The organism is Streptomyces iakyrus (assembly GCF_000717055.1).
Lineage (GTDB): Bacteria > Actinomycetota > Actinomycetes > Streptomycetales > Streptomycetaceae > Streptomyces > Streptomyces iakyrus.
This window is the reverse complement of the sequence record NZ_JNXI01000012.1, coordinates 1-112,445: the sequence shown is the minus strand read 5'-3', so window position 1 is coordinate 112,445 and position 112,445 is coordinate 1. Positions and strand designations below refer to the sequence as shown.

Sequence of the window (112,445 nt, the reverse complement as noted above, 5' to 3'; positions counted from 1 at the left end):
CACACCGGTGTTGCCGACGTGCGGCGCGGTCATCACCACGACCTGGCGGTGGTAGGAGGGGTCGGTGAGGGTCTCCTGGTAGCCGGTCATGCCGGTGGAGAACACCGCTTCGCCGAAGGTCTCCCCCACGGCCCCGTAGGCGCGGCCCCGGAAGATCCGGCCGTCCTCCAGGACGAGTACGGCGGGAGTTTTGGCGGCTCCCCTGGTGGAGGTGGTCATCGTTCGGCGCCTTCCCTGGTGTTCGTTTCGATCATGGAGTTGATGGCTTCGACCCACTCGTTGTGCTCGGCCGCGTGGTCGGAGCGGAAGCCGGAGTCGATCAGCCGGTCGCCGTGCTCCCAGGTGACGATCAGCAGACCGCCCTCGGTGAGGACCTTCCCGGCGATGCCCTTGTCGAGCCGGGCCTCACGCAGCTGTGCGACCGGGACGAAGAAGTCGCTCGCCCCGGGGCGTACGACGTCGAGGCCGGCGTCCGTGAGGGTGAGCGCGGCCCGGCTGCGGGTGCCCAGGCCCTGGGCGACGATGCGGTCGAGCCACTGCCCTGCGGTGGTGGAGCCGTGGTAGCGGCCGCTCAGGCTCAGCTTTGCGGGGCCCGGATCGTCCGGGGCGGCGGGCAGCTCGGGCAGGTCGCCCTGGAGGGTGCCGCGCCACTTCCAGCCCTCGCGCATCAGCCAGTAGACGAGCGCGACGAACAGGGCGAGGCCGACGACCCAGCCGATGCGGGCGGCCCAGTCGGTCACTTGCGCCGATTCCTTCTCGGCGGCCAGCAGGAGTACAGGTGTCACGTGAGCTTCCCGTCGACGAGCGTGGCCTTGCCCCGCAGCCACGTGTGCGTCACACGGCCCGGCAGCTCACGCCCCTCGTAGGGGGTGTTGCGGCTGCGCGAGGCGAAGCCCGCGGGTTCCACCAGCCCACGGTATGCCGTGTCGACCAGGGTGAGGTTGGCGGGCTCACCTGCCGAGACGGGACGGCCGTGGCCCGTGGCCTGTCCGATCTGCGCGGGCTTGACGGACATCCGGTCGGCGACGCCGGCCCAGTCCAGCAGGCCCGTTGCGACCATGGTCTCCTGCACCACTGACAGCGCGGTCTCCAGGCCGACCATGCCCATGGCCGCCGCGGCCCACTCGCAGTCCTTGTCCTCGTGCGGGTGCGGGGCGTGGTCGGTGGCGACGATGTCGATCGTGCCGTCGGCGAGCGCCTCGCGCAGGGCCATGACGTCGCGCTCGGTGCGCAGCGGCGGGTTGACCTTGTAGACGGGGTTGTAGGTGCGCACCAGCTCGTCCGTGAGGAGGAGGTGGTGCGGGGTGACCTCGGCGGTGACGGCGATGCCGCGGGACTTGGCCCAGCGGACGATCTCGACGGACCCGGCGGTCGACAGGTGGCAGATGTGGACGCGGGAGCCGACGTGGTCGGCGAGCAGGACATCCCGGGCGATGATCGATTCTTCGGCCACCGCGGGCCAGCCTCCGAGACCCAGCTCGGCGGAGACGATGCCCTCGTTCATCTCGGCGCCCTCGGTCAGCCGCGGCTCCTGCGCGTGCTGTGCGACGACACCGCCGAAGGCCTTCACGTACTCCAGGGCCCGGCGCATGATCACGGCGTCGTGGACGCACTTGCCGTCGTCGGAGAAGACGGTGACGCCGGCGGCGGACTCGTGCATGGCACCCAGCTCGGCGAGCTTCTTGCCCTCCAGGCCGACGGTGACGGCGCCGATGGGCTGGACATCGCAGTAGCCGTGCTCCTTGCCGAGCCGCCAGACCTGCTCGACGACACCGGCGGTGTCGGCGACCGGGAAGGTGTTGGCCATGGCGAAGACGGTGGTGTAGCCGCCGGAGGCGGCGGCGCGCGTGCCGGTGAGGACGGTCTCGGAGTCCTCGCGGCCGGGCTCGCGCAGATGGGTGTGCAGGTCGACCAGGCCCGGCAGCAGCACCTTGCCCTCGGCCTCGACGACCTCCGCGCCTTCGGCCGACAGCCCGCTGCCCACCTGGGCGATGGTCCCGCCGTCGATCAGCACGTCCTGCGGCTCGCCGCCGAGCACCTTGGCACCACGGATCAGGATCTTGCTCATCTGTCTTACTTCTCCTCGGTGCGGGGGTGGGTGACGGCGGGTTCGTTCCCACCGAGCAGCAGGTACAGGACGGCCATTCGGATGGACACTCCGTTTGCGACCTGCTCGACGACGGTGCAGCGGTCGGAGTCGGCGACCTCGGCGGTGATCTCCATGCCGCGGACCATCGGGCCGGGGTGCATCACGATGGCGTGCTCGGGCATCCGCGCCATGCGGTCGCCGTCGAGCCCGTAGCGCCGGGAGTACTCGCGCTCGGTCGGGAAGAACGCGGCGTTCATGCGCTCGCGCTGGACGCGCAGCATCATCACCGCGTCGGACTTGGTCAGCGTGCTGTCGAGGTCGTAGGAGACCTCGCAGGGCCAGGTCTCGATGCCGACCGGCAGCAGGGTCGGCGGGGCGACGAGGGTGACCTCAGCGCCGAGGGTGTGCAGCAGGTCGACGTTGGAGCGGGCGACCCGGCTGTGCAGGACGTCGCCGACGAGCGTGATGCGCTTGCCCTCGAGGTCCTGGCCGAGTCCGGCGTCCGGGCCGATCAGACGGCGGCGCATGGTGAAGGCGTCGAGCAGCGCCTGCGTGGGGTGCTGGTGGGTGCCGTCGCCGGCGTTGACGACGGCGGCGTCGATCCAGCCGGAGTTGGCGAGGCGGTACGGGGCTCCGGAGGCGCCGTGCCGGATGACGACGGCGTCGACGCCCATGGCCTCCAGGGTCTGGGCGGTGTCCTTCAGGGACTCGCCCTTGGAGACGCTGGAGCCCTTGGCGGAGAAGTTGATGACGTCCGCGGACAGCCGCTTCTCGGCGGCCTCGAAGGAGATCCGGGTCCGGGTGGAGTCCTCGAAGAAGAGGTTGACGATCGTGCGGCCGCGCAGGGTCGGCAGCTTCTTGATCGGCCGGTCGGCGACCCGGGCCATCTCCTCGGCGGTGTCGAGGATCAGGACGGCGTCGTCGCGGGTGAGGTCGGCGGCCGAGATGAGATGACGCTGCATCTGTCAGGCTCCGTAGGGCAGTTCATTCGGGAGGTTCGGGGCAGACGGGCGCGCGCAGGCGCGCACTGAGCCGGCGTACGACAGCGGCGTACGCCTGGAGCGCTACCGGGAGGTCGGCTTGGCACCGAGCAGCACGGTGTCGCGACCGTCCTCCTCGGCGAGCTGGACCTTGACCGTCTCCCGCAACGACGTGGGGAGGTTCTTGCCGACGTAGTCGGCGCGGATGGGCAGTTCGCGGTGTCCGCGGTCGACGAGGACGGCGAGCTGCACCGCGCGCGGGCGCCCGAGGTCGTTCAGCGCGTCGAGGGCGGCGCGGATGGTGCGGCCGGAGAAGAGCACGTCGTCGACGAGGACGACGAGCTTGCCGTCGAGGCCGTCACCGGGGATCTCGGTGCGGGCGAGCGCGCGCGGCGGATGCATGCGCAGGTCGTCGCGGTACATGGTGATGTCGAGCGAGCCGCAGGGAACCTTGCGCTCGGTGATCTGCTCCAGCTTGTCCGCGATCCGCCGGGCGAGGAAGACGCCCCGGGTCGGAATGCCGAGGAGCACCACGTCGTCGGCGCCCTTGGCGCGTTCGACGATCTCGTGGGCGATGCGGGTCAGCACCCGCGCGATGTCGGGCCCTTCGAGCACGGGCCGGGCATCGGACTGCGTGTCGTGCGTGTCCATACGAAACGGACCTCCTTCTCCGCCTCACGGGACGGACCTTAAAGGACGTCGGGATTGCGCCATACACGGTAGCAGGTCACCGTTGTCGCTCCGATGGCCCCCTCGGATCACCCACTCGGCCCAGCGGAACGCCGATACCACGGAAGAGTCGGTGCGGACCATCCGGCTTGACGCGGCAGAGTAACGCTGCGTAACCTCACAGTGAGTTACCAGCCGCGCGGCCTGGCACCCACGCCAGACGCGTCGACACAGTGCCGGGGAGCTATATGTCCAGCGAATACGCCAAACAGCTCGGGGCCAAGCTCCGGGCGATCCGCACCCAGCAGGGCCTTTCCCTCCACGGTGTCGAGGAGAAGTCCCAGGGACGCTGGAAGGCGGTCGTGGTCGGTTCGTACGAGCGCGGCGACCGTGCCGTGACCGTACAGCGCCTTGCCGAGCTGGCGGATTTCTACGGCGTTCCGGTGCAGGAGCTGCTTCCGGGCACGACCCCGGGCGGGGCCGCCGAGCCGCCGCCGAAGCTGGTCCTGGACCTGGAGCGGCTGGCCACGGTGCCGGCCGAGAAGGCGGGCCCCCTTCAGCGCTACGCGGCCACGATCCAGTCGCAGCGCGGTGACTACAACGGCAAGGTGCTGTCGATCCGCCAGGACGACCTGCGCACACTCGCCGTCATCTACGACCAGTCGCCGTCCGTCCTCACGGAACAGCTGATCAGCTGGGGTGTCCTGGACGCGGACGCGCGCCGCGCGGTGGCGTCCCACGAGGAGGCCTGACCCGCTCCGCGGGCCCAGCAGAAACGTGCCGCCGGGGTGGCCGGGAACCGTATGGTTCCCGGCCACCCCGGCGGCGTTGTGCGGCTCTGACATCCCCGCGCCGCACCGAGGCGTACGGGAACGCCGGAGGGCCCGCAGCCGTCGCGCTGCGGGCCCTCCGGCATGTGGTCCGTCTCAGACCTCGTCGCGGCGGAGCGAGGGCTTGAGTTCCTTCAGCCGGCCGAGCAGGCCGTTCACGAACGAGGGCGACTCGTCCGTGGAGAACTCCTTCGCCAGCTGCACCATCTCGTCGAGGACGACGGCGTCGGGCGTCGCATCGACCCAGATCAGCTCGTAGGCGCCGAGCCGCAGGATGTTGCGGTCGACGACGGGCATGCGGTCCAGCGTCCAGCCGACGGAGTACTGCGCGATCAGCTCGTCGATGCGCTTCGCGTGCTCCGCGTAGCCCTCGACCAGCTCCATCGTGTACTCGCTGACCGGCGGCTGCCGGGTGTCCGCCCGGGAGAGCCGGACCCAGTCCGCGAGGACGGTCAGCACCTCGGCGCCGCGCTGGTCCCCCTCGAAGAGGATCTGGAAGGCGCGCTTACGGGCCGTGTTGCGGGCAGCCACGGTTAGCTGTTCACCCGGCCGAGGTAGTCGCTGGTGCGGGTGTCGACCTTGATCTTCTCACCGGTGGTGATGAAGAGCGGCACGTTGATCTGGTGGCCGGTCTCCAGGATGGCGGGCTTGGTGCCGCCCGTGGAGCGGTCGCCCTGGACGCCCGGCTCGGTCTCCTGGATGACGAGCTCGACGGCGGCCGGCAGCTCGACGAAGAGCACCTCGCCCTCGTGCTGCGCGACGGTGGCGGTGAAGCCCTCGATCAGGAAGTTGGCGGCGTCGCCGACGGCCTTCTTGTCGACGTGGAGCTGGTCGTAGGTCTCCATGTCCATGAAGACGAAGTACTCGCCGTCCATGTAGGAGAACTGCATGTCGCGCTTGTCGACGGTGGCCGTTTCGACCTTGACGCCGGCGTTGAAGGTCTTGTCGACGACCTTGCCGGAGAGCACGTTCTTGAGCTTGGTGCGCACGAAGGCCGGGCCCTTGCCGGGCTTGACGTGCTGGAACTCGACGACGGACCAGAGCTGGCCGCCTTCGAGCTTGAGCACCATGCCGTTCTTGAGGTCGTTCGTGGAAGCCACGGTTGCGGAATCTCCTGGACTGACGTACGACGCCGGGGCACGCGCCTGCCTGGCTACAGGGCGAGCAGCTCCTTGGTCGTGATGGTGAGTAGCTCGGGTCCGCCGTCCGCCTCGGGGCGGACGACGAGCGTGTCATCGATCCGGACGCCGCCCCGGCCCGGGAGGTGGACCCCCGGTTCGACGGTGACCGGCACGCAAGCGTCCAGTTTACCCATGGCCGCGGGGCTCAATTGAGGGTCCTCGTCGATTTCGAGCCCCACGCCGTGTCCGGTCAGGACCGTGAGGCCCTCCGTGTACCCCGCGGAGTCCAGGACCTGGCGTGCGGCGCGGTCGACGTCCCGGCAGGCGGCGCCGGGTACCAGGCTCTCACGACCGGCCCGCTGGGCTGCGAAGACCAGGTCGTACAGCTCGATCTGCCAGTCCGCGGGAGCGGTGCCGATGACGAAGGTGCGGCCGATCTCGCAGCGGTAGCCGCGGTACGTGGCACCGAGGCACACGGAGAGGAAATCGCCCTCCTCGACCCGGCGGTCGGTGGGCCGGTGGCCGGGGCGTCCGGCGTTCGGCCCGGTGGCCACCGATGTCGGGAAGGCCGGCCCGTCGGCCCCGTGATCCACGAGCCGCCGCTCCAGCTCCAGAGCGAGGTGGCGCTCGGTGCGGCCCACGAGGATCGACTCCAGGAGCTCGCCGAGGGCCTGGTCGGCGATCTCGGCGCCGATGCGCAGACAGGAGATCTCCTCCTCGTCCTTGACGACCCTGAGCTGCTCGACGGCGTTGCCGAGGCCGGTGAGACGCAGCCCGGGGGCGACCGAGCCGAGGGCCCGGTGCCGGGACACGGTGAGGTGGTGCTCCTCCACCGCGAGGGAGTCGGCGCCCTGGCCCGCGGCGAGACGCGCGGCCGCGACGGCCGGGTCACCGCCACCGGCTCCGGGCAGGATCTGGACGCGCAGGGCCTCGTCGGGGCGCTCCTGCGCGGGGCGGTCGGCCGTGGCTCCGGCACGGACCAGGAGGTCCTGCTCCTCGGTCCTGCCCAGGAGCAGAACGGCGCCGTGCGGGGCGGCGCCCGCGAGATAGCGCACGTTGGCGGGGCGGGAGACCAGCGCCGCCGCGCTGCCGCCCGCGTTGCAGTAGTCCCTCAGACGCGTCCGGCGGGCCGCGTACACCTCTGACATGACCCGAGCGTATGAGCTCCGCCGGTTTGGCGCCGGTTGAGGGGGTCTGAGTGGGCGGTGCCTGGTTTGTCCGGGCGGGTTGGGGGGCTGTTTCGGGAGGGGTCGTGCCGCGCGGGGTCGCGTGCCGTCCGCGCCTGCGTGGGGGCTTGTCGCGCAGTTCCCCGCGCCCCTACGGGGCGCTCACCACTGGGGTGGGCTGGCGATCGACCTGGCCAGGACGTCGTCCAGGATTCTCGCCGTCTCCGGTACGTCCAGCTGGGAGTTGTCGATGATCGGCAGGCCGGAGCCGTACCAGCCGGCCATGCGGCCGTGGATGCGGGCGACCTCCTCGTCCGAGAGCCGTCGGTTGCCCGAGCGCTCCGCGTTGCGTTCCAGGACGATGTCCAGTCCGGGCAGGAGGACGACCGGCAGCAGGCCCGGCCCGACGTGGCGTTTCCAGCCGCCGAGGCCGACGACCGGGCGGTCGGGGAAGACCGCGTCGTCGAGGATGCACGAGATGCCGTTGGCCAGGAAGTTCCGTGCGGCGAAACCACACGTGCGGCGGGCCAGGCGGTACTGGGCCTCGGAGTTGTCGTTCCACCCGGACTGGGGGTCGGCGAAGCCGGAGCGGACCCACTCGCGCACGTCGTCGAGGCTGATGTGGGCCGTGGGGACCCGGCGGTGGTCCGCCCAGTACTTGGCGACGCTGGTCTTGCCCGCGCCCGCGGGGCCGATGAGCAGCACCGCGAGGGTCGTGCCGGCGGGGTCGGGAACGGTCGCGGCGGGCGGGGCCATCGGCATGGCGACCGGGCCGCCGGGCGGCAGCGGCACGTGCCCGGTGGTCTCCGGCGCCGGCGGGGCGGACGTCGCGGCCGGTCCCGGTGCGGGCGGGGGCGCCGGGTATCCCGGTGCCGGGGGCGGCGGGGGCACGGGCACGGGGCCCTGGTGCGCGCCCGCGTTCGGCGGGACCGGGTGTTGTGCGGCCGGCGACCAGCCGGTGGCCGGTCCGTGCCCCGGCTGATGGGGCGGCGGCAGCGGAGAACCCACTGCGTGCTGCATCCGGTGCCACTCCGTCTCGTACAGGCGATGGGCGCTGACAGCGGGGCGGAACCCGCTTGCTACCGAACGGTACCGCCCCCGGTCGTCGATGTGTGAACGGCCGGGGGCGGCCCGAAGTGCCCGGCTCCGTCAGGTGATTTCGGGCAGAAGGAGCGACGGGGGACTTACTGCCCCACTTCGCCGTACGCGGCGAGCAGCACGGCCGGGTCGGGTCCCTCCAGGACGGTGGGCTTGGCCAGGCCGTCGAGGACGATGAAGCGCAGCAGGTTGCCGCGGGACTTCTTGTCGACCTTCATGGTCTCCAGCAGCTTGGGCCACTGGTCGTACCGGTAGTGCAGGGGCAGTCCGACCGCTTCGAGGATCGTGCGGTGGCGGTCGGCCGTCGCGTCGTCCAGCCGGCCCGCCAGGCGCCCCAGTTCGGCGGCGAAGTGCATGCCGACCGAGACCGCCGCACCGTGGCGCCACTTGTAGCGCTCGTTCTTCTCGATGGCGTGGCCGAGCGTGTGACCGTAGTTGAGGATCTCGCGCAGGCCCGACTCCTTCAGGTCCGACGACACGACGTCGGCCTTGACCCGGATGGAGCGCTCGATGAGCTCGGCGGTGTGCGGACCGGCCGGGGTGCGGGCGGCCTCGGGGTCGGACTCGATGAGGTCCAGGATGACCGGGTCGGCGATGAAGCCGGCCTTGATGACCTCGGCGAGCCCGGAGACGTAGTCGTTGACCGGCAGGGAGTCCAGCGCGGCCAGGTCGCACAGGACACCGGCGGGCGGGTGGAAGGCACCGACCAGGTTCTTGCCCTCGGCGGTGTTGATGCCGGTCTTGCCGCCGACGGCCGCGTCCACCATGGCGAGCACGGTGGTCGGGATGGCGATCCAGCGCACCCCGCGCAGCCAGGTGGCGGCGCCGAACCCGGCGAGGTCCGTGGTCGCGCCGCCGCCGACGCCGACGATGACGTCCGTGCGCGTGAAGCCGGACTGGCCGAGCGCCTTCCAGCAGTACGCGGCGACCTCGGCGGTCTTGGCCTCCTCCGCGTTGGGCACCTGGACGGCGACCACGTCGTAGCCCTGCTCGGCCAGGTCGGCGCGCAGCGCGTCGCCGGTCTCCGCCAGCGCCTCGGGGTGGATGATCGCGACCCGCTGGGCCTTCTCGCCGATCAGCCCGCCGAGTTCACCCAGAAGTTGCCGGCCCACGAGGACCTCGTACGGGTCGGTCCCCGCGGTGCCGCCGACCTGGATCCGCGTGACTGCCTCGTTCATGCTTCCTTCAACTCCAGTGCGTCCAGGGCGGCTTCGGTGACCTCTTCGGGCGTACGGCCATCGGTGGCGACGACGGCCGTGGCGACCTCTTCGTACAGGTGGCGGCGGGCCTCCATCAGCTCGCGCCACTGCTTGCGCGGGTTGACCGCGAGCAGGGGCCGGGCCGCGTTGAGGCCGGTGCGCTTGACCGCCTCCTCGACGTCCATCGACAGGTACGCCACCCGCTGCCCGGCGAGCAGCGCGCGCGTGCCGGAGTCGAGGATCGCGCCGCCGCCCAGGGCCAGGATGCCGTCATGCTCGGCGAGCGCCCGGTGCACGGCCGTCTTCTCGATCACCCGGAAGGCGGACTCACCCTCGTCGACGAAGATCTCGGCGATGGTCCTGCCCTGCTCGGCGACGATGTCGTCGTCGGTGTCCCGGTAGGAGACCCCGAGCCGCTCGGCCAGCAGCTGCCCGACGGTGGACTTGCCGACACCCATCGGGCCGACCAGGACGACCAGCGGACCGCTCATCGGATGGCGAGGTTGTCGAGGTACGACGTCACGTTGCGGCGGGTCTCGGCCACCGAGTCACCGCCGAACTTCTCCGCCACCGCGTCCGCGAGCACCAGGGCCACCATGGCCTCGGCGACGATACCGGCGGCCGGGACCGCGGAGACGTCCGAGCGCTGGTGGTGGGCCTGCGCGGCCTCGCCGGTGGTGACGTCCACGGTCTGCAGAGCGCGCGGCACGGTGGCGATCGGCTTCATCGCCGCGCGCACGCGCAGCAGCTCACCGGTGGTCAGACCGCCCTCGGTGCCGCCGGAACGGCCGGTGGTGCGCCGGATGCCGTCGTCGGTCTTCACGATCTCGTCGTGGGCCTTGGAGCCGGGCACCCGGGCGAGCTCGAAGCCGTCGCCGATCTCGACGCCCTTGATCGCCTGGATGCCCATGAGCGCACCGGCGAGCCGGGCGTCCAGCTTGCGGTCCCAGTGCACGTGCGAACCCAGGCCGACGGGCACGCCGTAGGCCAGGATCTCGACCACGCCGCCGAGGGTGTCGCCGTCCTTGTGGGCCTGGTCGATCTCGGCGACCATCGCCTTCGACGCGTCGGCGTCCAGGCAGCGCACCGGGTCCGCGTCCAGCTTCTCGACGTCGCCTGGGGTCGGGTATACGCCCTTCGGCGCCTTCGCCGCCGCCAGCTCCACCACATGGCTGACGATCTCGACGCCAGTCGTCTCCTTCAGGTACGAGCGAGCCACCGCGCCCAGTGCCACACGTGCGGCCGTCTCCCGCGCGGAGGCGCGCTCCAGGATCGGCCGGGCCTCGTCGAAGCCGTACTTCTGCATGCCCGCCAGGTCGGCGTGGCCGGGGCGCGGCCGGGTCAGCGGAGCGTTGCGGGCGAGCCCGTCGAGGATCTCCGGGTCGACCGGGTCGGCGGCCATGACCTGTTCCCACTTGGGCCACTCGGTGTTGCCGACCATGATCGCGACCGGGGAGCCGAGGGTGAGGCCGTGCCGGACGCCGCCGAGGAAGGTGACCTCGTCGCGCTCGAACTTCATCCGGGCACCGCGTCCATAGCCCAGGCGCCGCCTCGCGAGATGGTCCGCCACCATGTCCGTGGTGATCGGCACGCCGGCGGGAAGGCCCTCCAGCGTCGCGACGAGTGCGGGACCGTGGGACTCCCCCGCGGTCAGCCAGCGCAACCTGCTCAACGGTGCTCCTCAGTGCTCGCGCCCTGGTACTGCCCTGCGTACGCGCCTCGTCGCGTACGGCGACGGCGTACCGGGTGCGCGGCCCGGTCCGCCATCTCCGATCCTCCCACGCCCGGGCCGTTCGCCCGGCGGCCGGTCCATCAAGCGGACGCGTTCGCGGACGGGCCGTCGGCCTGCCGCTGCTGCGGCGCGTACGCCCCGAGGAAGTCGGCACCGCTCGGCTGCTGCGCGGGCTGGGCCTGCGGGGCGTACGCCCCCAGATGGTCGGCCCCGCTGCCCTGCTGCTGCTCCTGCCGGGGTGCGTACTCCCCCAGGTAGTCCGCTCCGCGCCCTTGCCCGTACTGGGCCGCCGCGTGGACCGGCTGCCCGGTGCGGACGGCGCGCCGGTGGGCGATCTTACGCTTGATCTTGACGACCCAGGACGCCACGACGGCGAGCACGATCAGGGCGAGCACCGTGATCTGCACCCAGTCGGGCAGGAATCCGAGCAGGGACTCGAATATCTGGGACTTGACGGACGCCTGAGGCAGGCCTGCGGACATGACGGACGTTCCCCTCCCCTGTTCCGCCCCCTGCGGAACCGAGAGCGGATCTTATCGGTCGGCCAGCGCCCGCTCGCCCGCTTTTCGCATGGCGTCCAGGGGCGCCGGGGCCAGCCCCGTCATCTGCTCGACCTGGAGCACGGCCTGGTGCACCAGCAGGTCGAGACCGCTGACGACGGCACCGCCGTAGGCCGACCAGCGGGCGGCGAGGTCGGTCGGCCAGGGGTCGTACAGGACGTCGAAGAGGGCCGCCGGGCGCTCCGGCACGGACCGGGCGAGGGCGTCGGTGACACCGGCCGGCGTGGTGCTGATCACCAGCGGGGCACGCAGGGCCCGCTCGGCGTCCGCCCAGTCGGCGATGCGGACGGAGACGTCGAGCCGCTCCGCCCACTGCCGCATCTCGACCGCCCGCGCCTCGCTGCGCACGTACACGGCGATCTCACCCGGGCAGATGCGGGACAGCGCGGCCAGCGCGGAGGAGGCGGTGGCGCCGGCGCCGAGGACGGCGGCGGAGTCGACCTGCTCGATGCCGTGTTCGCGCAGGGCGGCGACCATGCCGGGGATGTCGGTGTTGTCCCCGACCCTGCGCCCGTCCTCCCTGCAGACGACGGTGTTGACGGCCTCGACCGAGGCGGCGGTCTCACTGATCCCGTCGAGCAGCGGGATCACGGCCCGCTTCAGCGGCATGGTCAGCGAGAGCCCGGCCCAGTCCGCGTCGAGCGTCTCGAAGAACGCGGGCAGCCCGGCCTCGTCGACCTCGAACCTGTCGTACGTCCAGCCGGCCAGGCCCAACTCCCGGTAGGCGGTGCGGTGCAGGACCGGGGAGAGGGAGTGGGCGATGGGGCTGCCGAGCACTGCGGCGCGGCGGGCGTCAGTTGCCCGAGCTGGCATCGAACTTGTCCTTCAGCTTCAGGAACTGCGCGTGGGTCTTGGCGAACTCGGTCTTGCTCACGCCGTCGGTCGCCACGAAGTAGATCCAGCCGTCCTTCGTGGGGTTCAGGGCCGCCTGCAACGCGACGTCCCCGGGGTTGTCGATCGGACCGGGCGGCAGGCCCTTGTTGGTGTACGTGTTGTACGGGTCCTTGTTGCTGTTGATCTCGGACTCGCTGATGTGAATGTTGCTCTCGTTCTTCAGGTAGTTGAAGGACGAGTCGAACTGGAGGAGCTGGTTGGTCTCCGTGTTGGTGGGCTTGAGGCGGTTGTAGACCACCTCGGCCATCTTCCGGAAGTCGTCGTGCGTCTTGCCTTCGGCCTGGACGAGGCTCGCCACGGTGATCAGCTGCCACGGGTTCTCGAGTCCGAGGCTCTCGGCCTTCTTCTCGACGCCGGCCTTCTTGTACGTCGCGGCAGCCCGGCCCACCATCTGCTTGAGCACGGCCTCGGGCTTCTGACCCTTGCTGACGCCATAGCTGGACGGGTAGAGGAATCCTTCGAGCGGGTCCTTGACATCCGGATGGTTCAGCGCCCAGGCGGGCAGGCCCAGCTTCTTGTAATCCTTCTCGGCGACCGCGGCGGTCGTGCCCGCCTTGACGCCCAGCCGCTTGTCGATGAGCCGGTAGACGTCGGCGTTGCGCTTGCCTTCCGCGATGATCAGGTTGTCGCGGCTCTTCGGACTGAGCATCAGTTCGACCGCACTCTCGGCCGACATTTGCTTCTGCAGCGTGTACACGCCGTCCTGGATGCTCTTGCCTTCGGGGTTGCTCTGCTGGGCCGCGACGAAGGCGTCGACGCTCTTGACGACCCCCGCGCTCTTCAGCACCTGACCGATCTTGTACCCGAGTGCTCCCTCGGGGATCTCGACCGTCACCTGCTGGCCGTTGCCCCCGCCCGCGAAGTCCGGGGCATCGCCGAAACGATCCTGGTAGAACTGGTAGCCGAAGTAGCTGACGCCGGCGAGGCCGCCGCCGAGGATCACGACGACCAGCAGGCAGGCCATGCCGTTGCGGCGCTTCTTCGGTTTGCCGCCGCCGCGCCCGCGCTTGTCCTCGCGCCCGCGGCGCTCCCCCGGCTCGTCGCCGTCGTCATCGTCGTCGCCGCCCGCGAAGAAGGCGTGTTCGCCCTGGTCGGGACCGGGGTCCCAGTCGGTCGCCGGTTCCTGGGCGGGCTCCTGAGCGGGCTCGACCCCGCGCCGGCCGGGCGGCTCCGGGGGTGGGTAGGCGTCAGGCGTGCCGTAGTAGTCCTGCTCGCCCCCGCCGTACGAACCGGCCTGCTGCCCGTACGGATCCCCCGGGTCGCCGGGGTACGAGACCTGCTGGTGGGGGTCGTTGGCCCAGCCGCCGGTGTCGTACTGCTGCTGGTGGTAGCCCTGGGCCTGCTGGTGCCCGTGGTCCTGTCCGGGGTACTGCTGATGCCCGTGGGCCTGTGCCGCGTACTGCTGGTCGTACTGGTACTGCTGCTGCGCCTGGCCGTATGCGGCCTGGTCGCCGGTGCCCCAGTCGCCGTACTGCGGCTGCTGCGGCTGCTCTGGATAGTGCTGCGGCTGGCCGCCGTAGGGGGACTGCTGACCCTGATGGGCCTGCTGTCCGCCCCATCCGCCGTCCCCGTACAACGGGTCCTCCGGATGCCACGGTTCGGAGCCTTGGCCCCGGCCATACTCAGTCATCGATCCCCTAGAGCCGCGAGGCGGCGGTCGCGCGGCTTCCGGCCCGGCTCCCGTCCCGCCTCTTGCTGTGCGGCGGCTGTTCGAATGCCGTCGCATCGCGCGGAACGTTACCGTATCGCGATCAGATGACCACTTCGACGCCTTCGCCGGGTGCTTTACCTGACACCCGTTCGGATTCGAGGGCCTGTTGCAGGATGACGACTGCCGCTGCCTGGTCGATGACGGACCGGCCCTTCTTGGATTTTACGCCTGAGGCGCGCAGTCCCTGACTGGCCGTCACCGTCGTCATGCGTTCGTCGACGAGTCTCACCGGAATCGGGGAGATCATGCGGGCCAGTTCCTGGGTGAAGCCCCGGACCTTGACCGCGGCCGGGCCCTCGCCCCCCTTGAGAGAGCGCGGGAGACCAACCACGACCTCCAGGGGCTCGTACTCCTCGACGAGTTGCTTCAACCGTCGCTGAGCTGCCGGGATGTCACGCCCCGGGACCGTCTCCACCGGGGTGGCGAGGATCCCGTCGGGGTCGCACGAGGCGACCCCGATGCGGGCGTCCCCGACGTCGATCGCGAGTCGACGTCCTCTGCGCATGCTGTCCGACCCGTCTCTTACTTGGCGGTCTCGGTGACCAGGCGCTCGACGGCGTCCACGGCATCGCCGATGGCGGCCGGGTTCTGGCCGCCGCCCTGGGCGACGTCCGGCTTGCCGCCACCGCCGCCGCCGAGGGTCTTGGCGGCCGTGCGGACCAGGTCGCCGGCCTTCAGGCCACGCTCGCGGGCGGCCTCGTTGGTGGCGATGACCGTCAGCGGCTTTCCGTTCGCCACCGTGAACAGGGCGACGACGGCGGCCCGTCCGCCCTGGATGCGTCCGCGCACGTCAAGGACGAGCTTGCGCAGGTCGTCGGCGCTCGTGCCGTCCGGGACCTGACCGGTCACGACGGCAACGCCACGGATGTCCTTGGCAGACTCGGCGAGACCGGCGGCGGCCTGGAGGACCTTCTCGGCGCGGAACTTCTCGATCTCCTTCTCGGCGTCCTTCAGCTTGCCGAGCATGGCAGAGACCTTCTCCGGGAGCTCCTCCGGGCGGCCCTTGATCAGCTCCTGGAGCTGGGCGACGACCGTGTGCTCCCGGGCGAGGAAGTTGTAGGCGTCCACGCCGACCAGGGCCTCGATCCGGCGCACACCCGAGCCGATGGAGGACTCGCCGAGCAGCTTCACCAGGCCCAGCTGGGCGGTGTTGTGCACGTGGGTGCCGCCGCACAGCTCCTTGGAAAAGTCGCCGATGGTCACCACACGGACGCGCTCGCCGTACTTTTCACCGAATTCGGCGATGGCGCCCTGCTTCTTGGCCTCGTCGATGCCCATGACGTCGGCACGGACGTCCAGGTCGCGGGCGAGCACCTCGTTGATCTTCTGCTCGACGTCGGTCATCACGGCCGTCGGGACGGCGGACGGGGAGCCGAAGTCGAACCGGAAGCGGCCGGGCTGGTTCTCGGAACCGGCCTGGGCGGCCGTCGGGCCGAGGGCGTCGCGCAGGGCCTGGTGGGTCAGGTGGGTGGCCGAGTGGGCACGGGCGATGGCCTTGCGGCGGCGGTCGTCGATCGAGGCGTGGGCCTTGGCCCCGACGGTGACCTCGCCGACCTGGACGACGCCCTTGTGGACGTAGACCCCCGGCACCGGCTTCTGGCAGTCGCGGATCTCGATGACGGCACCGGTGTCGACCTTGATCCTGCCGGTGTCACCGATCTGGCCACCGCCCTCGGCGTAGAACGGGGTGCGGTCGAGGACGATCTCGACCTCGTCGCCCTCGGTGGCGGCCGGGGAGGAGGCACCGTCGACGAGGATGCCGACGATCGTGGACTCGCTCTCGGTGTCGGTGTAGCCGATGAAGTCGGTGGCGCCGGCCTGGTCGGCGATCTCACGGTAGGCACCGGCACCGGCGTGCCCGGTCTTCTTGGCCTGGGCGTCGGCCTTGGCGCGCTCCCGCTGCTCCTTCATCAGGCGCCGGAAGCCGTCCTCGTCCACGGAGAGGCCCTGCTCGGCGGCCATCTCCAGGGTGAGGTCGATCGGGAAGCCCCAGGTGTCGTGGAGCAGGAAGGCCTTGTCGCCGGGCAGGACGGTGCCGCCGGCGGCCTTGGTGTCGGTGACGGCCGTGTCGAGGATGTTGGTGCCGGCCTTCAGCGTCTTGAGGAAGGCGTTCTCCTCGGCGAGGGCGACCTTCTCGATGCGCTCGCGGTCGGTGATGAGCTCGGGGTACTGCTGGCCCATCATCGCGATCACGGTGTCGATCAGGTCCTTCACGACCGGACCGGTGGCGCCGAGCAGGCGCATGTTGCGGATGGCGCGGCGCATGATGCGGCGCAGCACGTAACCGCGGCCCTCGTTGCCGGGGGTGACGCCGTCGCCGATGAGCATCACGGAGGTGCGCATGTGGTCGGTGACCACGCGCAGGGAGACGTCCGAGTCGTGGGCGTCGCCGTAGCGGACGCCGGTGAGCTCGGTGGCCTTGTTGATGACGGCCATCGAGGTGTCGATCTCGTACATGTTCTGCACGCCCTGCAGAATCATGGCGAGGCGCTCGAGGCCGAGGCCGGTGTCGATGTTCTTGCTGGGCAGCTCACCGAGGATCTCGAAGTTGTCCTTGCCGATGCCCTCGCCCCGCTCGTACTGCATGAAGACGAGGTTCCAGATCTCCACGTACCGCTCGTCGTTGACGGCAGGGCCGCCCTCGGCGCCGAACTCGGGGCCGCGGTCGTAGTTGATCTCGGAACACGGGCCGCAGGGGCCGGGGACGCCCATGGACCAGTAGTTGTCCTTCATGCCGAGGCGCTGGATGCGCTCCTTCGGCACGCCGACGACGTCGTGCCAGATGCGCTCGGCCTCGTCGTCGTCCTTGTAGACCGTGATCCACAGGCGCTCGGGGTCGAGGCCGTAGCCGCCCTTGTCCTGGGCGCTGGTGAGCAGCTCCCAGGCGAGCTTGATGGCGCCTTCCTTGAAGTAGTCGCCGAAGGAGAAGTTGCCGCACATCTGGAAGAACGTGCCGTGCCGGGTGGTCTTGCCGACCTCTTCGATGTCCGGCGTGCGCACGCACTTCTGCACGCTGGTGGCGCGGTCGAAGGGCGGCTTGACCTCACCCAGGAAGTAGGGCTTGAAGGGCACCATGCCGGCCGGGACGAGGAGCAGAGTCGGGTCGTCCGCGATGAGCGACGCCGAAGGGACGACGGTGTGACCGCGCTCCTCGAAGAAGCTCAACCAGCGGCGGCGAATCTCAGCCGACTCCATCAGTGGTCCTCATTCCGGTTGTACGGGTACGTCTGGTACGCCGAACCCTCGACGTACTTCGGGTTGTTGCGGTTCTCGATGGCGGCGAACCGCCGGGGGCCGGGGAGTTCGGGGTTCTCGTTGATCCCGAGGGCGTCGCCCAGTTCGGCCTCCCGCACGGCCATGTTGTCCCGGACGTCGAGCGCGAAGCCGACCGCGCGGTCCTTGATGCGGTGACCGGCCTCGATCGCCTTGTTGCCGGCGGTTCTGGCGAGGCTCTCGGGGGTCAGCTGCTTCAGCTTGCGATTGACCTTTGTGGTGGCCCACACACCGGCGGCGACGCCCGTGGTGAACCAGAAGGTGCGGCGGAACATCGCTGGTTCTCAGTCCCTCTTGTCTCGGGCGCTGCGCCGGGTGACCGTGCGGCCCACGATCACGGTACGCCTGGGCGCCTTGGCGGGCACGTCCTCCTTGCGTCCGCCCAGTGCCCGGCGCACGCCGTAGCCGAAGGCCGCGACCTTGACCAGGGGGCCGCCGAAGGTGGAGGCCACCGTCGTCGACAGCGCCGAGGCGTTCGACGTGACCTCCTGGACGTCGGAGGCGATCGAGTCGACCCGGTCGATCTGCGTCTGCGCGGAGCGCACCGCCGCCGAGGCGTCGGCCAGCAGCGGGACGGCCTGGTCGGTCACGTCCGCCACAAGCTTGGTGGTCGCCTTGAGCGTCTGGGCCACCCTCGCCAGCGCGACGGCGAGGAAGGAGACCAGGATCGCCCAGAACACGGCCACCAGGATCCCGGCAACCTCTCCACCGGACACTGTGTGCACCCGCTCCCTGAAACGTGCCTGAACATCAAAAAGTCGTGCGACGAGCCTATCGCGCCGGAGGTTGCGCTCCGTACCGGTTTCCCGCGCGGGAGCAGGGGAATCGCGAAAGCCCGCCGCCTCGCCCACCCGGACAGGTGGGGAGACGGCGGGCTGAGGTACCGCGTGCCTGCCGAGGATCAGCGGGCGTAGTACTCGACGACGAGCTGCTCGTCGCAGATCACCGGGATCTCCTTGCGGTTCGGCTCGCGGTCCAGGCGGAACGCCAGGGCCTTGAGGTTCACCTGGAGGTAGCGCGGGGTCTCACCGTCGGGGGCGAAGCCACCCTCACGGGCGATCGTGAAGAGGGTCTTCTCCTTGGAACGCTCGCGAACCTGCACGACGTCGTCCGGACGGACACGGAAGGAGGGCTTGTCGACCTTCTTGCCGTTGACCGCGATGTGGCCGTGGACGACCATCTGGCGGGCCTGGTAGATCGTGCGGGCGATGCCCGAACGCAGAACCAGGGCGTCGAGACGGCGCTCCAGCTCGATGATCAGGGCCTCACCGGTCTTGCCCTGGACCTTGGAGGCACGCTCGTAGGCGCGGACGAGCTGGCGCTCGGACACGTCGTACTGCGCGCGCAGACGCTGCTTCTCGAGCAGACGGACCTTGTAGTCCGAGTTCTGCTTGCGGCCACGGCCGTGCTCACCCGGCGGGTAGGGGCGGGCCTCGAAGTACTTGACGGCCTTCGGGGTCAGCGCGATGCCGAGGGCACGCGACTTCTTGACCTTGGGGCGGGACTGGTTCGCCACTGTCTTTTCTCTTTCCTGGTTTCCGGCTTGTCAGGGTTGAGGGAGGTCGCATCCGCAGCCGGGGAAACCCGCCTCGGTCCTGGTGGACCGCGGTGGGCAGCCGCTCCCCTGGTCTGGGCACATACGTGCAGCACGCGAGTGGCCCACCGACCGGTTCCGTCGTGCGACGGTGGTGGTGGGCTGCCCGCGACACCGTTCGACGGTGCGCGACGCTCCTGGAGCCCTTCCCGGAGGACTGTGCCCCCGGACTGGCTCCGGCCGACTGTCCCGTTCTGACTGCACGGGACGCGGCACTCCGGACGAGTTTACAGGGTGCTCAGGACCGCTTTCGACCGAGGTTCTTCCGGGTCCACTCCACCGCGTCCGCGTAGCGGGCCTCCGCCCCGTGCCGGGTCGGCTCGTAGTACTCGCGGTCCTTCAGTTCGTCGGGGGCGTACTGCTGGGCCGCGATGCCCTCGGGCAGGTCGTGCGGGTAGACGTAGCCCTGGCCGTGGCCGAGCTTGGTCGCACCCTTGTAGTGGCTGTCGCGCAGGTGGGCGGGCACGGGTCCGGCGTGGCCCTTGCGTACATCCTCCAGGGCTGCGCCGATCGCCGTGGTCGCGGCGTTGGACTTGGGGGCCAGGGCGAGGGCGATCGTGGCGTGGCTGAGGGTGAGGGCGGCCTCGGGGAAGCCGATCATGGCGACGGCCTGGGCGGCGGCGACGGCCGTCTGCAAGGCGGTCGGGTCGGCCAGGCCGATGTCCTCGCTGGCGGAGATCATCAGGCGGCGGGCGATGAAGCGGGGGTCCTCGCCGGCTTCGATCATCCGGGCCAGGTAGTGCAGGGCCGCGTCGACGTCGGAGCCGCGGATGGACTTGATCAGGGCGCTGGCCACGTCGTAGTGCTGGTCGCCGTCCCGGTCGTACTTCACGGCGGCCCGGTCGACCGTCTCCTCCAGGGTGGTCAGGCCGATCTCCGCCTCGCCCTTGTCGAGGGCGGCTCCGGCGGCCGCCTCCAGGGCGGTCAGGGCACGGCGGGCGTCGCCGCCGGCGATGCGCAGGAGGTGGCTCTCGGTCTCCTCGGGGAGGGTGACGGCCTCCTTGAGGCCGCGCTCGTCGGTGAGGGCGCGGCGGATGAGGCTCCTGATGTCGTCGTCCGTGAGCGGTTCGAGGGTGAGCAGCAGGGAGCGGGACAGCAGGGGGGAGATGACCGAGAAGTACGGGTTCTCCGTCGTCGCCGCGATGAGCGTCACCCAGCGGTTCTCGACGGCCGGGAGCAGGGAGTCCTGCTGGGCCTTGCTGAAGCGGTGGATCTCGTCGAGGAAGAGGACGGTCTCCTTGCCGTAGCCGCCGGATGCGCGGCGGGCGCCGTCGATGACCGCGCGGACCTCCTTGACGCCGGCGGTGATCGCGGACAGCTCCACGAAGCGGGCGTCGGTGGCCTTGGAGACGACGTAGGCCAGGGTGGTCTTGCCGGTGCCCGGCGGGCCCCACAGGAGCACCGAGGAGGGACCGGCCGGGCCGGAGGCCTCCCCGACCAGTCTGCGCAGGGGTGAGCCCGGCTTCAGCAGGTGCTGCTGGCCCACGACCTCGTCGAGGGTGCGCGGGCGCATCCGCACCGCCAGGGGGCTGCTGGACGGCTCCTTCTCCTGGCGTTCTTCGGCTGCGGCGGTGAACAGGTCGGGCTCCACGTCAGAAACCCTAATTCACGGCACTGACAATCCGGCCGGGCCCCGGAACCGGGGGCTCAGCTGAGCCAGAAGTCCCACCAGCGGGTCAGGATCAGCATGCCGATGATGCCGATGTGCAGCACGGGCATGACCCACGTGAACTCGCCGAAGAAGCTCTTGAGCCAACTCGGGGCGGGCAGGAAGCCCTTGCGGATGTTGAACGACGTCACGTACCAGAACATCAGGATCGTGGCGACCCAGGCCAGGCTGCACCACAGGCACAGCGCGTTGATCCGGTACAGGGACTGGAACGTCAGCCAGGCGCAGAAGCCCACGCCGAAGAGGCAGCCGGCGTTGAAGGTGAGCCAGTACCAGCGCGGGAAGCGGGCGCCGGCGAGCAGGCTCATGCCGACACCGATGACGATCGCGTAGGTGACGAGGCCGAGCATCGGGTTCGGGAAGCCGAAGACCTCGGCCTGCTTGCTCTCCATGACGCTGCCGCAGGAGACCACGGGGTTGAGGCTGCACCCGGGCGTGAACGTCGTGCCCGCGACCTTGGCCTCGAGGATCTTGAACTTGTCGATCGTGATGACCCACGCGGCGAGCAGTCCGGCCGCGCCGGTGATCACCAGCAGCAGGGCCAGGGCCCGGCTGCCGCCCTCCGTGCGGGACGCGGGCTCGGCGCACTCCGGCTCGGACTCCGTGGAGACGTCCCTGACTGTCGTCTTGCTCATCACGCCGATTCCGTCACTAGAGACCTGACCATCTTCGGGCAGGACCATTGTGCCGCACAGGGGCCGTGTCCACCGTTCAGTGGACATAAGGTCGGCCGCCCGGTCGTCCCTGAGGGTTGCGTTCCGGCCGACGCTCGTCGCATGACAGCACAGGGGTACGAACTCGCCGTGCACGTACGGGGACTGCGCAAGCGCTACGGGGGCGTGGCCGCCGTGGACGGTATCGATCTCGGCATCCGGCGTGGCGAGGTGTTCGGCCTGCTCGCACCCAACGGCGCGGGCAAGAGCACCACGGTGGAGATCCTCCAGGGCAACCGGGACGCGGGCGAGGTGTACGTCCTCGGGTCGGACCCGGCGACCGGCACGCGCGCGTGGCGGTCGCGCGTCGGGATCGTCTGGCAGGACGAATCGGCGCCCGCCGAGTTGACGGTCCGGGAGACCGTGCGGCACTTCGCCCGCTACTACCCCCGGCCGCGGGACCCGGAGGAGGTCATCGCCTGACCGGTCTGGAGGCCAAGGCGGACAGCCGGATCAAGGCGCTGTCGGGTGGCCAGCGCAGGCGTCTGGACGTGGCGCTCGGCGTCATCGGAGGCCCTGACCTGCTGCTTCTGGACGAACCGACGACCGGGTTCGACCCGGCGGCCCGGCGCCGCTTCTGGTCGCTGATCCGCGCCCTGGCCGACGACGGTGGATCTGCGGATGCCGGGCGGCGGGGGTGTGGACGCCATCGAGCGGATGGCGCGGGCGGGGTTGGCGTGCCGGGTGGTCGTGCTGACGACCTACGAGACGGACCGGGACATCCTGCGGGCCGTGGAGGCCGGGGCCGCGGGCTACCACCTGAAGGACCTGCCGCGGGCGGAGCTGGCGGAGGCCGTGCGGGCCGCCGCACGCGGCGAGATGGTGCCGGCCCCGTCCGTGGCGGCCCGGCTGGTCGACCGGCTGAGGACGAAGCCGGAGCGGCCACGCCTGTCGGAACGCGAGACGGCCGTGCTGCGGCTGGTCGTCGAGCGGTGCACGAACGCGGACATCGGGCGGCGGCTGTTCATCGGGGAGTCGACCGCGAAGACGTATCTGCTGCGCGTCTTCGGCAAGTCGGGGGTGGACGACCGGACGGCGGCCGTGACTTACGCGATGCGGTTCGGGCTCCTGGAGGAGTGAGGAGTGGGGAAGGCGCCGTGCCCCGGCGCCTTCCAACCGGCTGCCTCAGCCGAGCCGTGCCTCCAGCTCCGCCACGATCTCGTTCACGCCGACCGCCGTCTGCTCGCCCGACTCCATGTCCTTGAGCTGGACGACGCCCTCGGCGAGGTCGCGTTCGCCGGCGACGACCGTGTAGCGGGCGCCGCTGCGGTTGGCGTTCTTCATCGCGCCCTTGAGGCCCTTGCCGCCGTAGGAGAAGTCGGCCGCGATGCCGTTCTTGCGCAGTTCCGTGACCTTGGCGAACAGGACCCGGCGGGCCTCCTCGCCGAGCGGGACGGCGAACACGCTGGTGGTGGCGGGCAGTTCGAGCTCGACGCCCTCCGCCTCCAGGGCGAGGACCGTGCGGTCGACGCCGAGGGCCCAGCCGACGGACGGCAGCGCGGGGCCGCCGATCATCTCGGAGAGGCCGTCGTAGCGGCCGCCGCCGCCCACCGCGGACTGCGAGCCGAGGCCGTCGTGGACGAACTCGAAGGTGGTGCGGGTGTAGTAGTCCAGGCCGCGGACCAGCTTCGGGTCGTCCTCGAAGGTGACGCCCGCCGCCGTGATCAGCTCGCGGACCTCCTCGTGGTACGCCTTGCAGGCGTCGCACAGGTAGTCGCGCAGCAGCGGTGCGTCCCCGAGCTGTTTCTGGACCGACTCGCGCTTGTCGTCCAGGACGCGCAGCGGGTTGATCTCGGCGCGGCGCAGGGTGTCCTCGTCCAGGTCGAGGCCGCGCAGGAACTCCTGCAGCGCCGACCGGTAGACGGGGCGGCACTCCTGGTCGCCGAGGCTGTTGAGCAGGATCCGGAAGTTGCTCAGGCCCAGCGAGCGGTACGCCTGGTCGGCCAGGATGAGCAGCTCGGCGTCGAGCGCCGGGTCCTCCGCGCCGATCGCCTCGGCACCGACCTGGGAGAAGTGCCGGTAGCGGCCCTTCTGAGGGCGCTCGTAGCGGTAGTACGAGCCGGAGTACCAGAGCTTGACCGGGAGGTTGCCGGCCTTGTGCAGGTTGGCCTCCAGCGCGGCGCGCAGGACGGAGGCCGTGCCCTCGGGACGCAGGGCGAGCTTGTCGCCGCCCTTGGTCTCGAAGGCGTACATCTCCTTGGTCACGATGTCGGTGGACTCACCGACCCCGCGCGCGAAGAGTTCGACGTTCTCGAAGCCGGGCGTCTCGATGTAGCCGTAGCCGGAGTTGCGCAGCGGAGCGGCGATCGCCTCACGGACGGCGAGGTACTTGGCGCTGTCCGGCGGGATGAGGTCGTACGTGCCCTTGGGGGCCTTGAAGGTGCTCACGGAAGGTCTCGTCACATTCCTCGTCGGGGAGCCTGAGGTGCTCCCTGGCCGGTCGCCACCTGCCGCAGGTACGGGTTGGTGGAGCGCTCCTGGCCGATGGTCGTCTGGGGGCCGTGGCCGGACAGCACCACGGTCGAGTCGTCGAGCGGCAGGCACACGCGGGCCAGCGAGTCGAGCATCTCGGCCATGTCACCGCCGGGCAGGTCGGTGCGTCCGATGGAGCCGGCGAACAGCAGGTCGCCCGAGAAGAGGATCGGCGGGATGTCCGCCGCCTCGGGCATGCCGAAGGTCACCGACCCCTTGGTATGGCCGGGTGCGTGCGCGACGGACAGCTCCAGGCCCGCCAGCTCCAGCTTCGCCCCGTCGGCCAGCTCCTTGACGTCATCGGGCTCCCCCACGGTCAGCTCGCCGAGCAGCGGCATGCCGATGGAACGGCCGATCCCCTTCTCGGGGTCGTTCATCATGTACCGGTCGTCGGGGTGGATCCAGGCCGGCACGTCGTGTGCGCCGCACACCGGGACGACGGAGGCCACGTGGTCGATGTGGCCGTGGGTGAGGACGACGGCGACGGGCTTGAGCCGATGCTTCCTGACCGCTTCCGCGACGCCGTCGGCGGCCTGATGGCCGGGGTCGATGATCACGCACTCCTCACCGGCGGCGGGGGCGACGAGGTAGCAGTTCGTCCCCCAGGCCCCGGCGGGGAACCCGGCAATGAGCACGATCGTCCTTCGTTGTGTCGATACGGGCGGCTACGGCTGCTCACAGAGCCTACCGGCGCTGCCGATTCCTCAGCGAACCCATATACGGTACGGGGCACACGCAGGCGGTCGGCACACAGGACGCAGGCGTACCGGTCGACGTTCGAGACCCATGAGGAGAGAACCCGGTGGTCAGCCAGGAACAGCGGCGGCGTCAGCTCGCCCGGGAGAAGTTCTTGCGGCAGCAGCAGCGACGCACTGACGCGCGGCGCAAGGCCCGTATCCGCAACTCCGTGATCGCCTCCGCTCTCGGCGTGATCGTGGTGCTCTCGGTGACGGTCTTCCTGACCAAGCCGTTCGAGGACGACGGCAAGACGGAGAACGCGAACGCGGACGTCACCCCGAGTGCCACACCGAGCAAGGCCCCGGATCCGTGCGAGAAGCCGGCTCCGGGCAAGGTCAAGTCGGAGACCTGGAAGAAGGAACCGGCGATGACCATCGACGAGTCGGCGAAGTACACGATGAAGCTGGACACGACCTGCGGCGAGATAGACGTCGCGCTGAAGGCGTCGGCGGCGCCGCACACGGTGAACTCGTTCAACTTCCTGCTCGGCAAGGGCTACCTGGACCACAGCAAGTGCCACCGGCTCACCGACCAGGGCATCTACGTCCTGCAGTGCGGCGACCCGAAGGGCACCGGCATGGGCGGACCGGGCTACACGATCCCGGACGAGAACCTCAAGGACAAGAGCCTCAAGGGCGGGGTGTACCCGGCGGGCACGGTCGCGATGGCGAACCAGTACAACGCGCAGACGAAGCAGGGCCGCAACAGCGGCGGAAGCCAGTTCTTCCTCGTCTACCAGGACAGTCAGCTGCCGCCCGACTACACACCGTTCGGTACGGTGTCCGAGGCGGGCATGAAGGTCCTGAAGAAGATCGCCGCCGCCGGAGCGCAGGCCCCCGACCCGCAGACGGGTAACACGGCGCCCAACGCGACGGTCGTGATCAACAAGGCCACGATCACGAAATCCTGACCCCTCAACTGCGAAATTTCGGTCGCGCGGGATGCGGACAGGCCCCCCGCCGGTCGCCTATGTTGGCCGTGACGAAACTGTGGACGATGCCCGGGGGAGCTTCAGGCCCCTCGCAGGCATCATGTGGAGGAGGCGCTGTGAGCAGCGACCCGTGGGGCCGCGTCGACGAGACGGGGACCGTGTACGTGCGTACGGCCGACGGCGAGCAGGTCGTCGGTTCCTGGCAGGCGGGCTCCCCCGAGGAGGCGCTGGCCTATTTCGAGCGCAAGTACGAGGGCCTGGTTGTCGAGATCGGCCTCCTCGAGAAGCGAGTGAAGACCACCGACCTGTCGGCGAAGGACGCCCAGGCCGCCATCGACCACATCCGGGAGCAGGTCGACGCGCACCACGTGGTGGGCGACCTGGACGCCCTGCGGGTCCGGCTGGACAAGCTCGTGGAGCTGGTGGAGGCGCGCCGCGAGGAGCGCAAGGCGCAGCGGGCGAAGCAGTCCGACGAGGCGCGCAGGTCGAAGGAGGCTCTGGTCGCCGAGGCGGAGGAGCTGTCGCAGTCCGACCAGTGGCGGGCGGCCGGTGAGCGGTTGCGGGCGCTGGTGGACACCTGGAAGGGTCTGCCGCGCCTGGACCGCAAGTCCGACGACGAGCTGTGGCACCGGTTCTCGCACGCGCGGTCGGCGTTCTCCAAGCGGCGCAAGCAGCACTTCGCGCAGCTGGACGCGCAGCGCGAGGAGGCCCGCAAGACCAAGGAGCGGCTGGTCTCCGAGGCCGAGGCCCTGTCGAACTCGACGGACTGGGGCGTGACGGCGGCGCGCTACCGCGAGCTGATGTCCGAGTGGAAGGCCGCGGGCCGAGCGCAGCGCGAGCACGAGGACGACCTGTGGAACCGCTTCCGCGGCGCCCAGGACGTGTTCTTCGCGGCCCGCAGCTCGGTCTTCGCCGAGCGGGACGCCGAGCAGTCGGAGAACCTCAAGCTCAAGGAGGAGCTGGCCGAGGAGGCCGAGAAGCTCCTGCCGATCACGGACCTCAAGGCGGCCCGGGCCGCGTTCCGGAACGTGAACGAGCGCTGGGAGGCCATCGGCCACGTACCGCGCGACGCCCGGCCGAAGGTCGAGGGCCGGATGCACGCGGTCGAGCGGGCCATCCAGGAGGCCGAGGAGGCCGAGTGGCGCCGGACGAACCCGGAGGCACGCGCGCGTGCCGAGGGTCTCACCGGCCAGCTCCAGGCCGCCGTGGACAAACTGCGGGGCCAGATCGAGCAGGCCCGCGCGCAGGGCAACAACGCCAAGGCCGACAAGCTCCAGCGTGAGCTCGACGGCCGGCAGGCGCTGCTGGAACAGGCTCTGAAGGGCCTGCAGGAGTTCGGCGGCTGATCGGCCGACGCGAAGGGGGGCTCCCGTACACCTGGTACGGAGCCCCCCTTTCGTGTGGCCGCTAGGACCTGCTGCGCGCCGACGTCACCCGGTACACGTCGTAGACGCCCTCCACGCCCCGGACCGCCTTGAGCACGTGCCCGAGGTGCTTCGGGTCGCCCATCTCGAAGGTGAAGCGGGAGGTGGCGACCCGGTCGCGGGAGGTCTGGACGGCCGCGGAGAGGATGTTGACGTGCTGGTCGGACAGCACGCGGGTGACGTCCGAGAGGAGCCGGGAGCGGTCCAGGGCCTCGACCTGGATGGCGACGAGGAAGACCGAGGACTGGGTGGGCGCCCACTCGACGTCGAGGATGCGCTCCGGCTCACGGGACAGCGAGTCCACGTTCACGCAGTCGCTGCGGTGAACCGATACGCCGCTGCCGCGGGTGACGAAGCCGATGATGGGGTCGCCCGGGACGGGCGTGCAGCAGCGGGCCAGCTTGACCCACACGTCGTCGACGCCCTTGACGACAACACCCGGGTCCGCGCTGGTGCGGCGCTTGCGGCTGCGGCCGCGGGCCGGCGGGACCGACTCGTCGATCTCCTCGGTGGCGGCCTCCTCGCCGCCGAGGGCCTGGACCAGCTTCTGCACGATGTTCTGTGCGGAGACATGGCCCTCGCCGATCGCCGCGTACAGCGCGGAGATGTCGGCGTAGCGCATCTCGTGGGCGAGGGTCACCAGGGAGTCGCCGGTCAGGATGCGCTGGATCGGCAGGTTCTGCTTGCGCATCGCGCGGACGATGGCGTCCTTGCCCTGCTCGATCGCCTCGTCGCGGCGTTCCTTGGAGAACCAGGCCCGGATCTTGTTGCGGGCCCGCGGTGACTTGACGAAGCCGAGCCAGTCGCGGGAGGGGCCCGCGCCGGGTGCCTTGGAGGTGAAGACCTCGACCAGGTCGCCGTTGTCGAGGGTGGACTCCAGCGGGACCAGCCGGCCGTTGACGCGGGCGCCTATGGTGCGGTGCCCGACCTCGGTGTGCACGGCGTAGGCGAAGTCCACCGGCGTGGCACCGGCGGGGAGCGCTATGACGTCGCCCTTGGGGGTGAAGACGAAGACCTCGTTGCGGGACAGGTCGAAGCGCAGGGACTCCAGGAACTCGCCCGGGTCCTCCGTCTCCTTCTGCCAGTCGAGCAGCTGACGCAGCCAGGCCATGTCGTTGAGGTGGTCGTCCTTGCCCTTGCCGGACGACTTGGGGGCGTCGCTGCGCACCTTGGAGGCGCCCGCGACGGCCTCCTGCTTGTACTTCCAGTGCGCGGCGATGCCGTATTCGGCGCGACGGTGCATGTCGAAGGTGCGGATCTGCAGCTCGACCGGCTTGCCGCCGGGGCCGATGACCGTCGTGTGCAATGACTGGTACATGTTGAACTTGGGCATCGCGATGTAGTCCTTGAACCGGCCGGGTACCGGATTCCATCGCGCGTGCACCGTGCCGAGGGCCGCGTAGCAGTCGCGGACGGTGTCCACGAGGACGCGGATGCCCACCAGGTCGTAGATCTCCGCGAAGTCCCGGCCGCGGACGATCATCTTCTGATAGACGCTGTAGTAGTGCTTCGGGCGACCGGTGACGGTCGCCTTGATGCGGGCCGCGCGCAGGTCCTGCTGGACCTCGTCGGTGACGATGGCCAGGTACTCGTCGCGCTTCGGTGCCCGCTCGGCCACCAGCCGGACGATCTCGTCGTACATCTTGGGGTAGAGGATCGCGAAGGCGAGGTCCTCCAGCTCCCACTTGATGGTGTTCATGCCCAGGCGGTGGGCGAGCGGCGCGTAGATCTCCAGGGTCTCGCGGGCCTTCTTCTCCTGCTTCTCGCGCTTGAGGTAGCGCATGGTGCGCATGTTGTGCAGGCGGTCGGCGAGCTTGATGACCAGGACGCGCGGGTCCTTGGCCATGGCGACGACCATCTTGCGCACCGTCTCGGCCTGTGCGGCCTCGCCGAACTTGACCTTGTCCAGCTTGGTGACGCCATCGACGAGCAGGGTGACGACGTCGCCGAAGTCGCGGCGCAGGTCGTCCAGACCGTACTCGGTGTCCTCGACCGTGTCGTGCAGCAGCCCGGCCATCAGCGTGGCCGGATCCATGCCCAGCTCGGCGAGGATGGTGGTGACGGCGAGGGGGTGCGTGATGTACGGGTCGCCGCTCTTGCGCTTCTGTCCGCGGTGCCAGCGCTCGGCGACCTGGTAGGCGCGCTCGATCTGGCGGAGCGTGGCCGTCTCGATCTTCGGGTCGTTGCTGCGCACTATCCGCAGCAGCGGCTCCAGCACCGGGTTGTACGGGTTCGCGCGCTGCACCCCGAGCCGGGCCAGACGGGCGCGGACGCGGTTGGAGGAGCCGCTGCGGGCCGGCTGACCGGAGGCCTGCCGCACGGGCGGGGCGGGCTTGGGCCGGGCCTGCTCGGCGGGCTTGTCGACCGGCGTCGACTGGGCGTGCTCGACCGGCCCGCGGGTGTCGTTCTTCGCGTGGGGCGCGTTCGGCGCGGGCTTGGCCGCGGCTGCCGAGGCGGACTCGGGCTTGGCGGCGGTCAGGTGCTGGGCCTCGTCTGGCAAGAGGGCTCCTCGTGCGCGATCCGGTTCCCCCGGTCAGGCTCCGGACCCCCATGGTAGCGATCCCGGGCCCCGGGATCGCCTTCAGGCCAATGTGAGGACCGTCTACCCGGGAAACGCACCAGGCGGGCACCGGATGTCCGGTGCCCGCCTGCGCGGTGTCGTGCCGGTGTCCACCGGCCCGCTGCGCGGTTGCTAGACCGTGAGCAGGGCCTCCAGCAGAGCGCCGTTCAGGGCCGGCTCCAGGCGGGCGCGGCCGCTCAGGAAGCCGAGCTCCATGAGGACGGCGAGGCCGGCGACCTCGGCGCCGGCCCGGCGGATGAGCTGGACCGAGGCCTCGGCGGTGCCGCCGGTGGCGAGGACGTCGTCGACGACGAGCACCCGGTCCTCGGCGGTGAGGTCCTCGGCGTGCACCTCGATCTCCGCCGAGCCATACTCCAGGTCGTAGGCCTGGGCGAGGGTGGCTCCGGGGAGCTTGCCCGCCTTGCGTACGGGGATGAAGCCGAGCCCCGCGCGGACCGCGACCGGGGCGCCGAGGATGAAGCCGCGGGCCTCCAGGCCGACGACCTTCGTGGCGCCGGTGCGCTGGGCAATCTCGGCGAGGGCGTCGGTCAGGGCGGTGAACGCCGCCGGGTCCGCCAGGAGCGGGGTGATGTCCTTGAACATCACGCCCGGTTCCGGGTAGTCGGCCACGTCGCGGATGCGGCTGAGCAGCAGCTCCCTGATGTCGGTCATCGGCGCTTCCCCGAGGGACGGCCGCGGCCACGTGTGCGCGAGGCGGGCTGGTTGCGCGGCCCGACCACCGCGGGTGCGGCGTCCTCGGGCTCGTCCGCGTACGCCTCCTCGTCGTGGGCCTCGGTCCCTCCCTGGGCGGCGGACTGGGCCCGCTTGGCCATGACGCGCTTCTTCAGGGCCTTCATCGCCGGCTCGCGCTCCTTGAGGTCGGCGACGAGCGGCGTGGCGATGAAGATCGAGGAGTACGCACCGGCGGCGAGACCGACGAACAGCGACAGCGAGATGTCGTTCAGCATGCCGGCGCCGAGGACGCCGCCACCGATGAACAGCAGCCCGGCGACCGGCAGCAGCGCGACGACCGTGGTGTTGATGGAGCGGACCAGGGTGCTGTTGATCGAGCGGTTGGCGACGTCGCTGTAGGTCCAGCGGGTCTGTTTGGTGAGGTCCTTCGTCTGTTCCTTGAGGCTGTCGAACACCACGACCGTGTCGTAGAGCGAGTAGCCGAGGATGGTCAGCAGACCGATGACCGTGCCCGGTGTGACCTCGAAGCCGACGAGGGCGTAGATGCCGACCGTGATGGTGATGTCGTGGATCAGCGCGACGAACGCGGCCACCGCCATGCGCCATTCGAAGGCGATCGCCAGGTAGATCACGACGAGCACCAGGAAGATGCCGAGGCCCTGCCACGCCTTGTTGGCGATCTGCTCACCCCAGCTGGGGCCGACCAGCTCGGCGTTGATCTGCTCCGAGTCGATCTTGAGGTCGTCGGCGAGCGTGCTCTTGATCTCGTTGGCCGCGCCGGTGTCGATGCCGGCGACCTGGATGCGCAGGCTGCCGTCGCCGAGCTTCTGGACGATCGCGTCGTGGCCGGAGGCCGCTTCCGCGTACTCCTCCGCCTGGGACACCGAGGCGGAGGTGTTCTTCGGGGTGTTGAAGACGGCGCCGCCCTGGAACTCGATGCCCATGTTCAGGCCTCGGACCGTCAGGCCGACGATGGCCGTGATGGTGATCAGGATGGACAGGCCGTACCAGATCTTGCGGTTCTTGACGAAGTCGTAGCCGATTTCGCCACGGTGCAGCCGGGCGCCGAGGTTGCCGAGCTTCGACATCTCACGCCTCCTTCGTCTCGACGGGGGCGGAGGGACGGCGGGTGCGGCGCAGCGGCGGCTGGGCACCCAGGCTCTTCGGGTCGAGGCCGGACCACTTGTGGCCGTTCGCGAAGAACGGGCGGCGGGCCATGAGCGTCAGCAGCGGCTTGGTGAAGAGGAACACGACGACCACGTCGAGCAGGGTGGTCAGGCCGAGCGTGAACGCGAAGCCCTGGACCTTGCCGACGGTGACGATGAAGAGCACCGCGGCGGCGAGGAAGGACACGAAGTCGGAGACCAGGATGGTGCGCCGGGCACGCGGCCAGGCCCGCTCGACGGCGGGGCGCAGAGAGCGGCCCTCGCGGATCTCGTCACGGACGCGTTCGAAGTACACGATGAACGAGTCCGCCGTGATGCCGATGGCGACGATGGCGCCGCAGACGGCCGGCAGGTTCAGCGCGAAGCCGATGGCCGGGCCGAGCAGGGACATGAGCGTGTAGGTGAGGGCGGCGGAGACCAGCAGCGAGAGGATCGCGATGAACGACAGGCCGCGGTAGTACGCCAGCAGGTAGATGACGACCAGCGCGAGACCGATCGCGCCCGCGATCAGACCCGCCTGCAGCTGGTCACCGCCCAGCGCGGCGGTCACGGTCGTCATGCTGTCGACCTTGAAGGTCAGCGGCAGCGCACCGTAGCTCAGCATGTTGGACAGGTCCTGGGCGGACTGCTGGTTGAAGTTGCCGGAGATCTCGGCGTTGCCGCCGGTCAGGGCCTGCCGGACGTACGGGTCGGAGACGACGTCGCCGTCCAGGACGATCGCGAACTGGTTCTGCGGGGACTGGTTCTGCGCCAGCTTGCCGGTGATGTCCGCGAACTTCTTGGCTCCGGCGTCCGTGAAGTCCATCGTGACGGTCCAGCCGGCACCGGTCTGGGTGTTCAGGACGGCCTGGGCCTTGTCGACGTCCGTGCCGTCGACCTCGGCGGGGCCGAGGATGTACTTCTGCCACTGGCCCTGCGCGTTCTTGCCGCACGCCAGGGTCGGGTCGGAGGCCTTGACGCCGTCACCCACGCTGGAGCGGGTCTTCTCGTCGGTGCAGTCGAGCTTGGCGTACTTCGCCTGCAGCGCGTTCGCGTCGCCCTCGGCGGTGCCGCCGCTCCCCGACGGGGAGGGGCTGGCCTTGTCGCCCTTGTCCGAGGCGCTCGCGGAGGGCGTGGCGTCGGCCTTCAGGGCGTCCGTGACGGCACGGCCCTGGGTGGTGGGAGAGGCGGACGGGGACGCGGATCCCTTGTCGGTGGCCTCGGGCTTGTCGGTGGCCTTGCCGGACGGCTTGTCCGTGGGGCTGCCGGTGGGGCTCGGGGAGGGGCTGGCCGTGCCCTGGCCGCCGGCGATCTCGGTGGCGATGACCGGACGGAAGTAGAGCTTGGCGGTGGTGCCGACCTGCTTGCGGGCCTGCTCCGAGTTGGTGCCCTTGGGAATGTTGACGATGATGTTTTCCCGGCCCTGCGTCTGGACCTCGGACTCGGAGACGCCCAGACCATTGACACGGCGCTCCATGATGGAGACGGCGGTGTCCATGTTGGTCTTGTTGATCGCCGCCTCGTTGCCGGCCTCGGGGACCGCGCGGAGCGTGATGCTCGTACCGCCGGCAAGGTCGATGCCGAGACGGGGCTTCGTGTGCCCCGAGGCGAACATCCCACCGGTGAGCGCCGCGATGGCGATCAGGATCAGGGCCAGCGAGCGCCCCGGCTTGCTCTGGGCGCTCGCGTTCCTGCCCTTTTTAGGTGTGGCCACCTTCTCGTACTCCCTCTCGGGCCACCTCGCTCCGGATCGGCGGACGGGCGGCCATGACATGGTGTCGGCACTCCGTGCGAGCTGGGCGTGTCCCGGGGCGCGCGGGCAGGACCCGCGCACCCCGGGACACGACTACTTCGCCTCGGAGTCGCCGTCGGTCTTCTTCGGCTCTGCGTCCGGCTTGGCCTCGGCCGCCTCGCCGGCCGGCTCCTCGGCCGCGTCCTTCTTGCCGAGGTCGACGGCCTTGTCGTCAGCGGGGGTGTCGGCCGCGGAGTCGTCGGTCTCGGTGAGGGAGGAGGCGTCGTCCGGGACGATGTCGGAGTCGGACTTCAGGTCGTGCTCGATGCCGTGGACGATGCGGTTGTACTCGTCGTCGGTGAGGACGGCACCGATGGCGTTCTTGGCGAAGAGGAGATCGACGCCGGGGCCGGCGTCGACGAGGACGGTGTCCTCGTTGACCTCCTTGACCGTGGCGTACATGCCCCCGATGGTGCGGATACCGCTGCCGGGCTGCATTTGGTTCCGCATCTCCACGGCCTGCTGCTGCTTCTTCTTGGCCGACCGGGTCATCAGGAACATGGCCCCGATGAGCACGATGAACGGGAGGAGGGTCAGGAGACTCACGGGTCGGTACTTCCTTCACACGACCGCGCTGTGAGCGGCCAGATGGTTGGGGGTGTGTACGCCGCCGACAAAGGCGGCATCGGCGGAGTCTAAGCGAGTCCGCGCGCATGGAACAACGCTCAGCATGGCACCGGGGTTCCTGCTCCGGCCACTGACCTCGCCGCCCCGGAGCCGTGACGGCGCCGTCACGCCCCGAACAGGTCCTGTTGTCCGTTTCCGGCGGTCTGGGACCGTGGCGGGGTCAGGCCGAGATGTGCCCATGCGGCGGGCGTGGCGACCCGGCCGCGGGGGGTGCGGGCCAGCAGCCCCTCCCGTACGAGGAAGGGTTCGGCGACCTCCTCCACGGTCTCACGTTCCTCTCCGACCGCGACAGCGAGCGTGGAGAGGCCGACCGGGCCGCCGCCGAACAGCTTGAGCAGGGCTTCCAGCACGCCCCGGTCGAGGCGGTCGAGGCCGCGCGCGTCCACCTCGTACACGGCGAGTGCCGCTGCGGCGATGTCCCTGGTGATCAGGCCGTCGGCCTTGACCTGCGCGTAGTCGCGGACGCGGCGCAGCAGGCGGTTGGCGATGCGGGGCGTGCCGCGGGAGCGTCCGGCGATCTCGGCGGCGCCCTCCGGCTCGATCTCGACTTCGAGGAGGTTCGCCGAGCGGTGGATGACCCGCTCCAGTTCGGCCGGTTCGTAGAACTCCATGTGCGCGGTGAAGCCGAAGCGGTCGCGCAGTGGGGGCGGCAGCAGGCCTGCGCGGGTGGTGGCTCCGACCAGGGTGAAGGGGGGCAGTTCCAGGGGGATGGCCGTGGCGCCGGGGCCCTTGCCGACGATGACGTCGACGCGGAAGTCCTCCATCGCCATGTACAGCATCTCCTCGGCGGGCCGGGACATGCGGTGGATCTCGTCGAGGAAGAGGACCTCGCCCTCCTGGAGGGAGGAGAGGATCGCGGCGAGGTCGCCGGCGTGCTGGATGGCGGGGCCCGAGGTGATGCGGATGGGGGCGCCCATCTCGGCCGCGATGATCATCGACAGGGTGGTCTTGCCGAGGCCGGGGGCGCCGGAGAGCAGCACGTGGTCGGCCGTCGCGCCCCGCGCGCGTGCGGCGCGCAAGACGAGGTCGAGCTGCTCGCGGACCTTCTCCTGGCCGATGAACTCGTCCAGGTCCTTGGGGCGCAGGGCGGCCTCGACGGCCTGGTCCTCACGGTCGGCGACGGAGTCCACCAGCCGCTCTGCGGCGTCGGCGTCGGTCGTGTCGTCCCAGTTCATGTGATGTGCCTCAGGGTGGGGGTCAGCGGGCGCGGTTCAAGGTCTGGAGGGCCGCCTTCAGCAGTTGGCCGACCTGGGGCGTGCCCCCGGCGGCCTCGGCCTGGGGGGCCACGGCCGTCACGGCCTCATCGGCCTCGCGGGTCGCGTACCCGAGGCCGATCAGGGCCGCGTGCAGCTGGTCACGCCAGCCGCTGCTGACCGGTGCGCCGACGGCGGGAGCGCCGACCGGCGCGCCGAGCCGGTCCTTCAGCTCCAGGAGCAGTTTCTGCGCGCCCTTCTTGCCGATGCCGGGGACGGCGGTGAGGGCCTTCTCGTCGGCTGTGGACACCGCCCGGCGCAGCGCGTCGGGGCTGTGCACGGCGAGCATGGCCTGGGCGAGTCTCGGCCCGACGCCGCTCGCGGTCTGGAGCAGCTCGAAGACCTGCCGCTCGTCGTCGTCCGCGAAGCCGTAGAGGGTGAGGGAGTCCTCGCGGACGACCAGGGAGGTGTGCAGCTTGGCCGGCTGCCCCATGCGGAGCGTGGACAGCGTGTTCGGCGTGCACTGGACGGCCATGCCGACGCCGCCGACCTCGACGACCGCGGCGTCCGGAGCGAGTGCGGCCACTGTGCCGCTGACGAAGGCGATCATGCCGTCCGGCCTTTCGGTGCTTTGGCGGTGTGCAGGGCGACGGCCTGCTGGAGTCGGTTCTGCGCGGGGGCGCGCCAGATGTGGCAGATGGCGAGGGCGAGGGCGTCGGCCGCGTCGGCGGGCTTGGGCGGGGCGCTGAGCCGGAGCAGGCGGGTGACCATGGCGCCCACCTGTGCCTTGTCGGCGCGGCCGCTGCCGGTGACAGCGGCCTTGACCTCGCTCGGGGTGTGCAGGGCGACGGGGATGCCGCGGCGGGCGGCGCAGAGCATCGCGACGGCGCTGGCCTGCGCGGTGCCCATGACCGTACGGACGTTGTGCTGGCTGAAGACGCGTTCGACGGCGACGTATTCGGGCCGGTGCTCGTCGAGCCACTGCTCGATGCCCTGCTCGACGGCGACGAGGCGGTGGCCGAGGTCGGCGTCCGCCGGCGTGCGGACGACGCCGACGCCGATCATCGTGAGCGGCCTCCCGGCGACGCCCTCGACGACTCCGACACCACACCGGGTCAGTCCCGGGTCCACCCCCAGTACGCGCACGCGCCCTCCCCTTTTTGCGGCTAAACCGCCGCCGCTCTCGCGGACCTGGCTGAGCACCGTCATGGTTCCTCAATCGAGGGTCGCGGTCCGTGGACGGTGATCTTTGGCTACGCCAGGCTATCCGCTGCCACCGACAACGACAGCGGGCCGGAAGACGTGTGTCCCCCGGCCCGCCGAGATCGCGGCATTCGCGGCGCGTTACGCGTCCACCTTCTCCATGACCTCGTCGCTGACGTCGAAGTTGGCGAAGACGTTCTGGACGTCGTCGCTGTCCTCCAGCGCGTCGATCAGCTTGAAGATCTTCTTGGCGCCCTCCTCGTCCAGCTCGACCTGCATGGTCGGGACGAAGTTGGCGTCGGCGGAGTCGTAGTCGATGCCGGCGTCCTGGAGGGCGGTGCGGACCGCGACCAGGTCGGTGGCCTCGCTGAGGACCTCGAAGCTCTCGCCGAGGTCGTTGACCTCCTCGGCGCCCGCGTCGAGCACGGCGGCCAGCACGTCGTCCTCGGTCAGCTCGCCCTTGGGGACGATCACGACGCCCTTGCGGTTGAACAGGTACGACACCGAGCCCGGGTCGGCCATGGAGCCGCCGTTGCGGGTCATGGCGACGCGGACCTCGGAGGCGGCGCGGTTGCGGTTGTCGGTGAGGCACTCGATGAGCACGGCCACGCCGTTCGGGCCGTAGCCCTCGTACATGATCGTCTCGTAGTCGGCGCCGCCGGCCTCGAGACCGCCGCCGCGCTTGACCGCGGAGTCGATGTTCTTGTTCGGGACCGACTGCTTCTTGGCCTTCTGGATGGCGTCGTAGAGCGTCGGGTTGCCCTCGATGTCGACGCCGCCCATGCGGGCCGCGACCTCGATGTTCTTGATCAGCTTCGCGAAGAGCTTGCCGCGCTTGGCGTCGATCACGGCCTTCTTGTGCTTCGTCGTAGCCCATTTAGAGTGGCCGGACATCTGCCTGTCTCCTTCGCGTAACCCATCTCAGCAACGAACGCAGGAATCCTACAAGGAGTCGGCTGCCCGGTCCGCCCGCACCATGTCGACGAACAGGGCGTGGACGCGGTGGTCGCCGGTCAGTTCCGGATGGAACGACGTGGCCAGCGCGGTGCCCTGACGGACCGCGACGATGTGGCCGTCGTGCTCGGCGAGCACCTCGGCCGCGGCGCCGACGGACTCGACCCACGGGGCACGGATGAAGACGCCCTCCACCGGGTCGCCCTCGATGCCCCGGATGCCGACGGCGGCCTCGAAGGACTCGTTCTGCCGTCCGAAGGCGTTGCGGCGCACGATCATGTCGATGCCGCCGATGGTCTCCTGGCCCGAGCGCGGGTCGAGGATCTTGTCGGCGAGCATGATCATGCCGGCACAGGTGCCGTAGACGGGCATGCCGTCCCGCACACGCGCGCGGAGGGGCTCCATCAGGCCGAACAGGACGGCCAGCTTGGAGATGGTGGTGGACTCGCCGCCGGGGATGACGAGGCCGTCGACCTCGGCGAGTTCTTCGGGGCGCCGCACCGGCCTGGCCACGGCATCGGCCGCGGCCAGGGCGACGAGGTGCTCCCGTACGTCGCCCTGGAGGGCCAGGACGCCTATGACGGAGGTGTCGCTCATGGATTCCTGTGCCTTACCAGCCGCGGTTGGCGTAGCGCTCGGCCTCGGGGAGGGTGTCGCAGTTGATGCCGACCATGGCCTCGCCCAGGTTGCGGGACGCGTCCGCGATGATCTTCGGGTCGTCGTAGAAGGTGGTGGCCTTCACGATGGCGGCGGCGCGCTTGGCCGGGTCGCCGGACTTGAAGATGCCGGAGCCGACGAAGACGCCCTCGGCGCCGAGCTGGCGCATCAGGGCCGCGTCGGCCGGAGTGGCGACGCCGCCGGCGGAGAACAGCACCACGGGGAGCTTGCCGAGCTCGGAGACTTCCTTGACCAGCTCGTACGGGGCGCGCAGCTCCTTGGCGGCGGCGTACAGCTCGTTGTTGTCGTAGCCGCGCAGACGGGCGATCTCGTTCTTGATCTGGCGCAGGTGGCGGACGGCCTCGACGACGTTGCCGGTGCCGGCCTCGCCCTTGGAGCGGATCATCGCGGCGCCCTCGGCGATGCGGCGCAGGGCCTCGCCCAGGTTGGTGGCGCCGCAGACGAAGGGGGTGGTGAAGGCGAACTTGTCGCTGTGGTTGACCTCGTCGGCCGGGGTGAGGACCTCGGACTCGTCGATGTAGTCGACGCCGAGGGACTGCAGGACCTGGGCCTCGACGAAGTGGCCGATGCGGGACTTGGCCATGACCGGGATCGAGACGGCGTCGATGATGCCCTCGATCATGTCCGGGTCGGACATGCGGGCGACGCCGCCGTCCTTGCGGATGTCGGCGGGGACCCGCTCCAGGGCCATGACGGCGACGGCGCCCGCGTCCTCGGCGATCTTGGCCTGCTCCGGCGTGACGACGTCCATGATGACGCCGCCCTTGAGCTGCTCGGCCATGCCGCGCTTCACTCGGGCGGTGCCGGTCTCGGGAGCCTGGTTTTCGGAGATGGACACGGGTGACCTCACTGATGGGAAAGAGGGTTTTCTGCAGCACTGAGGAAACGTGAGAGAACCAGGCCACAGCAAGGGCCAATGGGAACGCCGTGGATCCTTTTGCGACGGACGGCCGGAAAACGACAGGTGAACCGGGTCAGGCGGCCCGGTCCACCAGGGCCGCCGGGGGCTCGTCGTCCATTTCGAAGGCCATCGGGAAGGGCGCGTGACCCGCCAGGCGGAACCAGCGCACCTTGCGGTGCCGGCGCAGGGCCCGGGCCGCCCGTACGGCGTCGTTGTGGAACCGGCGGGCCATCGGCACCCTGCGGACCGCCTCAGTGAGCTCCCGGGCCGCTTCCTCTCCCCCGGGCGCCTCGCGCACCGCTTCCACCTGCGGGGCCTCCCCGAAGACGGCCCGCAGCGCCTGGCTCAGTTCGCTCTCCGCGATCTCCCGCTGCTCCTGCTCGGCCTGCCGGGCGGCGTGCGCGGCCTCGTACAGCACGATCGAGGCGGCCGGGTCCAGGACTCCGGAGGTCGCCAGTTCCTGCGCCACCGAGGCCCGGCGCAGCAGCTGCGCGTCCAGGGCGGCCCGGGCGGCGTCGATCCGGGCGTGGAGACGGTCGAGCCGGCCGGCGGTCCAGCTCAGGTAGAGCCCGATCGCGACCAGGGCGACGGCGATCCAGATGAGAGTGGTGGTCACGGGCGGCAAGGCTAGCGGCCCGCGCGACCCGGGCGTTCACCCCGCCCTGGCTGGGGCGAGGGCAGCGACCGGGCGTCTCCGGGCCAACCGGCCGACTCGTGGCCGGCGACTGCCTCCGGACGACTCACGGCGAGCCCTCCAGCCCTGGCCGGCGACTGCCACCAGACGATTCCCCGCGAACCCTCCAGCCCTGGCCGGCGACTGCCACCAGACGATTCCCGGCGAGCCTCCTGCCTTGGCGGGCGACTGTGACCGGAGACTCGGGGCGTACCGACTGACCCTGCCCGGGTTGCGGCCTGGGGCGGGCGCCCCGGCCCGGCCTTCAAGCCAGGCGGCTACGCGAACCTGTCGGCCCGGCACTCAGCCCCGGCGGGGCATGGGCACCCCGCCGCCCCCGGCAGCCGGCCCCCACCCGAGTACAGCCATCCGGATCCAGCCGCTCCCCGGCCCGCCCGTCAGTCCCGGGCGAACCCCAGCCGCCCCCACCACCCGGTCGTCCGCTCGTCCTCGGCGACCGCCGCCGCTCCGGCCGTCACCGTCTCGTAGACGGAGAGGATGTCCGCGCCGACGGTCGACCAGTCGAAGCGCCGTACGTGGGCGCTCCCCCGCTCGCGCAGCTCCGTCCGCCGCTCCGGGTCGGCCAGGAGCCGTACGGCCGCGTCGGCCAGGGCGTCGGCGTCCTCGTTGGGGAACAGTTCACCGGCCGCGCCCCGGTCCAGGACCTGGGCGAAGGCGTCCAGGTCGGAGGCGAGGACGGGGGCTCCGGCGGACATGGCCTCGACGAGGATGATGCCGAAGCTCTCGCCGCCGGTGTTGGGCGCGACGTACAGGTCGACGCTGCGCAGGAAGCGGGCCTTGTCCTCGTCGCTGACCATGCCGAGGAACTCGACGCGCGAGCGCAGCTCGGCCGGCAGGGACTCCACCGCCTCCTCCTCGTCACCGCGCCCGGCGACCAGCAGCCGGGTCTGCGGGCGCGCGGCGAGGATCTTCGGCAGGGCCTTCATCAGCACCGGCAGTCCCTTGCGGGGCTCGTCGATGCGCCCTATGAAGCCGATCGTGTCGCCCTGCCACTCCGCCTTGGGCTCGGCCTCCGCGAAGAAGCCGACGTCGACGCCGTTCGGGATCACGACCGCGTCGCCGCCGAGGTGCTCCACCAGCGTGCGGCGGGCGTACTCGCTCACGGCGATCCGGGCGCTGATCTTCTCCAGGGCGGCCTGGAGGATCGAGTACGCGGCGATCATCGCGCGGGAGCGCGGGTTGGAGGTGTGGAACGTCGCCACGATCGGCCCCTGGGCGGCCCAGCAGGTCAGCAGGCCCAGGGAGGGCGAGGTCGGCTCGTGGATGTGGATGACGTCGAACGAGCCGTCGTGCAGCCAGCGGCGCACCCGGGCGGCGCTCAGGAAGCCGAAGTTCAGCCGGGCCACCGAGCCGTTGTACGGCACCGGCACCGCGCGCCCGGCCGAGACGACGTACGGCGGCAGCGGCGTGTCGTCGTCGGCGGGTGCGAGCACGGACACCTCGTGGCCGAGGCGGATGAAGTACTCGGCGAGGTCCCGGATGTGGAACTGGACGCCGCCCGGTACGTCCCAGGAGTACGGGCAGACGATGCCGATTCTCACGGGCGCCCCTTCTCGGGGTCGAGGTCCGCGAGCCACAGGCGCTGCAGCATGTGCCAGTCCTCCGGATGGTCGGCGATCCCGGTGGCGAAGGCGTCGGCCAGCGCCTGTGTCATGACGGACGTCTTCTCGGCGCGCGTACCTGACCCTGGCACCTCGACCGGCGGGTGGACGCGGCCGCGCATCACGGGCGAGTCGTCGTACCAGAGCGTGACGGGCAGCAGCAGGGCGCCGGTCTGCTGGGCGAGCAGGGCCGGTCCGGCCGGCATGCGGGCCGTGTCGCCGAAGAAGTCCACCTCGACGCCGGAGGCGGACAGGTCGCGGTCGGCGACGAGGCAGACCAGGCCGCCGTCGCGCAGTCGCCGGGCCAGGGTGCCGAAGGCGGTGCCGCCGCTGTGCGGCAGGACCTCCATGCCCAGGCCCTCGCGGTAGGCGACGAACCGGTCGTAGAGCGTCTCGGGCTTCAGGCGCTCGGCGACCGTGGTGAAGGGGATGCCGAGCTTCGTCGTGACCCACGCGCCGGCGAGGTCCCAGTTGGCGAGGTGCGGCAGGGCGAGTATGACGCCCTTGCCGGCGGCCATGCCCTCGGTGAGGTGGTGCAGGTCCTTCGCCTCGAAACCGCCCTTGATCCGCTCCTTGCTCCAGGCGGGGAGGCGGAAGGACTCCATCCAGTAGCGCAGGTAGGAGCGCATGCCCGCGCGGGACAGCTCGGCGAGGCGCTCGGGGCTCGCGCCGGGCACCACGCGCGCGTAATTGCTCTCCAGACGCTGCACGCCCTTGCCGCGCTGCTTCCAGGCCAGGTCGGCGATGGTCCGGCCGAGCCGTGCGGCGACCGGCTCGGGGAGCTTCTTGACCGTGCCCCAGCCGAGGCCGTACAGCGCGTTCGTCAGCCGGTCCTGAGCGCTCACGTGGCCGCCTCGCTCCCGTGGGAGGCGTTCTGCTGCTCGCCCTCGTCGTCCTGCTCGCCCTGCGCGGCCGCCTCGCCCTGCGCGGCCGCCTCGGCCTCCGCGGACTCCCGGCGGACCGTGACGACCCGCTGGATCAGCGTGACGAGGCTGCCGACGGCGACGATCCACAGGGCCACGGGCAGCAGGTACTGGATGCCGGGGACGCCGAACGCGTGCAGGCCCGCGAGACCGGCTGCGACCAGGGAGATCACCAGACGCTCGGCCCGCTCGACGAGTCCGTTGACCGCGACCGGCAGGCCGATCGACTCGCCCCGGGCCTTGGTGTAGGACACCACCTGCCCGCTGGCCAGGCAGAAGATCGAGACGGCGCACAGGACGAGGTCGTCGCCCCCACCGGCGTACCACAGGATGAAGCCGCCGAAGATCGCGCCGTCGGCGACCCGGTCGAGCGTGGAGTCCAGGAAGGCGCCCCAGCGGCTGGAGCGGCCCAGCTGACGGGCCATGTTGCCGTCGACGAGGTCGGAGAACACGAAGAGCGTGATCACGACCGTGCCCCAGAAGAACTCGCCCATGGGGTAGAAGACCAGCGCGCCCGCTACCACACCGGCGGTGCCGATGAGGGTGACCGTGTCGGGGCTGACGCCCCGGCGGATGAGAAACGCGGCGAACGGTGTGAGGACACGCGTGAAGAATGCACGCGCGTACTTGTTCAGCATGGCCTTCCCGAGGGTCGGTGTCGCCGTCTGGCCCCTGCTGGCCACCGGCTGGCCCATCGTAGTCACGCGCGCGCGTGGGCGAGGTGCGGGCACCCTGACCCCTTTCGGGGGAACCCGCGGGCCGCTGGTGGTCGGCGCAGTCGCGTCGTTCGTATGGACGCACCGTGACGGGAGTGGGAAGGTCGAATGACCGCGGGCGTCGCCGGAGCCGCACCGCACGCGGACTCCGCGTGTCCGCGCCCACAGTGACCTCACCGTGCACGGGAGGCAGGACCATGGGCGACAAGGCACAGACACACCCTGGGGCCGCCGGCAGGGCACAAGCGGCCGACCACCCTCAGTCCGTACGGAATGTGGTGCTGGTCGGCCACTCCGGATCGGGCAAGACCACGTTGGTGGAAGCCCTCGCACTGACGGCGGGGGCGGTGAACCGGGCGGGCCGCGTGGAGGACGGCGGCACCGTTTCCGACTACGACGACATCGAGCACCGGCAGCAGCGCTCGGTACAGCTCTCCCTGGTGCCCGTCGAGTGGGACGGCATCAAGGTCAACCTTCTCGACACCCCCGGATACGCCGACTTCGTCGGTGAACTCAGGGCCGGTCTGCGCGCGGCGGACGCGGCCCTCTTCGTCGTCTCGGCCTCGGACGGCGTGGACGGCTCGACCCGCATGGTGTGGGAGGAGTGCGCGGCCGTGGGCATGCCCCGGGCCATCGTCGTCACGCACCTGGAGTCGGCGCGTTCCGACTTCGAGGAGATGACCCGCAGCTGCGCCGAGGCCTTCGGCGCGGACGACCCCGACGCGGTCCTGCCGCTCTACCTGCCGCTGCACGGCCCCCAGGCGGCCGACGGGCACGCACCCGTGACCGGGCTGATCGGGCTGCTGTCGCAGAAGCTGTTCGACTACTCGACCGGCGAGCGCAAGGAGTCCGAGCCGGGCGAGGACCAGCTGCCGCTGATCGAGGAGGCCCGCAACCGGCTCATCGAGGGGATCATCGCGGAGAGCGAGGACGAGACCCTCATGGACCGCTACCTCGGCGGGGAGCCGGTCGACGTCAAGACGCTCATCGAGGACCTGGAGCGGGCCGTCGCGCGCGGGGTCTTCTTCCCCGTCCTGGCCGCCGCCCCGGCGGGTGAGGGCTCACGGCAGGGACTCGGCACGGTGGAGCTGCTGGAGCTGATCACGCGGGGCTTCCCGACGCCGCTGGAGCACGAGACGGTGCGGGTGACGACCATCGACGGCAAGCCGCGCGAGCTCAGGCCGTGCGACCCGGACGCCCCGCTGGTCGCGGAGGTCGTGAAAACCTCCTCGGACCCGTACGTGGGGCGGCTGTCGCTGATCCGGCTGTTCTCCGGCACCCTGCGCGCCGACCAGACGGTCCACGTCTCCGGGCACGGGCTGGCCGACCGCGGGCACGAGGACCACGACGTCGACGAGCGGATCGGCGCCCTGTCCACGCCGTTCGGCAAGCAGCAGCGCCCGGTGTCGCACGTCATCGCGGGCGACCTGGCCTGCGTGGCGAAGCTGAGCCGGGCCGAGACCGGCGACACCCTGTCCGCCAAGGACGACCCGTTGCTCATGGAGCCCTGGCAGATGCCCGACCCGCTGCTGCCGCTGGCCATCCAGGCGCACAGCAAACCGGACGAGGACAAGCTGTCACAGGGCCTGGCCCGGCTGGTGGCCGAGGACCCGACGATGCGGCTGGAGCAGAACCAGGACACCCACCAGGTGGTCCTGTGGTGCCTGGGCGAGGCGCACGCCGACGTCGCCCTGGAGCGGCTGCGCAGCCGGTACGGCGTCCAGGTCGACGTCGTCCCCCACCGGGTGTCCCTGCGCGAGACGTTCGCGTCCAGGTCGGCGGGCCGGGGCAGGCACGTCAAGCAGTCCGGCGGGCACGGGCAGTTCGCGATCTGCGAGATCGAGGTGGAGCCGCTGCCCGGCGGGTCCGGCATCGAGTTCGTCGACAAGGTCGTGGGCGGCGCGGTGCCCCGGCAGTTCATCCCGTCGGTGGAGAAGGGCATCAGGGCCCAGGCGGCCAAGGGCGTTGCGGCCGGGTACCCGCTCATCGACGTACGGGTGACCCTCCTGGACGGCAAGGCGCACTCGGTGGACTCCTCCGACGCCGCCTTCCAGACGGCCGGCGCGCTGGCGCTGCGGGAGGCCGCGGCCGACGCGAGGATCCATCTGCTGGAGCCGGTCGCCGAGGTGTCGGTGCTGGTCGGCGACGACTTCGTGGGCGCCGTGATGAGTGATCTGTCGGGACGGCGCGGCCGGGTGCTGGGCACCGAGCAGACGCCGGGCGGGCGCACCCTGATCCGGGCCGAGGTGCCGGAGATCGAGATCGGCCGGTACGCGATCGACCTGCGGTCGATGGCACACGGCACGGCGGGGTTCAGCCGCCGGTACGCGCGCCACGAACCGATGCCGCAGCAGGTCGCGGACCGGGTGCGTGAAGAGGAGCGCAAGGCCTCGTAGTTGGCGCCGGGCGCCCCCAAGTGCCCCTCTGACGGCTCCCTTCCGCGGGGGCGGGCGGCTTAACAGGCCGGCCGCCCCCGCCTGCCGGTCCGGACGGATACGCTGATGACCTGATCAACAGGTGTGCGGAGCGCGGAAGTCGGGAAGGCCGCAGATGCGGATGCGGCAGCGATGGGGGCGGCAGTGACGGACGGATTCGACTTCAGCCCGGGAGCCCAGGTGCCCCTGGCGGGTGCGAGCGGCCAGACGGCGGCGACCTATGCGCTGGCCGCTGCGGCGTACCGGGACGACGAGGTCACCAAGATCCTGGCCGCCGACAACGAGTGGCACCAGTCCAAGGTGACTCCCCCGCGCCCCTGGGCGAAGATCTTCCGGCCCCGGTTCGGCGAGGCCTTCTCCCGCGCGGTGATCGACCGGATGCTGGGGGCCGGGCGCAACCCGGTGATCCAGTCCTTCGGCATCGAGCCCCAGGTCGTCGTCGAGCACTGCCTGGCGGCCCACCGCATCCGCCGCGACCGCGACAACTGGCTGTCGGCGATCACGGTGATCTGCGGGGTGCTCTTCCTGCCCGGCTTCCTCGTGTGGCTGCTGGTGTTCACGCTGCGCACCACCATGGCCAAGCGCGAGGACAAGCGCGCGGGCGCTCTCGCCACGACGTTGCTGGTCGCCGTGGGCGCGCTGGCCGTGCTGTTCCTGATCCGCATGCCGTTCACCGGCTTCTGGGCCCTGTACGGACGTGCGGCGGTGATCATGCCGGTCGTCGGCTGGTTCTGGGCCAAGCAGATCTGCGAGCGGACCGCCCGCGATCTCCGGGAGCGCTGGTCGAGCCTGCTGTCGGGCGGTGGCGTGGGAGCCAAGATCCCCGAGGCCGTCCCCGGCAACCCCGGTGACGCGGCCGAGCAGGTCCGCAAGGAGCTGGCCCGCCTCGCCGCCGAGCAGCGGTCCAACTCGGTCTTTTACGCCGGTCCCAAGGGCATACTCGGCATGGGCACCCGCTGGGGCAGCTGGCAGCTGGCCGAGGAGCTGGTCTCCGCCGAACCGGGCAAGGAGTTCCACCCGTTCCGCAGCTGGGACGTCATCGTGGCGATCCAGGGCGGTCTCGGCATGCTGGAGCGCACCTCGATCAACACCGGCGGCTTCCCCAAGCCGTCCATCACGCACTGGATCGTCTCGCCGATCGGCGAGAAGGCGACGGAGGTGTCGCGGCCGAGCGGCACGGACGTCGACGCGTACACGGTCCGGACGCACGCCGTGCAGGACATCTGCAACAAGCAGCAGTTCGGCAGCGGCGACCGGCACTACCTGGGCGTGCAGTGGACCCTGTGGGACGGGCATCTGGTGATCACGATGCTGATCACGGTGACCGTGCTGCACGACACGCTGCGCATCGAGGTCACCGGGCACGCCCTGGGGCCGGTGAACCCCCTGTTCAACGAGAAGCCGGCGGCCAAGGAGAAGGCGGTGCAGAAGGCCTTCCGGTTCTGGGAGACCCGCACCGTGAAGCTCCCGCTGATCGACGCCGACGAGGTGGTGCGGCTGGCCGCGCGCGCCCCGCTGACCTGGTACCCGCCGCTGCTGAACTGGCTCGGCGGCAGTCTGACGCTGCCGGAGCCGTTCGGTCTGCGGCACGCGTGGGCCGACCAGCCGTGGCGGCACCGGTTCATGGCCGACGACGCGCTGCGGGCGGCGACGCCTGTGCTGCGGGTGGTGCATGCGGCGGCGCTGAAGGTGCTGCGGGAGAACGGGGTGGACGTGGAGAAGTTCGGCTCCAGGTCGGCGGCGCTCAGCGGGGCGGTTCAGGAGGCTTCGCCGAAGAAGGCCGACGTCTACGACGCGTAGGCAAGTGGGCGCCGCCGCCCCGCTTTACGAAGGCCAGCTCTCCGCCAGCATCTTCCGCGTGTCCGCCAGCAGCTGTGGCAGCACCCGCGTGTGCCCCACCACCGGCATGAAGTTCGTGTCCCCGCCCCAGCGCGGCACGATGTGCTGGTGCAGGTGCGCCGCGATGCCCGCGCCGGCGACCGTGCCCTGGTTCATGCCGATGTTGAAGCCGTGCGCGCCGGAGGCCGTGCGCAGGGCCGTCATGGCCTGCTTGGTGAGTTCGCCGAGCTCGGCGGTCTCCCCCGGCGTGAGGTCGGTGTAGTCGGCGACGTGCCGGTAGGGCACGGTCATCAGGTGCCCGCCGTTGTACGGGTAGAGGTTGAGCACCGCGTAGACCTGCTCGCCGCGCCGGACGACGAGCCCGTCCTCGTCGGACTTGGCCGGGATCGAGCAGAAGGGGCAGCCGTCGCCGGCGCCCGGGCCGGTGGGCTTGTTCTCGCCCTGGATGTAGGCCATCCGATGGGGCGTCCACAGACGCTGGAACGCGTCCTGCGTCCCCACTCCCAGCTGCTGCTCCGGCTCACTCGTCATGCAGTGCAGCATATGGCGTCGAGCCGGGGCGACGGCAAAGGCCCCCGGGATCTCCCCGGGGGCCCGAACGCCGTGTGATCAGACCTGCGCGCGCTCCTCGACGATCTTCTGGATCTTCGCGATGGCCTCGTCGAAGGGGATGCCGTTCTCCTGCGAGCCGTCGCGGTAGCGGAAGGACACCGACTCGTGGGACATGTCCTCGTCGCCAGCGATGACCATGAAGGGCACCTTCTGCTTCTGGGCGTTGCGGATCTTCTTCTGCATACGGTCGGAGGAGGAGTCGACCTCGACGCGCAGGCCCTTCTTCCTGGCCGCGGCGGCGAACTTCTCCAGGTACTCGACGTGCGCGTCGCCGATCGGGATGCCGACGGCCTGGACGGGGGCGAGCCACGCCGGGAAGGCACCGGCGTAGTGCTCCAGGAGCACCGCGAAGAAGCGCTCGATCGAGCCGAACAGCGCACGGTGGATCATGACGGGACGCTGCTTGGAGCCGTCAGGACCCGTGTACTCCAGGTCGAAGCGCTCCGGCAGGTTGAAGTCGAGCTGGATCGTCGACATCTGCCAGGTGCGGCCGATGGCGTCCTTGGTCTGGACGGAGATCTTCGGGCCGTAGAAGGCGGCGCCGCCCGGGTCGGGCACCAGGGGCAGGCCCTGCTTCTCGGCGACCTGGCGCAGCGTCTCCGTGGCCTCCTCCCAGGCCTCGTCCGAGCCGACGAACTTCTCCGGGTCCTTGGTGGACAGCTCCAGGTAGAAGTCGGTCAGGCCGTAGTCGCGCAGCAGGCCGAGGACGAAGGTGAGCGTCTTGTCGAGCTCCTCCGACATCTGCTCGCGCGTGCAGTAGATGTGCGCGTCGTCCTGGGTGAAGCCGCGGGCCCGGGTCAGGCCGTGCACGACGCCCGACTTCTCGTACCGGTACACCGTCCCGAACTCGAAGAGGCGCAGCGGCAGTTCACGGTAGGAACGCCCGCGCGCGTCGAAGATCAGGTTGTGCATCGGGCAGTTCATGGGCTTGAGGTAGTAGTCCACGCCCTCGTCGAGCTGCATGGGCGGGTACATGCCGTCGGCGTACCAGTCCAGGTGGCCCGAGGTCTCGAAGAGCTTCCCCTTGGTGGCGTGCGGGGTGTAGACGAACTCGTAGCCCTCTTCCTCGTGGCGGCGCCGCGAGTAGTCCTCCATGACCCGGCGGATGACGCCGCCCTTGGGGTGGAAGACGGCGAGGCCGGAGCCGATCTGCTCCGGGACGGAGAACAGGTCGAGCTCGCTGCCGAGCTTGCGGTGGTCGCGCTTCTCGGCCTCGGCGAGGAACTCCAGGTGCGCCTTCAGCTCGTCCTTGGTGGGCCAGGCGGTGCCGTAGATGCGCTGGAGCATCGGGTTCTTCTCGCTGCCGCGCCAGTAGGCGGCCGCGTTGCGCATCAGCTTGAACGCCGGGATGGCCCGGGTCGACGGCAGGTGGGGGCCCCTGCAGAGGTCCTTCCAGCACAGGTCGCCGGTCTTGGCGTCCAAGTTGTCGTAGATCGTCAGCTCGCCGGCGCCGACCTCGACGTCCGCGCCGTCGTCGGAGGAGGCGGAGCCCTTGAGGCCGATCAGCTCCAGCTTGTAGGGCTCACCGGCCAGCTCCTCGCGGGCGGCCTCGTCGGTCACCACGCGGCGGGAGAAGCGCTGCCCGCGCTTCTGGATCTCCTGCATCTTCTTCTCGATGGCCTTGAGATCCTCGGGCGTGAACGGCTTCTCGACGTCGAAGTCGTAGTAGAAGCCGTCCTTGACGGGCGGGCCGATGCCGAGCTTGGCCTCGGGGAAGAGCTCCTGCACGGCCTGCGCCATGACGTGCGCGGTGGAGTGGCGCAGGATGTTCAGGCCGTCCTCGGAGGAGATCTCGACGCCCTCGACCTCGTCGCCCTCGGAGACGGCGTACGACAGGTCCCTGAGCTCGCCGGCCACGCGCGCGGCGATGACCGAGCGCTCGCCGACGAAGAGCTCGGCGGCCGTAGTGCCCGTCGTCACCACGCGTTCTTCCCGCTCGGAATCGCGCTGGATGATCACACGGACGTCTGACACCGGTCTCTCCTGACTGAAGGGGGCTGCGGGCGCCATACCGGAGCGCGCGCACGAGTAAGGATCGTACCGACCCGGGACCGCCCTACGCGAAATCAGTCCCCGCAGTCCCCTCCGCAGGCCTCCTCGAAGAAGGCCGCCACCCCGGCGTTCTCCTGCAGCGCCTTCATCAGCCGGTCCCGCTCGGCGTCGTCGAGCTGCACGGGGACGACCCCGTGGGCGCCGGTGAGGCGACGGAATCCGCCCCGGCTCTCCAGCCGCCCCTGCACTCGCACCGGGAGTCCGACGAGGTGGGCGTGCCCGGCGATCCGGTAACCCTCCTCGTCGAGGGTGATCCGGACGTTCGGCACGTCGGCCCCGGCCAGCACACGCAGCCGTACGGTGCCGTCGCCGCGCGGCCCGGACCTGCGCAGCCGTACCACCGCTCCCGTGATCCGCACCGGGACGGCGGGTTCCTCGCGCAGGTAGCGGGCGCCCGCCTCGCGGAGCACGGCCAGGTCGCCGGGCGAGAACTCGACGGGCTCGGCGGAGGGCGCGCAGCCCTCGGGCACCCCGGCGGCCGGGGCCCACTCGACGGCGATCCGGGCGCCCTCCGTGCCGCGGACGAGGGCGACGAGCGCCTCGGTGAGCTCGTGGCTCACTCCTGCCTCGACGGCGGCGTCGAAGGCGTCCATGCCGCCGGTGGCCCGCTGGTAGTCGATGGCCTCCCGGGCGGCGAACAGGGCCTGGTGGAGGCGTACGGCCAGGGGGCGGCCGCCTGCGACGGGCACGAAGGCGGTGAGGCGGCCGTCGGTGGCGGAGCCGACCAGGACGTGTCGCAGGGCCGCGGCGGCGGAGCGGCGGTGGCGGGCACCGTGGTAGCCGGCCCGGGCGCGGGTGGCGAGGGCGGCGGCGAGCAGCATCCGGCGGGCGGCGCCGCGCAGCCGGTCCTCGACGGTCCAGGAGGCCGCGCCGGCGGGTCCGGCGGGGACGTCGTGCCACCAGCGGATCTCGTCGCTGGGCACGGCGAGGGAGACGAGGACCTCGCGGGCGGAGGGCGAGCCGCTGCGGGACAGGGCGAGCAGGGCCTCGCCGAGCAGGTCGTCGCTGTCGGGGAAGGCGCGGGTCTCGGGTACCAGGAGGCTGGTGCCGCTGCCGCCGGGGCCGGGCGGGGTCCAGCGACCGTAGCGTCCGGGGGCGCCGCCGCGCCGCTGCCAGCCGTGCCGGCGCAGCAGGGCGCTCAGCACGGCCGGGTCGACCTCGGCGGGTTCGGGTGCGGGGCCTGCCGTGTCGACGGGGTGGGGCCGCACGGGCCTCAGTGGTTCCTCGGTCGGGCGGTGCGTCACGGTTTCCCTCCCGTCCCGACCCGCGTCATGATCTCGCACAGGGCCCGGTCGTCGAAGATGCGTGCGGTCGGTATGCGCACGGTGGTGCGGCGGCGGCCGGTGATCGGCTGTCCTGCGAGGTTGGTCCAGTAGCAGCAGTGCCTCAGGTCGAGCCCGTCGTGGCCGGCGCGCAGCCAGTCGTCCTGGGCGCGCGGCACCAGCATCACCACGAGGATCTTGTGCACCGACACGGGTGTGCGGGCGAGCTTCGCCAGGTGGTCGTTGTCGAGCGTGAAGGAGAAGGTGCGGCCGGGCGGGTGGGGCGGGACCTGGTACGTGGCCTTGAGCTGCACCTTGATGGTGACCTCGTCGTCGACCGTGTGCCCGGGGGCGCTGTGGCTGACGTGCCAGTCGATGCCGTTGTCGGGAAAGGGCTGGGACAGCGAGCAGCCGGCGGCCGCCGCGACGGCGTGCAGATAGCCGACCTGCAGTGTCTCCATGCAGGCGGTGGTGGCGAGAGTGCCGCGAGAGGGAGCCGTGCGCTCGGGCAGCAGCCCGCCCCGTTCGGGCTGCGCTATGGCCATGGCCAACAGCCTTCCAGAACAAGTGATTCCCCGCTGCGGGCCGCTGAACTGCAACAACCCGTACTCCTGTTGTCTCCTTCCGGCGTACGGCGCAAACAGCCCGGGTATCACCGAATCGGGCAGCGGACGGTGCGTCAACTGCCGAAGGTGAACGAGGGGTTGTGTGGCTATGACGACGAACTGGTTCGAGGGGCCGCTGGCCGCCTTCGACACGGAGACGACGGGCGTGGACGTCGAGACCGACCGGATCGTGTCGGCCGCCGTCGTCGTCCAGGACGCGCCGGGCATCCGGCCGCGGGTGAGCCGTTGGCTGGTGAACCCGGGGGTGCCGGTGCCGGCCGAGGCGACGGCGGTGCACGGGCTGACGGAGGAGCACCTGCGGCTCAACGGCCGGTGGCCGGCGCCGGTGATGTACGAGATAGCGCAGGCGCTGGCCGAGCAGGCGCACGCCGGGCGACCGGTCGTGGTGATGAACGCGCCGTTCGATCTGACCATGCTGGACCGGGAGTTGCGCCGGCACCGCGCCTCGGCACTCGGCCGCTGGTTCGAGTCGGCGCCGCTGTCCGTGCTGGACCCGCGGGTCCTGGACAAGCACCTGGACCGCTACCGCAAGGGCCGCCGCACCCTGACCGACCTGTGCGCGCACTACGGCGTCGCCCTGGAGGGCGCGCACGACGCGGCGGCCGACGCCGTGGCGGCGCTGGAGGTCACCCGGGCGGTGGGCCGCCGGTTCGCGTCCCGGCTGGAGCGTCTCGCCCCGGGTGAGCTGCACACCCTGCAGGCGGTGTGGCACGCCGCGCAGGCGCGGGGCCTGCAGGCGTGGTTCGCGCGCAGCGGTGTGGACGAGGCGGTCGACCCGGCGTGGCCGCTGCGTCCGGACCTGCCGGCGGCGGCCTGAGCCCGGCGCGGGGGCCCGCGAAGGCATGAAAAAACCGGTCCGTCTATGACGGACCGGCTGTTTCCGGTGGGCGATACTGGGTTCGAACCAGTGACCTCTTCGGTGTGAACGAAGCGCTCTCCCACTGAGCTAATCGCCCGGGAACGCACTGAACCATACAGGTCCGGGCAGGCTTCCTTCAAACCGCTTCGAGGTGCCGGAGGAGTCCGCGCCGCCCGGAGCGCATCATCAGCGCGTGGTTGGCGCGGAAGACGGGCCGCCCCGGTACGGCGAACCGCCGCAGCAGCGGCTTGCGCACGCTGACGACCTGGTCGTAGCGCGCCAGACTGCCCGTGCCGTGCGGTGTGACGGTCCAGCGCGCCCAGCCCTCGATGTCCCCGGACAGGGCGGTCTCCAGCACACCGGCCGCGGGGTCGCGCCGCACCTCCCGCGCCGTGAACGTCATGTCGTACGGCAGGACGGAGCGGATGCGGATCACCCCGGTGGTGTCGTCGAGCCGGGTCACCTCCCGGACCTGGCGCCACCAGCTCGGGTACTCCTCGGGGCGTTCCAGCACGTCGTAGACGGTGGCGGGGGGGTGCGGGCAGGGGCCACAGACTGCGGAAGCGGTAATGGTTCCAGTCCATCCCGGCAGTCTGCCCACGCGCGGCACGGACTGTCTGAGTACGCGCCTGAGTACCCGCACTCATGCCGTGCCGGGTGACGCGGACCACACTGCGATCCATGACCCACCTTCCGCCCCCGGCCGAGGAACTGCGGCTCCTCGACACCGAACTCCGGCAACTGGACGCCCGGCGTGCCCAGTTGCTGACCCGTCGCGCCTGGCTGGTCGCGGCACTGCAGCAGACGCAGCAGCAGTCGCGGCCCTGGGCCTCGGCGACGCCCCCGATCACCGTATCGCCGCGCCCCGAGACGGCGGCGCCCAGCGTGCAGAACGTGCTGCTGGTCCTCGGCGGTGTCCTGCTCACCCTCGCGGCGGCGGTGTTCACCCTGGTCAGCTGGGGCCAGATGGGGATCACCGGGCGTGCCCTGGTGCTCGGCGCGGTCACCCTGGCCACGCTCGCCGCACCCGTGGCCCTCCTGAAGCGCGGGCTGCGGTCGACGGCCGAGTCCGTGGCGGGCCTCGGGCTCGCCCTGACCGTCCTGGACGCCTACGCCCTGCACGCGGCGGCCCTCTCCGGGACGGACGGCACCGGGTACGCGGCGGCCGCGTCCGCGGTGCTGGCGGTGGCCTGGTCGGCGTACGGCCTGCTGCCGGTCACGGCCGCGCTCCGTCTGCCCCTTCCCTGCGCCGTGACCGCGGCCCAGTTCCCGCTGGTGCTGTGGGCCCTGTCCGCCGACGCGGGTGCGTATGCGGTCACGGCCGCGCTGCTGGTGACGGCCGGGCTCGACGCGGTGGCGGTGGTGCGGCTGACGGCCGGGGCCCCGCGGATCACCGCCGTAGTCGGTGCGTACGGCATGGGTGGCTGGGGTGTTCTTGGGGCCGGCTGGCTGTCCTTGACGGCCGGCGGCCCGGGTGACGCTTCCCGTGCCGGGGCGCTGCTCCTGTCGGCGGCGGCGATCGCCCTGGGTACGGCCCGGCAGGAGCCGGGCAGGAAGCACGCCCTCGGCCTCGCGATCGTGTCCGGGCTGCTCGTGGTGGCCGCACTCGGCGGGGTGGCCCGCTCGGTGGTGCCCTCGCAGTGGGCGGTTCCGGCTCATCTGGCCGCCGGTGTGGCCCTGTTGGGGGCGGTGCGGGCCGAACGGCTCCCGGACGCGATGCGCAGGGGCTTCGCATGGGCCTGCGGTGCGGTACAGGCGCTGGCGGTGCTGTGGACGCTGCCCGTCGTCGCCGTGGTGCTGCTGGGTCCGGCCGTCCGGCTGGACCGGGTGTGGAGCGGTGCTCCGGCTGACGCCCGTGCGGCGGTGGCCGCCGGTGTGCCCTGGCCGCCGGACACGGCACCGGCTCCCCTGGTGCTGGTGGCCGTGGCCGCCGTGCTCGCCCTGGCGGTCCGCGCGCAGGAGTGGCGTGGGCGGGCCCGGCTGGGTGCCGCGGGGCTGCTGTGGGCCACGGCTCTGATACTGCCCGCGGTCTTCGAGGCTCCGTACGCCGCGGGGTTGCTGGTCCTGGGCGTCGTCACGGCGGTCGCGCTGTACGCGTGCCGGGTCACGGAGGGGGCCGCGCAGGTCACGGCCCTCGTCCTCGCCTTGGTCACGGCCGCCGGCCTCATCCTGGTCGCGCTCGCCTCCCAGTCCGCGACCCTGGCCGTACTGTCCGTGCTGACGGCGCTGTTCGCAGTGGTCTCGTGGCGGGCGGGCGTCGCCCCCTTCACCGCTCCGGCCGCTCTGGTGCACGCCGCCGCGCTGGCCGCCGCGTCCGGTGCCGCGGCGGACTGGCCGCCGGCCCGGACCGCCCTGCCGGTGCTGGCCGTTGCCGGTGCCGCCGCCGTGCTGGCGGCGCGCCTGGGCGCATCGCGGGCGACGGTGCCCGTCGAGGCCGTGGGGGCCGGCGTCGGTCTGTTCGCCGTGGCTCTCGCCGTCACCGACCCGCCGGTGCTCGCCCTGGTGCTGGCCCTGTGCGGGGTGATCGCCGCGGGCACGGCCCTGCGCGAGGAGCGCCGTCCCGTCGGCTACCCGGCCACGGCCCTGTTCGTGCTGGCCGCGTGGGTACGCCTGGCGGCCTGGGACGTGGGCACGCCCGAGGCGTACACGCTCCCGGTGACCCTCCCGGCGCTGCTCGTCGGCGCCCTGCGCCGGCGCCGCGACCCGCAGACCTCCTCCTGGACGGCGTACGGCGCCGGCCTCACCGTCACGCTCCTGCCGAGCCTGGTCACGGCCTGGGCCGACCCGTACTGGACCCGGCCACTGCTGCTGGGGGGTGCGGCCCTGCTGGTCACGCTGCTGGGTGCCCGGCACCACCTCCAGGCACCGCTGGTGCTCGGCGGCTCGGCGCTGGCCCTGGTCACCCTGCACGAACTCGCCCCGTACGTCGTGCAGGTGACAGGGGCGCTCCCCCGCTGGGCGCCTCCCGCCCTCGCCGGGCTCCTGCTGCTCGCCCTCGGGGGAACGTACGAGCAGCGCATCCGGGACGTCCGTCGGGTGCGGGAGGCCCTGGGGAGGATGGACTAGGTACGCCGAGGCCGTCTCGACTGCGGACAAGTCCCGTGATGTCATACGTTCTCCGATCGGCCGCCGCGGCAGCGGCACGCGCGGGTGGGGACAGGGGGCATCATGGCGGAGCCGGGGGAATCGCCCGACCAGGGGACGTTGGAGCGCCTGCTCTCGGTGGTGGGAGCGGGAGCCGTGGAGTTGCACACGGCCCCGGGGGGACTGCGGACGCGGGTCACCGGTGTGCATGTGCTGGACGCCCTGGAACCGGTCATCCGACCGCGGGAGTTACTGCTCGCGGTCGGCGTCGACCCGGGCTCGGCGCAGGCGGTCGACGTCGTGCGCCGGGCCGGTGAGGCCGGTGCGGCGGGTGTGGTGTTCGGTCCTGGACGTCCGGCACCCTCCGCGCGGGCGCTGCAGGCGGCCGCGGAGGAGGGCGGCACGGCGGTGCTCTTCCGCACCGCCTGGTGCACCTGGGCACAGCTCGTGGGAGTGCTGAGGGCCGGACTTGCCGCGGCGGGTGCTCCCCCGATGCCCGCTGCCGGCGGCGTACCCCTGGGAGATCTGGACTCCCTGGCCGATGCGGTGGCCGCCCTGGCCGGAGGCTCGGTGACGATCGAGGACACGGAGTCGCGGGTGCTGGCGTACTCGTCCACCGAGGAGAACGTGGACGAGATGCGCCGCTTGACCATCCTCGGCCGCCGGGTGCCGCCCTGGCGGGTGGCGGCCATGCGGGAGGCGGGGTTCTTCCAGGCGCTGTGGGGTGCGGGCGATGTGCTGCACCGGCCCGCCCACGGGCAGGACCCGGAGCGTCTGGTGGGCGCCGTGCGGGCGGGCGGAGAGGCACTCGGGTCCATCTGGGTGGCGGCGGTGGCCGGCCGCCCCCTGGCGCCGAACGCCGCGGAGACGCTGCGCGCGGCGGCCCGGACCGCCGCGGCCCACCTGCTCCACCACCGCACCCACAGTTCGGACGGCCGGCTGGTGGAGGACGCGGCCCGGGCGCTGCTGGAGGACCGCGGGTCCGTCGAGGTGCTCGCGGAGCGGGCCTCGCTGCCGCCCCGGGAGCCCTGCGCCGTCCTGGCGGTGGGCCGAGGGTCCGGGCACCCCGCGGACGACGGTTCCTCCGGGCTGTACGGCCTGCTGTCCCTGCACTGCGCGGCCCTGGGCCACCGCGTCGTGGTGGTCCCGGCGGGCGGCGGGGCCTGGGTGCTGGTGAGCGGGCTGGGGCGCGACGCGCGGCGGGCCGACGAACAGGTGAGGCGGCTGGGGAGCGCACTGGCCGATCAGCTGTCGGCGACGATCGGCTCGCCGGTGAAGGCGGGGCTCGGCGACGTGGTCCCCGGCCTGGCGGGGGCGCCCGCATCACGCCGGTCGGCCGAGCGGGCCCTCCAGGCGCTCCTCGCGACCGACGGACCGCACACCGTCGCGCGGAGCGAGGACGTCGCGGACACCGTGGGCATCCTCCAGGTCGTCGAGGCGCTGCGCGAGGTGACGCTGCCGGCGCGGACGTCGGTGGCCCGGCTGAAGGAGTTCGACGCCGATCACAACGGCAGTTGCCTGGTGGAGACCCTGCACGCCTACCTTGACCACTTCGGTGACGTCTCCGCCGCCTCGCGCGCGCTGGGCGTGCACGCCAACAGTCTGCGCTACCGGTTGCGCCGGATCAGGCAGGTGTCGGGGCTGGACCTGGAGAGTCCCGACGCCCGGCTGCTCGCCCAGGTGCAGCTGCGCTTGGGCGGAGAGTCCGACGGCGCACGCCCCTGAGGGTCCGGCACCGAGAGGCGAGCGGGCGCGAAGCCGGCCGCCGTTCGGCCGGGGCCACCATCGCAGGGCCCCGCTTTTGTCGAATCGCCCAACGCCGGGGCCGGGCCGAGGAGTTGATGCTCCCGAACGCCGTAGGTGAGGAGCGCGTCTTTGACGACTCGACGAAGACGCCGTCCCGGTGCCGGCCGCAGCCTGGTGTTCCGCCCGGGACGGTCCCGGGCACCGCGTACGACACCGGAAGGCTCACCATGACCGGACTGACCCCCGCCGCCGAGCGGCGGACACGGATCCTCCAGGAAGCGGTACGGCAGGGACTGCTGGACGCCGGACGGTACCGGCTGGCCGCCTTCGTCGACCTCGACGGCGTCGCCGCGACGGTCGGATCCCTGCACCGCGCTTTCCCCTCCGCACCGCGTGTGCTGCACGCGTTCGCCGCCAAGGCGAACTGCCTGGTGCCGGTGCTGGCGGAGCTGCGGCGGCTCGGCATGGGCTGCGAGGTGGCCACCGCGGGTGAGCTGGCCCGCGCGCTGGCAGCGGGATTCGCGCCGGACCGGATCGTCTTCGACTCCCCTGCGAAGACGGAGGACGAGCTGCGGCACGCCCTCGACCTGGGGGTGGCCGTCAACGCGGACAACTACCAGGAACTGGCGCGGATCGACCGGGCGCTGGGCGGCCGCGTCCCGGTCTCGCGGATCGGAGTGCGCGTCAACTCCCAGCTCGGCGGCGGCAGCATCGCCGCGATGAGCACGGCGACGAGCACCTCTAAGTTCGGCGTCCCCCTGGCGGACCCGGGAAGCCGGAAGCGGCTGCTGCGCGCCTACCACGACCACCCGTGGCTGACCTGGGTGCACACGCACGCCGGTTCGCAGGGCTGCCCGCTCGACCTCATGGCCGGCGGGGTCGGGCAGGCCGTGGCGTTCGCCGAGGAGGTCAACGCCTCGCTCGGGCGGCGCCAGGTCGTCGGCATCGACATCGGTGGCGGACTGCCCGTCAACTTCGCCGACGACGAGAGCACGCCGACCTTCGACATGTACGTCCGGCAGTTGCGCGCCCAGGCTCCCGCCCTGTTCTCCGGCGGGTTCGAGATCGTCACCGAGTTCGGGCGGTCCGTCCTCGCCAAGAACGGGTTCATCGCCGCTTACGTCGAGTACACCAAGAGCATGGGCGGCCGGCCGATCGCGGTCACCCACGCCGGTGTGCAGGTGGCCACCCGGACGGTGTTCAACCCCGACGCCTGGCCGCTGCGGATCGAGGCGCACGACGGGAGCGGCAGGGCCAAGCGGGGCGGACCGGTCCGCCAGGACATCGCGGGACCCGCCTGCTTCGCCGGCGACCTGCTGGCCCGTGACCGCGCGCTGCCGCTCCTGGAACCGGGCGACCTCATCACGGTCCCGGACACCGGCGCCTACTACTTCTCGACGCCCTTCCACTACAACAGCCTGCCGGAGCCCGCCGTGTACGGGGTCAGGACCAGTGGTGAGAGCGGCGGTGTCCGCTTCGAACTCCTGCGTCCCGCGCAGGATCCGTGGGACGTACCCGTGCACGAGCCCGCTGTCGGGATCAGGTAGGGAGCACCGGGGTGGCACAGGCCAACCGACGGCGGCCCGGCCGGGACGGGCCGCTCCTCAGCCAGCGGGCCGCCGTCGTCTTCCTGCTGGCGGCCCTGGCCGGCATCGGTGCCACTGTCCTGGCGGCGCTGGCCGGCAACGTGTGGCCGGTCGCGGTGAGCGTGGGCGGCGGGGTGGTGGCCCCGGCCGTCCTGTTCTTCAACCAGATCATCGACTAGGACGAGCGGTTCCCGCCGAGGCGTCGCCACGGGAACCGCTCGTTCAGCTTCCTCCTACGGCATCTTGTCGCCGAGCAGCGCCAGGTTCTCGATGGCGGCGAGGCCGTACAGCGCGGTGTCGTTGGTGGACACCCAGGTGGCCTCGTTGCCGGGCACCAGCGCGACGGGGCCGCTCAGCTTCTCCGTCCGCCAGGGCGCCGACTCCTTGTAGCCGTCGGAGTTGTAGAACTTCTCCCACGCCCGCTTGGCGAGCTTCTCGTCCCTGGTCTTGACGGCCGCGTACGCGTCGAGGCGCGAGTGCCCCTGGAAGAGCAGCAGGGAGCCGAAGTTGGAGCCGTAGCGCGCCGCCTGCTCGGCCTTGGTGGCGTTGAAGTAGCGGCAGTAGTCGAAGTACGCCTCGTTGAACTTCGGCATGTCGACCAGGTCGATGAGCTCGGCGCACAGTTCGTTGAGGCCGAAGACGGCCGAGAGGTGCGAGACCTCCACCTTGGGCTTGTCGGCGACGGCGAACTTGCCCGTGTCCAGGTCGTACAGGCCGCTGCCCTGGACGAAACCGTTGGGCTGGGCGGCGATGGTCTCCATGGTGGACAGCACGCGGGCCTTGGCCTTCTCCCACTTGGGGCCCTTGCGCTCCCACTCCGTCAGCCAGGCGGACACCAGGCCGCTCCAGTCCGTGCCGAAGCCGATCGACAGGGCGTGCCGGTCGGGGGTGTACGGCTCGGTGCGGATCTTGCGCAGCGGGTCGAGGGCGAGGAACGTCTCGTCGGAGTCGACGTTGGCGTGCATGAGGTCGCCGACGCGTTCGTCCGCCGTGAGGAAGTAGTAGTAGCGCCGGTAGGTGGTGTTGGCGATGCGCTGCTGCTTGGCGCTGTCGGCGAAGTGCTGCACGCCGTGCCGGGTGCCGAGGCCCGCCCATTTGCCCAGGTGGTAGACGTCGACCTCGCCGGTGTGCCGGGTCATGGCCTCGGCGAAGCGGAAGATGTCGGCGCGGCCGGAGCGCAGGTAGGCGAACCAGAGCCACAGGTCCGGCGACAGCTCGGAGTTGTCCCAGGCGTAGCCGCCGATGTCGTAGCGCCACTGGTGCCGGAAGGTGTCGTAGGTATGCATGATGTCGCCGTAGTCCCAGAAGCCGTACCAGCGGCGCTGCTCCACCTGGTCCTTGTAGTAGGTGAAGAGGAAGTCGAGGTGGTCCTCGATCTTCGCCTTGGCCGGGGTGGAGCGGTCGGGCTCGGAGTAGAGGCCCGGTCCGAAGACCTTGGCCTTGATGAGCTGCCGGGGCGGGGCGGCCAGCTGCGGCAGTACGCGGACGGCCTCGACCTGCTCGGCGAACCGGTCCGGGGTCGGTGTCGACTCGTTGGCCCAGAAGAGGAGTTCGGAGGTGCGGGCGATGCCGTACGGGGTGCCGAACTCCGGCTCGTAGTCCTCGTAGGTGATGTTGAGGCCTTCGAGCTGCTCCGGGAAGGTGTCCTGGCCCATGCCGTCGTGGTAGAAGCGCATGTCCATGGGCTGGGCCTCGGGCGACCAGAGCCAGAGGGTCACCTCGGCCTCGTCGGTGTGGGCGTCCCGGATGTCGAGCTGGGCGGGGAACTTCTCCCAGAAGTCGCGCAGCCCGAACGAGAACCCGCCGCTCGCGCCGCCGACGTAGCCGAAGCCGGAGGCGCGCCGGCCACCGCCCGCCGCGACCCAGCCGTGCCCCTTCTTGGTGCGCTTGCGCAGCGTGAAGCCGTCGGCGGACAGCTGGGAGAGGGTGTAGTCGCCCCACTCGGGGATGTACTGCAGCCGGGTCGTCACCCGCTGGTCCCAGGTGGCGGGGTCGGGCAGTTTCCTGCCCTCGAACTGGGCCGCCTGCACGGCCGCGCCGGGGTCCCGGCGCAGTCCGGTGATGCCCTTGACGGCTTCGCGCAGCAGGCCGGTGCCGTCGCCGCCGATGCGGATGTGGCGGTCGTACGACTCGTCGCGCATCGGCACGGTGAAGCGGACGCCGAGGCCGCGGATGAAGTCACCACTGGCCTTGCCCGGCTCCTGCTTGCCGTCGTAGGTGATGGTGTGCACCATGCGGAAGGAGTCGGCGCCCGCGTAGAAGTAGAGCCTGATCGAGAAGGGCAGCCAGCTGCGGCCGCCCTTGCGGTGCTTGCCGTCGATGCGGACGACCGCGCGGACCGGGCCCGCCTGCTCGACCTCGGCCTTGGAGATCGCCCCCTCGAAGCGCTCGGTCTTGACCGCGCCCTGGTCCTCGTCCTCGATCTCGGGCTGGCGGATCAGCACGAGCCGGCCGTTCTTCGCGATCTCGGTGGAGCCGCGCGTGACGGATTTGACGAGGGTGGAGCCGGAGCTGCCGATCCTCGCGGTGATGACGCCGGTGGAGATGTCGATGGTGCCGCCGCGCTTCTCGACGGTGACCTTCTTCTCGGGTGCGGCGGGTGTCCCGGCGGCGAGGGTGAGCTTGTCGTCGCCCGAGGCGACCGCGTGCGCGGTCCACTTCAGGGAGCCGTCGGGCCAGTAGGCGATCGGCCAGGACTGCACGGGTACGGCCTTGCCGGCGGCGTCCGTCAGCGCGAAGGTCTGGTCCTTCTGGTATGCGCCCTTGGGCCAGGGCACGCCGACGGTGGAGCCGGGCGCGGCGCCGAGACCGCCGTCCTCCAGCCAGTCCAGGGTCACCGGGTCCGCGTCGGCGGGTTCGGCTCCGGGCGCGGCCTGGGCGTTCTGGGCTCCCAGCGCCCAGCTGAACTGGGCGGCGGCTCCGGTGACGGCGGCTGCCTTGAGGAGGGATCTGCGGGGGATGGGAGACATGGCGATGCTGCCTTTCCTCGTCCGTGCGGGAAGCGAATCCGTACGCTGCTCAGGGGCATGACAGAGAGAGGTGCGGCGCCGGGGCGCCGGCCTGGAACATGGGGGCACCGCCCTTCAGCGGTGCCGGTACCGCTCCTCCACGGCGACGGCCGCCGCCGCGACGGCACCGAGGACCGCGACCGCCAGCGGCGCGGCGAACCAGGCGGACACGGCCACCACGGCCAGCCCGCCGACGATCAGGAACGACCCGGCCGGATCGAGCACCGTCCGCCGCCCGGCCTCGGCCAGCAGCCTCCGCCAGCGGGCTCCCGGCGCCCATACCGCCGCCGCACGCAGCCCGGCCACGACGAGCCCGATCAGCGCGACGACCCCGACGGACCCGACGAGCGGCCCGCCGGGAATCCCTGCCCGGGCCGCCTGCACGTCCACCCAGACCGCGGCCACCGCCGCCCACCCGGCGAGCCCGGCGAGCCATCCGCCGCGCAGGGCGGTGCGGAAGTCGGCGGTGAACTCCCGCCAGCCACCGCCCTCATGAGCGGTACGGCGACGCAGATGCCGCGCCCCGGCGGCGAACGCCGCGGGATAGGTGACGACACCCAGTGAGGCCACCGCGATCCACACGCCGGTCAGCAAGCACTCGGCGAACACCCCGAAACGCTCGGCGAGCATCGACTCCCCCCGTGCCTTCACCCGTGTCCCGGCCATACCGCCTCAGCCCTTCAGACCCGACGTGGCCATACCGTCGATCAGATACCGCTGGAAGGCGAGGAAGAAGGCGAGCACCGGCAGCAGCGCCACCAGCGACATGGCGATCATGCCGCCGTAGTTGGCCAGCCCTTCCTGGTCGACGAACATCTTCAGGCCGAGCGAGACCGTGTACTTGTCGGGCTCGTTGAGGTAGATCAGCGGGCCCATGAAGTCGTTCCACGAGTTGATGAAGGTGAAGATCGCGCTGGTGATCAGGGCCGGCCGGCTCAGCGGCAGCACGATCGACCAGTAGATCCGGAAGTGCCCGCAGCCGTCGAGACGGGCCGCCTCGTCCAGCTCCTTGGGCATGTTCCGCATGAACTGCACCATCAGGAAGATGAAGAACGCCTCGGTGGCCAGGTACTTCCCGAGCAGCAGCGGCGTATAGGTGTTGATCATCTCCATGTTGCGGAACAGCACGTACTGCGGGATCAGCAGCACGTGGTACGGCAGCAGGAGCGTCCCGATCATCAGCGTGAACAGCAGATTGCGGCCCGCGAACCTGATCCTGGCGAAGGCGTAGGCCGTCAGCGAACAGGACACCAGGATGCCGATGACCGACCCGACCGCCAGGAAGAGCGAGTTGAAGAAGAACGTGGAGATCGAGATGTCGGCGATGCCGTCGGCGAGGCTCTTGTAGTTGTCGACGACCGGGTCACTCGGGAAGAGATCCAGGCTGCCGACGATGTCCTCACTCTTCTTGAAGGACCCGCCGACGACCCAGATCACCGGGTAGAGGATCACCGCGAGGATCAGCAGGGACCCGAGGTGCCAGGCGAGGGAACCGGGCAGCTTGTGGCGGAGCGCTCCGGCCCCGGCGGCGGGCTTGACGTCGGTGGTGGCCTGCGCACTCATCGGGCGCCCTCCTCGTAGTGCACCCAGCGCTTCTGGGACCAGAACAGCACCGCCGTCACCAGGGCGACCGCGACGAGCAGCAGCCAGGCCATCGCGGAGGCCAGACCCATGCGGCTGTTCTCGAAGCCCTGGACGTAGAGGTAGCAGGTGTAGACCATCGAGCCGTCGGCCGGGCCGCAGGCGTTGCTCCCCGCGCCGCCGCCGACGATGTACGCCGAGCTGAAGATCTGGAAGGAGTGGATCGTCTCCAGCAGGACGTTGAAGAAGAGGACGGGCGAGATCATCGGCAGCGTGATGTTCCAGAACCGCCGCATCTTGCCCGCCCCGTCGACCTCGGCCGCCTCGTACAGCTCACGCGGGACCTGCTTGAGACCGGCCAGGAAGATGACCATGGGGGCGCCGAACTGCCAGACGGTGAGCGCCACGAGACTGTAGATGATCATGTCCGGGTCGCCGGTCCAGCCGCCGACGTCGATCCCGAAGATCTTCTGGGTACGGTCGACGACCGCGTCGTCCGAGAAGATCGCCTTCCACACGATCGCGACGGAGACGCTCGCGCCGATGAGCGACGGCGCGTAGAAGGCGGCCCGGTAGAAGGCCTGCCCGCGCCGGCTCTGGGCGAGCAGCAGCGCCACACCGAGGGCGGCGAGCAGCTTCAGCGGCGTGCCGACGGCGACGTACCAGAGCGTCACCTGCACCGAGTGGCGCCAGCGCGGATCGCCGAACATCTCGGAGAAGTTGTCGAGGCCGATCCACTGGGGGGCGTCGAACAGGTTGTAGTCGGTGAAGGCGAAGTAGAGCGAGGCGATCATCGGGCCCGCGGTCAGGAGCAAGAACCCGGCGATCCACGGGGACATGAAGAGATAGCCGGCCAGGTTCTCCCGGCGCCGCCGCCGCTTGAGGGCGGCGGGGCGCGGGGAGTCCACCGGACCGTGCCGCGGCTCGGAGCGCTTGCCCTTGGGCAGGTCCTCCATCGCAGGGGCGTGTGTCACGGTGGTTCCCATCAGGTGCCGAGAGCCGTCTTCGACTCGGTGAAGAACTGCTTGACGGCCTCGTCCACCGACCTCTTGCCCAGGCCCATCTCCTCGGCGATCCGCAGGAACGCCGACTCGCAGATGTCCGCGCCGTTCGGGTGCGGAGTGATGGGCTCCAGGACTCCGGCCTTGACGATGGACTGCTCGTAGGCGGCTATCGCCTGGTTGACCGGGTCGCTCGGCTTGTAGGCGTCGAACTGGGCCTGGGTCGCGGGCACACCGCGGTCGTAGCCCATGATCTTGGCGACCTCGGGGTCGTGCACCATGAAGTCGATGAACTGGGCGACTTCCTTCGGGTGCTGGGTGCGCTTGGAGGCGCTCAGCATGAGGGAGCCGAGGTACTGCCCGGTCTTCTTGCCGTCCGTCGTCGGGATGGGAGCCAGGCCGTACTCGCTCTTGCCCTCGGAGGTGTAGCGGACGGTGAAGTTGTCCCAGGTGAACTCGCTGCCCGAGAGCTCCGCGGCGAGCGCGGACTTGGGCTTGATCTGGGCGACCTTCTTGGGATCGGAGTAAATGCCCTCCTCGACGCCCTTCCTGGCCTTCGTCCACCAGTCCGTCAGGTCCGCCTCGGTGAAGCCGAGTCCGTCCTCGGTGAAGAACGCCTTGCCGTTCTGGCGCAGGTAGAGGTCGTAGAGGTACATCGTGCCGTACATGCCGCTGTCGCCGGCGCGGCCGGTCTTGTCCCGGATCTTCTTCATGCCGGCTTCGAAGTCGTCCCACGTCCAGCCCTGCTCCGGCTTCACGCCGGCGCGGGTGTAGACGGGCTTGTCGATGACGAGGGCCATGGAGTTCGAACCGACCGGAACGCCGAGGAGCTTGCCGTCGATCTCGCCGAACTTCTCCAGCCCCGCGCGGAATCCCTCCATCCGGAGGTTGCCCGCCTTCGCCTGCTCGCTCAGATCCAGCAGTACGTTCTTCGCGTCGTATTTGCGGAGGAAGCCGATCGCATTCTGGAACACGTCCGGCGGATTTCCGCCGGAGGCCTGGGTGTTGAACTTCTTCCAGAAGTCGAGATAAGGCTGGAAGTCCGTTTTCACCTTGATCTTCGGGTACTTCTTCTCGAAGAGCGCGATGGTCTTGTTGATTCTCTGGGCACGGTCCTCCGCACCCCACCACGCGTAACGGATCGTCACCGTCCCGTCCGCGGAGGCCCCTCCGTCACCACCGCAGCCGGCCGTCGCGGCCAGCCCCAGCGTGGCTGCCGTGGCACCGGCCGCCTTCAGGATGGTACGTCTCTCAACATTCCTGCCGTTCACCACGGTTGGACCTCCCCGCACGTCGTCCCGCTCGCATGAATCGTTTCAAGTAAGCGCTTGCTGGCACAAGGTACGGAGGGGCTGAGGGTGCGTCAATGATTCGGACAAGAATTTCTTACCGACGGGGCGGTTGGCGGAGCGGGTCGCGAGGGCGGAACCGGAAGCGGAGCAGGACGACGTCCCTGGTGACGGCCACCCGTCCGGAGCGCCGAACGGAGAGGGACGGCGTGGGTTGAATCCGGGCGCGACCGAAAGACGACGGCGGGGTTGGGGAGGGTGGAATTGCGGAGGGCGGGGGCCGGATTCGGCCATGCGGCGTTGAGGGGAAGGGTTTTGGGGGTGTGGGGGTCGGTTCTGGCCATGTGGCGTGGGCTGAGGCGCGTTGTGGGGGTGGGGCGGTGAGGGGACTGCGACTGAGAGTGACGGGGCCGTGGTGGCATCCCGTCGCCTTCACGGTCACGAGCCCCCCTGAGCACCCCACCTCGCGTGCCACCGACTCCCGGCCAGCCGTACGGCCTGACGTCCAGGGCTTGGGTTTCGTACGGCCGCGGAGGGAGTGGGGGCAAGTTGGTCCGGGGCGCGGGGCTCGGGGCTCGTCCGGGCGGGTGGGCGTTGGGCAGGGTCGGCGCGGGTGCCCAGGGCCGGGGCGGGGAGCCGCCGACGGACCAGTCGTCCCGATGGCTGGATCTCGTCGGGTAGCCGGCTCGGGGTGCGAGCGGTTCGAGGGCAGAGGCATGACAGGGCCTGCCCCGCCAGGCGCATCGCCCCGCCTGGCCGGGGACGGGAATCGCCACCGGCCGACTCCAGTGGGGTGTCCGCATGCCCGGCCCATGGCGGTCTCGGCGCCGGCCACCCCAGGGAGCCCACCGCCGCCCGGCTCGCCACGCGACGGGGCGTGCGGCTCACCGGGAAGGGGCTTCGACCGGCTCGGCCCGGCGACATTCGGCCCCGTGCGCGTGGGCTCGCCGGGCAAAGGCCCCGGCAGGCTGCACCCGGATCGGAGCTCGGCGAGGCACGCGCTGCTCAGCGCCGATCTCGGTTCTCCTGTCGGCCAACGGCAGCTCCTCGGCACCAGCCGGCCGCGGCGGGGGCGCCGGGGCGAGAAACCGACTGCCCCGGGTTCCCGGCCCCTCAGCGATCTTCGGCAGCCCATGCGCCTTTGCGGTACGACAGCGCCGCACGGCAGAGCCCAGCACCCGCGCCGTCGAACGGCGAAGTCAACGGCATCAGCGGCCCCGGCCGGATCCCGGCCTCACCAGCGGCCGGACCACAGACGCCGTCGCACGGGCGCTCCCGCCCCGCGGGCTGCCACCAGCCACCCCACGAGCACAACCCGACAGCCCGCAGCCCGCACAACACCAACGGCCCACCTGCGCAATCGCAGATGGGCCGCCGGTCCGGGTGGGCGATACTGGGTTCGAACCAGTGACCTCTTCGGTGTGAACGAAGCGCTCTCCCACTGAGCTAATCGCCCGGACGCAGGAAGAACATTACCCCATGTCAGGGGGTGCCTGTGACGCTCACTGGTCCTTGATCTTCCACGGCATGGTGATGCCGAACTTCCACAGGTAGATGCCGGCCAGTACGCCGATGATCACCAGCCCGATCGACGTCAGGATGATGTTGCGGCGGCGCACCTTGGGATCGAGGGCGCGCTGCGCCGCCTCGGTGACCTTCCGCTTGGTCCAGCGCAGCACCAGCTGGGCCCAGACGAACTCCGTCGCCCAGATCGCCATGCCGCCGAAGATCACGACCCAGCCCGGTCCCGGCAGGGGCAGCATGATGATGCCGGTCACGACGACCGCGAGTCCGATGATGAAGACGCCGACCTGCCAGCTGAGGTGCAGCGCCCGGCGGGCCTTGATGAATTCCGGCGCACGCGAGCCGAGCCCGCGATCCTGCTCGCCGTGTGCCTCGCCCGTCCCCGTCTCGTTCGACGCCACGGCCACCTCGCCCGGCTCGTTACTCCCCGTATTCATACGGGGAAACACTACCCGAGCGAAACCAGTCACCGGAATGGACGCAGGACGCGAACGATCCCTCGGCCGGAAGAGTTACGTAAAGGCACGCAAAACACTCAGAGGGGTTTACAACGGCACCGTAGGTGGCATGTCGATTTCGCCGACGTGCGAACCCCCGAGCGCACACTGAGCGAAAGGCCCTGGCGCTTATGAACACCACGGTCAGCTGCGAGCTGCACCTGCGCCTCGTTGTGTCGAGCGAGTCCTCCCTGCCTGTCCCCGCAGGCCTGCGGTACGACACGGCCGACCCCTACGCCGTGCACGCCACCTTCCACACCGGAGCCGAGGAAACCGTCGAGTGGGTGTTCGCCCGCGACCTCCTCGCCGAGGGACTTCACCGCCCTACGGGCACCGGCGACGTCCGCGTCTGGCCGTCGCGCAGTCACGGCCAGGGCGTCGTGTGCATCGCCCTGAGCTCGCCGGAGGGCGAGGCCCTGCTGGAGGCCCCGGCACGGGCCCTGGAGTCCTTCCTGAAGCGGACCGACGCCGCCGTGCCGCCCGGCACGGAACACCGGCACTTCGACCTCGATCAGGAGCTCTCGCACATCCTGGCGGAAAGCTAGGGCGAGGCCCCCGCAAAGCCGCCCGGCGCCGTCGACTCGGGGAGACGGCTCGGGCCCGGACAACCGCATACGGGATAACACCGGCGCCGGCACCGCGGATCACGCGGTACGGCGCCGGTTCGCATGGGACCGCCCCTGCCCCGGTGTGCCCCCGGCGCGCCTTCCCCGGTTCGCCTCCCCCGGTGTCCCGCCCTCCGGCTCGCCTCCCCCGGTGTCCCGCCCTCCGGTGCCCCTCCGCCGGTGTCGCGCCACACGGGGAACCCCGGCGGGCCGGCAGGCGTTGTATTCGAAGCCATGTGCGGGCATGAGGCGGTCCGGCGGAGGTGAAGCCGTTACCATCGGCCAGCATCGGCGGGCGCCCGCCCGACCCTCAGGCCAGGGAGCGAATCGTGCTGATCACCCACGACACCCGGTGCGCCCTCGACACCGTGGTCGATCTGGTGAACACCGCACCGGAGGACGACACGGCGCCGGACGGGCTGCCGGACGTGGCGGCCCTTGCGGACTTCGTGCGGAACCACGAGATCAGCGATGTCGGGGTGCTCTCGGACTTCGACCTCTCGGCGGTGCGCAAGATCCGCGGGCGCTTCGCCGCCGTCTTCGCCGCCCCGGACGCCCGGGCCGCGGCGGGGCAGATCAACGAGCTGGTCGCGGCGGCCGGCACCACGCCCCGGCTCACGGACCACGACGGCTACGACTGGCATGTGCACTACTTCGCGCCCGGTGCCTCCGTCGCCGATCATCTCGCCGCCGACTGCGGGATGGCGCTGGCGTTCTTCGTGGTCGCCGGGGAGCAGGAGCGGCTGCGACGGTGCGAGGCACCGGACTGCCGGCGTGCCTTCGTCGACCTGTCCCGCAACCGCTCGCGGCGGTACTGCGACAGCCGCACCTGCGGAAACCGCCTGCACGTGGCCGCGTACCGGGCACGCCGCAAGGAGGCGGCGGGCTGACGCCCGGCGCCAGGGCCCGGGGTCGCGGGGCTGTGCGGGATGTCGATGCCGACGCGGTCCCGGCGGGTGGCGCCGGGTACCGCGGGTAAGGCTCACAGCAGCAGCAGATCGTGCAACGAGGCCATGAGCAGCAGACTCCCGATCACCGCCAGGAAGATCATCAGCGGTGGCTGGGAGAGGGCGAAGAGGCAACCACGTGGCTCGTCCTGCCGGGGATGTGGCTCGTCCTGCGGCGGTGCGGGGTCGCTCTGTTTCGTCGTGTCCAGCATCTCGCGGCGATGATGACGCAGTCCCCCCGCCGGGCGCGATCAGCGGCCTCGTTCCGTGCGGGAGTGCACCGATTCCGCGAGGTCCGGTTCAGGTTGTGATCACTTCCGCGCGCCGGCGGACCCACTGTGACGATTCGGCCCCGGGCGGGGCCGCTCTCAGATGCCGTGCTTCTTGAGGATGGCCTCGATGTCGCTGAAGTCGTCGTCGCGGGACGCCGGCGCGGGCTTCACCGCCGGGCGGGAGCCCTGGCCCAGGGAAGGCGCCGAGGCGGCTGGAGCCACCGTGTCGGGCCGGTCGGCGGCGCGGGCCGCCGCCCTGCGCTCCTTGCGGGTGCCGCCGCGCCGGCGCTCCACGGCTCGTGTGGTCATGAAGAGCACCCAGGCGAGGCCGAGCACCCCGAACCCGGCCCAGGCCGTCGGGCTGAACGCGGTGTCGGCCAGCCACTCGACGACGCCCGTCATCACGAGGCCGATCGGGACGAGGGAGTAGGCCGCGATCCGGACCGCGGCGAGGTACCGCTTGCGCCACGCCGTGACGATCGCAATGCCCAGGCCTGCCGCGGACACGGCGGAGCAGACGGTCTCGGCAATCATCCGGTCCTCCAGGCGTGGCGCGGTCGGGTCGGGGCACTTCGTCCCCCTCCATCCTGCACCCGCCGCACCCCGGCGGGCCATGTTCCGGCCCGACATCAGGGACATCTCGGGGTCACCTCCTCCGCAGGTGCCGTGCGGGCCGCGCCCCCGGCCGCTGCTGCTGGGAGACTGTCGGCATGAGTGACTCCTCCTCCGACCGTTCCGCCGCCCCCGTCCTCGAGGTCTGGTGCGACCTCCAGTGCCCGGACTGCCGTACCGCGCTGGACGATCTCCATGCCCTGCGCGCCCGCTACGGCGACCGTCTGGAGCTGCGGCTGCGGCACTTCCCGCTGGAGAAGAACAAGCACGCCTTCGCCGCCGCCCAGGCCGCGGAGGAGGCGTGGGAGCAGGGCCGGGGGTGGCCGTACGCCGAGGCCTTGCTGGGGCGGGTCGAGGAGCTGGCCCGTAAGGGGGAACCCTTCCTGGTCGGGGTGGCCCGCGAACTTGGCCTGGACGCTGAGGAGTTCGACACCGCGCTGATCGACGGCCGGCACATCCTGATCGTGGACGCCGACCAGGCCGAGGGCAAGGCGATCGGTGTGACCGGAACGCCGACGTACGTCATCGGCGGGGAGCGGCTCGACGGCGGCAAGAGCCAGGAGGGGCTGCGCGAGCGGATCGAGCAGATCGCGGACCGGCTGCTGGCCGGGCAGGAACACTGATCCCCCACACCCGGCCGTCGGCTCCCGGGCCGCTACAGCAGCGGTTTGTACAGGGCGTACCGCTCGGTCTCGTAGCCGAGTGAGGCGTAGAGCCGTTCGGCCGGGGTGTTGCCCGAGAAGACATTGAGGCCGAGGGTCCGCCTGCCCTCGGCGATGGTCTGGGCCTCGGCCAGCAGCATCAGGGTGCGGCCGTGGCCCTCACCGCGGTGGGCGGCGTCGGTCTCGACGTCGAAGACGAAGGCGCTGCTCTCGCGCACCGCGAGCCACAGCGTTCCCACGGGCGTGCCCAGATGTTCGACGACGCTGATGAGCATGCCCGGGGTGGCGAGGCCCTCGGGCAGCAAGGTGGCGTGGTCGCGTTCCGACTTGACCCGGGCCTCGGCCTCCGGGACGCCCCGGTCGGTCCAGCTGCGCGCGTAGTCCGCCTTGCCCTTCACCAGCCAGGGGCCGAACTCCGCCTCGGTCATGGGCCGGGCGCGGCTGCCCTCCGGCAGCTCCGGCGGGGTGTCGCCGAGCTGCTTCTCCATGCCGCGGTTGCGGACGACGTAGCCGAGCGCGGTGGCGAGCCGGAGTCCGGCCTCGGACGCGGCGGGGACGACCGCCTCGATGCGGCGGCACCCCCAGCCGCGCGCCACCTCCTCGGCGGCGAGCGCGGCGACCGTGCCCCGGCCCCGCCTGCGGTCGGCCTCGTCGATGCGCAGCTTCGTGATCCGGGCCACCGCGGTGCCGAAGACGGGATGCGTGTCGAGGTGTATCGCCCCCACGGGACGGCTGTTGACACAGACCTGGTAGCGGCGTGAGCGCGTCCCGTCGGCGTTCTGCTGAAGCGGCTCGGTCGGCCGCAGGGTCGTGGTCATCAGGGGTGTTCTACCCGCAACCGCGGTTTCGGTCAGCCGATTTTGCCGGGGCTGTCAGGGGTCGAGGTCGTGCCCCGAGCGCTCCTCGAAGATCCGCATGGCCTTGGCGGTCACCGGGCCCGGCGCGCCGGGCAGCTCGCGGCCGTCGACGCGGTGCACCGCCTGCACGTCCCGCAGGGTGGACGTCAGGAAGACCTCGTCGGCCCGCTCCAGGACGTCGAGCGGCAGGTCGGTCTCCCTGGCGCCGGTCCATTCGGCCGCGAGCGCACGCGTGATGCCCGCGAGGCAGCCGGAGGCGAGCGGCGGGGTGTGGATTTCGCCGTCGAGGACGACGAAGACGTTCGAGCCGGTGCCCTCGCACAGCTGTCCCACCGTGTTGCCGAACAGGGCCTCGGTCGCGCCCTGTTCACGGGCCCGGGCGAGAGCGACGACGTTCTCGGCGTACGAGGTGGTCTTGAGGCCGGTGAGCGCGCCGCGCTCGTTGCGGGTCCAGGGGACCGTGATCACGGCGGTGGAGTCGGGGCGGCGGGCCGACTCGCCGAGGGCGACGACGAGGGTCGGGCCGTGCTCACCGCGGTCGGATCCGAGGGGGCCGTGGCCGCCGGTGTAGGTGATGCGGAGGCGGCCGAGAGGCACGGGGTTGGCGCCGAGGACGGCGGCGCAGGCGCGGCGCACCTCGTCGTGGTCCGGGTCCGGCAGGCCGAGGCCGCGCGCGGAGCGGGTCAGCCGGTCGAGGTGCCGGGTGAGCGCGAACGGCCGGCCGTGCACGGCCTTGACCGTCTCGAAGATGCCGTCGCCCACGGTCAGCCCGTGGTCGAAGACGGAGACGCGGGCGGACTCGGTGTCCTGCAGCCCGCCGTCGAGCCAGATCTTCACGTCAGGTCCTCTCCACTCGCCTCGTACGTTCCCGACGCTATCCCGAGCAGCCGGGCCGCCTTGAGCTCTGTCTCCCGCCACTCCCCCTCTGGGTCGGAGCCCCAGGTGATGCCGGCGCCGGTGCCGAAGCGCAGCACTCCGTCCGCCCGGTCGATCCAGAAGGTGCGGATGCCGACGGCCAGCTCTCCGGTGCCCCGGTCGGCGTCGACCCAGCCGATCCCGCCGCAGTACGGCCCCCGGGGCGCCGTCTCCAAGGCGTCGATGATTCGCAGGGCACTGGACTTGGGCGCGCCCGTGACCGAGCCGGGCGGGAAGGCCGCGCCGAGCAGCTCGGCCCAGCCGGCCCCGTCCGCCAGCTCGCCGCGGACCGTCGAGACGAGGTGGACCAGCCCGGGGTGCTTCTCGACGGCACACAGGTCGGGCACCGTCACGCTGCCCGTGGCGCACACCCGGCCGATGTCGTTGCGAACGAGGTCCACGATCATCACGTTCTCGGCGAAGTCCTTCTCCAGCAGGTCCGCCTCGGTACGGCCGGTGCCCTTGATCGGCCCGGACGCGACGACCCGGCCGTCGCGCCGCAGGAACAGTTCGGGGGAGGCCGTGGCGATCTCGACGCCGTGACCGGGCAGGCGGATCGTTCCTGCATAGGGCGCGGGGTTGCCGCGGGCCAGCAGTGCGGTGAGGGCGTCCACGTCGGCGCCGGGTGCGACGGGCGCGGACAGCACCCGGCACAGGTTCGCCTGGTAGACCTCACCGGCCGCGATGTGGTCGCGGATCCTGCGTACGGCGGCCGTGTACGCGGCGCGGTCGAGCGAGGACGTCCAGTCACCGGCGGCCGGCCCGCGCCATGCGCCGGGCACGGGAGCCGGCACGTCCGCCGTCCGGACCTCCGCGAAGCGGGCGCAGGTCAGACGGCCCTCGAAGTCGGCACAGACGGCCCAGAAGCCGCTGGACTCCAGGGCCTCGGGATCGTCGGTGACGTCGAGGAGCCCGGTGGCGACGCGGTCGCCGAAGCGGGCGAGAGGAGGGAGGTCGAGCACGCAGTCGAGTCTATGGCGGGGGCCCCGCGGGTGACCGGGGGATGCCCGGTCAGGCGGTCCTGTGACGTCCTTGAGCAGGGCAGGCGCAGCACGCTGCACAAACGCGTTTTTGTACTGGCCCGGGAATCCGCTAGAGTTCAACACGTCGCCGGGCCGCGAGGGCGGACCGAAACGACAGGCGGACGTAGCTCAGTTGGTAGAGCGCAACCTTGCCAAGGTTGAGGTCGCGAGTTCGAACCTCGTCGTCCGCTCGAAGGAAGAGGGGACTTCCCGGCCCCCTACACTCCTGGTGGAGTGGCCGAGAGGCGAGGCAACGGCCTGCAAAGCCGTCTACACGGGTTCAAATCCCGTCTCCACCTCCAAGGACGATTAGCTCAGCGGGAGAGCGCTTCCCTGACACGGAAGAGGTCACTGGTTCAATCCCAGTATCGTCCACTGGATCTTCTGGATCCGTCCCGCGCGATTAGCTCAGCGGGAGAGCGCTTCCCTGACACGGAAGAGGTCACTGGTTCAATCCCAGTATCGCGCACGCAGTGCCCATGATCCGCCACAGTCGGTGGTCATGGTCCCGAGGACGATTAGCTCAGCGGGAGAGCGCTTCCCTGACACGGAAGAGGTCACTGGTTCAATCCCAGTATCGTCCACACACGAGAAGCCCCCGGCCGTTCGCGGCCGGGGGCTTCTGCGATGTCACGGCTCAGGACGAGAACAGCATGTGGCCGAAGCTCTTGTGGCGGTGGTGACCGTGGTGGCCGTGATGGCCGTGGCCACCGTGCGGGGCACCCCAGGCGGGGGCCGGAGGGGCGGGGTAGGCCTGCGGGGCGGGCGGTGGCGGCGGGGCGGCCTGGGACCACTGGGCCTCCAGTCGGGTCAGCGACTCCAGCTCGCCGTAGTCGAGAAAGATCCCGCGGCACCCGCTGCACTGCTCGATCTGGACACCGTTGCGGTTGTACGTGTGCATCGGCGCACGGCACTTCGGACACTGCATGGTCGGTCAACTCCTCGCCGGTCGGTCCTGCTTCACATCTCGCCAGGACAGACTCTGTCCCGCTGTGCTCGGTTGCACCCTACTTCGCGTGCTCCTGCACCAACTGGGGCGGGACGGTAGCCATTCGGTCACAGGCGTCCACGACCGACTGCTCCACCTCGTCCAGCGGGCGGCCGGCCGCGACCGCCTTGGCGACGGCCCGGGCCGCGGTCTGCGCGGTGAGGGCACGCGCGGGGACGTCGAGGGCGGGCCAGGGGTCGCCCTCGGCCGGGACGGCCGGGCCCCCAGCCTCCCGGTAGGCGGTGAGGAACCGGGTCCACGCGCCGGGCGGGAGCAGACCACAGGCGTACCAGGCGGCGGGGCGGGCGAGGTCCCAGGCGGGGACGCCGACGCCGAGGTCGTCCACGTCTATCAGCAGCCAGGGCCCGTCGTCGGAGGGGTGCCGTACGAGCTGGCCGAGGTGGAGGTCGCCGTGGCAGAGGGTGCCGGTGTGCGGCATCGGGGCCTCGGCCCGGGCCCAGGGCGGGAGGCTGGCCCAGGCGCGCAGGACGGATGCGACCGCCGGGTGCGGGCCGGCCGCGCGGAGCCGGGCGACGGCCCGGGCCGCCTTGGCGGGGCCGCGCATGACGGGTAGGTCCTTGGGAGCCGGGCTGCGGTGCAGGCGGGCGAGGAGTACGGCGGCGGCTTCCCAGGGTGCGGCGTCCGGGGCGTCGGGATCCACGGGGGTGCCGTACGGCCAGAACGTCACCAGGCGGCCGTGCAGGTCGACCGGGGTGGGATCCAGTGGGGGCAGGAGGATGCCGGGGTGGCGGGCGGCCAGAGTGAGGCGGCTCGTGAGCTCGGCGGGGGTCGCATCCAGGGGGTGGGCCTTCGCGACGGTGTCCGCATGGCGTACGACGGTGCCGTCCGGGCGGTCCGCGAGCGTGGCCGCGCCGCAGGGGCAGGCCGGTGCGCGGGCGTGGGCGGCGGCTCGGGCCCGGGCGGTGAGGCCGGCCAGGAGCGGACCGGGGGCGGAGTTCACCGGGTGAGAGTACGCGCAGACGGGACCCGGTTGGAGGGGGCGTGTCCGTTGCGGGTGCTCAGCGCCGAGGGCAAAGCAATGCCGGCGCAGCTCCCCAGCTGCGCCGGCATTTTGTGCCGTCCGCCGTACCCCCGTCCCCACGGGGTTTCATGGTCGGGATGTCCCCGCCCGGACCGCTCTTCCGGGCCTGGGGTCGCCGCTCAGCGCCCCAGCATCTCGCCCACGGACGACGCCTGTGTGGCCACTGTCTCCCACCCGTCGAAGACGAGGAGGAGCAGGACCGCCAGGGGAAGGGCCATCAGGGTCGCCACCAGCGGGTGGCGACGGCCCTGGCGGCGGGGTCGGAACGCGGCGGCGTACACCTTGCGTCCCTCCTCGCGGAGCAGCGTCCGCGGAGCCGTCTGGGCCATGGCCCCTCTCCTGACCTGTATCGGTTGTCGTTGGCAGCGGCGGGCGTCTGACCTCGGGGGACGAGTGCTGCACCCGCCGCTTGACCTCAAATCTAGGTGTCCGGCCCTCTTCCGGCGTCATGCCCTCGTACCGATTGCCGGGCCTCCCGGAGGATGAGCCGCCACCTGCGATGTACTCCCCTGGGTGGAGACGGGGACGCGGGTCTCAGGGTCTTCCCCGACGGGGCGACCGGTTCACCCGTCTTTGTCCGAGCTCTCCTCCCGTGGAACCGGCTGTTCCACCAGGGCCAGCACCCGATTCGCCATGAAGCGGGCGGTACGCACGACTGTGCCGCTACGGGTGACTTCGCTCACTTCCACGACACCTCGGCGGACCGCCGTCTCGACCCTGCGGCCCGCCCTGCTCGCCACGACCTCGTAGGCGCGCGTCGTGTCCCCCGCGTCCACGACTATCTCCACACGATCACCCTTCACAGGACCAATCCCCCTTCTGCGACGGGTGGTTGGGATCACTCACCACGCGAAGTCCGCCTCTTCGCGCCCTCCCTGACCACCTTTCAAGTCTCCCACCCACCACTGACAATCCATCACGCTGAGAGGGCGCGGCCTCTGCGCGCGGGCGGCCGTGGAAACGTAAGCTGTGGCTCGTCACAGGACCGGGCAGCGGGGATGAACATGGCGATGATGCGCCTGAGGCGCGAGGACCCGCGCGTCGTCGGCTCGTTCAAGCTTCACAGACGGCTCGGCGCGGGCGGGATGGGCGTGGTCTACCTGGGCTCCGACAAGAAGGGGCAGCGGGTCGCGCTCAAGGTCATCCGCCCCGACCTGGCGGAGGATCAGGAGTTCCGCTCGCGGTTCGCCCGTGAGGTGTCGGCGGCGCGGCGGATCCGCGGCGGCTGCACGGCCCGGCTGGTGGCCGCCGACCTCGACGCGGACCGGCCCTGGTTCGCCACCCAGTACGTGCCCGGTCCCTCCCTGCACGACAAGGTCGCGGCCGAGGGCCCGCTGGGCGCGGCCGACGTCGCGGCCGTCGGTGCCGCCCTGTCGGAGGGCCTGGTCGCGGTGCACGAGGCCGGGGTGGTGCACCGGGACCTGAAGCCGTCCAACATCCTGCTGTCCCCGAAGGGGCCGCGGATCATCGACTTCGGCATCGCCTGGGCGACCGGCGCCTCGACGCTCACCCACGTCGGCACGGCGGTCGGCTCCCCCGGCTTCCTCGCGCCGGAGCAGGTGCGCGGGGCCGCCGTCACACCGGCTACGGACGTGTTCTCGCTCGGTGCCACGCTCGCGTACTCCTCCATGGGCGACTCGCCCTTCGGGCACGGCAGTTCCGAGGTGATGCTGTACCGCGTGGTGCACGAGGAGCCGCAGCTGCACGGCGTGCCCGACGCGCTGGCCCCGCTCGTCCGGGCGTGCCTGGCGAAGGACCCCGAGGAGCGGCCCAGCACGCTCCAACTGTCGCTGCGGCTCAAGGAGATCGCGGCCCGGGAGTCCCAGGACCTCGCCGGGGTCCGGCCGCCCGCGCCCCGCGGCGCCGAGGCCGAGCGGCTCGCCGACACCTACCCCGAGCGCACCCGGCGTCCGCAGGGGCAGCAGGGTGCCGGGACGTCCGGGGCGCAGCGGGGCCGGGGCACTCCCCCGCCACGCGGGTCGGCTCCCTCCCGGGACCGCCATCCCTCGCCGGACGGCCCGGCCTCCCCGAACGGGACCGGTGCCCGCGGCGGAGCCCGGCCGGGCGGGAGCGGCAACCGGTCGACGGGGGGCGGAAGCCGCGGCAGGACTCCGGTGCGCGGCCCCGGTGCCCCGCGCGGCGGCACCCCGTCGCGGTCCGGGGCGCGGCCGACGCCCACCGGGCGCAACGGGACGCGGTCGGGCAGCGGCAGCCGCACCGGCCCGCACAGCGGCACCGGGCGTCCCGCATCCCGGAGCACGGGGACCGGGCTGCGGCCCGCCAATCCCCGGTTGCTGCGGCAGCGGCTGTTCGTGTTCGTCGTCGTGACGCTGCTGGTGGCGGTCGGTATCGCGCTGGTGCAGGGCTGCCAGGGTCCGGCGCGGGGGCTCGGCGGGGACGGGGGCGGGGCACGGCAGGAGCGCGTCCAGCACTACGACCATCTTCGGGACTTCTAGCCCTGTGACGACGGCCCGCCGGCCGGCGGGGCGTCAGAGCTCCGGCAGGATCCGCTCGAAGAACTCGCGGTCGCCGGCGAAGACCGGGTCCAGGGCCAGGAACTGCCGCGGGGGGGACCCAGCGGGTCTCGGCGACCTCGTGCGGGTCGGGGACCACCTCGCCCGTGTCGGCGCGGGCGGTCCACCAGTGGAGCCGGAAGCGGTGGTCGTCGGTCTCCGACTCCCAGACCTTCGCCTCCGGCACGACGGTGAGGCCGACCTCCTCGCGCACCTCCCGGACGACCGCCTGCTCCTGGGTCTCGCCCGGCTCGACCTTGCCGCTGAGCGGCTGCCAGTACCCGGGGCGGGCGACCCCGGGGCCGCGCCGGATCGCGAGCAGGCGCTCACCGCGCAGGAGTACGGCCACGACGGCCTCCCGCTGGTCCATGGCCCGCCCCTAGACCTGGGGCCGGCCGGTGGCCACGGCGTAGAAGGCGACGGCCGCGGCCGCGCCGACGTTGAGGGAGTCGACGCCGTGGGACATGGGGATGCGGACCCATTCGTCGGCGGCGACCAGGGCCTGGGTGGACAGGCCGTCGCCCTCCGCGCCGAGCATGAGGGCGACGCGGTCCATGGTGTGCGGGGCGGCCTCGTCGAGGGGCCGGGCCTTCTCGTCGGGAGTGAGGGCGAGGAGGGTGAAGCCCGCCTCGCGGACCGATTCCAGGCCCTTGGGCCAGGTGTCCAGGCGGGCGTACGGGACGGAGAAGACCGCGCCCATGGACACCTTCACGCTGCGGCGGTAGAGGGGGTCGGCGCAGTCCGGCGAGAGCAGGACGGCGTCCATGCCGAGGGCGGCGGCCGAGCGGAAGATGGCGCCGATGTTGGTGTGATCGTTGACCGACTCCATGATGACGACCCGGCGGGCGGTCCGGAGGAGGTCGGCGGCGGTGGGCAGGGGCTTGCGCTGCATGGAGGCGAGCGCGCCGCGGTGCACGTGGTAGCCGGTGACCTGCTCGGCGAGCTCCGGGCTGACGGCGTAGACCGGGGCGGGGAGTTCGTCGATGACGTCGCGCATGACGTCGACCCACTTGGCCGAGAGCAGCATGGACCGCATCTCGTAGCCGGCTTCCTTGGCCCTTCTGATGACCTTCTCGCCCTCGGCGATGAACAGGCCCTCGGCGGGTTCGCGCTTGCGGCGCAGCTCCACGTCGGTCAGGCCGGTGTAGTCGCGCAGACGCGGGTCGTCGGGATCCTCGACGGTGATGAGATCGGCCACAGGGTGATACTGCCTTGTCCTGGGTGCGGTGCCAACGGCTCGGTACGGGTTGTGTTACCCGGGGTTACTTCTGGGGTGCGGGAGCCGTGGGGCCGACCGTCACGACCTCGCCGATGACGATGACCGCCGGGGGCTTCACCTCAGCTGTCCGCACGGTCTCGGCGACCGTCGCCAGTGTGGCGTCGACGCGGCGCTGACCGGCCGTCGTGCCTTCCTGGACCAGGGCGACGGGTGCGTCCGGGGACTTGCCGTGGGCGATGAGCGTCTCGGCGACCTTGCCGATCGTGCTGACGCCCATGAGGATCACCAGCGTGCCGGTCAGCTTGGCCAGGGACGGCCAGTCGACCAGGGAGCGCTCGTCGTCGGGGGCGATGTGGCCGCTGACCACGGTGAACTCGTGGGCGACGCCCCGGTGGGTCACCGGGATGCCGGCGGCGCCCGGGACCGAGATGGAGCTGGAGATCCCGGGCACGACCGTGCACGGGATGCCCGCCTCGGCCAGGGCCTGGACCTCCTCCATGCCGCGCCCGTAGACGAAGGGGTCGCCGCCCTTGAGACGGACGACCGACTTGCCCTTGCGGGCGTGCTCGATCAGGGCGTCGTTGATGGCTTCCTGGGCCATGAACCTGCCGAAGGGCAGCTTCGCCGCGTCGATCACCTCGACGCCCGGGGACAGCTCGGCGAGCAGGTCGCGCGGGCCGAGGTGGTCGGTGATGACCACGTCGGCCTCGGCGAGCAGACGGCGGCCGCGCACGGTGATCAGGTCAGGGTCGCCGGGTCCGCCGCCGACCAGGGCGACGCCGGGGGTGCGGGTGCGGTGGTGCGGGGCGACGAGCGTGCCGTCGCGCAGGCCCTCGACGACGGCGTCGCGGATGGCGGCGGTGTGGCGGGGGTCGCGTCCCTTGGCGTCGGTGGTGAGGACGGCGACCGTGACGCCCTCGCTGTGACCGGTGGCCGGGGTCCAGGCGGTGGCCTGGTCGGCGTCGTCGGAGCGGACGCACCAGACGCGGTGGCGCTCGGCCTCGGCGGAGGCGGCGGTGTTGGCGTCGGGGTCGCTGGTGGCGATGAGGGCGTACCAGGCGTCCGCGAGGTCGCCCTCCGCGTACGGGCGCCGGTGCCAGGTGATCTCGCCGGCGTCCGCCATGGCCTCGACCGAGGGCGTGGCTTCGGGGGACACCAGGAGGACGTCCGCGCCCGCCGCGATCAGCGCCGGCAGGCGGCGCTGGGCGACCTGGCCGCCGCCGAGGACGACCACGCGACGGCCGGTGAGGCGGAGGCCTACGGGGTAGGCGGGATGTTCGGCCATGAGGTGCGGCTCCTGTTGCGGCGGTGTTCGATGCCCTGACGTGCGGATTTTAGTGGGCAGGAGGGAGGGCGGCGCGGGTGGTCCAGTGGCTGGTCACCCCGCCCGTATGCCGGGGCGTGGCCGTGGGCGGGCGTTCCGTCGTGCGGGAACGGCCGCCCACGGCATCACGTCGGCTGCGGGAGCCCTACTTCTCGGTGACTCCCGCCGAATCGAACGTCGCCACCTCGTGCATGGCCCTGGCCGTGCTCTGGACCAGCGGGAGGGCGAGCAGGGCGCCCGTGCCCTCGCCGAGGCGGAGGTCGAGGTCGACCAGGGGACGCAGGCCCAGCTTGTTGAGGGCGGCGACGTGGCCCGGCTCGGCGCTGCGGTGGCCCGCGATGCACGCGGCCAGCACCTCGGGGGCGATCGCGCGGGCGACCAGCGCGGCGGCTCCGGCGCTGACGCCGTCCAGGATCACCGGCGTCCGCAGGGAGGCACCGCCGAGGAGGAGGCCGACGATGGCGGCGTGCTCGAAACCGCCGATCGCGGCGAGCACGCCGATCGGGTCGGCCGGGTCCGGCTGGTGGAGCTCCAGCGCACGGCGCACGACCTCGGTCTTGCGGGCGAGGGTCTCGTCATTGATGCCCGTGCCCCGGCCCGTCACCTCGGCCGGGTCGGCGCCCGTGAAGACGGAGATCAGGGCGGCGGACGCGGTGGTGTTCGCGATGCCCATCTCGCCGGTCAGCAGCGCCTTGTTGCCGGCGGCGACCAGGTCGCGGGCGGTCTCGATGCCGACCTCGATGGCCTGCCTGGCCTCCTCACGGGTCATCGAGGGGCCGGTCGTCATGTCGGACGTGCCGGCCCGGATCTTGCGGGGCAGCAGGCCCGGGGTGGCCGGGAGGTCGGCGGCGACGCCCACGTCCACGATGCAGACCTCGGCACCGACCTGGGTGGCGAAGGCGTTGCAGACGGCACCGCCGCCGAGGAAGTTGGCCACCATCTGGGCCGTGACCTCCTGCGGCCAGGGGGTGACGCCCTGGGCGTGCACTCCGTGGTCGCCGGCGAAGATCGCGACGGCCGCGGGCTCCGGGATGGGCGGCGGGCACTGGCGCGACAGACCGGACAGCTGGGCGGAGATGATCTCCAGCATGCCCAGCGCTCCGGCCGGCTTGGTCATACGCTTCTGGCGCTCCCACGCCTCGCCGAGCGCCTTGGCGTCCAGCGGGCGGATCTGCGCGACGGTCTCGGCGAGCAGGTCGTGGGGTTCCTCTCCGGGCAGGGCACGGCGGCCGTATGTCTCTTCGTGCACGACCCAGGACAAGGGGCGGCGCTTGGACCAGCCGGCCTGCAACAGCTCGGGCTCGTCCGGGAACTCGTCGACGTAGCCGACGCACAGGTAGGCGATGATCTCCAGGTGCTCGGGCAGGCCGAGGGCGCGGACCATCTCGCGCTCGTCGAAGAAGCTGACCCAGCCGACGCCGAGGCCCTCGGCGCGGGCGGCGAGCCACAGGTTCTCCACGGCCAGGGCAGCCGAGTACGGGGCCATCTGGGGCTGGGTGTGGCGGCCGAGCGTGTGCCGCCCGCCGCGGGTCGGGTCCGCGGTGACCACGATGTTCACCGGCGTGTCGAGGATGGCCTCGATCTTCAGTTCCTTGAACTGCTTGGCCCGGCCCTTGGGGAGGGACTTCGCGTAGGCGTCGCGCTGGCGCATGGCCAGTTCGTGCATCGCGCGCCGGGTGTCGGCGGAGCGGATGACGACGAAGTCCCAGGGCTGCGAATGGCCGACGGAGGGCGCGTGGTGGGCGGCCTCCAGGACGCGGAGCAGCACCTCGTGCGGGATGGGGTCGCTGCGGAAGCCGTTACGGATGTCACGGCGTTCGCGCATGACCTTCAGGACGGCCTCGCGCTCGGCGGGGTCGTAGCCGGGGGCCGCGGGGCCGGTGGACTGTCGGGCTTCTGCCACTGCGGCCGCACTCTCTTCTCGGCGTTCCTGGTCGGCGATGTCGTCCTGTTCGGCGGCCCGGGTGTCCAGGTCGTCGGCGTTCTGGGCGAGTTCGGCGTCGCCGTCGCGGGGAGCCGGGACGGTGGCCGCGGGTGCGGGGGGCTCCGGCGTCTCGGGCTCCGCCGGCTGGGACCGCTGCGGGCCCTGCACGGGGTGCCCGGCCTGTCCGGTCTGCGCCACCTGCCCGGCCTGCTCTTCCGCAGCCGGGGCGGGGAGTACGACGGTGACATCCTCGCCGGGCGCCGGGGCGTCGGGGGCGGCTCCCTGCGGGGCGGGGGCGGGCTCGACGGCTTCGGCGACGGGGGCGGCTGCGGCCGGTTCGGGGGCCGGGGCCGGCGCTTCGGAGGCGGGGGCGGGCACGGGTGCCTCGGGTGCCTGAGCGGGTGCGGCGGCTTCGATGGGCGCCGGTTCCGGGGACGGCTGAGCCGGTGCCGTGACCTCCGGGGTGATCTCCGGCGTCGCGGCGTCGGGGACGGCCTCGGTATCGGCGGGCGCGGCGGCCTGGGATACCGGGTCGGGGTCCAGGGCCGGGGCCGGGGCCGGGGCGACGACGGCCTCTGCGTCCGGGGCCGGGTCGAGGGTGGCGACGGACTCCGCGGCCGGTTCCGGGGCAGGGGCAGGGGCAGCGGGTGGAACGGGCGCGGGTGCTTCCGGGCTGACCGCCTCGGCGGGTGCGGCCGCAGCTTCCTGGGCGACCGGTTCGACCGGCGGAGCGGCCGGTTCCTGGGCCACCGGCTCGGCGGCCGGGGCGGCAGTGACCTGGCCGGGGGCCTCCGGAGCAGGAGTGGCGGGGTGCGAAGCCGTCGCCTCGGGCTCCTGCGCGGCCCCGGCCGACGTGGCGTCAGGTGCCGCAGGGGGCTGGGGCGCAGCCTCTTCGGCGGTGACCTCCGGCTCCGGCGCGACGGTCTCGGCCGCAGCCGTGTCGGGGCCCGGTGCGGCGGCCTCGGGGGCGACGGCCGCTGCCGGCTCCTGCGCAACGGCCTCCGGGGCCGCAACGTCGGGTGCGTGAGCGGCGGCGTCCGGCACCTGGGCGGGGGCCTCTCCACCGGCGGCCGCGGGCTGGGCGACGACGGCGGACTCCGGGGCGGCGGCCGCCTCGGGGAAGGGGACCGCTTCGGGGACCTGACCGGCCTCCGGAGCAGGAGCGGGCGCGGGCGCGGCGGCAGCCTGCTCGGCGACCGCCACCGGGGCCTGGTCGCCGACGGCGTCCGGCACGGGGAGCTCGGGAGAGGCACCGGCAGGCTCAGCGCCCTGGGCAGCGCCGTCCGCGGCGGGCCCGGGTTCCGGGGCGCCCGGCACAACTGCCGCCGGGGCGGCCACGGTCCCGGGCTGGGCGGCGGCCACTCGGTCCTCCACCGCGTCCACGCCCGGATCCACCGGGACAGCCGCCTGTACGGGCATGACCTGCTCCGCGGCGGCCACTTGGGCTCCGTCCGGGCCGGCGTCCGCACCCGCGGGGCCGGGCTCGGCCGTCTGACCGGCCCCGGCCGCGGCTACCTGATCCTCGACCGGCCCGGCGCCCGGAGCGACGGGGTCACCCGCGGGGGCCTGCGCGGCCTCGGCCGGTGCCGCTGCCGGTGCCGGAGGTGTCGTGTGGCTGGTTTCCGCCATCACGCTGGTCGCGACCGCCTGGGCCGGGCCCGCGGGTTCCGCCGTCGGCACTTCCGCCGTCGGCTCCGCTACCGGAATAACCGTTTCCGCAGGCGCCGCCCCGGCGCTCACCGGGGCCGGGGGCGTGGCCGGTACGCCCCAGGGGGCGGCGGGCTGCGTGGGCATCTCGGCAGGCCGGGGGCCGTCGAGGTACTCGGGGCCCGCGGCGGCCGGCGCCGGCTGGCGCACGGGCGCGTCCGCCGGACCGCGGTCGGCGAGGGAGCGGACCGGGCTGGCAGAGCTGTCGGGCAGCGGCGGGCCGAGGTGCAGGGGCCGGCGCGGCGTGACGGGCGGGATCGGCGGCGGGTCGGGCAGACGCACGCCGCCGAGGTCGACCGAGCCGCTGTCGCGGCCGGAGATCTCGTGCGGGCCCGGCTGGTGCACGGCCTCCAGAACCGGCTCCGGCGCGGGCGGAGGGACCTCGTTGCCCCAGGCGCCCTGGGCGCCCGGCAACAACAGCAGGTCTTCGTCCTCGGCCTCGGCGGTGGTCTCGGAGAGGTAGGTGTACGCACCGGGCGCGGGGGCGCCCGGCTGCTCCACCGTGCCTGCACTCTCCGGCAGCCCCTCGCCCGGGACCTGGCCGGTGTCGGTCATGCGTACCCCTCGCCCATCGGTTAGTGCTCCTACGACCTGCTCGCCCGGAACGGCGCACCGACCGCCCCGCAGTGAAGAACGAGCGTGCGTCCCCAGCGGCACGAACGGTCCGCCCCGAAAAGGCGACAAAGCCATTCACTGGCATTGTTGCGGCCGTACCACCCTCACGGCAGCTTGATCCGCGACGGTTCCGCTGTGGACTGCGCCACGTTGCGCGCCCTTCGGTTCTGCCGTACCACACACACCCCAAAACGGGCGGGTTTTCCGGACATTGGCCGACGAAGCGCCGGGCGTCCTTGTGCGGTGCAGCGATCGGCCAGCCTACCGCGCGCAGTACGACAAACCGATCACGGGGACGATGACGGGATCAGACACCGCGCCGCGGGAGCACGCCGCTGAGCAGGAACGCGACGCTCCGTTCCTTCTCCGTCCAAGCCCTGGTGTCGAGTTCGACGGACTGCAGGAGGGCGCACTCGACGGCGTAGCCGTGCTCGGCGAGGTCGCGGCCGATGAGTTCGGCGGCGTCGCGGGTGGCGGCGTGCGTGACGATGCGCTGCGGGCGCCGGTCGGCGACCGCCGAGACGACGGCCGCTCCCCCGCCGCCGACGCGGACGACATCGGGTTCGGGAAGGTTCTCCAGGATGTGCGGGGCGGTGCCGTGCACGATCTGGAGCTGGACGCCGAGGCGGCGCGCGGCGGCGTCGGTGCGGGCGCAGGCGGACCGGTCGCTGTCGACCGCGAGCACGGCGGCGCCGGCCCGGGCGGCCTCGACGGCGAAGGCGCCGCTGCCGCAGCCGATGTCCCACACGAGGTCACCGACGCGGGGCCCGAGGCGGGCGAGTTGGGAGGCGCGCAGCAGCTGGGTCTCGCCCTCGCCGAGGTCCGCGCCATAGGCGTCGGCGGGCAGGGTCCAGCCGCGTGGCCCGGCGGACGGGTCGCGCCCGGAGATCCAGCCGCCGGCCTCTCCCGCCGTGTCCGGCCGGGAGGGGCCGCCGAGCACGATGACGACGTTGGGGTCGCGCCAGGTGTGGTCGGCGGCCTTGTCGGAGGTGACGACGGTGACGCGCTCGCGGATGGTGCCGAGTTCCTCACAGATGACGAAGGAGCGATGGACTCCTTCGAGGAGGAGACCGAGTTCGGCGGGACCGGCGCCGGGTGAGGTGAGGACCGCGACCTTGGTGTGGGCGCGGCATACGTTGACGGCGCGTCGCAGCGTGCGGGGGTGTGCGACGACCACCTGTGCGTCGTCCCAGGGCATACCGGCGCGGGCGAAGGCGGCGGCGACGGAGGAGACGGCGGGGACGACCTCCACCTCCAGGCCGAACTCGGGGGCGCGCAGGGTGCGTACGACGCCGAAGAAGCCGGGGTCGCCGTCGGCGAGCACGACGGCCGTGCCGCGGTGGCCGGCGATGCGGCGGGCGGCGAGGGCGACGCTGCCGAGGCGGATGCGCTCGGCGCCGGCGGGCACCTCGGGGAGCGCCAGGTGGTGGGCGGCGCCGGCCACGAGCGTGGCGGCGCTCAGGGCGGCGCTCGCCGCGGCGGTCAGCGGCGAACCGTCCCAGCCGATCACCGTGACGCGGTCGGCCATCGTCGTCAGTCTCCAGGGGTTTTCGCAGGTCGTCTGCGTGGTGTTGTGGGGAGCAGCCCGCGGGCGGGCTCCGTGAGGGTACCCGGTGGAGGTGTCTGAGGGAGCCCCGGCGTTGCCGTCGCCGTCGTCCCGCGGGTGGTTCCGGTCAGTTCCAGTCGCCGAAGGACGTGAAGCCGTCGCGGAGCTGGTCGCCGACGCCTTCCAGGTCCTCGGGGAGCAGGCTCCAGACGATGAAGTCGGTGCGTACGTCGGTCCAGGTGCCGTCCTCGGCGCGGGCCCGGGCTATGCAGGCGTTGCGCAGCACGCCCTCGCTGATACAGCCGATCTTCTGCGCGACCTGCTGGGAGGCGGTGTTGTCGGCCGCCGTGCGCAGTTCGATGCGCTCGAACTTCTGGTCCGTGAAGAGCCACTGGGCGGTGACGAGGGCGGCCTCGGAGGCGTAGCCCTCGCCGCGGGCCCAGGGGGCGATGATGTACGACAGTTCGGTGGAGCGTACGTGCCAGTTGGTCTTGGTGAGCTGGATGAGGCCGACCAGGCGCTGGGTGAGGAACTCGGTGACGGCGAAGTCGATTCCGCGTCCCCCGGTGCGCGCGGCGGGGGCGTAGTCGGTGATCCAGGTGCGGGCGCCGTCCTCCGTGAAGGGCTGGGGGACGGAGGTCCAGGCCGCCACCTGTTCGTCGTTCATCATCGCGGCCAGGGAGGCGACGTCGTCTTCGTCGAGGGGACGCAGCACCAACCGCTCCGTGCTGATGGAGATGTTGGGGAAGGTGCTCGTCATGCGCCGCTCCGTAACCTTCGGTGAACCTTCTGGGCATGCTGAACTGCCCAGCATGCAGCATGAAAGCACTGATCCGCACCACGGGACCCTCCCCTCCGGGTGGGGGAAGGGCCCCGTGCGTGCGGGTGCCGGGCGGGGGCTCAGAAGGAGGCGAGCACGGAGCCGGCGTACTTGTCCTGGATGAACTTCTTCACCTCGGGCGAGGTGAGGAGCTTCGCGAGCTTCTTCACGCGCGGGTCGTCCTCGTTGCCCTTCTTCACGGCGAGGAAGTTGCCGTAGGGGTTGTTCTTCGGAGACTCCAGGATCAGGGCGTCCTTGGAGGGCTTGAGGTCGGACTCGATCGCGTAGTTGCCGTTGACGACGGCGGCGTCCACGTCGTCGAGGGAGCGCGGGGTCTGAGCCGCCTCCAGCTCCTTGAACTTGAGGTTCTTGGGGTTCTTGGTGATGTCGGAGGGGGTCGCCTCGTTGCCGACGCCGGCCTTGAGGGTGATGAGCCCGTCGGCGGCGAGGAGCTTGAGGGCGCGGGCCTCGTTGACCGTGTCGTTGGGGATGGCGACGGTCGCACCGCTCTTCAGGTCGTCGGCCTTCTTGACCTTGTGGGAGTAGAGGCCGAGCGGCTCCAGGTGGACCGTGACGACGGGCACGATGTCGGTGCCGTTCTTCTTGTTGAAGTCGTCGAGGTACGGCTTGTTCTGGAAGTAGTTGGCGCCGACGGAGCCGTCCTGCGTCGCCGTGTTCGGCGTGACGTAGTCGGTGAACTCCTTGACCTGGAGGTCCAGGCCCTCCTTCTCGGCGAGGTTGTCCTTGACGTAGTTCAGGATCTCGGCGTGCGGGACGGGGCTGGCGGCGACGATCAGGGGGCCGTCGGTGGAGGCGCTGTCCGCGCCGCAGGCGCTGAGCCCGAGGGTGAGGGCTCCGGCGGCGAGGGCGGCGGTGGTGATCTTGGCGGTGTTACGCACGAAAAGTGCCTTTCCTTGTGACCTTGCGGTGGTGCGACCCCGTGTGGGTGTCCGGGGAGTTCAGGAAGCAGCTTTGAGCAGCCGCAGCTTGGGGGCGGGCCCCGAGTGGGCGCCGCGGCGGTGCAGGGAGCGGGCCGCGTAGTCGCCGGCGAACTGGATGAGCGAGATGACGACGGCGAGGATCGCGACGGTGATCCACATCAGCTGGGTCTCGAAGCGCTGGTAGCCGTACCGGATGGCGATGTCTCCGAGGCCTCCGGCGCCGACCGTGCCCGCCATGGCGGAGTAGCCGATGAGGGCGACGATCGTGGTGGTGGTGCTGGAGATCAGCGACGGCAGGGACTCGGGGACGAGGACCTTGCGGACGATGGTCCAGGTGTTGCCGCCCATGGACTGCACGGCCTCGACGAGCCCGTGGTCCACTTCGCGGACGGCCGTCTCGACCAGGCGCGCGAAGAACGGGATGGCGCCGACGGCGAGCGGCACGATGGCCGCCTCGACGCCGATGGTCGTCCCGGTGATCGAGCGGGTGAAGCCCATCAGCGCGACCATCAGGATGATGAACGGCAGGGAGCGGGCGATGTTCACGACCTGCCCGATGACCTTGTTGGCGGCGAGGTTCTGCAGCAGGCCGCCGCGATCGGTGAGGACCAGCAGGATGCCGAGCGGCAGTCCGCCGACGACGGCGATGAGCGTGGACCAGCCGACCATGTAGAGCGTGTCCCAACACGCCTGCTCCAGCAGGGGCTGCATTTCGGACCAGGTCACTTGGCACCTTCCTTCACCGGTTCGGACTCGTGGCCCAGGACGTCGATCTGGAGGCCCTGCTCGCGCAGGAAGCCGACCGGCACGACGTTGTCCTCGTAGCGGCCGGGCAGTTCGATGCGCATCCGGCCGACCTGCAGGCCGCCGACGGTGTCGATGGCGGCGCCGAGGATCGATATGTCGATGTTGTAGGTGCGGGCCAGCTGCGAGATGACGGGCTGGGTGGCGCTCTCGCCCTGGAAGGTGACGTCGACGACGGTGCGGTCCTCGCCGGAGGCCTCGCCGTCGAGCGGGAAGAGCGCCGAGGCCAGTTCCGAACCGGGCGTCGCGAGGAGTTCGCTGACCGTTCCGGACTCGACGATGCGCCCGTTCTCCATGAGGGCGGCGGAGTCGCAGACCGACTTCACGACGTCCATCTCGTGGGTGATGAGCAGGACGGTCAGGCCGAGCTGGCGGTTGAGGTCGCGCAGCAGCGCCAGGATCGAGCGGGTGGTCTCCGGGTCGAGGGCGCTGGTGGCCTCGTCGGACAGCAGCACCTTCGGGTCGCCGGCGAGGGCGCGGGCGATGCCGACGCGCTGCTTCTGGCCGCCGGAGAGCTGAGCCGGGTAGGACTTCGCCTTGTCGGCGAGGCCCACCAGGTCGAGCAGCTCCAGCGCCTTGCGGGAGCGTTCCTTCCCGGTCTTGCCGAGGATCTCCAGGGGCAGTTCGACGTTGTCCTGGACGGTCCGGGAGGACAGCAGGTTGAAGTGCTGGAAGACCATGCCGATGCGGCTGCGCGCCTGCCGCAGTTCCTTTCCGGCGCGCGGGCCGCGGCCGGCCAGGGCGGTGAGGTCCTGCCCGGCGACGGTCACGGTGCCGGCCGTGGGGCGTTCCAGCAGGTTGACGCAGCGGATGAGCGAGGACTTGCCGGCGCCGGACTGGCCGATGACGCCGTACACCTCGCCTTCGCGGACGTGCAGGTCGACGCCGTCCAGGGCGGTGACCTCGCGGCCGCGTGCACGGTAGACCTTGGTCAGGCCCGAGGTGGTGATCACTGGGATTCCGTCACTGTCGAGTGCGCGGGCGTGGGTGTGCCCGGGCACAGGTGCATTCGGTCAGGGACGCGACACGGTTCTCGCTGGGAAGTGGAACCGGGGAGAACATGTGCGCGGGGCGGCCTCGGGTCACGCAACGCTCAGAGCGTGCGGACGGGTCGCGTCTCGCTTCGGGGCGCGAGCTCAGGGGGTGGTGCGGGGGCCCTCTAGAAGGCGCACATTCGACACATACAACGAGCACCGGGCGTCATGGTCGCCTCGGTCGCGGGGATGCGGTCGCTCGTCGTGGTCATGCCGTCAGTAAAACACGCGTACGGTCCTTACCGGCCTTCCGCTGTCCGCATGCTGGACAGCGGTGGACGGGGTCGCGGCCTGTCAGCCGCGCGGGGAGATCTCCACGCCCTGCTCGGTGACCAGTGCGGACAGGGCCGAGAGGTTCTCGACGACCAGATCGGCGTGCAGTTCGTGGGCCTGGTGGGTTGTGGTCAACGCCACGGTGGTCATGCCGGCGGCGCGGCCGGACGCCAGGCCCGCGGGGGCGTCCTCGAAGACGACGCAGTGCGCCGGGTCGACACCCAGGGCGCGGGCGGCGAGGAGGTAGGGCTCGGGGTCGGGCTTGCCGCGCGTGATGTCGTCGGCGGCGACGAGAGTCTTGGGCAGGATGCCGACGGCGTCGAGCCGGGCCTCGGCGAGGCGCCGGGTGGCGGAGGTGACGACGGCCCAGCGGTCGCCGGGCAGGGAGTCGAGGAAGGCACGGGTGCCGGGCAGCAGCTGCACACCGCCGCCCGGCACGTCGTCGACCTCCAGGTCCTCGATGCGGGCGACGGCCTGCGGGACGATCTCGGCGGGCAGCAGGTCGGCGGCTATCTCGGCGGCCGGCCGGCCGTGCAGCTCGACCCGTGCGAACTCCTCGGCCGTGATCCCGTACTCCGTGGCCCACCGTGTCCAGCAGCGGTCCACCGAGGCGAGGGAGGAGACGAGGGTTCCGTCGTTGTCGAACAGCAGGGCCTGCGCGTGGATCGTCATGCCCTCGACCCTACGGTGCAGGCCAGGGCCGCAGGCATCGGGCCTTTTCGGCCGTAATAAGGTCGCAGCATGCTTGATGCCCTGACGCTGGTGACCGGCGTCGCCGCGCTGCTGCTCGCCGCCTGGTGCGGCTGGGCGGCCTACCGCGACCAGCCGACGAAGGACTGGCACTTCATCGGGATGGCCGTGGTCACGCTGCTGTCGCTGATCCAGCTGGTGGGCGGGATCGTGCTGCTCGCACAGGGCGAGAAGCCGGAGCAGGGCACGACGATCTTCGTGGCGTATCTGCTGGGGGCGTTCGCGTGCGTCCCGGCGGCCGGGTTCATGTCGCTGGCCGAGCGGACGCGGTGGGGTTCGGTGACGGTGGCCGCCGGCGGTGTGGTGCTGGCGGTGCTGGAGGTGCGTCTCTATGACATCTGGGGAGGCTGAGGTGAGCCGGCGCCGGCTGATCAGCGGTCCGGGCACGCTGCTGGTGTGGCTGTACGGCGTGATGGTGGTGGGCGCGGTGTCGCGGTCGGCCTACCAGATCGCGACCGAGTTCGACCGGGCGCCACTGGCGTACTCGCTGTCGGCCGTCGCGGGTGTCGTGTACGGATTCATCACGTACTCGCTGGTGCGGGGCGGGGAGACGGCGCGCAAGGCTGCGCTGGCGTGCTGTGTCGCGGAGTTGGTGGGGGTACTGACGGTGGGCACGTGGACCTTGGCCGAACCCTCGGCGTTTCCCGACGCGACCGTGTGGTCGGACTTCGGGATGGGGTATCTGTTCATCCCGATTCTGTTGCCGGTGTCGGCGATCTACTGGCTGCGGGCTGCGCGTTCGCGGGATGGGGATGCCGCCTGAGGTGATCAGGCGGCTACGGGCCGAATGTGGCTGTTGACGCAGTTCCCCGCGCCCCTAAGACTTCACGCCGTCGCCGCGTACGTACCGGCCGGCTTCTCCAGGACGATCATCGGTACGCCGTCCGCGCCCTGGGACGTGCCCACCGTCTCGTAGCCCACCTTGCGGTAGAGGCGGAGGTTGCCCTCGCTGCGGTGGCCGGTGTGGAGGCGGAAGCGGGTGGCGCCGTGCTGGTCGGCGAGGGCCGACTCCGCTGCCCGGAGCAGGCGGGCGCCGATGCCGTGCCCCTGGAGGCGGGGGTGGACGCAGAGCTTGCCGATGCCGGCGGCGCCGTCCTCGGTGACCGAGCCGCGGACCGAGCCGATGACCTCCTCGCCGAGCCGGGCCACGAAGACGCAGTCGCGGGTGACTTCCTCGCGGACCGAGTCGAGGGTTTGGACGAGCGGGTCGATGCGGTAGTTCCCGTACAGCGCCGCCTCCGTCTGGAAGCACAGGTACTGCAGTCTGAAGATCTGCTCCGCGTCCTGCTCGGTCGCCGCAGAGATGGTCACGCTCATGCCCATGTGCGCACGCCTCCCGCTCATCTGATCACCGGTCGTTCCCCACTCCTATCCCCGTCCTCAGCGGGCCGCAACCTCCGGTGTGAGCAATCTTCGGAGACATCCCAGGCATCTGGAACGTTCCGGACCAAGACTCCCCTGTGAGATACCCAACTCCCCTGCGATTTCCCGGTATGTCAGGTCCTCCGGCGACAGCAGGGCCTCCATCAGCCGGGGACAGCGGCCCGGGAGGCGGCGCACGGCCTCGCGCAGGGCCCGGCCGCGGGCGGCGGCGAGTGCGAGCTGTTCGGGATCGCGGTCCGGGTCGTCGACCGGTTCACCTGCGTACGGCCGTTCGAGACGGCTCGTACGGCGGGTGCGGCGCACCTCGGAGCGGACGGCACGGCGGAGCCACTGCTGCGGGTCGAGCGGCGGGCCCTCGGCGTCGAGGCGCTCCAGCAGGCGGAGCCAGACCGCCTGCTCCAGGTCGCCCGGCTCGGTTCCGGCGGAATATGCCTCCGCGGAGGCCTCGGCGGTGAGCAGCGGGCGCAGGGCGGTGACCAGGTCGTGCGTCATATGCGGAGCGACGCGGCCGCCCGGGCGGCGGGTTGCCCGGGCGGCCGAAGCTCACTCGACCGGGGAGTGTGGGCTCATGCGTTGACGGGCTCAGCCGTTAAAGTCCTCGCGGGCCAGCAGACCCGTGTCGGGCTGGTCGGTGAAGACGCCGTCGATGCCGGTCGCGAAGTACGCCTTGTACGCGCCGAAGACGTCGCCGTAGGCGTCCGCGTCCGTGCCCTTGCGGAAGTCGGCGGGCAGGAAGGGATTCTCGTTGCGCATCGTGTACGGGTGCAGGATCAGGCCGACCTTGTGCGCGTCGGAGACGAGCGTCGTGGGCCGGGTGAGGTTGCCCTGGGCGTCGCGCGGGATGACCAGGTCCAGGGTCGGGCCGATACCGCGCGCGTAGGAGGCGATCTCCCGGAGGCCGGCCGGCTTGACCAGGTCGGCGACCGTGCGCGGGTCGCCGGTCTCGACGAAGTCCCAGGGTCGGGAGTTCGCCGAGGACAGCAGGACGACCAGCGGGTTGTCGACGAGCCTGTGCAGGCGCTGGACGCTGGTCGGTTCGAAGGACTGCAGGATGACCGGGGAGGTGCGCCGGTCCTTGCGGTACTTGCGCAGCAACTTGGCGACGCGCTCCTCCAGCGGGAGGCCCTGCTTGCGGAAGTAGGTGGGGTGCTTGAGCTCAGGGTAGATCCACACCTGCTTGCCGCGCTTGCGGGTCTGCTCGTCCTGCCATCTGAGCACCTCTTCGAAGGTGGGGATCTCCCAGCGGCCGTCGTAGAGGGTGTTGTGCGGACGGTTGGCCGGGATGCGTTCGACGGCGCGCAGCGTCTTCAGCTCGGCGAGCGTGAAGTCCTCGGTGAACCAGCCGGTGGTGGAGACACCGTCGAGCAGCTTGGTCTTCTTGCGGCCGGCGAACTCGGGGTGGTCGGCGACGTCCGTGGTGCCGCCGATCTCCGGCTCGTGACGGCAGACCAGGTGCCCGTCCTTCGTCGGGACCAGGTCGCCCGCCTCGACGATGTCGGCGCCCAGGTCGAGGGCCAGCTGGTACGACCCGAAGGTGTGCTCCGGACGGTAGCCGCTGGCGCCGCGGTGGCCGATGATCGTCGGCTTGGGCAGGTTTCCCCCGCCGCCGTGCCGGGCGCCGTCCGCTCGCGCGGTGCCGGCCATGCCGAGGACCGCTCCCCCGGCACCGAGGACCGCCGCGCCGAGCAGGGCCCGCCGTCCGGTTCCGCCCGCTCCGGTACCGCTCGTTTCTTCGTTCGACTCCTGCGTTCCCATGAGCGCCCTCCCTGCCGTTCGGCTCGTCAGTGCGGGCCGATCGTAGGGGCGCGTACATGACCGGTGGGAGACCCCGGGGGGAACACGCGGGTGACGTCGGATGTCGTAGTGGCTGGTGGGGAGGATGAATTGACGGTTCGTCGTGTCTGTTCGATTCGGTCCGGCGGTTCTGGGAACGCGTGCGATGTGCTCCGGGGCGATGTGTGTCACATCATGTCGGCCGCGTTTCGTCCTTCCGGCGGCGCGCCACCGCAGGTAAACACGCGTCAACAATGCGTAAGGCCTCGGTGAAGTCGCCGCGCCCGATGTGCGCGATGCCCGGGGCCACGAGTATCGTCCTCACCTGCACAGACTCCTACAGAACCCCTTGACACCGGAGGGTCCGTTGTCCCGCTTCGCGCTCATCAAGGCAGTGCTCGGCCCGGCCATGCGCCTGATGTTCCGCCCCCGGGTGGAGGGTGCGGAGCACATTCCCGGCGACGGCCCGGTCATCCTGGCCGGTAACCACCTGACGTTCATCGACTCGATGATCCTGCCGCTGGTCTGCGACCGTCAGGTCGTCTTCATCGGCAAGGACGAGTACGTGACGGGCAAGGGCCTGAAGGGCCGGCTGATGGCCTGGTTCTTCACCGGGGTCGGCATGATCCCGGTGGACCGCGACGGTGGCCGGGGCGGTGTCGCGGCGCTGATGACCGGGCGGCGGGTGCTGGAGGAAGGCCGCATGTTCGGCATCTACCCGGAGGGGACGCGGTCGCCCGACGGGCGGCTGTACCGGGGGCGGACCGGCATCGCCCGGCTGACCCTGATGACGGGGGCGCCGGTGGTTCCCTTCGCCATGATCGGGACGGACAAGTTGCAGCCGGGCGGGGCGGGGCTGCCGCGGCCGGGCAAGGTCACCGTGCGGTTCGGTGAGGCGATGGAGTTCTCCCGGTACGAGGGGATGGACCGGGACCGGTATGTGCTGCGGGCCGTGACCGACTCGGTGATGGCTGAGGTCATGCGGTTGTCCGGGCAGGAGTACGTGGACATGTACGCGAGCAAGGCGAAGGAAGCGGCGTAGGTTTTTCGGGGCGCGGGCCGGGGTGGGTGGTTGGGGGTCGTTGGCGGCTGCGGGGTTGTGGGGGCTTGTCGCGCCGTTCCCCGCGCCCCTTTTGGGCGTGACCTCGGTGGCGTTGTCGGGGCGGGGTCCGTGTCTGTGATGCGCAGTTCCCCGCGCCCCTATTGGGCGTGACCTCGGTGGCGTTGTCGGGGCGGGCCCCGTGCCCGAATTGCGCGGCCCCGCACCCCTGCGGGCGTTGTTCTTACGTGTGTTCCGGTGCGGCGTCTTCCAGCTTTTGACCCCGCAGCAGGAACCACGCCGCCACCGCCGCGGCCAGCAGGACCGTCGCGCCCACGCCCGCCGCCAGGGTCAGGCCGTCGACGAAGGATGTGCGGGCCGCGTCCAGCATGATGCCGGCGCTGTGGGCGGGCATGTGTGCCGCCGCCTCGACCGCGCCGCCCAGCGACTCGTGGGCCGCGGCCGGGGTGCCCGCGGGGCCGGTGAAGTCGCGGTAGACGCCGGTCACGATCGAGCCGAGGGCGGCGATGCCGAGCGCGGCACCGAGTTCGTAGGCCGTCTCGGACACCGCGGACGCGGAGCCCGCCTGGTCCTTGGGCACGCTGGAAAGGATCACGTCGGCGGTCACGGTGAACGAGAAGCCGGCGCCCACGCCGACCACGAGCAGCGCGGTCCCGAGCAGCGGGTAGCCGGTGGACTGGCCGAGCACCGTGAGCGCGGCCAGGGCCAGGCCTATCGCCGCGAGGCCCCCGGAGACGACCGCCCGCACCGAGAAGCGCCGGGCCGCACGCCCCGCGACCAGTCCGGCCACCACCGCGCCGATCGCCGCGGGCAGTTCGGCCAGCCCGGCCTCGAACGGGCGTCTGCCCTGGACGAGTTGCAGGTACTGCGACAGGAAGAACACCAGCCCGGACAGACCGAGGATGGTCAGCAGGTCGGCAAGCACCGCCCCGCTGAAACCGCGGTTGCGGAACAGCCGCATGTCCAGCAGCGGCGTCGGAAGCCTGAGCTGGCGGCGGACGAACCCGTACAGGGCGGCCGCACCCAGCAGGCCCGCGGCCAGGGTGGTCCACGCGAAGCCGTGGGTCGCCGCCTCCTTGATCGCGTACACGACGCCGATCATGCCGACCAGCGACAGCACGACGCTGACCAGGTCCCAGGGGCCGGGGTTGGCGGTGCGCGACTCGGGCAGCAGCTTGATCCCGACCAGGACCAGCACGGCCATCACGGGCAGGTTGATGAGGAAGACCGACCCCCACCAGAAGTGCTCCAGCAGGAACCCGCCGACGATCGGGCCGACGGCCGTACCGGCGGAGGCGGTGGCGCCCCAGATGCCGACGGCGAGACTGCGCTCGCGCGGGTCGTGGAAGAGGTTGCGGATCAGGGCGAGCGTGGCCGGCATCAGGGTCGCGCCGGCGACGCCGAGCAGCGCCCGCGCGACGATCATCATCTCGGGGGTCGTGGCGTAGGCGTTGAAGACGGATATGGCGCCGAACGCCGTGGCGCCGACGAGCAGGATCCGCTTGCGGCCGATGCGGTCGCCGAGGCTGCCCATGGAGACGAGCAGACCGGCGATGACGAACGAGTAGACGTCGCCGATCCACAGCAGCTGGGTGCCGGAGGGCTTGAGGTCCTCGCTGATGTAGGGGGTCGCGAGGCCGAGGACGGTCGCGTCGACGGCCACCAGCAACACGGCGAGCACGAGGACACCGAGCGCGAGCCAGCGGCCCGGGCGCTCCACCGCCTCGGTGGTCTTCGCCGGCTGCAGGGTGCTGGTCATGATTCCTCTCTCCTGAGTGCGCCGCCGAGCAACAGCTCGACGATCATGTGCTGAAAGTCCTTGGGTGCACCCTTGCCGCTGTGCACCAGCCAGGCGCCGGATGCCATCAGGCCGTACAGCGCCTCGGTGAGCCAGGCGGGCGTGAGGTCGACGCGGAATTCACCCCCGAGCTGGCCACGCCGGAACAGGGCGGAAATGCGGTCGTCGATCGTGGCCCAGCCGGCGTTCTGCTCCTCACCCTCGAACAGCTGGTTCTCGGTGTAGAGGAACGCGAGCAGTCCGGCGGCGGGCTCGATGGCCCCGACCAGTCGGCGTACGGCGTCACTTGCCGAGCCCTCGTCGAGCCGGGCCTCGTCCAGGGCGGCTTCGCACTCGGCGATGCCGAGCGCCTCCAGCGCCCGGACGAGGGCGTCACGTCCGGCGAAGTGCCGGTGCAGCGTGGCCCGGCTGATTCCGGCGGCCTTCGCGACCTCGTCCATGGTCGCGGTGGATTTGCGGGTCAGCAGGGCCGCGGCGGCGCGCAGCACGTGCTCGGGATCGACAGCCATGAGACGACCATACCCCATATGAGACACGGATGTCTCATCCAGGGCATGGGTGACTCATGGCTGTCGCACGGGTGAAGGGTGATCAGTGCCAGGGCAGCTGCGCGCGCCGTTCCCAGTACGCCTGCGGCTCCTCGGCCAGGGTGGCGAGTCGGGTCACCTGGTCGTCGTCGAGATCGACGACCGCCGCGTGCAGGTTCGAGGCGAGCTGGTTGGTGGTCGCGGCACCGGAGAGGACGACACCGGCCCAGGGCTGGCGGAGGATCACGGCCAGGGCGACGGCGTCACAGCCCAGCCCGGCCTGTTCGGCGATCTCCCGTACGACCTGCGGGGCGTGCGGACCGGCCAGTCGGCCGTTGGCCATGCCCTCTTTGACGATCACGGTGAGCCCGGCGTCGTGCGCCTCGGCGAGCGCGGGGGCGGCGGAGGTCTCCAGCGCGTTGTACGTGGACTGCACCGTGCGGAAGAGGGGTTCGCCGTCGACCGTGACGGCGAGGGCGGCGCGGATGGCCTCCGCCTGCGCGGGGCCGCTGGTCGAGAAGCCGATCGTGAGGCCCCGCTCGGCGGCTTCGGCGAGCCTGGCGTGCAGCTCCTTGTCGGTGAGGGCCGGGCTGTCCGGGGTCACCGAGTGGATCTGGTAGAGGTCGAGCCGGTCGCCGAGCAGCGTCTCGCTCTCCGCGCGCTGCCGTTCGTAGGTGGCGAGGGTGTGGTCCTTGACCTCGTGCTGTTCGGCGTCCGTGGACCAGCCGGCGGTGTAGGTGTAGCCCCACTTGCTGCCCACGACGATGTCGCCGAAGGCCGGCCTGGCCTTGAGCCATTCGGCGAGGAACTCCTCGGAGCGGCCGTAGGAGCGGGCGGCGTCGAAGTAGCGGACGCCCTGGGCGTAGGCGGCGTCGAGGAGTTCGTGGGTGCGGGTGCGCAGCGTTTCGACGCTGCGGTCCTCTCCGAGGTCTTGGTCGCGGCCGAGGTTGATGTAGCCCGGGCGCCCCACGGCGGCGAGGCCCAGTCCGATGTGGCAGGTGGGGGTCGTTGCGGTTGCCAGTCGGGCGAAGGGCATCGCGGGCTCCGTTCGGTCGGGTCCGTTTCGGCTCCGACCCAACGTAACCCGCGATGACCTTCGCCTCAGAGCTCGGTTCTCACGGTGTTTCGGCGAGTACAGGCACGTCGTGGCGTGTCGCGCGGTTCCCCGCGCCGCTAAAGGGTGTTGCAGAAGGCTTGGTGGCGGCATGTCCGGGTGATGGCTGGCCTGCTGCTTCACCCTGTCATGGCGAGGTTGTGCATGGTGGCGACGGCCTGCACGGCGTGATGGAGGCCGTCGCCCCGTTGGCGGCAGTCGCGCAGGAGCTTCCAGTTCTTCATCCGGGCAAAGGTGTGCTCGACGCGGGCCCGCACCCGCCGGAGTTCGGCGTTGTCTTCTCTCCTGGCCGCGCAGGAGAGGGCAGCGCGTCTTACGCGTGTCGCTGGAAGCTGTCATAGCTGGTTGTTCAGTAGCCGACGGTGAAGCGTCGGTTGAGGTGGCGGGGGTTTTCGATCTCGTCGACGAGGGCTGCGGCGTAGTCTTCGTAGGAGATGCGGGCCTGGCCGTCGTCGCCGACGACAGGGTGGTCCAAACCGGTGCGGTAGTCACCGGTGCACGTGCCGGGGGTGAAGTGGACCGGAGGCGGGGACAGGTAGGTCCAGGTCACGTCGTCTCCGAGGGCGAGGTAGGCGTCGAGGGCGCGGATCTGGCCGATGGCGTAGGGCTTGAACTCCTCCGGGAAGCCGGGGGCGTCGAAGAAGCGCACGCCCTCGCCGTTGAGGAGGCTCGCGCCGCCGCCCATGTGGATGATGCGTGGGCTGGCCGGGCCCAGGGCGCGGACGGCCGACGCGGCGGCGGCGACGGCGTTCGTGTAGAGGGCGGCGTCCGGGCCGCCGACGGTCAGCACGATCGCATCGGCGTCCTTGGAGAGGGCGGCGACGGAGTCGGGATCGGTGACGTCGCCAGCACCCGCCTGCACGCCAACGGGGAGGGCGGACAGTGCGTCTAGGTCGCGGGCGACGGCCGTGACCTCGTGGCCGCGCGCGACGGCCTCGGCGACGACGCGGGAGCCGGCCTTTCCGGCGGCGCCGAAGACGGTGATCTTGCTCATGTTGGGGGTCCGTTTCACTGGAGGGGGCGATGGTCAGGTGTTGTCGGTACCGAAGAGGTGCTGGTTGCCGATGTCGATCAGGAATGCGCCGCCGAAGCCGGGATGACGCGCCGTTATGGCCTGCTTGTACTCATCGCCGTCGTCGCCGAGCAGCTCGCCTGCGTCGGTGAGGTAGCGGCGCAGCTGGTCGAAGACTTCGGGGCCGGCGGGCAGGCCGTGGCCGGGCAGGACGGTGTCGTAGGCGGGGTCGGCGGCGAGCTGTTCGACGGCCTTGGTCCAGCCGGGGATGTCGTTGTTGCCGAGGAAGAGGTGGGTGGCGTGATAGACGAGGTCCTGGGCGACCAGGACGCCCTGCTCGGGAAGCTTGATCACCAGCTCGTCGGCGGCCTCGCCGCCGTGATGGGCCTCGGAGACGAACGGGACGCCGTCGATGACCTGCGTGCCCGGCACGACCTCCACCGTTGGCGTCATGTCCGCGACCGGGATCACCGCACCCGTCGGGTCCTGGCCGTCGCCCTGGGCAGCGATCTGCTCGCGTACCGCGGCCAGCGCGTGCACGGGGGCGCCGAAGCGGGCGGCGCCCTGGAAGTGGTCCGGGTGGGCGTGGGTGATGATCACCCGGTCCAGCGGCTTGCCCAGGCCGCGCGCGTAGGCGACGACCTCGTCGGCGTAGGCCAGGGCATACTGGGCGTCCACGGCGATGACGCGCGCCGGGGTCTCGATCAGCTGGGTGGTGACGTTCAGGCTGTCATCGGGGGCCATGTAGCTGTGGATGCGCACCGCGCCCTTGTCGATGACCGTGATGGTGCCGTTCATGGCCTGTCTCCTTATGGTGGGTAGAGGTCCTTGTTCGTCCTCGCCTTCCACTGTCCGGGAAACGCCGCAGGCCAGCGAGGTATGATGGAGACGTGCCGTGGTCAGAAATGGACAGGACGGGCAATGGCAGGAGCCACGCCCCCGCACCGGCGGGCGGGGAGGCCATCCCCGGGTTCGGCTTCAACCCGCCCAACGCCCCGGTTCCCGGCATCGAGATCACCGATCTGGCCGCGCTGCACCGCCGGGTCACCGACGGCAGCCTGCAACGGGTCCACCGCGCCGACTTCCACTCCCTCACCCTGATCACCCAGGGCAGTGCCGAGCAGACCGTCGACTTCGTCGCATACCCATGCCGGCCCGGCACCCTGCTTTGGATCCGCCCCGGCCAGGTGCAACGCCTGGCCAGCCCCGGCCTGATGAACGGCACGCACCTGCTGTTCACCCCCGCCTTCCCGGAAACCACCGCAGCAGCCAGCCGCCTCGCCGACGACTGGTCCGCCCCCAACTGCTGGCAACTGGGCACCAGCAGCGACAACGCCACCACTTCCGCCCTGCTCGCCCGACTCCACGCCGAATACCGTCGCCCCGAGGGCGCGTCCCGTGAGATCCTGCAGCTGTTGCTGGCCGCGCTGCTGCTGCACATCGACCGCCTCCCCCGCCACAGTGCGCCCGCCGACCCCTACGCCGGCGGCGAGGTCTACGCTCGCTTCCACGCCGAACTGGAACGCTCCTACGCCACCACCCGGCGCGCCGAGGACTACGCCGACCGCCTCGGCTACACCGTCAAGACCCTCACCCGGGCTTGCCGGGCAGCCACCGGACGATCCGTCAAACACGTCATCGACGCCCGCGTCGCCCTCCAGGCGCAGCGGCTCCTCGCCCACACCGACGAACCTGTCGCCACCATCGCCCGCCGCCTCGGCTTCTCCGAACCGACCAACTTCGGCAAGTTCTTCACCCGCCACACCGGTACCACCCCTGGCGACTTCCGCCGCACCCAGCAGGCCATTGCCGCACCCCCGGGCGAAGACAGCTGACAGCACTACGTCGGCAGTACGAAGACCGGGCAATCAAGTGAGGACGAGATCAGCCTCTGAGGATTCATTTTCACGGATCCTCATCACTGACACAGATGTAATCGCGGCGACCGTGGACGGCTTCCTTGCTGACCCGTGCACGCTGCGGATCCAGCGCGATGCCGCCCTCGTCGCGGATCTTTCTCTGGGCGGCTTCGAGGGCCTGGAGCACCGGGTCTTCGAGGACCGTCTGCTCTGGGACAGCATGCCGATCTTGCGCGGCATGCTCCGCTCCGGCACATCACGCTCTCCGGGAGACGAGAAGCTGAACATCCCGAGCTGACCTCAGTCGCCTTTCTTCACCTCACTGAAGCTCCCGAATACGGCTGACGACATCGGCGACGCCTCGGCTGAGGCGCATCTTGAGGTGCTGATCGCAGCGGTGACCGACGGCCGGGAGTGGGGTCAACCGCCGGTCAGCCTTCGAGGTTCGCTGCGATGTCGGCGGCGGCGCTACAGGCAAGCGCCCCGTACATCTGTCCGGGAGAACTCGTGACGCGCGGGATCGGCACGATGACGCAAACCGCTGCGACGGGGGTGTTGCCCACAAGCACTGGGGCGCTGACAGAGCCGACTCCGACGGTGCGCTGGGAGACCGACTCGACCCAGCCTTCGGAGCGGACTGTGCCGAGCAGGGCCGCTGCCGCCGACCCGCCGTCAGAGAAGGGGAGACGGCTGCCCACCGGAAGGCTGACTCGCAGCTCGGTCTCGGCCTCCGCGCTCGCGGTACACACTCGGAACTCGCCCCGGGCAACCCAGAGCTGTGATGTCTCGTTGATGTGACGGGTCAGGCGCGCCAGCACGGGTTGCGCGTGCTCGGTCATGCGCGAGGTCAGGAAGCGTGGCCCGAGGTAGAACCGGCCGTCGGCGGCGCGCTGCAAGAGCCCGTGTGCAACCAGGGCGCCGGCCAGTCGATGTGCCGTTGGCACGGTCATGCCCAATACGCGGGCGATCTCGCTCCCGGATGACGGAGTACGCTCACACAGGTCGACGATGGCCATTCCCTTGTCGAGGACGCCCACGCCGGTTTCCACGCCTGTAGTCACTTGATGACTGTAAACTCTCATCATTTGAGAATCAAATTCCAGTGTTCAACACTGGTTCACGCGAGAGCAGGGCCGCGGTCGATACGGCACTTCCCGCCATGGCGAGGCCGGAGAAGGCTCCGGGGTTATCCCCCTCCTGCAGCATTTGGCTGGTCCCGTTGCCCTGAGGGCTGACGCCGATCGCCAACAGGGACGGCCCCGCGACGGCCCCGAAATGCCGGTGGCCGCCGACAGTCATCCAGGTCGCTGCTGCTCTGACTTGGGAGTGGTTGTTTCGCGGCGGCGTCCGTAGTGGTCGTCAAGCTCATGCGGGTTCACGCGGTGGCTCGAAGGGCATCGGTCAGCGCAGAGTGGAACCTCTGGGCACGCCGGACATGGTCGGCGGCGTTGCGCCGCACGGCTTGTTCGTCGGTATCCCGCAGGGGGCGGAGAACCTTGGCCGGCACGCCGGGCGGCCAGCGACCCGGGCGGCACCCCGGTGCCCTCGGTGATCAGGGCTCCGGCAGCCACGAGCGAGCCGGCGCCGACCAGCACCCGATCCACGAGGATGGCGCCCGTACCGATGAGGACGTCGTCTTCAATAGTGCTGCCGGGAACGACGGCGGCGTGGCCGATGCTGACCCGACGGCCGATGGCGGCCAGGATGCCGGGGTCGGCGTGCAGGACGCATTTGTCCTGCAGTTGCTGTCGGCACCGAACCAGATGCTTGGGCCTCCTTCCACGTCGACGCTGCCAACCAGGTTTGCGTTGCCTGCCATCCAGGCGTTTGCGGCGACGTGGGGGGTGTTGCCCTCGAAGGAGATGATCACGGTGTTGTCCCTGGGTGTGCGTGGGCCGAAGACCGGCATCGTCCTTGCGACCTCGGGCTGATGCTCGGTCAGGCTGCGGTGGGGAGCACGATCGTGGCCCAGGCCAGCAGCGGCGCGACTACGACGATGTAGCCGCAGTAGCGCAGCATCTGGCGCTGGAACCGCTTCGTGTCCTCGACCTGTGCGCTGGCGAGCACGATGACGCCGTTGGTGGAGAAAGGGCTGACGTCGACCACGGTGGCGCAGAAGGCGAGTGCGACCACGAAGCCCACAGCGCCGAGCTCGCCGCCGGCCAGCAGCGGCGCGGCCAGTGGCAGCGAGATCAGGATGATGCCGAAGGAGGAGCCGACGGCGGAGATGAGGCCGACGGCGACGAGCATGACCAAGGCGGTCAGCACCGGCCACGGGATTTCGATGGCCTTCTGGCCCACGTAGGCCAGAGTGCCGTTTTCGGTCAGAACGCCCATGTAGGTCACGATGCCGCAGACCAGGAGCACCGCCGGCCATGAGATCGCTTTCATCGCGGGCTCCACGGTCTTGGGCGAAGCCAGCAGCAGCAACGCGCCGAGACAGACGGACGTGACGCCGACGTCGATCCCCAGGAGGGCGGCCACGAGCAGCCCTCCGATGGAGGCGAAGGTGAGCCAGTTCTCGACGGCCGGGCGGGTGCCCGCGGCCTTGCCTATGACGGGATCGGTGACCAGCGTGGCGGGGCGGGGCCGGGTGACGGTGGCACCGGCGACAGGTGTGCGGGGTGCGGGCACGCCGTCGGCGCCAGGGGTGCCATCGCTGGCGGCGACCGGGTCCTCGGCGCCGACCGGGCCCGTGGCCCGGAGCAAAGAGCGGCCGCGGACGAGGAACAGCACCGCGGCCAGGCACAGGTTGAGCGCGAACGGCACGATGAACAACAGGACCGGGGAGACGTCGATGCCCTGGTCCTGGGTCAGCTCCCCGATGCCGACCGAGTAGACGGTGACCGGGGAGAACGCGGCACCGAGGGCGCCGTGGCTGAGCATCATGCCCATCAGCAGCGGGTCGATGCCGTACTTCTTGGCCAAGGGCATGGCGATCGGGGCGAGCATGCCGACGGCCAGCACGGATCCGAGCGCCATGAGCGCTGCGGCGAGCATGAACATCAGCCAGACGATCGCCCACGGCTTGCCGCGGACGAGCTTGAGTGCGGCCTCCATGATCAGGTCGATCGTTCCGTTGGCCCGGGCGATGCCGAACAGCAGCGTGATGCCGAACACGACGAGGAACATGTCGCCGGGGAAGAAGGCCTGGATGTCCTCGATGGGGATTCCGGACACCCAGCCGCCGACGATGAAGGCGGCGGCGAAGCCCAGGATGCCCATGTTGATGGGCCGGATGGTGGCGATCGCGAAGACGGCGACCAGGGCCGCTATGGAGATCAGGTAGGTGGTCATGACGTCCTCACTGGGTTGGCCGCACGGGAAGCCGGTCGCCGCGGACAAGGGACTGCTGGACCAGCTGGGCAGTGCCGGCCAGCTTGGACACGTCGACTCCGGTGTGCACGCCGCGCGCGTGGAGGTGCGCGACCAGTGCCTCGGTCGCGAGGTTCCCGTGCGCGCCGGGCGCGAACGGGCAGCCGCCGTAGCCGCCGACGGCGCTGTCGAAGTGCCGGATCCCGAGCTCCAGGGCGGCGTCGACGGTGTCGAGGGCCTGGTCCTTGGCGTTGTGCAGGTGCAGGCCCAGCTCCACGTCCGGCAGGGCCTGCTGGACCGCGGCGACAGAGGTTGCGACCTGCTCGGGTGTCGCAATCCCGAGGGTGTCGGCCAGCCCGACTCGCTCGACGCCGATGCCGGCGACTCGCGCGACGACCTCGACGAGCCGGGCGGCCGGGACCGGGCCGTCGAACGGGCAGACGAAGGCGGTGGAGACGCCCGCGATGAACGCTGTGCCGGGGTGCTCGGCGACCGCTGCGGCCAGTTCGTCGATGGCCTGGTCGACATCGCGGCCCGCGTTGGCGCGGCTGTGGCCACTGCTGGCGGAGGCAACGACCTCGACGACCTCCACTCCGCTGGCTGCGGCCCGGTGGACTCCCTTGGCGTTGAGGGCGAGCGCGAGGCGACGCGCCCCGAGGCCACGGGTGCCGTCGACGACGTCGCCGGCGTCAGCCATCTGGGGCACGCGTGCGGGGTTGACGAAGGAGGCGACCTCGAAGGTGGTGATGCCGGCGTCGACCAGTGCCTGGGCGATGGCGATCTTGTCGCGGGTGGCCACGACGACGTCCTCGTCCTGGAGCCCGTCGCGCAGCACCACGTCGGTGACTTCTACGTTCATCTCAGATCACCCCTGCCTGGGCGAGTCGGTCCAGCTCGTCGTCGCTGAGCCCGAGTCCTGACAGCACTTCGTACGTGTGCTGGCCGAGGGCCGGGCCGGCGGTGCGGACCTCGCCCGGGGTGCGGGAGAAGCGGGGAACGATGGCGGGCATGGTGAGGGTGCCGAGGGCGGGGTGCTCGACCTCGATCAGGCTTTCGCGCTGCCGGACGTGCGGATCGGCGAAGACGTCGGCCATGGTGTTGACCCGGCTCACCGGGACCCCGGCGTCGTCGCACGCCTTCTGCAGCTCCTCGCCGGTCCGGGCGCCGAACCAGTCGGTGACGATGCCGTTGACCGCCTCGCGGTTGAGCACCCGGTCGCGGTTGGTGCGGTAGCGGGGGTCGGTGGTCATGTCCTCGCGGCCCATCAGCGCGGCGAGGCGGTTGAAGGTCTTGTCGGTGCTGGTGGAGAGCACCATCCACACGTCGTCCGATGCCTGGAACAGCCCGCAGGGGACGGTCGCGGGAACCTGGTTGCCCTGGCGCTCGTGCACGGTGCCCAGGCGGTCGTACTGGGTGACGAACGCTTCGAGGAACCGCAGTACCGACTCGTACAGCGCGACATCGACCTCCTGCCCTTCGCCGCCGAGAGCGTCGCGGTGATAGAGCGCTGACATGGTTCCGAAGGCGGCGAAGAGACCCGCGACGTAGTCGACGAGGTTGATCGGAGGGAGCACCGGTGGCCCGTCGGGAAATCCGGTGCTGTGCACATAGCCGCTGAACGCGGTGGCCGGAGTGCCGAAGCCGGGCATCGGCGCGTACGGTCCGGACTGTCCGTAGCCGCTCACGCGCGTGACCACGAGGTCGGGGTTGGCCTGGCGCAGCGTCTCGACATCGAGGCCCCAGCGGTCGAGCGTGCCGGGGCGGAAGTTCTCCAGCAGTACGTCGTGCTCGGCAACGAGCCGCAGGAAGAGGTCGCGGCCCTCGTCCTGGCGGAGATCGAGCGTGATCGACCGCTTGTTGCGAGCCAGCGACGCCCACAGCAGTGACTCCTCGCCGTCGAACGGCTGCAGGCCGCGCAGTGGGTCCCCGACCGAAGGAACCTCGATCTTGACGACGTCCGCTCCGAGATCACCGAGCAGGGCGGCAGCGAAGGGCGCCGCGAACACGTTGCCGGCGTCGAGCACCTTGAGGCCTGTCAGCGGGCCACGGCTGGAGGAGCCGGGCGGTGGTGAAGTGGGGATCATCAGCCATCCGTTCTCATGTTCTGGCTATGCGCTCTCAAATGTTGAGAGTGCGGACACCGTAGGGTGGCGCTTCAATCCCTGACAACCCCTTGGACCGAGAATCGAGTACTGGTCGGTAGTCCCGGTCTTCAGGTCCTGCGGTAGGCCGGCGCGCGGCCCGGCCGGGTCGGGGTGGCGGTGCGCAGCAGCGGAAGAATGCGCGGGGGAACCAGGACAGAGAGCACCATCACGCTGGTCGATCGGACGACCGAGGCGGACCGGTTCAGCCTGACCAGCGTGGCCTGCAGCTCTTGGTGCGAAGGTGTGGCCACCTTGCACAGCACGTCGGAAGAGCCTGTGGTGACGTAGGCCTCGAGGACGTGCGGGATGCCCTCAAGGTCGGCGGCCACATCGTCCAACGCCCCCTGGGCGATCTCGAGGGTCACGAACGCCTGGACCGGGAACCCAGCCGCTGCGGCATCCACCGAGGGGTCCCAGTCGCTGATCACGCCCGTCTCCGTCAGTCGCCTCAACCGGCTCTGAACCGTTGCCCGCGCGACCTTGGTCAGGCGCGAGAGCTCCAGATCGCCCACGCGGGGGTTCTCGGAGAGGGCGGTAAGGAGTGCCACGTCGAGCTCGTCCAGTTCGCAGTTCGCGTCATTCATGGCGCCAAGGTAGCCATTTTGACTAGCTGCGGTCGCCTCTGCCGGGCTCAACTGGTCACCTTGCCCACTTCGAAATGGGCACATTGCAGAGTTCTCAAAGTGTGGTGTCTGCTTCTCACGACGTTATGGACGAAAGGACCTCGACCATGTCGCTGAAGGACACGCTGACCAACGAGGAGCGGCTCGCCGAGCTCGACCTCGACACCCTCAAGCAGCTCGTCGGCCTCGTCGAGTACGACGCCGGAAACGATCCGTTCCCGGTCACCGGCTGGGACGCGGCGGTGTGGGCCGTCGGGAACGCCACCCAGGCCGCGCGCTTCTTCCAGTCCGCCTTCGGCATGGAGCTCGTGGCCTACTCCGGTCCGGAGACCGGCGAACGCGACCACATGGCCTACGTGCTCAAGTCCGGCGCGGTCCGGTTCGTGTTCAAGGGCGGCGTCCATCCGTCGAGCCCGATCATCGCCCACCACGCCAAGCACGGCGACGGCATCATCGACATCGCTCTCGAGGTGCCCGACGTCGACAAGTGCATCGAGCACGCGCGCTCGGTGGGTGCCACCGTCCTCGAAGAGCCGCACGACGTCTCCGACGAGCACGGCACCGTGCGAACGGCCGCGATCGCGACGTACGGCGAGACCCGGCACACGCTGGTCGACCGGTCGAACTATGCCGGCCCGTACCTGCCCGGGTACGTCGCCCGCACCTCGTCCTACCAGAAGCGCGAGGGTGCCCCGAAGCGGATCTTCCAGGCATTGGACCACATCGTCGGCAATGTCGAGCTCGGCCGGATGGACGAGTGGGTCGAGTTCTACAACAAGGTGCTCGGCTTCACGAACATGGCCGAGTTCATCGGTGACGACATCGCCACCGACTACTCCGCACTGATGTCGAAGGTGGTCGCGTCCGGCAACCACCGGGTGAAGTTCCCGCTCAACGAGCCCGCGATCGCGCAGAAGAAGAGTCAGATCGACGAGTACCTGGAGTTCTACGACGGTCCTGGCGCCCAGCACCTGGCCCTGGCGACCAACGACATCCTCCGCACCGTCGACGAGCTGCGCCGCGAGGGTATCGAGTTCCTCAACACCCCGGACTCCTACTACGAGGACCCCGAACTCCGCGCTCGGATCGGTGAAGTGCGGGTTCCGATCGAAGAGCTGCAAAAGCGCGGCATCCTGGTCGACCGCGACGAGGACGGCTACCTGCTCCAGATCTTCACCAAGCCCCTGGGCGACCGGCCGACGGTGTTCTTCGAGTTCATCGAGCGGCACGGCTCGCTGGGCTTCGGCAAGGGCAACTTCAAGGCCCTGTTCGAGGCCATCGAGCGCGAGCAGGACCGACGCGGCAACCTCTGACCGCGGCCACCCCAGGAAGGCAGGACGCCATGGCCCACTACCAGCGCAACGGGAAGATCCCGCCGAAGCGGCACACCCAGTTCCGTGATCCGGCCGGCAACCTGTACTACGAGGAGCTGATGGGCGAGGAGGGCTTTTCCTCCGACTCCTCGCTGCTCTACCACGTCCACGTACCCTCGGCGATCGCCGATGCCCGCACCTGGGAGCTGCCCGACCAGACCACAGTGCCGAACGAGCCGCTGACCCCACGGCACCTGAGGCTGCACGAACTGTTTACCGGCCAGGAGTGGAAGTCCACCGACGCGGTCACCGGCCGGCGTCTGGTGCTCGGCAACGGGGATGTGCGGATCGGCTACGCGGCGGTCGGTGAGACCTCGCCGCTGTACCGCAACGCGACCGGCGACGAGTGCGTGTACGTCGAGTCCGGCACCGGCACCGTGGAGACGGTCTTCGGTGACCTGGACGTCGGGCAGGGCGACTACGTGATCCTGCCCCGGGCCACCACTCACCGGTGGGTACCGTCCGGCGACGGCCCGCTGCGGCTGTACGCGATCGAGGCCAACAGCCACATCGCCCCGCCCAAGCGGTACCTCTCGCAGTACGGCCAGTTCCTGGAGCACGCGCCTTACTGCGAGCGGGACCTGCGCACCCCCACCACGCCGCGCGTGGTCGAGGAGCAGGACGTGGAGGTCTACGTCAAGCACCGCGGAACGGGCCCCGGAGGCCTGGCCGGGACGGTGCACGTGGTGCCCCGGCACCCGTTCGACGTGGTCGGCTGGGACGGCTGCCTGTACCCGTACGCGTTCAACATCGCCGACTACGAACCGATCACCGGCCGGGTCCACCAGCCGCCGCCGGTGCACCAGGTCTTCGAGGGCCGCAACTTCGTGATCTGCAACTTCGTGCCCCGCAAGGTCGACTACCACCCGCTGGCAGTGCCGGTGCCGTACTACCACGCCAACGTCGACTCCGACGAGGTCATGTTCTACGTCGGCGGTTACTACGAGGCCCGCAAAGGGTCCGGCATCAACGTCGGATCGGTCTCTCTGCACCCCGGTGGCCACTCGCACGGCCCGCAGCCAGGCGCCGTCGAGGCCGGCGTCGGGGCCGAGGAGTTCGACGAGCTCGCGGTGATGGTGGACACCTTCCGTCCGCTCGCCCTCGGCGAGGGGGGCCGCGCCACCGACGACGGAATCTACGCCTGGTCGTGGGCAGGACGGGGTCCGGACGCATGACCGCAGGCCGGCACGCCGCCGAGTGGGCGCCCGTGGGCAAGGCATGGTTCCAAGGCCTGTTCGACGACGCCGCGCTCTTCCCGCCCGGCAATGCCGCGATGGCCGATGCGGTGGAGGGGCACCTGGCCTGGAAGGCATCGGCGCAGGCGGCGTACGTGGGGGCGTTCGTCTGCGCCGACGCCCGCTGGCCGGAACTGGTGAAGCACCTGCCCACCGCCTCCCGGATCAAGGCCTCGGTAACCGTGCCCGGCGGCATGGACGGACTGTCCGCGGCCGTCGCTGCCGCCTCGGACACCCCGAAGGCGACGCTCGTCGCGGTCGAGGTCCCGCTGCTGCGCGGGCAGCGCGTCGCTGCGCTCATCACGCAGCTGGATAGCGAGCTGCCCGCCCACGTGACGGGCTACCTCGAGGTCCCCGTCGGCGAAGTCGACCACGCCCTGTGCCGCTTTCTGGCACTCACCCGCCACCACTTGAAACTACGCACCGGCGGAACCACGGCCACGGCCTTCCCGACCGAGTACGAGCTCGCCGCGGCCATCGGTAACGCCACCCGCAACCGGCTGTCGTTCAAGCTCACCGCCGGCCTGCATCACGCTGTCCGTCACCGCGACCCTGTCACCGGGTTCGAGCACCACGGATTCCTCAACGTCCTGCTGGCGACCTCGGCCGCCCTGGCCGGCAGCCCCACCTCGTCCGTCGCCTCGATCCTCGCCGACCGCAGCCCGGCCTCGGTCGCCGAGGCATTCCGCCGACTCGACGTCGAAACCACCCACTCCGTGCGCCGTCAGTTCGAGTCGTTCGGCACGTGCAGCATCGACGAGCCACTCGACGACCTGACCGCGTTGGGCCTGATCGAGGAGACCCGACCATGACCATCGACACCCGCCCCCACACCACCGTCGGCCGGACCTGGCTGGAGCTGCCGGACGACCACCCGTTCGGAATCCAAACCCTCCCGTACGGCGCGTTCACCACCTCCACCGGCGACACCCGGGTCGGCGTCCGCATCGGCGACCACGTCTTGGACCTCACTGCCGCGTCCGCACGACTGGATCCCGCCCACGCCGCCCTGTTCGCCGCCGGCAGCCTTGACCGACTGCTCGCCGCCGGACCCGACGCCTGGACCCGCACCCGAGTCACCCTGACCGACTGGCTCACCGACCCGACCCGCCGTCACGACCTCGAGCCGCTGCTCGTCGCCGTCGACGAAGCCGCGATGGTCCTGCCGTTCACGGTCGCCGACTACGTGGACTTCTACGCCTCGGAGCACCACGCCACCAACCTCGGCAACCTGTTCCGGCCCGGCCAGCCCCCGCTGCCTCCCAACTGGAAGCATCTCCCCATCGGTTACCACGGACGCGCCGGCACCGTGGTCGTCTCCGGCACCCCCGTCATCCGACCGCAGGGCCAGCGCCGCACCCCGGACGGCGAGGTGGTCTTCGGCCCGTCGGCCCGGCTCGACATCGAGGCCGAGCTTGGCTTCGTAGTCGGCACCCCGAGCACTCTCGGCCGGCCGGTCGACCTCGCGGCCTTTCCCCAGCACGTCTTCGGCGTCTGCCTGGTCAACGACTGGTCCGCCCGCGACATCCAGGCATGGGAGTACGCCCCACTCGGCCCGTTCCTCGGCAAGTCCTTCGCCACCTCCGCCGCACCGTGGATCGTGCCCCTCGCCGCACTGGAGGCCGCACGGGTGGCGCCGCCCGCCCGGGCGCCCCGGCCGCTGCCGTACCTGGACGACACCGACGCCGACCCCTGGGGCCTCGACATCCGGCTCGAAGTCTCACTCAACGGCCACGTCGTCTCCCGGCCTCCGTTCGCGTCGATGTACTGGACCGCCGCCCAGCAGCTGGCGCACATGACCATCAATGGAGCCTCCCTGCGCACCGGTGACTTCTTCGCATCCGGCACCATCAGCGGACCCCGAGCCACCGAACGCGGCTCCTTCATCGAGCTCACTTGGGGAGGCAACGAACCTCTGCAGCTGCCGGACGGCAGCATCCGCACCTTCCTTGAAGACCATGACGAGGTGGTGATCACCGCGACCGCACCCGGGCCCAGCGGCACCACTCTCGGACTCGGCGAGGTTCACGGCCGGATTGCCCCGACACACAGAAGTGACTGATATGGACAAGACCTTGTCCTCCGCGGCAGAGGCGGTGGCCGACGCCGCGAGTGGTTCGACGCTGGCGACACCGAGACCGTCCAGCTGAAGGTAGTCCCCAAGGCTGCGCCCCCGGCGGTGACACCCTGCCCCAAAGGGTGTTGCAGAAGGCTTGGTGGCGGGCATTTTGCCTGTATGGGTGGGGTGTTGAGGGCTGAGCCGGTGTGGGTGGAGACGTTCACCGGGTTGCGG

At 71.0% G+C, this 112,445-nt stretch carries 105 protein-coding genes, 7 tRNA genes and 5 pseudogenes (1 of these 117 running past the window's edge); 31 read left to right on the top strand and 86 right to left on the bottom strand.

Translation table 11 applies throughout. The features are described 5' to 3' along the window. The 5 genes from carA to pyrR all read right to left on the bottom strand — a co-directional run. A protein-coding gene (carA, locus tag OO68_RS19435) for a glutamine-hydrolyzing carbamoyl-phosphate synthase small subunit (protein WP_033309669.1) crosses the window boundary here: on the bottom strand, positions 1–219 show its start. Its footprint begins 924 nt before the window's first position; only the first 219 of its 1,143 coding nucleotides appear in the window; it begins with the start codon at positions 217–219; its stop codon lies beyond the left edge, outside the window. Further along, positions 216–785: a PH-like domain-containing protein gene (locus tag OO68_RS19430; RefSeq protein WP_078625372.1), complete on the bottom strand. Its 570-nt coding sequence runs from the start codon at positions 783–785 to the stop codon at positions 216–218. Before OO68_RS19430 ends, carA begins: the two co-directional genes overlap by 4 nt. Then, positions 782–2,068 carry a dihydroorotase gene (locus tag OO68_RS19425; RefSeq protein WP_033309667.1) on the bottom strand — a complete coding sequence of 429 codons (1,287 nt, stop codon included), beginning with the start codon at positions 2,066–2,068 and terminating at the stop codon, positions 782–784. Before OO68_RS19425 ends, OO68_RS19430 begins: the two co-directional genes overlap by 4 nt. A 5-nt stretch (positions 2,069–2,073) precedes the next feature. After that, positions 2,074–3,051, bottom strand: a complete 978-nt coding sequence (locus OO68_RS19420) for an aspartate carbamoyltransferase catalytic subunit (RefSeq protein ID WP_033309666.1) — start codon at positions 3,049–3,051, stop codon at positions 2,074–2,076. Between the two features lie 102 nt (positions 3,052–3,153). Then, complete coding sequence (gene pyrR / locus OO68_RS19415) at positions 3,154–3,720, bottom strand: bifunctional pyr operon transcriptional regulator/uracil phosphoribosyltransferase PyrR (RefSeq protein WP_033309665.1); 567 nt, start codon at positions 3,718–3,720, stop codon at positions 3,154–3,156. Positions 3,721–3,986: 266 nt separating this feature from the next. On the opposite strand from pyrR, the gene bldD reads away from it, so the two are divergent. Then, a complete protein-coding gene (gene bldD, locus OO68_RS19410) occupies positions 3,987–4,490 on the top strand; it encodes a transcriptional regulator BldD (protein WP_018570201.1) in 504 nt (167 codons plus the stop codon). Between the two features lie 174 nt (positions 4,491–4,664). On the opposite strand, the gene nusB is transcribed toward bldD, so the two are convergent. From nusB to OO68_RS19325, 17 genes are all read right to left on the bottom strand, one after another. Further along, positions 4,665–5,099, bottom strand: coding sequence for a transcription antitermination factor NusB (gene nusB, locus OO68_RS19405; RefSeq protein WP_031138968.1), 435 nt, complete (start codon positions 5,097–5,099; stop codon positions 4,665–4,667). Positions 5,100–5,101: 2 nt separating this feature from the next. Continuing rightward, positions 5,102–5,668, bottom strand: a complete 567-nt coding sequence (efp, locus tag OO68_RS19400; protein ID WP_030843148.1) for an elongation factor P — start codon at positions 5,666–5,668, stop codon at positions 5,102–5,104. Positions 5,669–5,721: 53 nt separating this feature from the next. Further along, the gene (locus tag OO68_RS19395; RefSeq protein WP_033309664.1) at positions 5,722–6,837 is read right to left on the bottom strand and encodes an aminopeptidase P family protein; all 1,116 of its coding nucleotides are present in this window, start codon (positions 6,835–6,837) and stop codon (positions 5,722–5,724) included. Positions 6,838–7,017: 180 nt separating this feature from the next. Next, positions 7,018–7,875 carry a Pro-rich N-terminal domain-containing protein gene (locus OO68_RS19390; RefSeq protein ID WP_078625371.1) on the bottom strand — a complete coding sequence of 286 codons (858 nt, stop codon included), beginning with the start codon at positions 7,873–7,875 and terminating at the stop codon, positions 7,018–7,020. A gap of 164 nt (positions 7,876–8,039) precedes the next feature. Next, positions 8,040–9,131, bottom strand: a complete 1,092-nt coding sequence (gene aroB, locus OO68_RS19385) for a 3-dehydroquinate synthase (protein WP_033309662.1) — start codon at positions 9,129–9,131, stop codon at positions 8,040–8,042. Then, positions 9,128–9,643: a shikimate kinase gene (locus OO68_RS19380; RefSeq protein WP_033309661.1), complete on the bottom strand. Its 516-nt coding sequence runs from the start codon at positions 9,641–9,643 to the stop codon at positions 9,128–9,130. The genes aroB and OO68_RS19380 overlap by 4 nt, the downstream gene beginning before the upstream one ends. Continuing rightward, on the bottom strand, positions 9,640–10,824 hold the full coding sequence (aroC, locus tag OO68_RS19375; RefSeq protein ID WP_033309660.1) for a chorismate synthase: 1,185 nt from the start codon (positions 10,822–10,824) through the stop codon (positions 9,640–9,642). Before aroC ends, OO68_RS19380 begins: the two co-directional genes overlap by 4 nt. Before the next feature lie 140 nt (positions 10,825–10,964). Continuing rightward, positions 10,965–11,366, bottom strand: a complete 402-nt coding sequence (locus OO68_RS19370; protein ID WP_033309659.1) for a hypothetical protein — start codon at positions 11,364–11,366, stop codon at positions 10,965–10,967. 51 nt (positions 11,367–11,417) lie between these two features. After that, positions 11,418–12,257, bottom strand: a complete 840-nt coding sequence (locus OO68_RS19365) for a shikimate dehydrogenase (RefSeq protein WP_033309658.1) — start codon at positions 12,255–12,257, stop codon at positions 11,418–11,420. After that, positions 12,238–13,968, bottom strand: a complete 1,731-nt coding sequence (gene mltG, locus OO68_RS19360) for an endolytic transglycosylase MltG (RefSeq protein WP_033309657.1) — start codon at positions 13,966–13,968, stop codon at positions 12,238–12,240. Before mltG ends, OO68_RS19365 begins: the two co-directional genes overlap by 20 nt. 121 nt (positions 13,969–14,089) lie before the next feature. Then, entirely contained in the window at positions 14,090–14,554 is a 465-nt protein-coding gene (gene ruvX / locus OO68_RS19355) for a Holliday junction resolvase RuvX (protein ID WP_033309656.1), read from the bottom strand. Between the two features lie 17 nt (positions 14,555–14,571). Continuing rightward, positions 14,572–17,244: an alanine--tRNA ligase gene (gene alaS, locus OO68_RS19350; RefSeq protein ID WP_033309655.1), complete on the bottom strand. Its 2,673-nt coding sequence runs from the start codon at positions 17,242–17,244 to the stop codon at positions 14,572–14,574. After that, the gene (locus tag OO68_RS19345) at positions 17,244–17,597 is read right to left on the bottom strand and encodes a hypothetical protein (protein WP_033309654.1); all 354 of its coding nucleotides are present in this window, start codon (positions 17,595–17,597) and stop codon (positions 17,244–17,246) included. Before OO68_RS19345 ends, alaS begins: the two co-directional genes overlap by 1 nt. A gap of 9 nt (positions 17,598–17,606) precedes the next feature. Continuing rightward, on the bottom strand, positions 17,607–18,047 hold the full coding sequence (locus tag OO68_RS19340) for a DUF948 domain-containing protein (protein WP_209442599.1): 441 nt from the start codon (positions 18,045–18,047) through the stop codon (positions 17,607–17,609). A gap of 176 nt (positions 18,048–18,223) precedes the next feature. After that, entirely contained in the window at positions 18,224–18,838 is a 615-nt protein-coding gene (gene rpsD / locus OO68_RS19335) for a 30S ribosomal protein S4 (RefSeq protein WP_010046470.1), read from the bottom strand. 316 nt (positions 18,839–19,154) lie between these two features. Further along, on the bottom strand, positions 19,155–20,507 hold the full coding sequence (locus OO68_RS19330) for a replication-associated recombination protein A (RefSeq protein ID WP_033309652.1): 1,353 nt from the start codon (positions 20,505–20,507) through the stop codon (positions 19,155–19,157). A 56-nt stretch (positions 20,508–20,563) separates the two neighbouring features. Then, on the bottom strand, positions 20,564–21,220 hold the full coding sequence (locus OO68_RS19325; protein WP_033309651.1) for a vitamin K epoxide reductase family protein: 657 nt from the start codon (positions 21,218–21,220) through the stop codon (positions 20,564–20,566). Between the two features lie 141 nt (positions 21,221–21,361). Here OO68_RS19325 and OO68_RS42360 point away from each other — a divergent pair. Further along, positions 21,362–21,909 (top strand): annotated as a pseudogene (locus tag OO68_RS42360) (ABC transporter ATP-binding protein); the annotation flags it as partial. Then, positions 21,908–22,378: pseudogene (locus OO68_RS19315) on the top strand (LuxR C-terminal-related transcriptional regulator); the annotation flags it as partial. The pseudogenes OO68_RS42360 and OO68_RS19315, both read left to right, overlap by 2 nt. Before the next feature lie 45 nt (positions 22,379–22,423). Here OO68_RS19315 and hisS read toward each other — a convergent pair. Together hisS and OO68_RS19305 are read right to left on the bottom strand one after the other, a co-directional pair. Beyond that, positions 22,424–23,686 (bottom strand): histidine--tRNA ligase, encoded by a 1,263-nt coding sequence (hisS, locus tag OO68_RS19310; protein WP_033309649.1) that lies wholly within the window; start codon positions 23,684–23,686, stop codon positions 22,424–22,426. 11 nt (positions 23,687–23,697) lie between these two features. Next, on the bottom strand, positions 23,698–24,405 hold the full coding sequence (locus OO68_RS19305; RefSeq protein WP_033309648.1) for an MBL fold metallo-hydrolase: 708 nt from the start codon (positions 24,403–24,405) through the stop codon (positions 23,698–23,700). 167 nt (positions 24,406–24,572) lie between these two features. Here OO68_RS19305 and OO68_RS19300 point away from each other — a divergent pair, with 167 nt between their 5' ends. Further along, positions 24,573–25,418: a peptidylprolyl isomerase gene (locus tag OO68_RS19300; protein WP_033309647.1), complete on the top strand. Its 846-nt coding sequence runs from the start codon at positions 24,573–24,575 to the stop codon at positions 25,416–25,418. 137 nt (positions 25,419–25,555) lie between these two features. Next, entirely contained in the window at positions 25,556–26,785 is a 1,230-nt protein-coding gene (locus OO68_RS19295) for a DUF349 domain-containing protein (protein ID WP_033309646.1), read from the top strand. Between the two features lie 61 nt (positions 26,786–26,846). Here OO68_RS19295 and relA read toward each other — a convergent pair whose 3' ends face one another. The 15 genes from relA to pgsA form a co-directional block, all read right to left on the bottom strand. Next, positions 26,847–29,363, bottom strand: a complete 2,517-nt coding sequence (relA, locus tag OO68_RS19290; RefSeq protein WP_033309645.1) for a GTP pyrophosphokinase — start codon at positions 29,361–29,363, stop codon at positions 26,847–26,849. 192 nt (positions 29,364–29,555) lie between these two features. Continuing rightward, on the bottom strand, positions 29,556–30,095 hold the full coding sequence (locus OO68_RS19285; protein WP_033309644.1) for an adenine phosphoribosyltransferase: 540 nt from the start codon (positions 30,093–30,095) through the stop codon (positions 29,556–29,558). Beyond that, the gene (secF, locus tag OO68_RS19280) at positions 30,092–31,204 is read right to left on the bottom strand and encodes a protein translocase subunit SecF (RefSeq protein WP_033309643.1); all 1,113 of its coding nucleotides are present in this window, start codon (positions 31,202–31,204) and stop codon (positions 30,092–30,094) included. The genes OO68_RS19285 and secF overlap by 4 nt, the downstream gene beginning before the upstream one ends. Position 31,205: 1 nt before the next feature. Further along, positions 31,206–32,975 (bottom strand): protein translocase subunit SecD, encoded by a 1,770-nt coding sequence (gene secD, locus OO68_RS19275; RefSeq protein ID WP_033309642.1) that lies wholly within the window; start codon positions 32,973–32,975, stop codon positions 31,206–31,208. Between the two features lie 132 nt (positions 32,976–33,107). After that, complete coding sequence (gene yajC / locus OO68_RS19270; RefSeq protein WP_033309641.1) at positions 33,108–33,599, bottom strand: preprotein translocase subunit YajC; 492 nt, start codon at positions 33,597–33,599, stop codon at positions 33,108–33,110. 185 nt (positions 33,600–33,784) lie between these two features. Beyond that, positions 33,785–34,855, bottom strand: a complete 1,071-nt coding sequence (ruvB, locus tag OO68_RS19265; RefSeq protein ID WP_033309640.1) for a Holliday junction branch migration DNA helicase RuvB — start codon at positions 34,853–34,855, stop codon at positions 33,785–33,787. A 22-nt stretch (positions 34,856–34,877) separates the two neighbouring features. After that, entirely contained in the window at positions 34,878–35,483 is a 606-nt protein-coding gene (gene ruvA / locus OO68_RS19260) for a Holliday junction branch migration protein RuvA (protein ID WP_033309639.1), read from the bottom strand. Continuing rightward, entirely contained in the window at positions 35,480–36,019 is a 540-nt protein-coding gene (gene ruvC, locus OO68_RS19255) for a crossover junction endodeoxyribonuclease RuvC (protein WP_033309638.1), read from the bottom strand. Before ruvC ends, ruvA begins: the two co-directional genes overlap by 4 nt. A gap of 198 nt (positions 36,020–36,217) precedes the next feature. Beyond that, positions 36,218–36,970 carry a YebC/PmpR family DNA-binding transcriptional regulator gene (locus tag OO68_RS19250; protein ID WP_033309637.1) on the bottom strand — a complete coding sequence of 251 codons (753 nt, stop codon included), beginning with the start codon at positions 36,968–36,970 and terminating at the stop codon, positions 36,218–36,220. Positions 36,971–37,018: 48 nt separating this feature from the next. After that, positions 37,019–37,627, bottom strand: a complete 609-nt coding sequence (gene pdxT, locus OO68_RS19245; protein ID WP_033309636.1) for a pyridoxal 5'-phosphate synthase glutaminase subunit PdxT — start codon at positions 37,625–37,627, stop codon at positions 37,019–37,021. Positions 37,628–37,640: 13 nt separating this feature from the next. After that, positions 37,641–38,546, bottom strand: coding sequence for a pyridoxal 5'-phosphate synthase lyase subunit PdxS (gene pdxS / locus OO68_RS19240; protein WP_030843057.1), 906 nt, complete (start codon positions 38,544–38,546; stop codon positions 37,641–37,643). Between the two features lie 136 nt (positions 38,547–38,682). After that, the gene (locus tag OO68_RS19235; protein WP_033309754.1) at positions 38,683–39,225 is read right to left on the bottom strand and encodes a LemA family protein; all 543 of its coding nucleotides are present in this window, start codon (positions 39,223–39,225) and stop codon (positions 38,683–38,685) included. Positions 39,226–39,680: 455 nt separating this feature from the next. After that, on the bottom strand, positions 39,681–40,844 hold the full coding sequence (locus OO68_RS19230) for a glycosyltransferase family 4 protein (RefSeq protein WP_033309635.1): 1,164 nt from the start codon (positions 40,842–40,844) through the stop codon (positions 39,681–39,683). Next, positions 40,841–41,749 carry a phosphatidylinositol mannoside acyltransferase gene (locus OO68_RS19225; protein ID WP_033309634.1) on the bottom strand — a complete coding sequence of 303 codons (909 nt, stop codon included), beginning with the start codon at positions 41,747–41,749 and terminating at the stop codon, positions 40,841–40,843. The genes OO68_RS19230 and OO68_RS19225 overlap by 4 nt, the downstream gene beginning before the upstream one ends. Beyond that, positions 41,746–42,522: a phosphatidylinositol phosphate synthase gene (gene pgsA, locus OO68_RS19220; protein ID WP_051814724.1), complete on the bottom strand. Its 777-nt coding sequence runs from the start codon at positions 42,520–42,522 to the stop codon at positions 41,746–41,748. Before pgsA ends, OO68_RS19225 begins: the two co-directional genes overlap by 4 nt. A 218-nt stretch (positions 42,523–42,740) precedes the next feature. On the opposite strand from pgsA, the gene OO68_RS19215 reads away from it, so the two are divergent. Further along, positions 42,741–44,939 (top strand): elongation factor G-like protein EF-G2, encoded by a 2,199-nt coding sequence (locus tag OO68_RS19215; protein WP_033309633.1) that lies wholly within the window; start codon positions 42,741–42,743, stop codon positions 44,937–44,939. Positions 44,940–45,110: 171 nt separating this feature from the next. Further along, the gene (locus OO68_RS19210) at positions 45,111–46,778 is read left to right on the top strand and encodes an AbeC-like domain-containing protein (protein ID WP_033309632.1); all 1,668 of its coding nucleotides are present in this window, start codon (positions 45,111–45,113) and stop codon (positions 46,776–46,778) included. A gap of 24 nt (positions 46,779–46,802) precedes the next feature. Here the strand turns inward: OO68_RS19210 and OO68_RS19205 are convergent, their stop codons facing one another. The 4 genes from OO68_RS19205 to OO68_RS19190 form a co-directional block, all read right to left on the bottom strand. Beyond that, positions 46,803–47,360, bottom strand: coding sequence for an HIT family protein (locus OO68_RS19205; protein WP_033309631.1), 558 nt, complete (start codon positions 47,358–47,360; stop codon positions 46,803–46,805). A gap of 66 nt (positions 47,361–47,426) precedes the next feature. After that, a complete protein-coding gene (gene thrS, locus OO68_RS19200) occupies positions 47,427–49,403 on the bottom strand; it encodes a threonine--tRNA ligase (RefSeq protein ID WP_033309630.1) in 1,977 nt (658 codons plus the stop codon). Between the two features lie 92 nt (positions 49,404–49,495). Next, a complete protein-coding gene (locus OO68_RS19195) occupies positions 49,496–50,725 on the bottom strand; it encodes a hypothetical protein (RefSeq protein WP_033309629.1) in 1,230 nt (409 codons plus the stop codon). Beyond that, positions 50,722–51,288 carry a DUF4365 domain-containing protein gene (locus OO68_RS19190; protein ID WP_033309628.1) on the bottom strand — a complete coding sequence of 189 codons (567 nt, stop codon included), beginning with the start codon at positions 51,286–51,288 and terminating at the stop codon, positions 50,722–50,724. The genes OO68_RS19195 and OO68_RS19190 overlap by 4 nt, the downstream gene beginning before the upstream one ends. A 169-nt stretch (positions 51,289–51,457) precedes the next feature. On the opposite strand from OO68_RS19190, the gene OO68_RS19185 reads away from it, so the two are divergent. Continuing rightward, a complete protein-coding gene (locus tag OO68_RS19185; RefSeq protein ID WP_033309627.1) occupies positions 51,458–52,186 on the top strand; it encodes a 3'-5' exonuclease in 729 nt (242 codons plus the stop codon). Between the two features lie 67 nt (positions 52,187–52,253). Here the strand turns inward: OO68_RS19185 and OO68_RS19180 are convergent. After that, positions 52,254–52,325 (bottom strand) — tRNA-Val (locus tag OO68_RS19180). A gap of 39 nt (positions 52,326–52,364) precedes the next feature. After that, positions 52,365–52,812, bottom strand: a pseudogene (locus tag OO68_RS42355) (SRPBCC family protein). A 97-nt stretch (positions 52,813–52,909) separates the two neighbouring features. Here OO68_RS42355 and OO68_RS46300 point away from each other — a divergent pair. The 4 genes from OO68_RS46300 (at position 52,910) to OO68_RS19155 (ending at position 58,823) form a co-directional block, all read left to right on the top strand. Further along, positions 52,910–55,294 (top strand): SCO7613 C-terminal domain-containing membrane protein, encoded by a 2,385-nt coding sequence (locus OO68_RS46300; RefSeq protein ID WP_245237057.1) that lies wholly within the window; start codon positions 52,910–52,912, stop codon positions 55,292–55,294. Positions 55,295–55,396: 102 nt separating this feature from the next. Further along, entirely contained in the window at positions 55,397–57,037 is a 1,641-nt protein-coding gene (locus tag OO68_RS19165; protein WP_033309626.1) for a helix-turn-helix domain-containing protein, read from the top strand. A 248-nt stretch (positions 57,038–57,285) separates the two neighbouring features. After that, complete coding sequence (locus OO68_RS19160) at positions 57,286–58,605, top strand: type III PLP-dependent enzyme domain-containing protein (RefSeq protein WP_033309751.1); 1,320 nt, start codon at positions 57,286–57,288, stop codon at positions 58,603–58,605. 11 nt (positions 58,606–58,616) lie between these two features. After that, entirely contained in the window at positions 58,617–58,823 is a 207-nt protein-coding gene (locus tag OO68_RS19155; RefSeq protein WP_033309625.1) for a hypothetical protein, read from the top strand. Between the two features lie 54 nt (positions 58,824–58,877). Here OO68_RS19155 and OO68_RS19150 read toward each other — a convergent pair whose 3' ends face one another. The 7 genes from OO68_RS19150 to OO68_RS19120 all read right to left on the bottom strand — a co-directional run bounded on the left by OO68_RS19150 (position 58,878) and on the right by OO68_RS19120 (position 67,484). Beyond that, on the bottom strand, positions 58,878–61,613 hold the full coding sequence (locus tag OO68_RS19150; RefSeq protein WP_033309624.1) for an exo-rhamnogalacturonan lyase family protein: 2,736 nt from the start codon (positions 61,611–61,613) through the stop codon (positions 58,878–58,880). Between the two features lie 114 nt (positions 61,614–61,727). Next, the gene (locus tag OO68_RS19145; protein ID WP_033309623.1) at positions 61,728–62,318 is read right to left on the bottom strand and encodes a hypothetical protein; all 591 of its coding nucleotides are present in this window, start codon (positions 62,316–62,318) and stop codon (positions 61,728–61,730) included. Between the two features lie 6 nt (positions 62,319–62,324). Next, positions 62,325–63,215 (bottom strand): carbohydrate ABC transporter permease, encoded by an 891-nt coding sequence (locus tag OO68_RS19140; RefSeq protein WP_033309622.1) that lies wholly within the window; start codon positions 63,213–63,215, stop codon positions 62,325–62,327. After that, complete coding sequence (locus OO68_RS19135) at positions 63,212–64,219, bottom strand: carbohydrate ABC transporter permease (protein WP_033309621.1); 1,008 nt, start codon at positions 64,217–64,219, stop codon at positions 63,212–63,214. The genes OO68_RS19140 and OO68_RS19135 overlap by 4 nt, the downstream gene beginning before the upstream one ends. Beyond that, positions 64,219–65,508 (bottom strand): ABC transporter substrate-binding protein, encoded by a 1,290-nt coding sequence (locus OO68_RS19130; RefSeq protein ID WP_033309620.1) that lies wholly within the window; start codon positions 65,506–65,508, stop codon positions 64,219–64,221. Before OO68_RS19130 ends, OO68_RS19135 begins: the two co-directional genes overlap by 1 nt. 1,399 nt (positions 65,509–66,907) lie before the next feature. Beyond that, positions 66,908–66,979: transfer RNA gene (locus OO68_RS19125), tRNA-Val, on the bottom strand. Between the two features lie 46 nt (positions 66,980–67,025). Beyond that, complete coding sequence (locus OO68_RS19120) at positions 67,026–67,484, bottom strand: TIGR02611 family protein (protein WP_033309619.1); 459 nt, start codon at positions 67,482–67,484, stop codon at positions 67,026–67,028. A 191-nt stretch (positions 67,485–67,675) separates the two neighbouring features. On the opposite strand from OO68_RS19120, the gene OO68_RS19115 reads away from it, so the two are divergent. Next, on the top strand, positions 67,676–68,089 hold the full coding sequence (locus tag OO68_RS19115; RefSeq protein ID WP_004002642.1) for an SsgA family sporulation/cell division regulator: 414 nt from the start codon (positions 67,676–67,678) through the stop codon (positions 68,087–68,089). A gap of 389 nt (positions 68,090–68,478) precedes the next feature. Then, the gene (locus OO68_RS19110) at positions 68,479–69,039 is read left to right on the top strand and encodes a CGNR zinc finger domain-containing protein (protein ID WP_033309618.1); all 561 of its coding nucleotides are present in this window, start codon (positions 68,479–68,481) and stop codon (positions 69,037–69,039) included. A 92-nt stretch (positions 69,040–69,131) separates the two neighbouring features. Here the strand turns inward: OO68_RS19110 and OO68_RS46845 are convergent, their stop codons facing one another. Further along, positions 69,132–69,308, bottom strand: coding sequence for a hypothetical protein (locus OO68_RS46845; protein ID WP_167345902.1), 177 nt, complete (start codon positions 69,306–69,308; stop codon positions 69,132–69,134). Positions 69,309–69,464: 156 nt separating this feature from the next. After that, positions 69,465–69,902: a hypothetical protein gene (locus tag OO68_RS19105; protein ID WP_033309617.1), complete on the bottom strand. Its 438-nt coding sequence runs from the start codon at positions 69,900–69,902 to the stop codon at positions 69,465–69,467. A 176-nt stretch (positions 69,903–70,078) separates the two neighbouring features. Between OO68_RS19105 and OO68_RS19100 the strand changes: the two genes are divergently transcribed. After that, positions 70,079–70,603 carry a DsbA family protein gene (locus OO68_RS19100; RefSeq protein WP_033309616.1) on the top strand — a complete coding sequence of 175 codons (525 nt, stop codon included), beginning with the start codon at positions 70,079–70,081 and terminating at the stop codon, positions 70,601–70,603. A gap of 32 nt (positions 70,604–70,635) precedes the next feature. Here OO68_RS19100 and OO68_RS19095 read toward each other — a convergent pair whose 3' ends face one another. From OO68_RS19095 to OO68_RS19085, 3 genes are read right to left on the bottom strand one after another with little or no spacing between them, the layout of a single operon-like run. Continuing rightward, positions 70,636–71,460, bottom strand: coding sequence for a GNAT family N-acetyltransferase (locus OO68_RS19095; protein ID WP_033309615.1), 825 nt, complete (start codon positions 71,458–71,460; stop codon positions 70,636–70,638). Positions 71,461–71,514: 54 nt separating this feature from the next. Continuing rightward, on the bottom strand, positions 71,515–72,336 hold the full coding sequence (locus OO68_RS19090) for an aminotransferase class IV (protein ID WP_033309614.1): 822 nt from the start codon (positions 72,334–72,336) through the stop codon (positions 71,515–71,517). Further along, positions 72,333–73,376: a chorismate-binding protein gene (locus OO68_RS19085; RefSeq protein WP_033309613.1), complete on the bottom strand. Its 1,044-nt coding sequence runs from the start codon at positions 73,374–73,376 to the stop codon at positions 72,333–72,335. Before OO68_RS19085 ends, OO68_RS19090 begins: the two co-directional genes overlap by 4 nt. A gap of 178 nt (positions 73,377–73,554) precedes the next feature. Between OO68_RS19085 and OO68_RS19080 the strand changes: the two genes are divergently transcribed. The 5 genes from OO68_RS19080 to OO68_RS19060 all read left to right on the top strand — a co-directional run bounded on the left by OO68_RS19080 (position 73,555) and on the right by OO68_RS19060 (position 74,020). Next, positions 73,555–73,627, top strand: a tRNA-Gly gene (locus tag OO68_RS19080). 37 nt (positions 73,628–73,664) lie between these two features. After that, positions 73,665–73,738: transfer RNA gene (locus tag OO68_RS19075), tRNA-Cys, on the top strand. Between the two features lies 1 nt (position 73,739). Next, positions 73,740–73,811 (top strand) — tRNA-Val (locus OO68_RS19070). A 22-nt stretch (positions 73,812–73,833) separates the two neighbouring features. Next, positions 73,834–73,905 (top strand) — tRNA-Val (locus OO68_RS19065). Positions 73,906–73,948: 43 nt separating this feature from the next. Further along, positions 73,949–74,020: transfer RNA gene (locus OO68_RS19060), tRNA-Val, on the top strand. 53 nt (positions 74,021–74,073) lie between these two features. Here the strand turns inward: OO68_RS19060 and OO68_RS19055 are convergent. The 4 genes from OO68_RS19055 to OO68_RS19040 all read right to left on the bottom strand — a co-directional run bounded on the left by OO68_RS19055 (position 74,074) and on the right by OO68_RS19040 (position 76,269). After that, complete coding sequence (locus OO68_RS19055; protein WP_078625368.1) at positions 74,074–74,364, bottom strand: TFIIB-type zinc ribbon-containing protein; 291 nt, start codon at positions 74,362–74,364, stop codon at positions 74,074–74,076. Positions 74,365–74,443: 79 nt separating this feature from the next. Beyond that, a complete protein-coding gene (locus OO68_RS19050) occupies positions 74,444–75,385 on the bottom strand; it encodes an aminoglycoside phosphotransferase family protein (protein ID WP_033309612.1) in 942 nt (313 codons plus the stop codon). A gap of 200 nt (positions 75,386–75,585) precedes the next feature. Then, positions 75,586–75,795: a hypothetical protein gene (locus OO68_RS19045; protein ID WP_033309611.1), complete on the bottom strand. Its 210-nt coding sequence runs from the start codon at positions 75,793–75,795 to the stop codon at positions 75,586–75,588. 234 nt (positions 75,796–76,029) lie between these two features. Beyond that, positions 76,030–76,269, bottom strand: coding sequence for a DUF8836 family protein (locus OO68_RS19040; protein ID WP_033309610.1), 240 nt, complete (start codon positions 76,267–76,269; stop codon positions 76,030–76,032). Between the two features lie 195 nt (positions 76,270–76,464). On the opposite strand from OO68_RS19040, the gene OO68_RS19035 reads away from it, so the two are divergent. Beyond that, entirely contained in the window at positions 76,465–77,922 is a 1,458-nt protein-coding gene (locus OO68_RS19035; protein ID WP_033309609.1) for a serine/threonine-protein kinase, read from the top strand. Between the two features lie 148 nt (positions 77,923–78,070). Here the strand turns inward: OO68_RS19035 and OO68_RS44140 are convergent. From OO68_RS44140 to OO68_RS18985, 10 genes and pseudogenes are all read right to left on the bottom strand, one after another. Further along, a pseudogene (locus OO68_RS44140) lies at positions 78,071–78,349 on the bottom strand (NUDIX domain-containing protein); the annotation flags it as partial. 9 nt (positions 78,350–78,358) lie between these two features. After that, complete coding sequence (locus OO68_RS19025) at positions 78,359–79,177, bottom strand: TrmH family RNA methyltransferase (RefSeq protein ID WP_033309607.1); 819 nt, start codon at positions 79,175–79,177, stop codon at positions 78,359–78,361. A gap of 64 nt (positions 79,178–79,241) precedes the next feature. Continuing rightward, the gene (cobA, locus tag OO68_RS19020; RefSeq protein WP_033309606.1) at positions 79,242–80,483 is read right to left on the bottom strand and encodes a uroporphyrinogen-III C-methyltransferase; all 1,242 of its coding nucleotides are present in this window, start codon (positions 80,481–80,483) and stop codon (positions 79,242–79,244) included. A 184-nt stretch (positions 80,484–80,667) separates the two neighbouring features. Then, the gene (cobT, locus tag OO68_RS19015; protein ID WP_033309605.1) at positions 80,668–84,708 is read right to left on the bottom strand and encodes a nicotinate-nucleotide--dimethylbenzimidazole phosphoribosyltransferase; all 4,041 of its coding nucleotides are present in this window, start codon (positions 84,706–84,708) and stop codon (positions 80,668–80,670) included. A gap of 367 nt (positions 84,709–85,075) precedes the next feature. Beyond that, positions 85,076–86,296, bottom strand: a complete 1,221-nt coding sequence (gene cbiE, locus OO68_RS19010; protein WP_033309604.1) for a precorrin-6y C5,15-methyltransferase (decarboxylating) subunit CbiE — start codon at positions 86,294–86,296, stop codon at positions 85,076–85,078. Positions 86,297–86,441: 145 nt separating this feature from the next. Then, a complete protein-coding gene (locus tag OO68_RS19005; RefSeq protein WP_033309603.1) occupies positions 86,442–87,074 on the bottom strand; it encodes a GNAT family N-acetyltransferase in 633 nt (210 codons plus the stop codon). 140 nt (positions 87,075–87,214) lie between these two features. Beyond that, the gene (locus OO68_RS19000; RefSeq protein ID WP_033309602.1) at positions 87,215–88,033 is read right to left on the bottom strand and encodes a MetQ/NlpA family ABC transporter substrate-binding protein; all 819 of its coding nucleotides are present in this window, start codon (positions 88,031–88,033) and stop codon (positions 87,215–87,217) included. Between the two features lie 60 nt (positions 88,034–88,093). After that, positions 88,094–88,801, bottom strand: coding sequence for a methionine ABC transporter permease (locus OO68_RS18995; RefSeq protein WP_033309601.1), 708 nt, complete (start codon positions 88,799–88,801; stop codon positions 88,094–88,096). Next, entirely contained in the window at positions 88,798–89,832 is a 1,035-nt protein-coding gene (locus tag OO68_RS18990; protein WP_033309600.1) for a methionine ABC transporter ATP-binding protein, read from the bottom strand. Before OO68_RS18990 ends, OO68_RS18995 begins: the two co-directional genes overlap by 4 nt. A gap of 375 nt (positions 89,833–90,207) precedes the next feature. Next, a complete protein-coding gene (locus tag OO68_RS18985; RefSeq protein ID WP_033309599.1) occupies positions 90,208–90,858 on the bottom strand; it encodes an HAD family hydrolase in 651 nt (216 codons plus the stop codon). A gap of 69 nt (positions 90,859–90,927) precedes the next feature. Here OO68_RS18985 and OO68_RS18980 point away from each other — a divergent pair, with 69 nt between their 5' ends. After that, positions 90,928–91,287 (top strand): hypothetical protein, encoded by a 360-nt coding sequence (locus tag OO68_RS18980; RefSeq protein WP_033309598.1) that lies wholly within the window; start codon positions 90,928–90,930, stop codon positions 91,285–91,287. Further along, positions 91,268–91,699, top strand: a complete 432-nt coding sequence (locus OO68_RS18975) for a hypothetical protein (RefSeq protein ID WP_033309597.1) — start codon at positions 91,268–91,270, stop codon at positions 91,697–91,699. Before OO68_RS18980 ends, OO68_RS18975 begins: the two co-directional genes overlap by 20 nt. 62 nt (positions 91,700–91,761) lie before the next feature. Here OO68_RS18975 and OO68_RS18970 read toward each other — a convergent pair whose 3' ends face one another. From OO68_RS18970 to OO68_RS18960, 3 genes are all read right to left on the bottom strand, one after another. Then, a complete protein-coding gene (locus tag OO68_RS18970; RefSeq protein WP_033309596.1) occupies positions 91,762–92,259 on the bottom strand; it encodes a GNAT family N-acetyltransferase in 498 nt (165 codons plus the stop codon). Between the two features lie 57 nt (positions 92,260–92,316). After that, positions 92,317–92,811 carry an RNA polymerase sigma factor gene (locus tag OO68_RS18965; protein ID WP_033309595.1) on the bottom strand — a complete coding sequence of 165 codons (495 nt, stop codon included), beginning with the start codon at positions 92,809–92,811 and terminating at the stop codon, positions 92,317–92,319. A gap of 90 nt (positions 92,812–92,901) precedes the next feature. After that, the gene (locus tag OO68_RS18960; RefSeq protein ID WP_033309594.1) at positions 92,902–94,074 is read right to left on the bottom strand and encodes a glycerophosphodiester phosphodiesterase; all 1,173 of its coding nucleotides are present in this window, start codon (positions 94,072–94,074) and stop codon (positions 92,902–92,904) included. Between the two features lie 385 nt (positions 94,075–94,459). Between OO68_RS18960 and OO68_RS18955 the strand changes: the two genes are divergently transcribed. Further along, positions 94,460–95,134: a lysophospholipid acyltransferase family protein gene (locus tag OO68_RS18955; RefSeq protein ID WP_033309593.1), complete on the top strand. Its 675-nt coding sequence runs from the start codon at positions 94,460–94,462 to the stop codon at positions 95,132–95,134. Positions 95,135–95,375: 241 nt separating this feature from the next. Here OO68_RS18955 and OO68_RS18950 read toward each other — a convergent pair whose 3' ends face one another. The 6 genes and pseudogenes from OO68_RS18950 to OO68_RS18930 all read right to left on the bottom strand — a co-directional run bounded on the left by OO68_RS18950 (position 95,376) and on the right by OO68_RS18930 (position 100,401). Then, positions 95,376–96,911: an MFS transporter gene (locus tag OO68_RS18950; RefSeq protein WP_033309592.1), complete on the bottom strand. Its 1,536-nt coding sequence runs from the start codon at positions 96,909–96,911 to the stop codon at positions 95,376–95,378. Beyond that, entirely contained in the window at positions 96,908–97,459 is a 552-nt protein-coding gene (locus OO68_RS18945; protein WP_033309591.1) for a TetR/AcrR family transcriptional regulator, read from the bottom strand. Before OO68_RS18945 ends, OO68_RS18950 begins: the two co-directional genes overlap by 4 nt. Positions 97,460–97,541: 82 nt before the next feature. Then, positions 97,542–98,513 carry an aldo/keto reductase gene (locus tag OO68_RS18940; protein ID WP_033309590.1) on the bottom strand — a complete coding sequence of 324 codons (972 nt, stop codon included), beginning with the start codon at positions 98,511–98,513 and terminating at the stop codon, positions 97,542–97,544. A 197-nt stretch (positions 98,514–98,710) separates the two neighbouring features. Then, positions 98,711–98,851: pseudogene (locus tag OO68_RS44135) on the bottom strand (transposase); the annotation flags it as partial. Between the two features lie 89 nt (positions 98,852–98,940). Continuing rightward, complete coding sequence (locus tag OO68_RS18935; protein ID WP_033309589.1) at positions 98,941–99,585, bottom strand: NAD(P)-dependent oxidoreductase; 645 nt, start codon at positions 99,583–99,585, stop codon at positions 98,941–98,943. A 33-nt stretch (positions 99,586–99,618) separates the two neighbouring features. Continuing rightward, positions 99,619–100,401 (bottom strand): MBL fold metallo-hydrolase, encoded by a 783-nt coding sequence (locus OO68_RS18930; RefSeq protein ID WP_033309588.1) that lies wholly within the window; start codon positions 100,399–100,401, stop codon positions 99,619–99,621. 107 nt (positions 100,402–100,508) lie between these two features. Here OO68_RS18930 and OO68_RS18925 point away from each other — a divergent pair, with 107 nt between their 5' ends. Together OO68_RS18925 and OO68_RS18920 are read left to right on the top strand one after the other, a co-directional pair. After that, entirely contained in the window at positions 100,509–101,438 is a 930-nt protein-coding gene (locus tag OO68_RS18925; RefSeq protein WP_033309587.1) for an AraC family transcriptional regulator, read from the top strand. Positions 101,439–101,550: 112 nt separating this feature from the next. Next, positions 101,551–101,760, top strand: a complete 210-nt coding sequence (locus OO68_RS18920; RefSeq protein WP_033309586.1) for a hypothetical protein — start codon at positions 101,551–101,553, stop codon at positions 101,758–101,760. Between the two features lie 133 nt (positions 101,761–101,893). Here the strand turns inward: OO68_RS18920 and OO68_RS18915 are convergent, their stop codons facing one another. Together OO68_RS18915 and OO68_RS48615 are read right to left on the bottom strand one after the other, a co-directional pair. Continuing rightward, on the bottom strand, positions 101,894–102,523 hold the full coding sequence (locus OO68_RS18915; RefSeq protein WP_033309585.1) for an IclR family transcriptional regulator: 630 nt from the start codon (positions 102,521–102,523) through the stop codon (positions 101,894–101,896). A 31-nt stretch (positions 102,524–102,554) separates the two neighbouring features. Continuing rightward, entirely contained in the window at positions 102,555–102,761 is a 207-nt protein-coding gene (locus tag OO68_RS48615; protein WP_369333422.1) for an LrgB family protein, read from the bottom strand. A 197-nt stretch (positions 102,762–102,958) separates the two neighbouring features. On the opposite strand from OO68_RS48615, the gene OO68_RS47720 reads away from it, so the two are divergent. Next, positions 102,959–103,393, top strand: a complete 435-nt coding sequence (locus OO68_RS47720; protein WP_033309584.1) for a hypothetical protein — start codon at positions 102,959–102,961, stop codon at positions 103,391–103,393. Between the two features lie 7 nt (positions 103,394–103,400). Here the strand turns inward: OO68_RS47720 and OO68_RS18905 are convergent, their stop codons facing one another. The 4 genes from OO68_RS18905 to OO68_RS18890 all read right to left on the bottom strand — a co-directional run bounded on the left by OO68_RS18905 (position 103,401) and on the right by OO68_RS18890 (position 107,505). Continuing rightward, positions 103,401–104,759, bottom strand: a complete 1,359-nt coding sequence (locus tag OO68_RS18905; protein ID WP_033309583.1) for an SLC13 family permease — start codon at positions 104,757–104,759, stop codon at positions 103,401–103,403. A 7-nt stretch (positions 104,760–104,766) separates the two neighbouring features. Then, positions 104,767–105,636, bottom strand: coding sequence for a hydroxymethylglutaryl-CoA lyase (locus tag OO68_RS18900; protein ID WP_033309582.1), 870 nt, complete (start codon positions 105,634–105,636; stop codon positions 104,767–104,769). A gap of 1 nt (position 105,637) precedes the next feature. Continuing rightward, entirely contained in the window at positions 105,638–106,861 is a 1,224-nt protein-coding gene (locus tag OO68_RS18895) for a CaiB/BaiF CoA transferase family protein (protein WP_033309581.1), read from the bottom strand. A gap of 128 nt (positions 106,862–106,989) precedes the next feature. Beyond that, positions 106,990–107,505, bottom strand: coding sequence for an Lrp/AsnC family transcriptional regulator (locus OO68_RS18890; protein WP_033309580.1), 516 nt, complete (start codon positions 107,503–107,505; stop codon positions 106,990–106,992). Positions 107,506–107,651: 146 nt separating this feature from the next. Between OO68_RS18890 and hppD the strand changes: the two genes are divergently transcribed. The 4 genes from hppD to fahA are packed head-to-tail and all read left to right on the top strand — an operon-like array spanning position 107,652 to position 112,214. Then, entirely contained in the window at positions 107,652–108,857 is a 1,206-nt protein-coding gene (gene hppD, locus OO68_RS18885; RefSeq protein WP_033309579.1) for a 4-hydroxyphenylpyruvate dioxygenase, read from the top strand. A gap of 29 nt (positions 108,858–108,886) precedes the next feature. Further along, positions 108,887–110,092 carry a homogentisate 1,2-dioxygenase gene (locus OO68_RS18880; protein ID WP_033309578.1) on the top strand — a complete coding sequence of 402 codons (1,206 nt, stop codon included), beginning with the start codon at positions 108,887–108,889 and terminating at the stop codon, positions 110,090–110,092. Continuing rightward, positions 110,089–110,964: a hypothetical protein gene (locus tag OO68_RS18875; RefSeq protein WP_051814722.1), complete on the top strand. Its 876-nt coding sequence runs from the start codon at positions 110,089–110,091 to the stop codon at positions 110,962–110,964. The genes OO68_RS18880 and OO68_RS18875 overlap by 4 nt, the downstream gene beginning before the upstream one ends. Next, the gene (fahA, locus tag OO68_RS18870; RefSeq protein WP_051814721.1) at positions 110,961–112,214 is read left to right on the top strand and encodes a fumarylacetoacetase; all 1,254 of its coding nucleotides are present in this window, start codon (positions 110,961–110,963) and stop codon (positions 112,212–112,214) included. Before OO68_RS18875 ends, fahA begins: the two co-directional genes overlap by 4 nt. Positions 112,215–112,445: the final 231 nt, after the last annotated feature.

What these genes read in the sequence shown, in the direction of transcription:
- OO68_RS19425 (WP_033309667.1), bottom strand. Translation starts at nt 2,068, where the DNA reads ATGAGCAAGATCCTGATCCGTGGTGCCAAGGTGCTCGGCGGCGAGCCG.
- OO68_RS19420 (WP_033309666.1), bottom strand. Translation starts at nt 3,051, where the DNA reads ATGCAGCGTCATCTCATCTCGGCCGCCGACCTCACCCGCGACGACGCC.
- pyrR (WP_033309665.1), bottom strand. Translation starts at nt 3,720, where the DNA reads ATGGACACGCACGACACGCAGTCCGATGCCCGGCCCGTGCTCGAAGGG.
- bldD (WP_018570201.1), top strand. Translation starts at nt 3,987, where the DNA reads ATGTCCAGCGAATACGCCAAACAGCTCGGGGCCAAGCTCCGGGCGATC.
- OO68_RS19395 (WP_033309664.1), bottom strand. Translation starts at nt 6,837, where the DNA reads ATGTCAGAGGTGTACGCGGCCCGCCGGACGCGTCTGAGGGACTACTGC.
- OO68_RS19390 (WP_078625371.1), bottom strand. Translation starts at nt 7,875, where the DNA reads ATGCAGCACGCAGTGGGTTCTCCGCTGCCGCCGCCCCATCAGCCGGGG.
- aroB (WP_033309662.1), bottom strand. Translation starts at nt 9,131, where the DNA reads ATGAACGAGGCAGTCACGCGGATCCAGGTCGGCGGCACCGCGGGGACC.
- OO68_RS19380 (WP_033309661.1), bottom strand. Translation starts at nt 9,643, where the DNA reads ATGAGCGGTCCGCTGGTCGTCCTGGTCGGCCCGATGGGTGTCGGCAAG.
- OO68_RS19370 (WP_033309659.1), bottom strand. Translation starts at nt 11,366, where the DNA reads ATGTCCGCAGGCCTGCCTCAGGCGTCCGTCAAGTCCCAGATATTCGAG.
- OO68_RS19365 (WP_033309658.1), bottom strand. Translation starts at nt 12,257, where the DNA reads ATGCCAGCTCGGGCAACTGACGCCCGCCGCGCCGCAGTGCTCGGCAGC.
- mltG (WP_033309657.1), bottom strand. Translation starts at nt 13,968, where the DNA reads ATGACTGAGTATGGCCGGGGCCAAGGCTCCGAACCGTGGCATCCGGAG.
- ruvX (WP_033309656.1), bottom strand. Translation starts at nt 14,554, where the DNA reads ATGCGCAGAGGACGTCGACTCGCGATCGACGTCGGGGACGCCCGCATC.
- alaS (WP_033309655.1), bottom strand. Translation starts at nt 17,244, where the DNA reads ATGGAGTCGGCTGAGATTCGCCGCCGCTGGTTGAGCTTCTTCGAGGAG.
- OO68_RS19345 (WP_033309654.1), bottom strand. Translation starts at nt 17,597, where the DNA reads ATGTTCCGCCGCACCTTCTGGTTCACCACGGGCGTCGCCGCCGGTGTG.
- OO68_RS19325 (WP_033309651.1), bottom strand. Translation starts at nt 21,220, where the DNA reads ATGAGCAAGACGACAGTCAGGGACGTCTCCACGGAGTCCGAGCCGGAG.
- OO68_RS19285 (WP_033309644.1), bottom strand. Translation starts at nt 30,095, where the DNA reads ATGACCGACATCAGGGAGCTGCTGCTCAGCCGCATCCGCGACGTGGCC.
- secF (WP_033309643.1), bottom strand. Translation starts at nt 31,204, where the DNA reads ATGTCGAAGCTCGGCAACCTCGGCGCCCGGCTGCACCGTGGCGAAATC.
- ruvB (WP_033309640.1), bottom strand. Translation starts at nt 34,855, where the DNA reads ATGAACTGGGACGACACGACCGACGCCGACGCCGCAGAGCGGCTGGTG.
- ruvA (WP_033309639.1), bottom strand. Translation starts at nt 35,483, where the DNA reads ATGATCGCCTTCGTCAGCGGCACAGTGGCCGCACTCGCTCCGGACGCC.
- OO68_RS19250 (WP_033309637.1), bottom strand. Translation starts at nt 36,970, where the DNA reads ATGTCCGGCCACTCTAAATGGGCTACGACGAAGCACAAGAAGGCCGTG.
- pdxT (WP_033309636.1), bottom strand. Translation starts at nt 37,627, where the DNA reads ATGAGCGACACCTCCGTCATAGGCGTCCTGGCCCTCCAGGGCGACGTA.
- pgsA (WP_051814724.1), bottom strand. Translation starts at nt 42,522, where the DNA reads ATGGGCCAGCCGGTGGCCAGCAGGGGCCAGACGGCGACACCGACCCTC.
- OO68_RS19215 (WP_033309633.1), top strand. Translation starts at nt 42,741, where the DNA reads ATGGGCGACAAGGCACAGACACACCCTGGGGCCGCCGGCAGGGCACAA.
- OO68_RS19210 (WP_033309632.1), top strand. Translation starts at nt 45,111, where the DNA reads ATGGGGGCGGCAGTGACGGACGGATTCGACTTCAGCCCGGGAGCCCAG.
- OO68_RS19205 (WP_033309631.1), bottom strand. Translation starts at nt 47,360, where the DNA reads ATGCTGCACTGCATGACGAGTGAGCCGGAGCAGCAGCTGGGAGTGGGG.
- OO68_RS19190 (WP_033309628.1), bottom strand. Translation starts at nt 51,288, where the DNA reads ATGGCCATAGCGCAGCCCGAACGGGGCGGGCTGCTGCCCGAGCGCACG.
- OO68_RS19185 (WP_033309627.1), top strand. Translation starts at nt 51,458, where the DNA reads ATGACGACGAACTGGTTCGAGGGGCCGCTGGCCGCCTTCGACACGGAG.
- OO68_RS46300 (WP_245237057.1), top strand. Translation starts at nt 52,910, where the DNA reads ATGACCCACCTTCCGCCCCCGGCCGAGGAACTGCGGCTCCTCGACACC.
- OO68_RS19165 (WP_033309626.1), top strand. Translation starts at nt 55,397, where the DNA reads ATGGCGGAGCCGGGGGAATCGCCCGACCAGGGGACGTTGGAGCGCCTG.
- OO68_RS19160 (WP_033309751.1), top strand. Translation starts at nt 57,286, where the DNA reads ATGACCGGACTGACCCCCGCCGCCGAGCGGCGGACACGGATCCTCCAG.
- OO68_RS19150 (WP_033309624.1), bottom strand. Translation starts at nt 61,613, where the DNA reads ATGTCTCCCATCCCCCGCAGATCCCTCCTCAAGGCAGCCGCCGTCACC.
- OO68_RS19145 (WP_033309623.1), bottom strand. Translation starts at nt 62,318, where the DNA reads ATGGCCGGGACACGGGTGAAGGCACGGGGGGAGTCGATGCTCGCCGAG.
- OO68_RS19140 (WP_033309622.1), bottom strand. Translation starts at nt 63,215, where the DNA reads ATGAGTGCGCAGGCCACCACCGACGTCAAGCCCGCCGCCGGGGCCGGA.
- OO68_RS19135 (WP_033309621.1), bottom strand. Translation starts at nt 64,219, where the DNA reads ATGGGAACCACCGTGACACACGCCCCTGCGATGGAGGACCTGCCCAAG.
- OO68_RS19120 (WP_033309619.1), bottom strand. Translation starts at nt 67,484, where the DNA reads ATGAATACGGGGAGTAACGAGCCGGGCGAGGTGGCCGTGGCGTCGAAC.
- OO68_RS19115 (WP_004002642.1), top strand. Translation starts at nt 67,676, where the DNA reads ATGAACACCACGGTCAGCTGCGAGCTGCACCTGCGCCTCGTTGTGTCG.
- OO68_RS46845 (WP_167345902.1), bottom strand. Translation starts at nt 69,308, where the DNA reads ATGCTGGACACGACGAAACAGAGCGACCCCGCACCGCCGCAGGACGAG.
- OO68_RS19105 (WP_033309617.1), bottom strand. Translation starts at nt 69,902, where the DNA reads ATGATTGCCGAGACCGTCTGCTCCGCCGTGTCCGCGGCAGGCCTGGGC.
- OO68_RS19100 (WP_033309616.1), top strand. Translation starts at nt 70,079, where the DNA reads ATGAGTGACTCCTCCTCCGACCGTTCCGCCGCCCCCGTCCTCGAGGTC.
- OO68_RS19095 (WP_033309615.1), bottom strand. Translation starts at nt 71,460, where the DNA reads ATGACCACGACCCTGCGGCCGACCGAGCCGCTTCAGCAGAACGCCGAC.
- OO68_RS19055 (WP_078625368.1), bottom strand. Translation starts at nt 74,364, where the DNA reads ATGCAGTGTCCGAAGTGCCGTGCGCCGATGCACACGTACAACCGCAAC.
- OO68_RS19045 (WP_033309611.1), bottom strand. Translation starts at nt 75,795, where the DNA reads ATGGCCCAGACGGCTCCGCGGACGCTGCTCCGCGAGGAGGGACGCAAG.
- OO68_RS19035 (WP_033309609.1), top strand. Translation starts at nt 76,465, where the DNA reads ATGAACATGGCGATGATGCGCCTGAGGCGCGAGGACCCGCGCGTCGTC.
- cobA (WP_033309606.1), bottom strand. Translation starts at nt 80,483, where the DNA reads ATGGCCGAACATCCCGCCTACCCCGTAGGCCTCCGCCTCACCGGCCGT.
- cobT (WP_033309605.1), bottom strand. Translation starts at nt 84,708, where the DNA reads ATGACCGACACCGGCCAGGTCCCGGGCGAGGGGCTGCCGGAGAGTGCA.
- cbiE (WP_033309604.1), bottom strand. Translation starts at nt 86,296, where the DNA reads ATGGCCGACCGCGTCACGGTGATCGGCTGGGACGGTTCGCCGCTGACC.
- OO68_RS19005 (WP_033309603.1), bottom strand. Translation starts at nt 87,074, where the DNA reads ATGACGAGCACCTTCCCCAACATCTCCATCAGCACGGAGCGGTTGGTG.
- OO68_RS18985 (WP_033309599.1), bottom strand. Translation starts at nt 90,858, where the DNA reads ATGACGATCCACGCGCAGGCCCTGCTGTTCGACAACGACGGAACCCTC.
- OO68_RS18980 (WP_033309598.1), top strand. Translation starts at nt 90,928, where the DNA reads ATGCTTGATGCCCTGACGCTGGTGACCGGCGTCGCCGCGCTGCTGCTC.
- OO68_RS18975 (WP_033309597.1), top strand. Translation starts at nt 91,268, where the DNA reads ATGACATCTGGGGAGGCTGAGGTGAGCCGGCGCCGGCTGATCAGCGGT.
- OO68_RS18970 (WP_033309596.1), bottom strand. Translation starts at nt 92,259, where the DNA reads ATGGGCATGAGCGTGACCATCTCTGCGGCGACCGAGCAGGACGCGGAG.
- OO68_RS18965 (WP_033309595.1), bottom strand. Translation starts at nt 92,811, where the DNA reads ATGACGCACGACCTGGTCACCGCCCTGCGCCCGCTGCTCACCGCCGAG.
- OO68_RS18960 (WP_033309594.1), bottom strand. Translation starts at nt 94,074, where the DNA reads ATGGGAACGCAGGAGTCGAACGAAGAAACGAGCGGTACCGGAGCGGGC.
- OO68_RS18950 (WP_033309592.1), bottom strand. Translation starts at nt 96,911, where the DNA reads ATGACCAGCACCCTGCAGCCGGCGAAGACCACCGAGGCGGTGGAGCGC.
- OO68_RS18945 (WP_033309591.1), bottom strand. Translation starts at nt 97,459, where the DNA reads ATGGCTGTCGATCCCGAGCACGTGCTGCGCGCCGCCGCGGCCCTGCTG.
- OO68_RS18940 (WP_033309590.1), bottom strand. Translation starts at nt 98,513, where the DNA reads ATGCCCTTCGCCCGACTGGCAACCGCAACGACCCCCACCTGCCACATC.
- OO68_RS18935 (WP_033309589.1), bottom strand. Translation starts at nt 99,585, where the DNA reads ATGAGCAAGATCACCGTCTTCGGCGCCGCCGGAAAGGCCGGCTCCCGC.
- OO68_RS18930 (WP_033309588.1), bottom strand. Translation starts at nt 100,401, where the DNA reads ATGAACGGCACCATCACGGTCATCGACAAGGGCGCGGTGCGCATCCAC.
- OO68_RS18925 (WP_033309587.1), top strand. Translation starts at nt 100,509, where the DNA reads ATGGACAGGACGGGCAATGGCAGGAGCCACGCCCCCGCACCGGCGGGC.
- OO68_RS48615 (WP_369333422.1), bottom strand. Translation starts at nt 102,761, where the DNA reads ATGACTGTCGGCGGCCACCGGCATTTCGGGGCCGTCGCGGGGCCGTCC.
- OO68_RS18905 (WP_033309583.1), bottom strand. Translation starts at nt 104,759, where the DNA reads ATGACCACCTACCTGATCTCCATAGCGGCCCTGGTCGCCGTCTTCGCG.
- OO68_RS18900 (WP_033309582.1), bottom strand. Translation starts at nt 105,636, where the DNA reads ATGAACGTAGAAGTCACCGACGTGGTGCTGCGCGACGGGCTCCAGGAC.
- OO68_RS18895 (WP_033309581.1), bottom strand. Translation starts at nt 106,861, where the DNA reads ATGATCCCCACTTCACCACCGCCCGGCTCCTCCAGCCGTGGCCCGCTG.
- OO68_RS18890 (WP_033309580.1), bottom strand. Translation starts at nt 107,505, where the DNA reads ATGAATGACGCGAACTGCGAACTGGACGAGCTCGACGTGGCACTCCTT.
- hppD (WP_033309579.1), top strand. Translation starts at nt 107,652, where the DNA reads ATGTCGCTGAAGGACACGCTGACCAACGAGGAGCGGCTCGCCGAGCTC.
- OO68_RS18880 (WP_033309578.1), top strand. Translation starts at nt 108,887, where the DNA reads ATGGCCCACTACCAGCGCAACGGGAAGATCCCGCCGAAGCGGCACACC.
- OO68_RS18875 (WP_051814722.1), top strand. Translation starts at nt 110,089, where the DNA reads ATGACCGCAGGCCGGCACGCCGCCGAGTGGGCGCCCGTGGGCAAGGCA.
- fahA (WP_051814721.1), top strand. Translation starts at nt 110,961, where the DNA reads ATGACCATCGACACCCGCCCCCACACCACCGTCGGCCGGACCTGGCTG.